The following is a 115343-nucleotide window of genomic DNA, read 5'->3' as shown; positions in this document are numbered from 1 at the left end:
ACGTGGTGTAGCTCATTAATTCTCCAATGGTCCCCGAGTTAGCAACAGCGTTATAATGGCTCCCTCTTCCTAAGTAATCTGCATCCGGAACAGGTCTTATTCCTAGCAGCAATTGTGTTCCGGCTGGCATATTCGTGAAACTTGCCTGTAGCGTTACCAGATAATTTCCTGCTTGATTAAACGTTAAAACCCCTGTTGTAGTATTATAGGTGTAATAAGGAGAAGTGGCTAACGGAGCAGAAAATAATAAAGTAACAGCAGTCGTCACCACTAAATTTTGGTTATTGGCAAGACGGGCATGGAATAATGAATATGAATTAAAATTGACCGTCTTTAAGACCCCGGTAGCATCAGCTACTACAACTCTGTCTGTACCTCCTACTCCAATATTTGAGTTAATGTTTCGGATTCTTGCATTTCCCGAAGCTACATCTAGCTTATCTGTAGGGCTTGTAGTCCCAATACCAACATTGGCAGTATTGGTTACAACAAAATCATTAGTTTGCTGTGCAGCAGAAGGTATGCCTGATACCGGATTGTCTTTTGCTGCATCAACATGAAAAGTAGCTTGCGGATTGTTCGTGTTTATACCTACTTGTGCATAGATAATGCTTGACGTTAAAAAAACGCCACAAAGCGAAATAATTTTTTTTCTCATCGATTTAATTTTTTTCCTTTTGTATGTTAAAGTTACTTAACATTTCTTTCCGATAATCAATTTTTATACCATTATAGAAAAAATGATTAACAATATGATAATTTTCGATGTTTTTTTTACGAAGATATTATAGAGTTCGTAAAAAACATCTCTTTTGCTTGATTTAATTTATATGGCGAAACCTCCTGTTATAAGAGCAAACTAGTGACTTATATATCAAAGAAAAAGGAAATGTTGAAAAAGGGAATTATTAGGTTATAGATTTAGTCAATTATTTTCACTGTCACAATAATAACTGCTAAAACAATACAAAATAAAGCGATTAAAAATAGATAATCCGCAATGGTCTCATATTGGGTTTCCAGTTTGTTCTTTTCCGTTCTGATAGCCAGAAAAGAAAAAAAACTGCTGAAGGCAAAAAGAATAGATGCAAGTCCTGCAAATTCATCCAAATGAGTATGCTCACTCATTTTAGTAATTTTCAGTGAAGTGATGATAATTAAAGAAAATCCTAAAAGATTGCTGGAGGCATTAAGGATATGAGGTGATTTTTTTTCCATCATTTACAATTTTTTACAATATAAAACACAATTTTTTTATTATCAAATGTTTAAAAAAGATTATTGAAAATTAAAATTAGTTTAAAAATTGTATATTAGCGCCATACTTGAAGAATAAAAACTTTTATATCTAGCTATGCAGACAACCTATATTGAAACACAGCAAATTTCTTTCCAGGATTTTAAAAACCAGATACTTGAAGATTACAGGTTAGGAAGGATATCGCGCGAGATGTCTTATCTTGGAAGAAGAGAAGTACTTACAGGAAAAGCTAAATTTGGAATTTTTGGGGATGGTAAGGAGCTTCCTCAGCTGGCCATGGCGAAAGTTTTCAGAAATGGAGACTTCCGTTCAGGATATTACAGGGATCAGACTTTTGCATTAGCGGTAGATGCTTTAACGGTTGAAAGCTTTTTCGCACAGCTTTATGCAGATACAAGTGTTGAAAGAGAACCGGCATCCGCAGGGAGACAAATGAACGGTCACTTTGCGACAAGAAATTTAAATGAAGACGGAAGCTGGAAAGATCTTATGGCACAGAAAAATATCTCCTCTGATATTTCTCCTACAGCAGGTCAGATGCCGAGATTGTTAGGATTGGCTCAGGCTTCTAAAATTTATAAAAGTGTAAAATTTGACGGTTCTGAAAAGTTCTCTAATGAAGGTAATGAAATTGCTTTCGGAACAATTGGTGATGCTTCTACTGCAGAAGGACATTTTTGGGAAACATTGAATGCAGCTTGTGCGCTTCAGGTTCCTATGATTGTTTCTATCTGGGATGATGGTTACGGAATTTCAGTTCCTACTAAAAACCAGAGAGCAAAGGCTGATATTGCTGAAATGTTAAGCGGTTTCCAAAGAAAAGAAGGCGAGAACCAGGGATGCGAGATCATTCAGGTAAAAGCCTGGGATTATCCTGCATTATTGGATGCTTATGCAAGAGCAGAGCAGTTTGCAAGAGTAGAGAGTGTTCCCGTAGTGGTTCACGTGATTGAAGTGACACAACCTCAGGGTCACTCAACTTCCGGATCTCATGAAAGATATAAAAATGAAGAGCGTCTTTCCTGGGAATCTCAATTTGACGGATTGGTGAAATTCAGAGAATGGATTTTAAACTATTCCATCGAAATTGAAGGACAAGAGGAAATCATTGCTTCTGTTGAAGAATTAGATGCCATAGATGACGAAGCAAAAAAAATAGTAAAGGCGGGCCAGAAAAATGCCTGGGAAAATTACCAGAAGACCATTACAGATTTAAATCAGTCTGTTCTTCCATTAGTTGAAAAGCTTAAAGGTCAGAATGCTGAAATTGAAGGGTATATTAACCAGTTCAATAAATTGGTTTCTAAGGCTAAAAAAGATATTTTCCATTTAACAAGAAAAGCTTTACTGGCAACAAGAGGAACTACTTCTACGGAAAGAACTCAATTGATGCAGAAGTACAATGAAGTTTTTGAAATAGAAAAAGATAACTATTCTTCTCACTTATATTCCCAGTCCCAGTGGAAAGCTGAAAATGTGAAAGAAATCAAACCGGTCTATTCGGATAGTTCTGAAGATGTGGACGGAAGAGTAGTGGTAAGAAATAATTTTGACAAAATTTTTGAAAAATATCCTGAAACTTTAATCTTTGGTGAAGATGCCGGAAATATCGGTGATGTTAACCAGGGATTAGAGGGAATGCAGGAGAAATACGGCGAAGTACGTGTAGCAGATACAGGAATCCGTGAAGCTACAATTCTTGGTCAGGGTATTGGTATGGCGATGAGAGGTTTGAGACCTATCGCTGAAATCCAGTACTTAGATTATATTTTATACTGTTTACAGGGGATGAGTGATGATCTGGCGACGGTTCAGTACAGAACCAAAGGCGGTCAGAAAGCTCCTGTGATCATCAGAACAAGAGGTCACAGACTGGAAGGTGTTTGGCATTCAGGTTCTCCAATGGCGGGGATTTTGAATCTTTCAAAAGGGATCCTGGTGTTGGTACCAAGAAACTTAACGAAAGCTGCCGGATTCTATAACACGATGCTTCAGAGTGACGATCCTGCTGTGATTGTTGAATGTCTGAACGGATACAGATTAAAAGAAAAACAACCTGATAACTTAGGAGAGTTCACTGTTCCTGTCGGTCAAATTGAAGTGACTAAAGAAGGTAAGGACGTTACATTGGTTACTTACGGTTCTACATGGAGAGTAGTAATGGACGCAGCAGATGAATTGGAAAAATTAGGAATTTCTGCAGAAGTGATTGATGTTCAGTCATTAATTCCTTTCGATTTAACGAATGAAATTGCTGAAAGCGTGAAGAGAACCAACAGATTGGTCGTAATCGACGAAGATGTTGAAGGTGGAACTTCAGCGTTTATTTTACAGCAGATCCTAGAGAAGCAGAAAGCATTCAGATATCTGGATTCAGATCCTTTAACGATTGCTGCCAACGACCACAGACCTGCGTATGCAAGTGACGGAGATTACTTCAGCAAGCCATCTTCAGATGATATGGTTGAAAAAATCTACGCGATGTTTAATGAAACAAATCCTCAGAAATATCCAGCGATATTTTAATTGAGATTTTTAGATAAAAATGAACCGCTTTCTTTGGGAAGCGGTTTTTTTGTTAAATTAGTTCGAAATATTCTTTATATTAAAATTTATGAGGTTAATAATCATTGTCGTTTTATTTACCTTAGTTTTTTGCAATAAGCGATCCAAAGAATCCCAGATGAGTTATACTGAAAATGTAATTTTAGAACAATTGGATTTAGCTTTTAAAGGTGAGCCTGGTAGATATTATCCCAAAGTTCAAACGCAGGATATTAAGTATAATTTTTTCCTTAATTTGGAGCATGGTTATTGTGAAACAGCAGGAAGTCGAATTCATTTGTATGCTGACGAAAACCAATGGGCAATTGTTTTTGAAAAAAGTGGATATCAAAATAGAGCTACAAGAGCTGAAATTGAACTTGATTATATTGGTAATTGTATTGATTATGTTGTTGATAAGTATCCTGAAAGAAATTATATTTCAAATTCGAGCAATATTGTTCTTATTGATAATAATGAATATGAAAAGATTGAAAATGGACAAGGTATTACTGATATGGAAAATTTTGAACTTATCGGAGAGAATACTAAAGAAATAAAAGTTCGTGATAAATTAATTCCTTTTAATAATAATTATGTTGATTATGAAAAGGTTGGAATTAAATTAAGAGATTATGATAATCCAAAGAAATTAATTGGTTTTGGTGATTTAATTAGATTTTATTACGAAATAAATCCAGGTTTAATTTCTGCTACAGAAGATGAAATAAGAAAACATATTCCTAAAAGTCTTAAAAAATTAATGACAATTGATAAGTTCCACTATAATCCAAATATTTTACCACGTAAACAGGAGATGTATCAACTCATCTCTAAAATTTTGGTAAATAAAGATGCTTCATATTGGAAACCAACTTTAGAATTTAATAACAGCTGGAAAAATTGGGAATCAGGGAATTTATAAGAAAACTAAAATATGAAAATCACCAAACTTGTCATCCTCTTCAATTATCAAAAAATACTATTGGGACTTATTGTTTCAGCTCTTCTTTTCGGATTGTCTTTTTATATCAGCTTAGATATGTTTGTTTTAGTATTGAGAATTTTAGGAGCCCTTATTATTTTAAATATTATGGCTTCACTTGTTGCTTCTTATATTCTTTATGATAATTCTGATCTATATGAACTAAAAAGCTTAAAAGCAACTGTAGATTTTGGAAAAACGAAAAGTGCAATTCTGGTTCATGCCAGTTTTGATCCTTTGTCCAAAAGATTAGAAGAAAAATATCCAAACTTAAACTTAACAGTTTGTGATATTTATGGAAACAGACACGAACATGAAAAAGGAATTGAAACTTCAAAAAAAATATTCCCACCTAATCCAAAGGAAATAAAAATTTCTCCGGAGAAATTACCTTTTGAGGATAAATCCCAGGATGTTATTCTTGCACTGACATCACTGCATGAAATTTTAGATCATGAACAAAGAGTTCTATTTTTTAAAGAAGCGAAAAGAATATTGAAAAGCAATGGATTAATAATTGTGTCGGAGCAATTTAGAGATACAACCAATTTTATTTTCTTTAATATCGGAGCATTTCATTTTCTAAGTCAAAAACAATGGAAGAAAGCTATTTCCAGTGCAGATTTGCGAATAATTTCTAATCAAAAAATTACTCCTTTTGCCAATATGTTAATTCTAAAATAACTGAAGTAAAGAATAATCAGACTTTGACCTCCTTTGTCACTTTCTTATCCAACAACTCACAGCTTTTCTCAGAACTATAATCTTCCGTAGTAAACTTCGCTTCCCATTCCTCCAGCAAATACAAAATCGGCAGCAAAGCCAATCCCTTTTCTGTCAGCGAATACTCAACTCTCGGAGGTAGTTCTTTAAACTCTTCTCTAATGATCAATCCATCAGTCTGCATTTCTCTTAACTGGTCGGTAAGTACTTTTCTCGAGATCACATTAATTCGTACGGCAAGTTCTCCGAAACGAAGTTTGCGGTCTTTAATAACCAGTACAATGATCGGTTTCCACTTGCTTCCCAGGGCAGACATTGCCTTTCCTAAGGGACAGCTGTATTTCATCAATTCATTCTTTACCATGCGTTACTTTTAAGTTACTAATGTAAGTTACTGCGAAGTTACCACTTTTTTTCTTCATAAGATACAAATATGAACTATTATTAGTTACTTTGTGTAACAATTTAAAAATGTTAAATATAAAATAATTGCAAAATGAGTATAGACGCATTATTTAGTCCATTTAGTTATAAAAATCTTCAACTTAAAAATAGAGTGGTCATGGCTCCCATGACAAGAGCTCAATCTGATAACGGAGTACCCACTCAGCAAATTGTAGATTATTACGCAAGGAGAGCGGCTTCAGAAGTAGGGTTGATTCTTTCTGAAGGAACAGTAATCAACAGACCGGGTTCAAAGAACATGCAAAATATTCCTGACTTTTATGGAACAGAAGCATTAAACGGCTGGAAAAACGTAATCGATGCCGTTCATGAAAATGGCGGGAAAATGGGACCTCAGATTTGGCATGTGGGTGATACTAGAAGTTCAGAAGATTATCCATTAGTTGAAATGGAAAAAGCCTCCACCATGACCTTGAAAGATATCCAGGATACCATTACCCAGTTTGCAGCATCTGCAAAATCAGCAAAAGATTTAGGTTTTGATGTTGTTGAAATTCATGGCGCTCACGGGTATCTTATTGACCAGTTTTTCTGGGAAGTAACCAATACCAGAACTGATGAGTATGGAGGGAAAACATTGAAAGAAAGAAGCAGATTTGCTGTTGATATCGTGAAAGCAATCAGAGCTGCTGTTGGTGAAGATTTCACTATTATTATCCGTCTTTCTCAATGGAAGCAACAGGATTATAAATCCAGATTAGCGGCTACACCTTCTGAAATGGAAGAATGGTTGTTACCGTTAAAAGAAGCAGGAGTTGATATTTTCCACTGTTCACAACGTCGCTTCTGGGAACCGGAATTTGAAGGTTCTGATTTAAATTTTGCAGGATGGGCAAAGAAAATTACAGGGCAACCAACCATTACGGTAGGTTCTGTAGGCCTTGAAGGCGACTTCATGGGGGCATTTGCCGGACAGGGAACTGAAAAAGCAGATTTATCTGAATTAATCAGAAGACTGGAAAAAGGAGATTTCGATCTTGTTGCTGTTGGAAGAGCCCTTTTACAGGATCCTGAATGGGTGAAGAAAGTAAAAGAAGGCAATACGGAAGAGCTTTTAAACTTTTCAGCTGAAAGTTTAGGAGTACTTTACTAAAAGACAATTATGAATTGTGGATGCACTTCGCTGCTGTATTGAACAGCGTTGTAAATGAATTAACAGTTCACTTATTTATATTTAATTTTCTACCTAATTATTTTTTTAAAGAACCCGCTTCCGGAATTTTCCGGAAGCGGGTTTTATTCATTTTAATCCGGGCATTCCATAGTGTTCAGAACACATCTCCAACGGGAAGGGAAGCCGTTTTTAGGTGGAATGTAGCATGGTAGTGTTCCTTCGGGACAGTCAGGCGCATTTCCACCATTAATTTTCTTTAAATCTGCTTTTAATAATTTTTTTAAATTTTTCATACGTAATAATTTGTTGATTATTAAAAGTATAATATTTTCACTAAATAGCGAAATATTCTGCGTAAAAATATCAGGAATAATAAAAATAACCGCGCTCCAAAAATTTTGGAGCGCGGTTTTAACAGATTTAAATATCTAAAATTACCGCAGTGAACGGTAACAGTGATTTTTGATTATAACCCAATGTTTTTAGTAGGTTTCAATTGCTTTAGGATGCTTTTTGGAACTGCATTTTTATGAATCAAAATAGCCGTTGATTTATACTCAACATAAGGTCTTGTTACATATAGGTATCCCTCGAAATCATTGGTTACTCCCCAAGAGTTTTTAACCATATAATATTCTTTACCCGTTTGGTCTTTCGCCAATCCTACGATATGCATCCCATGGTCATCCGTTGTAGAAAGGTTGTTAAGTGCTTTCTGACGCATGTCTTCTGTGATGGTTTTATCTTTTTTAGGCTCTGTGAACAAAGTCTGCTTATTTTCAGGTGTGATCTGGCTCAAATCCATATCCGGAACATAAGCTACACCATTTTTATAAGAGAAATAGGGCTCAGAAACATCCGTTGCCCATCCTACAGAATATCCTTTAGTTACAGCATTATCAATAATAGCTGTTAAATCCTTCATAGGAACATTCCAGTCAGAATCATGGCTCCAGTTATCAGGAATTGGAACTACGAATTTCTGGTAGTATGGATAATCTTTATACGAAGAGATCTCGATATAATCTTCAGGATTAATTCCTACGACTTCCTTAGCAAATGTTTTTGGCGTGTAATTTTTTCCTTCATAGGTAAAATTAGCAGGTACTTTTCCAAGATATTCATCCAGAATAGAATCTACTGAATCCATCCAGTTATCCGTAAGTTTTCCTTTTGAACCTGCCTGTACAAGGCTGTCCAGAACGGGTTTCAATTTCCCCTGCATTTCCTTAAAATTGTTAAGGCTCTGTCCCGATTTCAGTCCTGTATACACATCCTGAGGTACTGCTCCGTATTTTTTGTACATATTCACAACATCATGCAATTCACCTCCGTCACCCCAGCTGATCGCTCCGCTGTTCAGTACATATAACTTCGCTTTATCGTGGTAAGAATTTCTTGCTGTAAAAATTTCAGCAAGATCTACAGGTTTTTTACCCATTCTCTGCATTTCAGACTCAAGGAAAGAATTTCCCGAGTAGCTCCAGCAAGTTCCCGAAGAACCCTGGTTTTTTACTGAAGTAGCTCCTACGTCTTTTAACGCTGTGAACTGAAAATTAGCATTTTGAGATTGATTGTTTTTTAATTTGTTGATCAAGTCATCTTGGGCAAACATCATACTTCCTGCAGACAAAACAAAAAGTAATGAGGCAATTTTGGTATTTTTCATTACTATAAAAAGATTATTTATATGAATAGTCGTTCATATTAAAGATTTGTTACAAAGGGAAAAGTTAAATTTGGAAGTGAAAAAAGTTGAATAAAACGGAAAAATCTCAGAAACTAAATCGGTTTATTTGTGAATCAATTGTTTACTATTTTGCTTTTTATCAAAAAAAAAAATTAAATGTTTCCAACCCATCCCAAAGTTTATGCATCTATAACAGTATAAAGCCTGACTATGGAAAGAGAATTACTAATAGAATGCCAACGTAGCAACCGCAGTGCGCAGCGGAAGGTCTATGAGACAATGGCGGGCAAGCTGTACTCAGTCTGCAGACGCTATCTAAAAAATGATGAAGATATTGAAGAAGTATTGGCCGATACTTTCTATAAAATATTCACGAAGATCAGGCAACTCCAGAATCTGGATACTTTTGAAGGATGGGCAAAAAAAATCGCGGTCAATGAATGTCTTCAGAAACTGAGAGCTACCAAAGCACAGTTCGTTTCCATGGATGATGATTTTGTAGAAACATCCGGTTCCTTATCGGAAAGCATTTCGTTTGAAAAAGATATTCTGAGTTTGCTCAACTTCCTTCCCGAAGGTTGCAGAGCCATATTCAATCTTTTTGCGATTGAAGGTTATCCTCACAAGGAAATTGCTTCAATGCTTTCTATAAGCGAAGGAACCTCAAAATCGCAGCTCAACTTTGCGAGGAAAAAACTGCAGGAACTTTTGGTGAATCAGAACATTTAAATTTTAGAGCAATGGAAAATAATCAAGACATAGATAAAAGATTCAATGATGCTTCTAAGCTTTCAGAAGAGCCGGCTGTTTTTCCGGGTTTTGATAAAGTTTGGGCAAAGGTTGAAGAAAAATTAGATCAAAAAGAAGAGAAAAAGAGAATACTGCCGGTTTGGTTTCCCTATGGAATTGCGGCAAGTCTGATCCTTGGGCTGGGAGTGCTCTATTTTTTAGATAAAAAAGAAACAATCGCTCCAGGGAATTCTGTTATTGTGGAAAAACCAAAAGATCATCTTCAGAGAAACCAGATCCAAACCATAGACAGTACGGTAAAATCTAATATTGAAAAAGAGCTCGAACCTGTAACGCCAACAGTTCTTGCCTACGAACCACCTTCAAGAGTTGTGGGACCAACAGATGTACAAAACTCAGGAATCAATTCTTGCAACCTGCCGGTACCGCCTGAAATTTCGGAGGAGCGCAGATATTCAGGGCAAGGAAAAAGAGATACTTTAAGAGAAACGAGTATAGAAGAAGTTGTAGTGACGGGCTTAGGAATTAAGAAAATGTATGAGGCTACAACATCTGCATCAAGTGTTATCATTGCTTCCACAGATAAAGGAGCAGGAAGACCATCTGTACTGTCTTCTTTAAGTGGCAGAGTAGCTGGGTTAACGGTTTCATCAGGAAATGGGAAAGATTCAGAAATACGGATAAGAGGAGCCAGAAGTATGAGTATTGATAAACCCGTATTTGTGGTGGATGGAATTGTATTTGAATCGGAGAAATCATTGTTTAGTGTTCTCGATTCTAAAAATATCAAAGAACTGAGGGTCATAAAAGGGATAGAAGCTACGGCTTTATATGGAAGGAAAGCCAGCAATGGAGTTATTTTGGTAACCACTCAGGGATTATCCAAATCTGAGCTGGAAAAACTTAAAGAATTGGCATCTAAAAAAACGGAGGACATCATAAAAGAAGAGGAAAAAGATCTTCCAAGAGCAGGACAGTTAACAGCCGGAGAAGTCAATGATTTTTCAAAATGGGATTACTGGAAAGATATTGCCGTTCCAACTCTGGATGAATACAAAAGTATCTGGAAATTTTTTCCTGACAGAAGAGTTTCCGTACAATTGGTTAATAAAAACAGAAAACCTGTAATCGGAGAAAAAGTAAAACTACTGAACGATAAAAAAGAGATCATCTGGGAAGCAGTTTCTAATAATCTGGGAAATGCAGAGCTGTGGATAGAGCCTATGAAAGGAAGTAATCCGGTTTCTGAAAAATACTATTTAACAGACGGTTCAGGGCAGATCATCAGCAGCAATATCCGGGATTTTAAAAACGGACAGAATCTTATTATGCTGGATAAAGCCTGTATTACAAAAAGAAATCTTGATCTTGCATTTGTAGTGGATGCTACAGGTTCTATGGGAGACGAAATTTCTTATCTACAGTCTGAACTTCTCGACGTTTTAAAAAAGGTCGAAAGCAATCTGAAAAATACCACAGTGAGATATGGATCTGTTTTTTACAGAGACCAGGGTGATGAATATGTGACCAAAAAGTTTGATTTTTCTGACAAAGCAGAAGAGCTGGTCAGTTTTATTAAAAAGCAAAATGCAGGCGGCGGTGGAGATACTCCGGAAGCTGTTGTAGAGGCAATGCAGGTTTCCATAGATGAGTTGAAATGGAGCAATGAGAATTCAGCGAAAATCATGTTTTTAATTCTCGATGCACCTCCACACAGATCAGATGAGAATATCAGTAAACTGTATGAGAAAATAAAACTAGCAGCTAGGAAAGGAATTACAGTTATTCCTTTATCTGCAAGCGATACAGATAAGCAGACGGAATACCTGATGAGAACCTTTGCCTTGCTGACAAATGGGACCTACACTTTTCTTACCAATGACAGTGGAATCGGGAATGATCATATAAAACCTACCATTGATTCCTACGAAGTTGAAAAACTGAACGCTCTATTATTAAGATTGATTCTCCAGAGAGCCACGCTTCCGGAATGCAATGATGGAATTTCAAATGATCATTTAAACAAAAAGCTTGAAACAGAAGTAAATAATCAGCAGGAATCTAAAACATTGATCTATCCGAATCCAACAAAAGGAATCATCAATATCAAATCCAGAGATGACATAGACGAACTTTTTGTATATGATCTGGCCGGAAAGATTATTATGAGGAAAGAGAATCTAAGCGAAGGTAAAAACACGATTGACATTACTTCCTATCCCCAGAGTATTTATCTGCTAAGATTGAGATCTAAGGATAAATGGGAAACCTTTAAGGTGATCAAGAATTAACATTTTAAGAAAAGAAATTTCCCCGGAAATTTCTTTTTTTTCTATATTTTTAAAGATATTAATAACGATGAAGAAAATTTATCTGGTACTGTATTGGGAACATTTTGATGGAGGAGAGGCCAAAGTCATCAATCTTGATCTGAAAGTAGAATTTGCAGGAGAATACATCGGCAAGGCTAGCAATGTATATCTTTATTATATGCCGGAAGCGAAATACGGGAATGAAGGTATTAAAGTCAGCATTGCACCTTAAAAGTGTTGATTATGCCTTTGTTTTAATAAAATTTTAAAAGTATTTAACAGAATTTAAATATATTTTGATAATTTCACAACTATTAAAAAATAGGATGAAAAAAATCAGTGTTTCGATAATAGCTCTTGTAATATTAGGGAGTTGTAAGACCGGTAATCTGTCTTCAACTGATAAAGGTTCAAAACCTTTAAGTGTCAGAAAAGATAAAGATCAAGATGGTGTTCCCAATAAATTAGATCAATGTCCTGAAATTGCAGGATTTGTTGAAAATAATGGCTGTCCTTGGCCTGAGACTGATGGTGACGGAGTTTTAGACAAAGACGATGCTTGTCCTACTGTTGCAGGACCGCCGGAGAACAATGGCTGCCCGTGGCCGGATACAGATGGTGATGGTATATTAGATAAAGATGACGCCTGTCCTACAGTTCCGGGAATGCCCGAATATAATGGTTGTCCTAAACCCAAAAGCCTGGTTGCTATGGAAGTTTCATCGGGCAGTATTATTACGGAGAGTTCGTCCCGAAGAAGATCATTTGATAAGAATGAGAAAGTTTATCTGGGTAGTAAAATATCTAATTCTACCGGCAAAAAAGGGGTAAAGAAACAAATTGATTATAATGATGAAGAGTATGCTTCTTTGGTTGAAAATCCGTTTGAATTAACAAAAAATCAGCCTTTATCTACCTTCTCTATTGACGTAGACAATGCTTCATATTCCAATATCAGAAGAATGATCAATTATGGAGGGAAAGTAGATAAAAATTCGGTAAGAGTAGAGGAAATGATCAATTATTTCAGATATGATTATCCTCAACCTGAAAATAAAAGACCATTTTCCATTCATACAGAATACAATGATTCACCTTGGAATCCTGAACATAAACTTTTAAAAATAGGGCTTCAGGGTAAAAATATCCCGATGGATAATCTGCCTAATTCAAATTTGGTGTTTCTTATTGATGTTTCCGGTTCTATGGATGCAGCAAATAAACTTCCGCTGTTGAAATCTTCTTTAAAAGTACTTTTAAATCAGCTGAGGCCGCAGGATAAAGTAGGGATTGTAGTGTATGCAGGAAGTGCTGGAATGGTTTTAGCACCTACCTCAGCTAAAGAAAAAGACAAAATAATAGAAGCTTTAGATAAGCTTAGTGCAGGAGGAAGTACAGCAGGTGGAGCAGGGATAGAACTCGCCTATAAACTGGCACAGGAAAACTTTATAAAAGGGGGAAACAATAGAGTTGTTTTAGCTACCGATGGTGATTTCAATGTAGGAGCGTCTTCAAATACAGATCTGGAAACTTTAATTGAAGAAAAAAGAAAATCCGGAGTTTTTCTTACCTGTCTTGGTTACGGAATGGACAATTATAAGGATAATAAGATGGAAACCTTAGCAGATAAAGGAAACGGAAACTATGCTTACATTGATAATATACAGGAAGCCAATAAATTTCTGGGAAGAGAATTTGCAGGAAGTATGTATGCTATCGCTAAAGATGTAAAGATTCAGATAGAATTTAATCCTAAATATGTAAAATCTTACAGGCTGATTGGTTATGAAAACAGGAAATTGAGAAATGAAGATTTTAAAAATGATAAAATTGATGCTGGTGAATTAGGAAGTGGGCATACTGTAACAGCCTTGTATGAAATTATTCCTGTAAATAGTACCTCAGAATTGGCACCTAAAGAAAGTAAATTGAAATATACGACAACTTCAAATTCTCAAAACTTTGGGGATGAATTGGCAACAGTAAAATTTCGTTACAAAAAGCCGGATGAAGATAAAAGTATTGAAATCAATCAGGTTGTTAAAAATTCTGAAGAATCCATTACATCGGCAAGCCCGGACTTTAAGTTTGCATCATCTGTAGCCTGGTTTGGATTGGTATTGAGAGATTCGAAACTAATAGGTAAAAAAGATCTTTCAGATATTGAAGCGCTTGCCAGACAAAGCAAAGGAAATGATGAGGAAGGCTACAGATCCGAATTTTTAAGACTCGTTGAGAGCTATAAAACAATTTCAAAATAATATTTAAAAAAAAGGGTCTTTATACCATAATCAAATCCGTTTAAAAAAATTATACCCCATCAATTTGAAAATTGACGGGGTTTAATTGTTAATCGTGGTTCATTCAAATACACAATTTTTACTTTAATTCCAGTACAGACCTTGTATGGCTGAATGTTTCAAAACTGTATTTACCATGGTATTTCCCCATACCAGATGTTCCTACACCTCCAAATGGCAGGAAATGAGACCCAACATGAATCAGTGTGCTGTTGATTTCAGCATCACCACTGGTCGTTCTGTTCAATACATCTTCAGCAAAATCCTTGTTTTCTGAGAATATATATAAAGCCAATGGTTTGGGTCTGGAATTGATTTCATCTACAACAACATTAATATCTGTATAGGTCAAAAACGGAAGGATAGGGCCAAATATTTCCTGTTGCATCACCGCATCACTCCAGTTGACATGATCCATTATGGTAGCTTCAAAATAACGGCTTTCGACATCATATTTTCCCCCGTACACCACTTTATCTTCGGCAGCACTTAAGTAGCCTGCCAGATGTTTAACCTGTTGCTGAGAGACAATTTTTCCAATTTTACCGAATGAAGAATCCGGATACATTTGGTCCAGATAAGCCTTAAACTTTAAAATCAACTCATCTTTGATAGATTCATGGACATAAATATAGTCCGGAGCCACGCAGGTTTGCCCGCAGTTCATCCACTTTCCCCGGGTGATTCTTTCTACTGTTTTAACCAGATCGGCATCTTTATGGACGATGGTAGGCGACTTACCACCCAATTCAAGGGTGAGAGGAATAAGCTTTTCGGCAGCAGCTTTCATGACAATCTTTCCAACATTAGGACTTCCCGTGAAGAAAATATAGTCGAAGTCAAGGCTCAGCAAAAGGGTGTTTTCTTCAATCGCTCCCTGAATAACCGCTACATATTCCGGCTGAAATGCTTCCTGTACAATTTTTTCGATGACATTGGCAACGTTAGGCGTGTTTTCTGATGGCTTAATGATAGCGGTGTTTCCCGCTATAAGTGCTCCCACTAAAGGACTGAACGTCAATTGAACCGGATAATTAAAGGGACCTACAATATAATTGACACCATAAGGCTGAAAAGTAATTTTACTGATCATTTCATTGCCGGAAGAATGTTTAATGGTAGGCTGTTCAATCGGCTTTGCCCAGGTTTCAAGATTGGCCAGGCAATAGTCTAATTCATCTACGACGAGCTTTATTTCAGCATATTCCGCTTCCTGTCTGCTCTTTCCTAAATCCGTAAATAAGGCTTCACAAAGAGCATCGGTATGGTCAACAAATACCTTTTTGAAGTTTTCAAGCTGTTTGATTCTAAAACTAATTGATTTGGTTTGATGGGTGGCAAAGAATTTTTTCTGATTCTGAAACACCTGTATAATGTGTTGTTCTAATTGTGTATCCATTTTTCAATGATTGTATATCCTAAAGATCAATCATTTTTTATGCCACAGTTTGTAAGATGACAGGATTCACATAAGTGATTTTCAATGGGAATAATTTAAAAAATTAATAAATAGTAAAAGATCATATTTTTTCAACAAAGACTGGGAGAGGAGAGGAGGAAATAGCATTTAAAAAGTAGCTATCTACCAGAAAAAAAATGTAGGATGATGTGAAAAATCAGGTAGTTAAAATTAATTTTCAAAAATTATTGAAAATTCAAAAAATATAATTACATTTGTTACAGAAATAAAAAATGGAGCAACAAATGAAACTTTCAGAAGCAAAAGAAAAGTACATCCAGACGTGGGGAACATTCGCTACCAACTGGGGAATCAACCGTACGATGGCACAGGTTCATGCATTGCTTCTGGCCAGTGGAAAACCACTTTCTACTGATGAGGTGATGGAGCAGCTGGAAATTTCCAGAGGAAATGCCAATATGAATTTACGCGCTCTAATAGACTGGGGAATCGTAAAAAAAGAATTTATAAAGGGCGACCGGAAAGAATACTTCATTGCAGAAAAAGATGTGTGGTTTCTGTTTAAGCAGATCACAAAAGAACGCAGAAAAAGAGAAATAGAACCTGTAATTTCTTTTCTGGAAGAACTGAAAAATATTGAAGATAATGATTCGGAAGAAGCGAAAGAGTTCATCAAACTGATGCAGGATTTCAGCTCAGTAACCGGAAAAATCAATAATATTATGGATCTGGCCATTAAGAGCGATGATCACTGGCTGGTAGGGAAGATTACCAACCTGTTAAAATAGAAGAGGACTAAAATCCTTTTTTATTTGAATTTTGTTTTCAAAAATTACTGAAAATATAAAATTAATAATAACTATGAAAAGTGTATTTAAAAAACATCTTTACCTTTCTATTTTTGTATTTGTTACTCTTATCATTGGAATATGGTTTTTATTGGTTTTAAAGGGTGACTATGGAGTTACTATGTTTTTTACCATTCCTATTTCAATTGGTTTTATTATTGGCTATATCAAATATTTTAAAGAAATTGGAGTCAGAAAGATTCTTTTAACTATTCTAAAAATAATAATAGGGCTGGTTATATTGTCTTTGATCTTAATTGGATGTGGAATAGAAGGTGCAATTTGTATTATTATGGCGATTCCTTTTATTGCATTTGCTATGGTGATCGGCTTTATGTTAGGTGCTGTAATTGGCATTCTGGATGAACGGAGGTATACAGGAAGCGTTTTCTTATTTCTTCTCGTTATCAATCCTGCGTCTTATATTTTTGATCAGAATTCAGAACCTATTCAGGATACTGTGACTACAGAAATAATCGTTAATTCTTCCAGTGATCAAGTATGGAAATTACTCAGTACGGAGATTCTATTCAGCAAACCGGATTTTGTTTTATTCGAAAAAGGAGTCAGCTATCCGAAAAGTATACAGCTTATTGATCATGATGGAAATCTGGCGTACAAGTGTAAGACGAACAATGATGAACTCAATTTGAAAATTGATGAGTATCTGGAAAATAAGAAAGTCAGATTTTCTTTGGAAAACCAGACTGTTCCTATGAAAGAGATGAGTCTTTATGACGAAATCGATGCCAAACACCTGCATGATTATTTTATAGTTGATTATGGTGAGATTTCTTTGCAGGAGCTTTCCGGAAACCGGACAAAAATAACAGCAAAAACGCAGTATAGCTATAAAATTGCACCCAATTGGTACTGGAAAAAATGGTCTAATTATATTTTGGACAAAATGCAGGGCCATGTGTTGAACTCAATTAAAAAACAGTCTGAAAATGAATGATCTGCAACAGTATTTTGACAGAATTCAGCCAAGATATTATATCAATGAAATTGCTTCTTTAGGTTTTACCGGATTGTTCAGAAGAAAGGCGGTGAGAAAGGTTACAGATTACGGGGATAAAAGAGTGCTGGATCTGATGAGCGGACAGGGAGAAAATTTAAAGTTTCTTCAAAAGCACAATGAGAATACAAAAATTATAACGCTTGACTTTTCTTCAGCGATGAACCTAAAATTATCCTCAGCTTTTAAAAATGTATATGCTGTAAAGCAGATTCAGGAAGATTTTTTTAAGAACCGGATTCCGAACAGCTCCATGGATATTATTCTTTGTTCCTATGGCACAAAGACCATAGAGGAAGATAAGATTCAAACTTTTGCCGATGAATTATCAAGAATTATTGATGATAAAGGCGAGATTGTCATAGTGGAATTTGTAAAGCCTAAGACGCCATGGAGATTTGCTTGCGTAAAATGGTATATCGAAATTTTTGTTTCAAGGGTTTTTGGAAAAGAATTCAAAGCATTATTTTATTATATCAATAAGAATAAAAGTCTTCATAATTTAAAAAATCAGTTTATCCATAATGATCTTTCTGTGGTGTCTCACAAAAGATACATGGATTTGGTTGAAATTCTGCACGTGAAAAAGAATGGAGTACTGTAATTAATAAAAATGTAAAATAATAGTCATGAAAAACTTAATTGTTCATTTATTTTTGATCTTTTATTTCGGAAAAAAGAAATCTTCTGCTTTTTAATACAAACATTATGGAAAAATTCGCTAGATATGATTTTTATGCACAATTTGCTTTCTTTCAAATAGGAATTGCAGCGCTAATTTTTGGTCATTTTTCCCTTTTTTATCTTATTGTTGGTATTCCGCAACTTATCAGTTTTATCACCAGAATATTGCTGAAATCTAAGAAATCATTGATCTTTATTATATACGGACTGCTGATCTTACCATCTTGGATTTCTTTGCTGATGATAACGGGAGTAAAACCTCAGGATTATGAGGTCAGCGATATTTTCGGAGGTATTTTAATAATCTCTTTAGTCTACAGTCCTATCTTGGCATCATTCTATTTGTATGACACTTATATAACTGATGAATATTATAAAGATCAAAAGACTAGCGTAAAAGAAACCGTCTAAAAAGTTGAGAACTTTTTTATTTGAATTTAATTTTCAAAAATTACTGAAAATATAATATTTATAAAATGTTTAATATAGTATCATACCTCATTTTCCTTACGGTCAGCTCTTATATTACCATAGATGTGGGAAGAAGATGCTTTCAGGCCGGAAAGTCCTATCTGGAATACCTCCTTCATGATCAGGAGATGTGCCTTACTATCAACAGGATACTTCTCGGATGTTACTACCTGCTGAACCTAGGATATATTGCTGTGAACCTGGCATTTTGGGACCATGTCAGCTCTACGGAAGAAGTTATTGCAGTCACAGCCGTCCGCATCGGATATATAGCTTTGATTCTTTGCGTCTTGCATTATATGAACATTTTTACCCTTTACTTTTTAAGAAACAAATTAACTTTAAAATAATACAGCTATGATCACAACCGTTTTAACCACGACGTACAATTTCTCTGCGTACATGATCTATTTACCTATCGTAATTGCCCTTACCGTATTGGTATCTCAGTTTCTGTTCAAAAATTCAAAAACATTTATGATTGATATTTTTCACCAGAAAAAAGACATTGCAATGGCCACCAATTCTCTATTTAAGATCGGGTTTTATCTCCTGAATATCGGATTCGCTTTGTGTATCATTGAATTCTTTCAGATTGAAACAATAGAAAGACTGGTCGTGGCTTTAAGCAAAAAGATCGGTGGCTTTTCTATCTACCTCGGAATCATGATGCTTCTTAATCTTCTCCTGTTTCTGAAAGGCCGTAAACATGCTATGAACAAAGAAAAACTCATCGAAAATGAAAACACTCATCTTTAAGATCTGGATGTATATCACTTTCAGATCCTCCCATAAAAGAACCCGTGGAGATTTCCTAACCTTTTAAAATACATCATTATGAAAACCTTGAAAAACCACACCCTGATCTACGACAATGAATGTCCCATGTGTAATCTGTATTCTAAAGGTTTTACAAAATGCGGAATGCTTGATGAAAACGGAAGAGAAGCCTTTACAGAAATGTCTGCGGGCAATAAAACCCTTATAGATTTCACCCGTGCAAAAAACGAGATTGCATTAATAGATCATCATAAAAATAAAGTCGTGTACGGATTAGACAGCCTTCTTCTCATCATTGGAAATTCATTTCCTTTATTGGAGAAAATAGCCAGAGTGCAACCGCTTTACGGGTTTTTTAAGAGGCTGTATTCATTGGTTTCTTACAACAGAAAACAAATCATTCCGTCAGCTAAAGATGATCATGAAGAATCATGTGTCCCTGATTTTAATATCAAATACAGGATCACTTATATGGTAGGTGTCCTTATCTTTTCAGCTTACATTTTAAGTCTGTTTTCTGGAAAGTTGGGGTTTAATTTAAGTCATCATTTTTTGAGAGAATTTACGGTATGCATTGGACAGATCCTTTGGCAAACGATATTTCTGAGAACGTATCTAAAAGACAGGATCTGGAACTATCTTGGAAATATGATGACCGTCTCTCTGATCGGAACATTACTTCTGATTCCTGCTTTATTTACGGACTTTACACCCAATTTTTATATCGTGTATTTCGGAATTGTGGTGTTGGTGATGTTTCTGGAGCACCTGAGACGATGTAAACTCCTAAAATTGAGCTATCTTCCTACCATTTCATGGATCCTTTTCAGAATAACAGCTCTGGCATTTATTATTTGGCTTACCCTTTAAAAAGTTGAAAATATGAACCACCTTGAACTCATCAGAAAAGTAGAATGGAAAGATCTCAGAACGCTTTCCCTTAAAGAAATGCTGATCGAAAACAATATCAGTCTTCCATGGTTTTTTATTTCGATCGTACTGGCTTATTATGAATATTACTGGCTGGCGCTTCCTTTCTCAGGATTCTATTTTCTGACGGCGCTCAGGCAGGTGCATAATGGCTTTCACAATGCTTTGGGAACCGGAAAGTTTCTCACCTGGCTTTCTCTGTACCTGAACAGTATTTTAATGATGGCCTCTATTCATGCCGTAAAATTCAACCATATCAGGCATCACAAATTCTGTCTTTCAGAAGAAGATTATGAGGGGAAATCAGCCTCTATGAAATGGGATGAAGCCATTCTGTACGGTCCGAAACACATGTTTCTGATCCATTGGATTACTTTCAAAAAAGCCAATAAAAAATATAAGAGAAATATGCTTGCAGAGCTCGTTTCGATCGCGGTTTTTGCTTTCATTGTGTTCTATTTTCAGATTTATTTCCTTATCTATCATGTGCTGATCATGTCTTTGGGCGAATTTCTAATGGCATTCTTTGCAGTATGGACTGTTCATCACGATACCCATGAAAATCCCAATATCGCGAGAACACAGCGCGGCTCCTGGAAAAATAAACTTACCTTCAGCATGTTTTATCATATGGAGCATCATCTTTTCCCTGCTGTTCCCACAATCAAGCTACCGGAACTGGCTGAAAGAATAGATAAAAAACTGCCGGAACTACACAGAAAGCAAACTTTTTAGAAATAAAGAATAAAGAATAAAGAATAAAGAGATCAGGCGTCAAGGTTTTAGATTAGAACCTACCGAACAAATCTTCATGTTTTCAACAGTAACTCGAACCCCGAACCGCACATCTATTATCCCGAACCTATAAAACAAAAACAATGGCTAGAATTTATTTAGAAACCCACATCAAAGCAGATATCCACAAAGTTTTTGACCTCGCAAGAGATATTGATTTACATCAAAAATCAACAAGGAAAACCAATGAAAAAGCAGTGGCAGGAAGAACATCCGGACTTATTGAAGAAAATGAAACGGTAACTTGGAGGGCCAAACATTTAGGTGTTGATCAGACTTTAACAACAAAAATTATAAGTATGGAGAAGCCATTCCAGTTCACGGATATGATGCTCAATGGAGCTTTTAAAACGATGAAACATCAACATATTTTTAAAAAGAATAATAAGGGCACAGTCATGATCGATATCTTTGAATTCGAATCTCCGCTGGGAATGATTGGAAGGTTTTTTAATCATATTTTCCTTAAAAATTATATGAGAAACTTCCTGTTAGACCGAAACGAATTAATTAAGAAAACAGCAGAAGCATCCGATTAATATCAAATCTGTATTCAACACGTCACAACTTTCAACTCGGATCAAACTCCGAAACCCAAAAACTACAAAAATGAACTTCCTAAAAGCCGAATGGCGAAAATTAGCCATCATCAACTACGAAACAGACCCTCAGGTGTTGGAAAAATACCTCCCCGAAGGGACAGAACTCGATTTTTACCACGGAAAATGTTATGTGAGTCTTGTTGGGTTTATGTTTTTAAATACCAGATTATTAGGTGTTTCAATTCCTTTTTACCGCAATTTTGAAGAAGTTAATCTGAGATTTTACGTTAAAAAGAAGGAAAAGAATGTATGGAAAAGAGGTGTTGTTTTTATCAAAGAGATCGTTCCGAAATATGCGCTCAGCTTTGTGGCCAATTCATTTTATAAAGAAAACTATAAAACAATGCCAATGAATAATCAAATCGATGTCAATGGCGATGAGCTGACGGTAAAATACTCATGGAAAGATAAAAGCTGGCATTCCATCCAGATCACGGCTGATAACAATCCTTTGCCCATGGAAACCGATTCAGAATTTGAATTTATTACCGAGCACTATTATGGCTATACCAAAAGAGAAACCAAAACCTCAGAATATGAAGTCTGCCATCCAAAGTGGGACTATTATCCGATTAAAGACTATCAGCTTGACATAGAATTCAGTGCGCTCTACGGAAAAGAATTTGAATTTCTGAATGAAAAGAAACCCATCTCGGTCATGTTGGCTGAAGGGTCCGAAATTGAAGTGAAAACAAAGAAATATGTTCTGTAACCTTCTAAAAATAAAATAAACGCTTAAGTTTATTTGAAATTTAAATTTTTACAACTAAGAAGGTATGGAATGAAAACAATTGAACCATTAAGGATTTTTAAGTTTTTAAGAATGCTAAATCATTTTATTTTCTTAATACTTCCTATCATCTTCATTGATCTTAATGGTAAAAACAATGATAACGATCTGTGCCATCTGAAAAATCGGTGGGACATCAAAAATAAAAAGAATAGTATAACTCAAACCCCATGAAAATAATAATCGCCGGCGGAACCGGATTTCTAGGTGAAAGCCTATCAACATATTTTAAAGAGAAAGGCTCTCAGGTTTATATTTTAACCAGAAACCCCAAACGTGACCATGAAATATATTGGGATGCCCATACATTAGGGGAATGGAAGAACAGTATTGAAGGAGCCGATGTACTCATCAATCTTACAGGAAAATCCGTAGACTGCAGGTATAATGAAAACAACAAAAAAGAAATCTATTCTTCAAGAATCGATAGCACCAAAATACTTCAGCAGGCTGTAGATGAATGTTTTGTGAAACCTAAGGTTTGGTTAAATGCTGCTTCTGCAACCATTTATGTCCATTCAGAAACACAGCTGAATATGGAAGAAAACGGGATCATCGGCGACGATTTTTCAATGAATATCTGCAAAAGCTGGGAAAAAGAGTTTTTTAAGGTTAACCATGAAGAAGTAAGAAAAGTAGCCCTTAGAACATCTATTGTTTTGGGGAATAATGGGGGTGCATTTCCAAAATTGCGGATGATCACAAAATTGGGACTTGGCGGAAAACAAGGCAGAGGTCAGCAGAAAGTGAGCTGGATTCATATTAATGATTTCTGTAAAGCAGTTGACTGGATTATTGACCATGAAAATATGTCAGGACCTCTCAATATAACGGCTCCAAATCCTGTATCCAACGAAGTTCTCATGAAAAAAATGAGAGAACATCTGAAAATTCCTTTTGGATTAAATGCTCCGGTCTGGCAGCTGGAAATCGCGTCATTGTTTTTGAATACAGAAACCGAGCTCCTGCTCAAAAGCAGAAATGTTTATCCCAATAAACTCCTCAAAAATGGATTCAGGTTTTCCTATCCTGATCTGGATAATGCACTGGATGATCTGCTGAGAAATTAAGGTTTGCTGATTAAGAAAAGGATGATTAAATTAGCAAAAACTAACCTTCTATGCTCATTAAACAGAAAACGAAAACCCTTTTCCTGTCTTCCTTTTTCATTTCCTCAGCTTTTTTTTCGCAGGCGCACAACGTCTCTGCAGGCTATCAAAAACCGGATGATCCGCTTGTCGTTCAGAATCTGGAACAGTGGCAGGATCTAAAATTCGGACTGTTTATGCATTGGGGAACCTACAGTCAGTGGGGGATTGTAGAAAGCTGGAGCCTTTGTCCTGAGGATGAATCCTGGACGCAAAGAAAACCGGAACACGGACAATCATATAATGAATATGTCAGGAATTATGAAAACCTTCAGGCCAGTTTCAATCCGGTAGATTTTAATCCTCAGAAATGGGCAGATGCTACAAAAAAAGCAGGAATGAAATATGTAGTTTTCACAACAAAACATCATGACGGTTTTACGATGTTTGATACCAAAGAATCTGACTATAAAATAACTTCCGCCAAAACCCCCTTCTCAAAAAATCCAAAAGCAGATGTCACCAAAGAGATCTTCAATACTTTTAGGAAAGACGGATTCAAGATCGGGGCCTATTTTTCAAAACCCGACTGGCATTCCGAGTATTACTGGTGGCCATACTTTCCGCCAAAAGACCGGAACGTTAACTACGATCCCAAAAAATACCCGGAAAGGTGGGAAAGCTTTAAAAAATTCACCTTTAATCAGCTGAACGAGATCACCTCCAATTACGGCAAGGTCGATATTTTGTGGCTGGATGGAGGTTGGGTACGCCCTTTCAAAACCATTGATCCTTCTGTAGAATGGCAACGAACCATTAAAGTAGAACAGGATATTGATATGGATAAAATAGGAACTATGGCCAGGAAAAATCAGCCGGGAATTATTGTGGTAGACCGTACTGTGCCCGGAAAATGGGAGAATTATGTAACCCCAGAACAGGCCGTTCCCGAACATGCGCTTTCTATTCCCTGGGAAAGCTGTATCACCATGGGAGATTCCTTTTCCTATGTTCCCAACGATAACTATAAATCCTCACAAAAGATCATTGAAACCCTTATAAAAATCATCTCAAGAGGCGGAAACTATCTCATGAATATTGCTCCGGGACCTAATGGAGACTATGATCCCATTGTGTATGAAAGATTAAAAGAAATTTCCGGCTGGATGGAGAAAAATCAGTCGGCGGTCTTTGCTACAAGAGCCGCAGAACCCTATCACGATGGAAGTTTTTATTACACCCAGGCGAAAGACAGTAAAACCCTGAATGTATTCCATATTGACGATAAAATAGACTATAAAAGCCCATTGGTGCTCATTTTTACACTTCCTGAAAACTTTAAGCCAAAATCACTGAAAGTTCTCGGCTTATCCTCAAAAGTACAATGGAAACAGACTGGAAACAGGATGGAAATAAAGCTTCCCGAAGAAAGAATACAGCTGAAGTATGCCACCGTAATTCAAATGACGAAATGATGAAACTGAGTTTTGTTAAAATGACAACCATTGTATTGTCTTTCAGTTCAGCTTCCTTTCACGCCCAAAGACAGAACCCCTTATACAAAGATCCTAAGCAACCCATTGAGATCAGGGTTCAGGATCTGCTGAAAAGAATGACTCCGGAAGAAAAATTCTGGCAGTGTTTTATGATTCCGGGAGATCTGGATAACGTTCCCAAAGACCAGTATAAACACGGGATTTTCGGATTACAGGTAAGTGCCGGAAATCAGGGCGGAGGCGTTGCGGGACAAATGCTAAAATATAATGCCGATGAAGATGCCGAAAGACTGGCGAAAAAGATCAATGCTATCCAAAAATGTTTCATTGAAGAATCCAGATTGGGAATTCCTATCATCCCTTTTGATGAAGCTTTACACGGATTAATGCGCGAAGGAGCTACAGCCTTTCCACAGGCCATTGGATTAGCGGCCTCATTCAATCCGGATCTGATGAAAGAAGTATCTTCAGCCATCGCAAAAGAATCGAGGTTGAGAGGCATCCGCCAGATCCTGACCCCTGTGGTGAACATAGCCAGTGATGTCAGATGGGGGAGAACAGAAGAAACCTACGGGGAAGATCCTTTTCTGACCTCTGTGATGGGAGTACACTTTGTGAGCTCATTTGAAGACCAGGGAATCATTACCACCCCGAAACACTTTTTAGCGAATGTAGGAGAGGGCGGAAGAGATTCGTACCCGATCCACTGGAGCAGAAGATATCTGGAAGAAACCCACCTCGTTCCTTTTTATAAAGCATTTACCACAGGAAAAAGCAGATCTGTAATGACTTCTTATAACCTGCTCGACGGAAAACCTTCTACTGCAAATCATTGGCTGCTCACGGAAAAACTAAAAAAAGAATGGAACTTCAAAGGATTTGTCATCAGCGATGCCAGTGCCGTTGGAGGAGCGAATGTACTGCATTTTACGGCTAAAGATTATGACGATGCTTCTGCACAAGCTATCAATGCCGGGCTGGATGTAATATTTCAGACAGAATACAAACACTATGCATTGTTTATCCCTCCGTTTTTGGATGGAAGAATTTCAAAGGAAAGAATAGATGATGCCGTGACAAGAGTGCTCAAAGCAAAATTTGAGCTGGGATTGTTTGAAAATCCTTATGTTTCTGACCAGGATATCCGGCAATTGAAAAAGATCAATCATAAACCGTTGGCCGAAAAAGCAGCGGTTGAATCTTTTGTGCTGTTGCAGAATAATAACGAAACACTACCTGTATCTCCCCATGTAAAGAAAATAGCCCTTATTGGGACAGATGCTGCCGATGCCAGACTGGGAGGATATTCAGGGCCGGGAAATAATAAAGTGAGCATTCTGCAGGGAATGAAAAACTTCACCCGGGATAAAAATATTGAAATCCTTTATGTGAAAGGTATTACATGGGATCTCAAGGATTTTAAAACAGTACCTTCCTATCTCTTATCTTTTGAAAATAAAAAAGGATTACAAGGCCTTTATTTTTCCAACAGCAGCTTAAAAGGCAGTTCAGTTTTTGAAAGACAAGATGAACAGATTAATTTCAAGTGGACTTTGTATTCGCCAGACCCTGAAACATTGCAACCTGACCATTACAGTATTCGCTGGACAGGAAAACTGAAAGCTCCGGATCAGGGGAAATATCAGTTGGGACTGCGTGGAAATGATGGTTTCAGATTGTACTTAAATGGGAGACTCATTGTCGATCAATGGGAGAAACTGGGGTACTCCACGAAAACGGCTGCTGTAGAGTTTGTTAAAGATCAAAAATATGATATAGTCATTGAGTTCCGTGAAAACAGGGGAGAAGCCAATATCGAACTGATCTGGAATTATGGTATTGAGAACTATCAGAAAGACTTTGATGAAGCTTTGAAAATCGCACAGAATGCAGATCATATCATTATTACGGCAGGGATTCATGAAGGGGAATTTCAGGACCGTTCTTCGCTGAGTCTTCCAGGAAATCAGGAGAAATTCATTCAGGAAGTTTCAAAATTAAATAAACCTGTTACGGTAGTTCTGGTAGGCGGATCTGCTATAAAAACGACCCATTGGAAAGATAAGGTAGGCGCTATTTTAGAGGTCTGTATCCCGGTGAAGAAGGCGGAAATGCGGTAGCAAAAGTTCTGTTGGGAACAGAAAATCCATCCGGAAAACTTCCGATTACGTTTCCGGCCGAAGAAGGACAGCTGCCTCTGACCTACAATCATCATCCCACCGGAAGAGGAAATGATTATTATGATCTCAGTGGAGAGCCTCTGTATCCTTTTGGTTTTGGACTGAGCTATACCACTTTTGAGATTTCAGATCTCATATTAAATAAAACAAAGTATTCAGAAAATGAAACTATCACGGCAAAGGTTCTTGTTAAAAATACGGGATTAAAAGCCGGAAGTGAGGTGGTGCAGCTGTATGTAAAAGATGTACTGGCATCGGTATCCAGACCCGTCATTGAATTGAAAGGTTTTAAAAAGGTCTATTTAAATCCCGGAGAATCAAAACAGGTGACGCTTGAAATTCCAGTCAAAGAACTTAAATTTTTAGATGAAAAAATGGAATGGATCGTAGAAAAAGGGACCTACAGAATTATGGTAGGAAATTCTTCTAAGAACCTGTCACTGAAAAGGAACATTGAGGTAGAATAGGGTTTTGATTATACAAAATTTTAACTTAAATAATAGCTATGGTACGATATATGTAATATTTACTTAAACCAGAATGAATTTAATTGATCATAAGCATCGTTTAAAATCATTCAAAAAAAAGTAAATGTCATGAAAAAGTTTTTTATATCAACCGTATTGTTATTAGTTTTATCGATGAGTGTGAATGCCCAGAAACGACCACCGGCACCCCCACACCCATCCAAAAGTGAGCTAATCAGCAGTAAATCGCGTGAGCTGGACAAAAAATACAATACAGAAAAGAAACTGATTATGAATCATCCGCTTGCGACAAAAAAGATGAAAAGAGATCAGATGAAAGCTTTAAATGAAAGATACCGGACTGAGAAAAGATTACTTAAAAAAATGTAATCTTGGGTTATACATTAAAATAGATATAAAAAGCCGTTTCACATCTTGTGAAACGGCTTTCTTCATTTTATAATTATTCTCAATCTTTTTTCATCTTCCATCTTAGCCTCATCCTCATCCTTTATCTATCTTAATATAATTTCCTCGCCAGCAACAGATTCAGCATGAAAGTCCCCGTCCAGTTACTGTTATTGGATCCGTTGGCTCCTATAAAGTCAATACGGGAAACCGAAACGGTAAGTCTTGTTTTTTCTGAAACATTCGCAAGACTTACGAACGAAGCTGTAAACACATCAGGAAAACTGGAATTGTTTCCTGCCGTCAAAATAGGATACATATTGGTGACATTGAAAGGGGTGCCCTGATATTCATAGACGATCGTCATACGGCTTGCATTGGAATAGCCTGCGGTATGTGCATAGGTGGTAGAAGCTTTGCTGATCACCCACCATGCATCTGTACCTGTACCCGTATCATAAGATGTTACCGTATGAGTAGTCCAGTCAGTTACTCCCGGAGAGCCACCCCCGTGAGGCGGAATAGAAAGCTGTACTCCATAAATTTCAACGTTGCTCGGTTTAGGAAGAACCGTAAACGACAGATCCCATGTTCCTCCTGTCGTATTGCTGTTGTTCACCACCTCGGCATAAGCTCCGGTAGGAATCACAAAAGACGAAACCGGAGTATTGTCGATTCTTAAAGTATTGCCACTCGATGCCTGAAGCGTAATGCTGGAAGCAGAGATGTTTTTTATTTTATAAATTCTTCCCGTATAACTGGTAGAACCCGTTCCAATGACAGGAAGCGTAAAGGTAGCATTGGCAGCGCCGTCATAAGTGATATAATGATCTGTAGCGGTGATCTGTTTGTAATCGGCCCCCAGAGACCCGGCGACGGCTAAAGTACTGTTAGGTGTTGTAGTTCTAATACCAACTTGTGCGTTTGAAAAAACACTACATAGAAGAAAGATCGAAATAAAGTTCTTTATTTTCATATTGTTATATCTGGGGCGAAAATATGAAAATTATTGTAAAATATTCATTTACAATTGGTTATTTTTATTATCTGGCAATCAAATCACTTTATTGTGATTTTGAGTATTGTGTTTAAATTTTGGAGTGGTATTTAATATTTGAAAAAAAAAGATGCTCAGGGTCGTTAGGCTAAGTACTGGCTGGTAAAATGAACTTAGTGTTCAGTGAAATATGAAATGGCAGAACATAAAACATCCAATATTTTTCCTTAAATTCGCATAAAATTTTTAAAATAATGAACTACGATATCATTGTCATCGGAAGCGGTCCTGGCGGTTATGTTACTGCGATCAGAGCAGCACAATTAGGTTTCAAAACTGCAATTATCGAGAAAGAAAACTTAGGAGGTATCTGCCTGAACTGGGGATGTATTCCTACGAAAGCTTTACTGAAGTCTGCTCAGGTTTTTCATTATATCAACCATGCTGAAGACTATGGTCTGAATAAAGTGGAAGCCAGCTTTGAATTTCCAAACGTGATCCAGAGAAGCCGTGGCGTAGCCAGTAAAATGAGCAAAGGAATTGAATTCCTGATGAAGAAGAACAAGATCGACGTGATTCTTGGTACCGCTACAATTCAGAAAGGTAAAAAAGTTTCTGTTACAGATAAAGACGGTAAAGTAACTGAATATGCTGGAAGCAACATTATTATTGCAACAGGAGCACGTTCAAGAGAACTTCCTAACCTTCCTCAGGATGGTAAAAAAGTAATAGGATACAGACAGGCATTATCTCTTCCTGAACAACCAAAATCTATGATTGTTGTAGGTTCTGGTGCTATCGGAGTAGAATTTGCTGATTTCTATAATACAATGGGAACTAAAGTAACGGTTGTGGAATTTATGCCGAACATCGTCCCTGTAGAAGATGAGGAAATCTCTAAACACTTAGAGAAATCTCTTAAAAAGACAGGAATCGAGATCATGACCAATGCATCTGTAGAAAGCGTTGATACGAGCGGAGAAGGCGTGAAAGCTACTGTAAAAACAGCCAACGGAACCATTACCCTTGAAGCTGATATTTTACTTTCTGCGGTAGGTATCGCTGCCAATATCGAAAATATCGGATTGGAAGAAGTGGGAATCCAGACAGATAAAGGAAGAGTTTTAGTAAACGAATGGTACGAAACTTCGGTTCCTGGTTACTATGCAATCGGTGATATTATTCCTACTCAGGCTTTAGCACACGTTGCTTCTGCTGAAGGAATCACTTGTGTTGAGAAAATCAAAGGAATGCATGTTGAAAAAATCGACTACGGCAATATCCCTGGATGTACATACTGTCACCCCGAAGTAGCCTCTGTAGGTCTTACAGAAAAGCAGGCTAAAGAAAAAGGATACGAGATCAAAGTAGGTAAGTTCCCTCTTTCTGCAAGTGGTAAAGCTACTGCTAACGGAAATACAGACGGTTTCATCAAAGTTATTTTTGATGCTAAATATGGTGAATGGTTAGGATGTCACATGATTGGAGAAGGCGTTACAGATATGGTGGCGGAAGCAGTAGTGGCCAGAAAACTGGAAACTACAGGTCATGAGATCATTAAATCGATCCACCCGCACCCAACAGTATCTGAAGCGATCATGGAAGCAGCAGCAGCAGCTTACGGTGAAGTGATCCACATCTAAATCTAACTCATAACTATATATTCAAAGATGTTTAAAAAACTTGCTGCAGAAGCATTAGGTCTTGGTGATATCGGAAAAATTATTCCTTCTCAGGACTATGACAAAGTAGATTCAGATGACTATATTTTGTCAGAAGATAATGAGAGAATCTTCTTCCTGATTAAATCTAAAAGAGACGAATATTGCTTTACAAACAGAGCATTGATTCATATCGACGGAGCCAGTGCTCTGGATAAAAAAAGGATTTTGAGAAGATACGAATATTATCAGTTTCCGTTCTCAAATATAGCACTGCAAACGGCAGGAACTATTGACCTTGATGTGGAAATTTCATTCCATATCGGAAATGTTCCCTTGATGATCAGTGTGAGTAAAGGCCAGATTGATCAGTTAAAAGACCTTTACAAAGCTCTTTTGGCGATTCAGCAGGAAGTACACCATAATCAGTCTATTTTAGGTTTCTCAGTAGAAAGCCTTCAGAAAGCGATTACTACAGTCGCTGCCGGAAAGCAGGAGAATGTTTCCAAAAGTCAGGAATTGCAGCATGTGAATGAATATGTTTTCAACTGGTCAAAGAACAGCTACGAGAAATACAACCAGAAAGACTTTTCGGCCATCTTTGAAAAGTATATCAATAATTAAAAAGATCAGATATCTTTATATACCAACCACAGGCAATTTGTCTGTGGTTTTTTTGTAAATTCAGGCAAAAATTTAACAATGAAAAACAAATATATTGTTTTGGCTCTTTCGCTGGCCGGGCTTCTTTCTGCACAGACGAAAAATGAGTTTGTGAGTCCTAACGAGAATCTCATTGCCGAGAATATTCTGCCTATTCCCAAAACCATGAATCAGGCTATTAAGAAATATTCTGAAAGCAGGAATGCAGGGATTGCGAGCATTCATCCCAACGGGAAAGAAATCATTGCAGTGACCCGTTTTGCATCCACGAATCAGCTTCATAAAGTTTCTGTGCCGATGGGAGCGAGAAAACAACTTACATTCTTTGATGAACCGGTCAATACAGCCTCCTATGAGCCCGTAAAAGGGGAGTATCTGATCTATACCAAAGATACCGGAGGAAATGAATTCGGACAGCTTTTTAAGCTTGATCTGAAAACCATGGAATCCAAACTTCTTACCGATGGCGGAAGATCCCAGAACGGAGGAATGATCTGGAAAAAAGACGGCTCAGGATTTTATTTTTCATCGACCAAAAGAAACGGGGGCGACAGGGATATTTATTACATGAATCCTTTAAAACCGGAAGATACACAGTTGGTTCTGGAAGTAAAAGGAGGCGGCTGGGGAATCTCTGATCTGTCCGAAGACGGTAAAAAACTATTGATCACTGAATATGTGTCTGCCAACGATTCCTATCTGTATATCTATGATCTGGAATCCAAAAAGCTGGAACCAATTACCGATAGAAAAGAGAAAGGTGTGGTCCAGAGCGGTGCTTCGTTCAGTAAAAATCCGGACGAAATTTTTTATGTTACGGACCGTAACAATGAATTCAGCAGATTGGCCGTTTTAAATTTGAAAACCAAAAAGACAGAGTATCTTACCACTTCCATTCCCTGGAACGTAGAAGATTACGATCTTTCCCAAGATCAGTCTAAACTTGCTTTTATCACCAATGAAAGCGGAATCAATAAATTGTACATCCTTGATGCGGCTACCAAAAAATATGTGCCGGTAAGCCAGATTCCAACCGGATTGATTGGTGGTGTGAAATTTTCTAACGACGGAAGGTCTCTTTATTTCTCAAGATCCGCAGCAGATTCGGGGTCCGATATTTATAAAATGGATATGGCCACTCAGAATATAGAAAGATGGACAGAAAGTGAGCAGGGAGAAATGCAGCCTGCAGATATGTCCGTTCCTAAATTGATCGAATGGAAAGGTTTTGACAATATGAAGATCTCCGGGTTTTATTATCCGGCTTCATCGAAATTTACAGGAAAAAGACCGGTTATTATTAACATCCACGGAGGCCCGGAAGGGCAGTCTATGGCTTCTTCAATAGGTTCTTCCAACTACTTTACCAATGAAATGGGGGTAGCCATAATCTATCCTAACGTAAGAGGATCTTCCGGCTTCGGAAAGACATTCATCGCAGCAGATAACTGGGATCTGAGAATGAATTCCGTAAAAGATATCGGAAGTCTTCTGGATTGGATTGCCAAACAACCTGAACTGGATAAAGACAGGATTATGATCATGGGCGGAAGCTACGGTGGATTTATGACCTTAGCCACCGCTTATGAATATGCCGATAAGATCAGATGCTCTGTAGATATTGTTGGAATCTCTGATTTTAATACCTTCCTTAAAAATACGGAAGAATACAGAAGAGATTTAAGAAGGGTAGAGTACGGCGATGAAAGAATTCCTAAAATGGCCGAATTCTTCACTAAAATTGCCCCATTGAACAATATTGACAAAATTAAAAAGCCAATGTTTATCATTCAGGGGACCAATGATCCGAGAGTTCCTGTTACGGAAGCTGTTCAGATGAGAGATAAGCTGAAAGCTCAGGGAAAAACAGTATGGTATCTGGAGGCTAAAAACGAAGGCCACGGATTCAGAAAAAAAGAAAATGTAGATTTTCAGCGTCTTGCAGTGATCAGATTCATGCAGGAATATCTGCTGAAATAAGAATGGAACATAAAACGGTCTATATTCTGGATTGATCAGAAAAGTAAAACCACAAAAGTCACAAAAATTGATATACTTAAGTATTTTAAAATCTTGTAGACTTTTGTGGTTAAAAATATAGAGATTTTGCTTTGTTCAAAGGCAGACCATATTTTTCAACAGCTGCAATAAGAATAGTTTACAGCGAAGAAAATGCATCTTTATCAATTCATTTCTTCATTAAGGGCATAGCTGTCTTCTAAGAAATGATATTTGACAATTTTTCCATCGACAACTTTAAAAATAACTACAAATTCGGTACTGAATACTTTGTTATATTTCAGTATTTTGGAGGATAATTGTCCCACTACGGTTGCGTTTTCTCCTTTTACAGAAATAAAATCAATATTAAAACTTTCCGATGTCACATTATTGTGTAATTCCTGGAAAAACTGACCTATTTCCTGTTTAGTTTGTCTTTTCCCTGTCCATGGGAATTTCTCCTCATTACCAGGCAGGTCCCAATCTACATCATCAGCAAAAAGATTCATGATATTTCCTTCTTTTCTTCCGAACTGTATGTCATAGAATTCTTCAACCACGTCTTTGGTTTGAGGCACCGGATTTTCTATAACAGATTGGGATTCATTCCTGAAAATAGTAAGTCTTTCAGTATCCTCCGATGTAAAATCCGGATCTACATAAATATGCACCCTTTTGATCAGTTCACCGTCAAATTCAAAGACATTACAGAATTTACCAAAAGAGGTAGTATAGTCAGGCCATTCTTTACCGGACCTTGTGATTCCTTTTTCGTTACCTTCCACCACAATGATAGGGTCTGAAAAAATATATCTGAAATTTTGCATATCATGAGTAAGTTTCTCCAAGTGCTTTCCTATGACCTTTCCAAAATTTTTAATTCCCTGTTTTCCCTTTTCAAACCCGAATTTTGGATAATACATTTCTACATCTTCAGTATAAAGACCAAAGTATTCATCGTCAAATGTTCCCGAATCGATCTTGTTGAAATAGGTTTCAATTTTATTTTTTCTGATCTCATTTAAAGGCATTGTTTCCATTTTATTTTGCTTGTTAATTGATATTTTTTATTATTTAATTTTAAACCAATCGTTCCAATATTGGATAAAAAATTATTTCCTGATTTGCTCCATTAAAAAATCAACCATTTCCGTTACTTCTTTTTTATTTTGCGTTAAGATATAATGACTCCAAAAACTACTGAAAGAAGAAAGGATATAACGGGCAATAACAGATGAAGAACTTTCACTTTTGATATCTCCTTCCGAACGAGCCTGTGATATGGAATGTTCTAAAATAGTCTGAAGCACAGCAGCATTCTTTAAAATGAACTGTTTAACCTCGGGATCTGAAGGAGCCACTTCAAAAATAGTTTTTACAATAAGACAGGCTTTATTATCTGCCAGCGTTTGATGTACAACATCCCGGATAATATATTCTAGAGATTCAATTCCTTTATCCTTTACCAGTGACGCTTTTGAATATTGATTTTCTTTGAAGGCTGCATAATTTGACAGGCATTTTAAAAATAAATCATGCTTATTGCCATAGGTATCATAAATGCTACTCCTGTTCAGTTTCATGGAAGCAACGATATCATGTATAGAAGTTGCATGATATCCTTTTTCCCAGAAGAGGTTACGTACTACTTCCAGTTTCTCTGTATAGTCAAATTCTTTACTCCTTGGCATGAGACAAAGATACAATTTAAACTGATCGTTCCGAATTAAATTGTTTGCTTTTTTGAAAGGGGGCGAGAAAATTAGAATTATTTTTATTAAAATAATTTTAAAATCAGCATGTTTATTAAAATTAATCTGATTATCTCAAGCCGTTTTCTTACATTTATTCTATGAATTTTGAGAGAAAAGGGCTGGTTTTGTCAGGCGGCGGTACCAAAGGGATTGCCCATGCAGGAGTGTTAAAATTCTTGAACGAAAAAAACATTGATATAGATGTGCTTTCCTGCTGCAGCGCAGGATCTATTGTGGGATGTCTGTATGCGGTGGGAAAAACACCGGATGAGATCCTGGAGTTCTTCAATTCGATTTATTTCTTCAACTGGAAACATTTTGCTTTCAACCAGCCGGGACTGGTTTCTTCCATTATTTTCCGGAATTATCTTAAACCCATCTTCCATGATATGAAGTTAGGGGATCTGAATAAGGAGGTGAAAATCGTAGCGACGGAACTGGTTTCCGGAACCCAGAAGATATTTGATGAAGATTTTAAAGTGGTCGATGCCATTATTGCCTCATGTTCTATTCCGGGAGTTACAACGCCGTACATCATTGGTGAGGAAATGTACTGTGACGGTGGAGTATTGAATAATTTTCCCGCAGATATTATCAGAGAAGAATGCGATAAACTGATCGGTGTTTTTGTTTCTCCTCCCCACGATATTAATATCAAAGATTTAAAATCGATCAAAGCCATTGTTTCCCGTTCGTATGATCTGCTTTCCTATAGAATAGAAAAAGGGAAATTCGATTATTGTGACTGGTTTATTTCTTCCCAGAAACTGTCTTCATACGGAACTTTTGAACGGGGAAAAGACCGGTTGGAAGAGATTTTCAATATCGGGTATATGATGGCTGAAGAAAGCTTTCCGGGCAGCAAGTTTTCTGATCTGAAGATTGTTTGATAAGGTTTTTGACCCAATTAAGGTTGAAGAACTTTCTTTTTAATACGACAAAGGAAACTGACACTGGAAGAAAAAAAATTACCTGAATCAGAAATGACAACGAACAGTAACTTCCATCCTCCCTCTTCCAGCTTCCAATCCTTTAAATTTAAATAAATACATCCGTAAACTGAAATTCTTTTCCGTTAAATAAACCCTTATCACTGAGTTTCAGTTCGGGAATGACGAGCAATGCCATAAATGATAAACTCATATAAGGAGCTTTAAGTGTGCTTCCTAATTCTTTAGCGTATTGATCCAGTTTAATATATTGGGCAGCTACTTCCTCAGCATTAAGGTTCGTCATAATTCCGGCAATAGGCAATTCCAAAACCATTTCCTCATCCTTGGTGGCCAGTGAAATTCCACCCTGCGCTTTTATGATGGCGTTGACCGCTTTACACATATCATCATCATTGGTGCCTGCAACTACAATATTATGAGAGTCATGGGCTACACAGGATGCTATAGCACCAGATTTAAGTCCTATGTTTTTAATAAAAGCAACAGCTGGCTTTTCATCCCTGTACCGGTTGACTACCGCGATCTTTAAGATATCATTTTCAATGTCAGATTCGGCATAGCCATTGACAACTAAAGTGGGTAAATGGACTTCGTTGGTGATCAGCTGTCTGTCTAAAACCTCTATCACACGGATGTGGCTGCCTGAACTTTTTAATTGAAAATCAGCAGGCTCTTTGGGGCTGCAGTGAAAATTGTTAATCTCAGGTGCGCTAACCGATTGGATATATGACTGATTGTTTTCGGCTACCAGTTGTCCGCTGATGTATGTTTTTAAGATCTTAAAATTTTCCAAATTGTCAATCTGAATAAAATCTGCATTGTCACCCGGCTGCAATAATCCGACCGGGAGCTGATAGTGCTTGATGACATTGTATGAAGCAGCCCTCAAAACATCAAACAGATCATAGCCCAAATCAAGTGCACGTTTTACATGGTAATTAATATGGGATTCTATGAGATCATCAGGATGTTTGTCATCACAACAAAACATGATTTTTTCAGGATATTCTTTCAGGAGCGGGATAAGGGTGTCAAAATTTTTGGCAGCACTTCCTTCACGGATAAGCACGCTGACACCGAATTTCAGTTTTTCCAGGGCTTCCGGATAACTGAAACATTCATGGTCTGTCGTAATACCAGCGCTAAAATAAGCTTCCATGTTTTCACCCATAAGTCCCGGAGCATGTCCGTCTACGGGTTTTTTATATTTTTTTGCAATTTCTATTTTTTTCAGAACTTCCGGATCTTTGTAAATGACCCCCGGAAAATTCATCATTTCTGCTAAATAGATAATGTCCTCACGGGAGAGCAAATGGTCTATATCTCTGGAGTCAATAACAGCCCCGGCAGTTTCAAAGTTGGTAGCTGGAACACACGAGGGTGCCCCAAAATAAAAATGAAAGGGAACCTGTTTGGCATTGTCAATCATATATTCAACTCCGGGAACACCAAGGACATTGGCTATTTCATGCGGGTCCGAAATGGTTCCCACACTGCCATGTTTCACTGCAATCCTTGCAAATTCTGAAGGAAGGAGCATGCTGCTTTCTACATGAACATGAGCATCAATAAAGCCCGGTAAAATATAGGTTTCGGGAGTTTCGTCAATCCTCTTTATCGAAGTAATTTTGCCATGATTGATGGTGACTTCTGCCGGGTAGATTTCTCTGGCAACAAGATCTATCAGATTTGATTTTACTGAAAATAGCATTTCTGTCAATTTAGTATGATGCTTCAATATAAGGATTAATCACAAAACAATAGTCCAGCAATACAGAATTTTTTACTAAGAATAAATTTCATGACAAGAAATGGTACTGAACTCTATCTATTTAATGAAGCAGAAAAAAAATCCACTCTAAAGAATGGATTTCTGTATGTTAATTTTTTACTACTTGTGCGTCCTGGCGTACAATTTCACGATCGTTTTCATCATTTACAGTCAGGGTGTAAGGAGCTTTGGAAGCTGAGTCCGTAAGATAATTCCTCCAAACCTGATAATTGTAACCTTCATTCACAAAATTGAAATAGTAATTGCCTCCCGAACCGTCGGGGATCAATTCACCATCACTGATGATCATACTTGGTTTTGAAGTGATTTTAGCATTGGCAGCCCATGACTGGTAAAGATATTTTCCATTGGGTTGTTTGTCTATTCTGATCTTAAACTTTTTCGTTTTAATGATCACTGTTTTGGGTACCTTTTGAAAAGGCTGTACCTCATTAGATGCATGTTGAATATTGATTGTCGCAGATGGCTTTTCTGTTGCATAGGCTAAAGAAAACTGAGTCATGCAGAATGCGCCTAGTAAAATCTTTTTGATCATTATCATTGAGTTATTGGTTAGATGCAAACCCAATCAAATATGAAGCCATTTGATGCTTACCTCAAGACTGTCTCATTGATCCATGTGTTCAGTTCCATGGTATTTCTGAGCGTTTTCAGAAACCAGGTATTTGTTTTATAACCTTTAGCATATTGAGGAATATATACATTTAAGCCTTTTCTGAAATTAAAAAAGCTGAGATGAATGTTTTTTCTTAAAAATCCAAGACGCCTGTTCAGCCATTTTCTTTCATCCGAAGAACCGGATTGGTGATGCCTGATTAAAACTTCAATGATGGAGGTGTCGATTCTTTCTGAATCTCTAAGCATTTTATCCAGGGCATTCGTCAGCAATTCATCATTAAGAAAATTAATATGAGGCAGGTTATCGTCATTATTCTGAAAAAGGTGTTCAAATTCAATATCGTGAAGCAGGCTGTGCGCTCCATGCATGAGTTCTGAAGCTGAGTTGTAGCCATCATTGTCCTTCGCAATAAATACGGAAGGGATGTCCATTTCCAGACGTCTGTAAGCCTCGATTTTATGATGCCCGTCCAAAACAAAAGCACTGCTCATCAGCGGATCCTGATTATAGAGACTGTAAAAGATAACAGGCTTCGGACAGCTTCCTTTTTTAATAAGATCGGTATAATAGTCTACTCGTTTTGGATCAATGCTTTTACCCTCCAGCGTGTACAGGTAATTAAAATCTTCAAAAGGGTAGAACCAACCTGAAAATTTCTGACTGCCGTCAGGATTTTCATCAGCAGGTAAAGGTCTGCTCATATAAAAGTTGGAATGTTCAAATGGTATTTTACCAAGATTGACCTGATAGGTGCCGCTTTCAAAGAGATGAAGGAAATCCTCAATACCAGATAAGATGTCAGCTTCTGTTCCTTCGGTAAGCGCCCGGTTAAGACCATCAGACAATATGATTTTATCCTTCTCTGCAAGTTCTGATACCGCATAATATTCACCCACACTTCCCCGGGAGTCTGGCCAGTTAACGGCCACAGGACGCCTGATGATTAAGCAGCTGGCAAAACCATCGTACAGAGCTTTGATGATGGCCTGTCCGTGAGTGATGTGAATTTCCATTGAAAATAATTAAGAAACGGCGGTGTAGCTGGCAAAAGCTTCTTCCAAACTGTTAAACTTACCTTTAAATTCATCAATAGGGCAATCCTGAAGAATATGTCCTTTATGAATCAGAATAACCCGTGAGCACAAGGCTTCTACTTCCTGCATAATGTGTGTAGAAAGAAGTACCGTTTTTTGCTGTCCGATCTCTTTTACCACATTTCTGATCTCAATGATCTGGTTAGGATCCAGACCGTTCGTAGGTTCATCCAGGATCAACAGGTCCGGCTGGTGAATGATGGCCTGTGCGAGTCCCACTCTCTGTTTGTATCCTTTCGAAAGCTGTCCTATCTTTTTTGATTTTTCAGGGGTGATGCCTACCAGTTCAATCACTTCATCTACTCTTGCTGAAGAAATTTTATGGATATTGGCTACAAACTGAAGGTATTCTTTGACGTACATTTCCAGATACAGCGGATTGTTTTCAGGAAGAAAACCAATCTTTTTCTTGCTTTCAATCTCGTTTTCAGAAATATTCATTCCATTAAAGATGATTTCACCCTGATCAATTTTCAGGGCACCAACAATAGATTTCATCAGGGTAGATTTTCCGGCTCCGTTGGGACCCAGAAGGCCAATGATTTCATTTTTATCAATAGAAATATTGATGTTGTCCAGTGCAGTCTGTTCTCCAAACTTTTTCGTTAAATTGATGATCTGAAGTGGCATAATTCTTAATGTCTTTCTACAAAAGTAAAAATAAAAAACTCATTCGGATGAATGAGTTCAGTATTATTGAGAAATAATCCTGTTATTTCCTTGATTTCTTGTTTTTATTGCTGCTGTTTGAAGCGGGTAGAGCAGTAGATGCCTGAGGTGAACCGGGTTTTGTTCCATTGGTGCGATTGATGGTCGCAGACTTATCATACATCGCTGCTTTTCCGTTGGCCTTTCCAAAAACCTTTTCCACTTGTTTTTGATTTAAAAACTGTGATTTTCCAACATATTTACGGTTTTTATTGATATATTGAATAAACTGAACCGTTGGCTGGCCATAGTTTCTCTCATAGTGAAGCTCAATGATATCGTTGGGAAGTTCCAGGATAATATTTTCGTCCGGAGTGGATATAAAGCCGTCTATGATCAGTTTATACAAACCGGAAACGTCACCATCAAGGTTCTGAAATGAAAAAGATCTGATGGTATTCAGGTTACTGGTATTAAGATCCTGATAATTGATCGTAAACTTATCCGCTTTTTTATATAAACCTACAGAATTATCTTTGCCAATTTCCACCAAACTTTCATTTTTCAGCACTTTAATCTGTGAGAAAACTGAAATGCCGAACATACATGTAATGAGTAGAATTATTTTTTTCATGTAGAGGGGATTTTAATGTTTTAATTAAATTTGTGTTTTTAAAATTACTAATAATAATGCTTCAAAACAATTTTATTAGTTTAAGCAAAAGTAATACTTTTTTTTAATATCCATAATGGCTGTTCTTCTGGTATTATGGATTTCACTGGCTGTGCAGTTTTTTGTAAATCATCTGTTTGTGGACTTATGATCAAGATTGCTAGTAAAAATGTGGAATATGTTACAGTGATTTCATTAAGCTTCTCATTTATTTAATGTATTGATTTACAGGTGTTAATTTTTTTGAAGTAAAGTATCTTTTTAATTTAAATTTAATGTCCATAGCTAACGACTCTTGAAATTTTCCAGCCATCAGAGGTCTTTTTCCAGACGTGAACAAACTTAAAGCTTCCACAGTTGATCAATGAACCATTGTCAAGGCGGCAAAACTGATGGATGCCTGTCTGTACAGCGCCATAATCTTTGATGGGATAAACTTCTACAGATCCTGGAACTAGAACCCTTCGGGTATAGCTGTAGTTTTTAGCAACTCTGCTGAAATTATCAACGGTTTCCTGATAATTGGCCAAACCTCCTACATCATGGAAGAATTCAAGATCTGGAGTAAAGAAAGTTTTCAATTGATCGATATTTCCGGAGTTGGCAGCACCAAAAAGCAGACTGTCTTTTTCCATGATCGTATCATAGAGTTCTTTTGAAATAGGAGTGTAAGATTTGGACTGGGCAAAAGCTTTTGCCCCTAATGAACAGCACAACAGGATTGAAAATAAGTGAATGATAAGTTTTTTTTTCATATTTCGAGGTTTTAACCATTAAACAAATTGTAAAAGACTGTTTTTTTTGTTGTTCAATTTATTCAAAGATAATTAATTATGGTTCTGATATTATTAAAGGATGAAAGTTTTTTTACTGATCAACAGAACGTTTAAAAACTATCACTCCGAAAGGGTCTGCTTACTTTAAACAGAGGAGATGAAAATCGCTTTATTACGGTTGATGGTGGTATATAATTTGTACTTTTACTTTTCTACTATTAGACTTTTTCAATATGAATATTCTCCATCAGGATCAGAACTTTATTATCCGTCAGTTTTTAGCTCAAGAGCAAGCCTTGTTTTGTGACCTTTTTGAAGACGGAGAGGTCACAAAATATCTTCCTTACCGTTCCCGTGAGCAGTATAAGGAAATGTTCGAAGTAGCTTTGGAGGATTATGCTAAAGGTCCGTTCGGTCGTTTTGGAATATTTGATGTTGAAAACAATGATTTTATAGGCATGTGTCTTGCCAGAAACTTTGCGGATGTATCCGGCCAGATTGAAATTGGATATACTTTGAGCAAAAAATATTGGGGTAAAGGAATTGCAACAGAAGTAAGCCGTGCTTTAGTGCAGTATTGTTTGGAAAATACAGAGGAAAATGAAATTGTAGCCGTAACTAACCTAGACAACATCGGCTCACAAAAAGTTTTGGAAAAAGCAGGCTTTAGCCGCATAGATAATCTGAAAAGGTCTGATGGTGAATTGGCTTATTACCTCGTAAAACGCAGTTAGGTGAGTGTTGTTTTATGGATTAAATGGAACCCTTTGAAACCTTGGTTACAAAAGCATCAAATTCACTTTTATAGATCCTGCCCACAGGAATATGATAGGACCCCAGCAGTACTTCATGATTGTTAAAAGCAGTAACGAATTGAGAATTTATTTTTGGAGCAGTCCTGTTGGGAATTTCGTTCTGGATTTGTAATGACCAGGTTTTAAAGGGAGCATCTGTTTTTGGATTTACTTGTGTTGCGTTAAGTTATGGGATTATTTTGATGTCAGCGGTTTCAGGATCTTGCTTTCTTTTTAAATCGAAATCATATATGACGACAGAGTTGGCGGGGCTTTCCTATGCCGTTTACCTTTCGCATAAAGGGATGATCCATATGATTCAATATGGTCTTGACAAGCTTGGAATGGAAACATCGAACCATATCTGCCTTTTCATATGTCTGGCAGGATGTATCTGTGGCGGATTGCTGTATCGGTTTATCATCGAAAAACCGTCTTCAAAACTTAAATACAAGATTTTAAGGAGAAGATCAAAATATGAAACACTATAATACAAAATCCCCGGAACAAGCTGTCCGGGGATATTAGAATTCATTTTTTGTTCTAATAATGGGTGCATTTGCTCATAGAGATGCTGGGATAGTCAATATAACCTTTGTCGCCGCCGTGATAAAAAGTTTCCTCATCCCAATTTGCCAATGGAAGATTATTTTTGATCCGTTCCACCAAATCCGGATTTGAAATATACAGCTGACCGAAAGCTACCAGATTCACAAGTCCGGTCTGCAGGATCTCTTCAGCTGTTTCTACGGTAAAGCCCCCTGCAATCATTATGATGTTTTTAAAACGCTTTCGGGCGTTTTGCAGAAAACTGATAGGAATTGAAGGATGTCCATTGGTCATGGCATTAGAAAAATGAACGTACAGAATATCCAGTTTCTGTAGCTCATCAAGGATATATTCATGGGTTGCCAATTCTTCAGGATAAGATTTCAAATCATAAATTTCCCGGAAAGGCGAAAGTCTGATACCTACCTTGTTCTTTCCCACTGCAGAGACAACTTCACGCATGACTTCGAGCAAAAATCTGGTTCTGTTTTCCATGCTTCCGCCATATTCATCTGTTCGGATATTGCTTAATGGGTTAATAAACTGGTCGATCAGAAAACCGTGGGCAGCATGAATTTCAACACCATCAAATCCTACTTCTACGGCATTGAGCGCAGCCTCTTTAAAAGTATTGACCCAGAATGGAATATCTTCTGTGCGGATAGAAACGGGTAAGGTCATGGGCTGATAGCTGTTATCCGGAATACGGATGGTTTCATTCACAGCTATGGCAGATGATGATAGTAAGGGTTCGTTATTTTGGATAGCCGGATGCCCCACACGGCCTGCCTGTACCAGTTGGGCAAATATTTTCCCGCCCTTTGCGTGAACGCCTTCAACCACTTTTTTCCAGGCCTGTTTTTGTTCTTCCGTGTATATTCCCGGCGTATTCATATAAGCACCACCATTGGAGGAAACAGCAATGTTGTCTGAAATTAATAACCCGGCACCTGCTCTTTGCTGATAGTAGGTAATCATGGATGATGACGGTATTCCTTTAGTTGCTCTTCGACGGTTCATAGGAGCCATTACAATCCTGCTGGAAAGCGAAATGTTTTCACTGATGAAGGGGACCGTTAATTTTTTGTGTAACATATTTTTTTAACAAATTTAGCTTAGGCCAACAGGCAAAAACAGGGATATCGAGCGGTTTTTTTTGTACATTTCGGGTAATGAAAGCTAAACATTTACATAAACCCTTAGATATATTGGTCTCAGATATGGAGCACTGGAATGAGCGTCCGCTGATTTACCAGTTCTTCGAAATCGTACAGATCATAGAAGGTGAAGGGACCAGGATTGTTAATGAAAACAAATTTTCATACACTAAAGGGAGTATTTTTTTATTCACTCCATTAGACTGTAGAGGTTTTGAGAGTCTTACCCATACACGGTACTGTTCCATCCGGTTTTCTGAAGTTTTTCTTGAACAGTACAAAAGCCAGCATGAAAAAGAGAAAGTCATAGAATGGCTGAAGCAACTGGAAGCTATTTTTACGCATCATAACCGTTTTGAAGAGGTTCTGATCAAAGAGCAGAGAGACTGTGAGATGATCACCTCATTAATTGAAAATATGGTCGTGGAATACAACGGAAAAGCTTCCTATTTCAATGAAAACTTACAGCATCTGGTGATTCTTGTTTTAAATATTATTTCCCGCAACGTCAATCCTCAGCAGGTAATATCAAACGCAACGATGGATGAACCTCTGATCAATAAAATACTGGTTTATCTGCATCAGCATATACATTGTCCTAAAAATTTAAGGATAAAACATCTGGCGGAGCAATTTAACCTGTCTGCCAATTATATCGGTGAGTATTTTAAAAATCTGACCGGAAACAGTTTACACTGTTATCTGACTCAATATAAGATGAATATGGTAGAACAGCGGCTGATGTACAGTGAGCATTCCATAGGACAAATTGCGGATGATTTAGGTTTCTCTGATGAGAGTCATTTAAGCAGACAATTCAAGAAACACAAGGGAATGACAGCGGTGGCTTTCCGAAAGCAGTTTAAAAGCTAAGTTTTAAAATTCACCTTTAATCATTTTTTTTAGACTAATCCCGTGTGGTGTATAAGTTGTACCTTAGCCATACAAATAGATGATCGGAGCCGTATTGAAATTTAGACAGATAAGAGAATTTTTATGGAGATAAGTCAGTTCAAATCAGAAGAAGTGCATCAGAAATTTCTTGCCTTGTACCATGATGCCATGAAGAAACTGCCCATACCGCAGGATACATTCGATATAAATACTGCTTATGGGACGGTAAGAGTCTATCGGTTTGGAAATCGGGGAGGGATTCCTATTCTTCTCTTTTCTGGCAGGGCAGCCTCAACTCCTATGTGGGAACCCAATATTACCGGGCTCCTAAAGACTCATGATGTGTATTCTATGGATCTTCTGGGAGAACCGGGTTTAAGTATTCAGACAAATCCCATCAAAGATCATAAACAACAGGCCGCTTGGGTAGAAGATGTCCTGATGCAACTAAACTTAACAAAAGTACATCTGCTGGGTGTTTCTTTCGGAGGATGGACTGTTGTCAATTACGCGGTCTATTACCCAAAATACATTGCATCAATCATTGTACTGGATCCGGCACTGGTTTTTGCGCCCTTTTCTCTAAAGATCATTCTTTTTTCTTTGATTGCCACTCTTCCTTTTGTACCCGAATACTGGCGTAAAAAATCAATGAGCTGGATTTCCGGTGGAGCAGAAGTTGATTCAAAAAACTCCACTTCTCGCCTTATTTCGATTGGATTAAAAGACTTTACGATCAAAACACCGGCACCTAAACAGTTTACCGTTGAACAGTTAAATTCTATTCATGCACCCATACTGGTCATTTTTGCGGGAAAAAGCATAGTGCATGATTCTGCTAAGGCTTTGGTTCGCGCAAAGAGTCTTTCAAATCATGTTGAGGCTGAAGTTTGGCCAGCGGCTTCCCATGCAATTAACGGAGAATTCCCAAATGAAATCAATGAAAGGGTTAATAAATTCCTTTCAGGTCTGACCTTGTAAATTTTCAGAGAAATAGTTTTGGATCATGAATTTTTTATACTTTAAAATTAAAATAATGCAGTACCCACAAAAAATATCTTTAATCTTCGTTTTATTTTCTTCGATCGTCTTTTCACAGGCCTATACAACTTCTTCAACCGCTTTATCCGGAAAGGAGTTTCCGAAAATAAATTCAGAGAGAAAAACAGAATTCCATGTCTATTTTCCGGATGCAAAATCGGTCACTTTAGATGGAGGTGACGGACTGAAAAATATACAATCATCTGTTTCAAAAGATAAAAATGGCTTTTGGAGTATTTCAACTTCGCCTATGGAAATAGGGTTTCATTACTACTGGTTGAATGTGGATGGGAAACGCACCAATGATCCCAATACCCAGCTGTATTTTGGATATGGCCAGCCCACCAGCGGAATTGAAGTTCCTTCGGGGGAAGATTTCTTTTTAAAGAAAAATGTAAAGCATGGCAAAATTGTTAATGACAGTTTAAATTCAAAAATAACAGAAGGCAAGCGAAATTTTAAAGTATACCTCCCACCAAATTACGGATCGAAAAAATTACCCGTTTTATATCTTTATCATGGAACCGGAGAAGATGTTACGGGATGGGAAAAACAAGGGTATATCCTGAATATTCTGGATCATCTTTTTGCGGAGAAAAAAGCTCAGGAAATGATTGTGGTGATGGATTATGGAGTTGCACTGAATCCGGAACAGGAAAAAATGCCGGACAATTATCCCAGAACTGTCCTTTCTTCCAAAAACCTTGACAATATTGTTACTCAGGAACTGATTCCTTACATAGAAAAGAAATATAAAACTTCCGATAAGAAAGCTATTGCAGGACTCTCCCGCGGAAGTTATCAGGCGATGCTTATCGGGGTCAACCATCCGGAACTCTTTTCGGCCATCGGAGTTTTTAGCCCAGTCATTTATGAAGGGACTAAAGCTGATCCTTTTAAAGAACTTCCTATCGGAAATTTATTAAAATCAAAGAAAAAACCTTACTTTTTTATCGGAATCGGAGAGAAAGAAAGTACAATGTTTCATGAATTTAATGATGTATTAACCTCTTTTTTAAACCAAAATAAATATCCGTATTTCTTGTACAAATCTCCGGATACTTACCACGAATGGCTTACCTGGAGAAGATCTTTGTATCAGTTTACACAGCAGATTTTTAAGTAAAAAAGAGATTGATAAGCAGATGGTTTGTGATCTGATCGGGTTGTTTCAACATTGAAATTTTCTGACGTTATGCTAAATAATAGTACTTACCTCTACTTTACTTTTCCCGCTTTGCTGTTTGCTTACCTTAATCTGTACGGGTATCCTTTCTGTCATTTCCTGTACATGAGAGATAACACCGACTTTGCGTCCCTGGTTATGAAGTCTTTCCAAAGCGTCCATAGCAACATTAAGGGTGGTGGGATCTAGCGAGCCAAAACCTTCATCAATAAACAGTGATTCAACTTTCATCCTGCTGGACGACAAAGAGGCTAGTCCCAGGGCTAATGCCAGCGAAACCAAAAATGATTCTCCACCCGAAAGCGAATAGACCGTACGTACCTCATCACCCATATCCAGGTCTACTACCTGCAGCCCGAGCGTAGCCGGAATTCGTTCAATTTTATATCTGCTTGTGAGTACTTTCAGATGAATGTTGGCATAACCCAGAAGGACATCGAGGGTATACTCCTGGGCAATCTGCCGGAATTTTTTACCATCTGCAGACCCTATAATTTCATTCAGTTTGCTCCAGTTTTCGGTAATGACAGCTTGTGCATCAATACTTTTCAAGAGGTCCCCGATCTTGTTTTTATTCTCCTTGTCCTGTTGCAGCTTAAAGTTGAGTTCTCCTTTTTTATGATTCCTCTGTTCCGCCTCTGATTGGGCAGCTGTGATCAAAGTACTGAGCTCATCGGGAGTACGTTTGGATACGAACTTTTCTTTATGGATGTCCAGCAATTGTTTCCTTTCGGTAATGACAGATAGAGCCTTGGTTACTTCCTCTTCAATAATGTGTAAAGCATTACGTTCAGTTTCTATCCAATCATTGCTTAATGCAAGTAATTCATGGAGTTCTTCTATAGTTAAGGATTGATTATTTCTTTCATTATACTGAGTAAGCCAGTTCTGGATTTTTTGAACAGCGGCTGTTGTTTCAGTTTCCAGCCGGGTTAATAAGCCGATTAATTCCTCTTTTTGGGTGTCGGCTTTAGCACTATTGATGCTAAGCTGTTGCTGTGTTTCTTTAAGTTGGTCAAACTGTTTCTGCGCATCGGTTATAGACTGTTTCAGGAATTTTTCTGCTTCTTCTGCAGGTTTTCCATCAAAAATTATATTGCGCTGCTGTTGAGTGTCGAGATAATTTTTGTTGAGTGCATTAAAAGCTTCTGTCTTTTTGGTAACGTCTGCTATCAAGTTTTTGGCTTGGTTTTCCAGCTCCTTTAATGTGGCTTCGAGCGCTCCTTTTGCCCGGATGTTTTGTTCCAGTTTTTCTGTATTTTCTTTCCATTTGTGGGCGAATGTCTCAATACGTTCCACAAATATTTCCGGAGCCGTTTTCCAGTTGTCTATCCAGTCAGAAGCACTGAAATAGGGAGTAAGGGTTTTCTCCACTTCGCTGAGGTCCAATGTGGCCTTATCCAGCTCTTTTATTTTCCCGGCTTCCTGCTCGTGAAATAAAGATAGGGCGCTTTTCAGGTCTTTGATCTGCCCGGCAACTTGATCAATAATCTCTTTGAGCTGATCGATTTTATTTTTGTTAGCATCCAGCTGTTGTTTTTGAGTGGAGTAGGCTTGTATCTGTGTCAGTAGACTTGCCTGTCTGGATTTAAGTGTTTGTAATTTTTCGCTGATCCAGCTTTCTTTATTTTTATCTTCGATAGAATCACATTCCTTGAGCAGACCAAACTGTTCCCAGGCCAGTTTTTTGCTGTCCAGGGCATCCTGTTTAGCAGCAATAGTTATTGCCTGGCTTTGGATGGTTTCCTGAAGTAAGGAACACGCCTGTTCCAGTGCAGTATGCTGGCGATAGCCCCTGAGATAAATACGATCCTTTTCCTCATAAGCCTTTTCGAGCTTTGCCAACACATTTTCCAATTGTGGATGATGTTCCTGGTAGGGGTGGCTGATGCTACCGCATACGGGGCAGGGTTCGTTTTTGGTAAGACCAGCTCTCAGGGTTTCTACATTTTCTGCTGATGCCAGGCGTGCATGCTGTAAAAACTGTTCAGCTGTTTCCTTTTGTGCTTTTTCGAGACTTAGCTGTTGGGTGATATTGTGTAAGGTCTCCTGCTTTGTTTTATAATCAGATTGATCTTTTAACTGTTTGTCCTTCAAAGTCTCAAGCTCAATAAAAGAATGATAAAACAGCTGCCAGCTGGCTTGTGCTTTTAGGGTATTCTCAACATCGTTATCTGCTTCGGCTTTATCCATATTTAACTTTTCGACCGGAACTAACAGGAGTTCTTTAGACTGGAGATCGTAAGTTTTCTTTAGATTTTCCCATTCAGGCACATGTTTGCTTAAATTGGCTTCTAATTCTAGTTTCTGTGCTTCATTCGTTTTAATTGAGTTCCGTATCTGATCCAGCCCGCTTACAGAAGTCTGCTGGATTTCCAAAAGTTTCCGGGCGTCCTGAAGTTTAGAGAGAATAATATCTCTGTTTTCAGCAATGGGACTGCGCTCTGTATTTTCTGCTTTCCAGTCCTCTATTGTTTTTACCTGACTAGAAAGGTTCTTGCATTCAGCTTGCTTTTCTGCCAGTAATTTTTGATGTTTGCTATTGTTTTCAGAAGTGTTTTCTGCTTCTTCTCTGGCTTTGGTTAGCTGCTCTTTTTTCTCTGAAAGGAGCGTGTCCAACTTCCTGGCTTGCTCTAGCATGGGTAGAGCATCGGTAAGGTTTTTGTTTTTCCCGGCAAGTTCATTTCCTGAGGTCACAAGCTGATCCTCGAGTTTCTGCTTTTGTGCATGAAGTGCTGTGATGGTTTCTTTTAATGCAGCAAGGGTTTCTGTTTTCTCCTTATGCTGCTGCCGTGCATGATTGAATGCATCTGCCCAGCTTCTGGTCTGCTGTACTTGCTCTGCAACAAGTAGTTTTTGCCTGCGTGGCAAGGCTTCTGTTTTAAGGTTAGTTGCATTCTGCAATGCCGTACCTGCCAGATCGTAGTTAGTTTGTAATCCAGTCAGCTGTTTGTGCCAATCAATTTCCTTTGCCAGATCTTCTATTTCCTTCCCTAAAATCTTAATGGTGGCCTCTGAGCTACTTTGTTCTTCCTGCAGCGTTTTTAATTCTTCATCAGTTAGGGTGACAATTCCTTCCTTTCTGAAATTAAGTTCGCGGAGCTGTTGTTCCTGGGATTTATAATTTTCATAAATCTTTTTAGAAATCTCTGAGTAAATATGAGTTCCTGTGAGCTTCTCCAGTAATGAAGATTTTTCGTCCTTATTCGCTTTCATAAAGGCCGTAAAATCACCTTGCGCTAGCAATACAGATCGGGTGAACTGTTCAAAATTTAATCCGATCAGCCGTTCGATCTCTTTTAAGGTTTCGGCTTTTTTTCCTGGAACATCTGTGTTGGCTGTAATATTTTTTAAAATTATTGAATCAGACTGCATGCTGCCTTCGGCTTTGTTTCGGGCGCGCCTTACCGTCCAGGTTGCCCTGTAGTTTTGCCCGTCAGTCCCTGTAAAATCCACTTCAGCAAACCCCTCCGCTGTTCCGTCCCGTAAAATACTGCGGACATCTCCCTGGCTGAGCGTGCTTCCCTGTACATCATAGATTTCTATTCCTGTTTCCTTCGCCTGCAGGTATCTCGGTGTTTTACCATACAAGGCAAGGCAGAGCGCATCTAACAAGGTTGATTTGCCGGCTCCTGTAGCTCCCGTAATTGCGAAAATTCCTGCCGAACGCAAAGGCTCGGTGGTAAAGTCAATTTCGGTGTTTCCTTCTAAAGAGGCCAGGTTTCTTATACGTATTGCGAGTATCTTCATTTTATTCTGCAGTTTGATTTACTTCCTCTGCGGCCTGCTTAAAAAGCTTCAACATTGCCTCGGGAACTTCTGTATTGTATCTGGATTGATATACCTTTCCAAATACATCTAACGGTTGTAGTTCACTAAGTTTTTCTTGGGTAATAAATTCAGGTTCTTCTTTTGTTGATGGAGGATATTTGGAGTCAATTTTAGCAAGTCTTACATTTTTACCCGTTATTGCAGCCTCAATTTTATATCGTAAAGCAGGTTCAGGACCTTCAAGCAGGACCTTTACTTCGAGATAGGGAATGGTTTCCCGTGTACCTTCGGTATTGGGTAGTTGTTCCAATAATGTAATGACTTCATGCAGTGGTTGGTGACTAGCTGGAATTCTCTGAAGCGGTACAAACAGAGGAATCTCTACTGATTTCAGATTGCTGATATCTTCATCAAGTTCAAAAACAATCACCTGATGCTTATAGTTAAGTTCTGAAAAAGACATAGGCAACGGACTGCCAGAATAACGGATATGTTCTTTTCCTCCAACTTTTTGTGCTTTATGAATGTGTCCAAGTGCCACATATTTGAGTTCCTGAGGAAATGCTGTCGCAGGAATACATTCGACACCTCCCATAATAGGTCTTTCTGTGTCATTCATCTTGCCTGGTTCTGCATGATGCGTATGAAGGTGTCCCATAGCAATCATCGTCTGTCCTTCCTTTTTTTTCTGGCTAGCATATTCAAAGGCTTCTTTGTATAATGCAGTTACGCCTTCTGTATAAGGATTTTCACTGCCCGGTATCGATGGGTAGTCGCCCATTCGTAAAAAAGGAACAGCAAGGCACCATATTTTGGCATTTCCTGAGGCATCCTTTATCGGGATAAGCAGCTTTTCATAGTCTATATTTCCTTCTGTATCTTTTTCAACCCATCCGACAATATGCACATTGGAAGATTCCAGCAAAGGCTTAGGGGCTTCCAAACGGGAGGCTGAATCGTGATTGCCGGCAGTGATGATGATCTGTAAATCCTTATTTCCCTTAGTCGCCTTGTTCAGGAATGTATAAAACATTTTTATTGAAGCGGCAGAAGGGTTGGAAATATCAAAAACATCCCCACTGATCAGTAAAATATCAATGCTTTCATGGCCTAAGGTCTGAAGCAGCCAATCCAGGAACTGCTGATGCTCATACGTACGGTCGTATTCGTGAAATAGCTGGCCTATATGCCAGTCGGCGGTATGGAGAACTTTCATAACAGATGAAAATAATTTGGGATGCGTTAATTATAGGCTTTAATATACTAAAAAGGGTCTACATAAGTATGAACTGATGTCACATTTTCCTTTGTCAAAAATATTAATATTAAAATGAAAAAATTTATGGAAAACCATATTTATCGGTCTATTTTAATCAGGTAGCCAAAATTTTTTGTTCTCTTCCAATAAAATAGTGCTGGAAAAATGAGATCAGAGATCTGAACAGGAAAACAACAACCATTTATTGACATGAAAAAGCACTCGTGCTATAGAGTGCTTTTTGTGAACAGGATGATGTAAATACTAAACAAAGATATTCAATATCTTTGTTTGACCAGGATAACATGTTAGTATTGGGGTATATTATTTCAAATGGAGGCACTTGGAAATACTTCTTTATTCGGTGGCAATGATTGGGCATTAGGGTTTTTCCTGATGGAGTATTGGCTTAATATGCATTGGACTTATTTAGCTTTTATAAATCTTCCTTTGTTTAGCAGTGATTTTATCTTCTTATTGATTGGAATGTGCGGTTCTTTTCTGTTTCCGTCGATTGGTTTTCTGATAGGAAAATTTGTCTACAAAAGACAAACAGCGGTATGAAATAAATAAAATAGGATAACAGGTCCTTTTAAGTATCCTTACCTTAATAATATTCAAATTCTCTTTCTATTTTTTGTTGTAAAATTCCATGATCATCAAACAATTCTTCATAAACGGAATTGGCATGTGAGTCAAGTTTTACGTTCTTATAAATGATTCTGGATTTTTTCTGAGTGATTAAATCCTCAAAAAGCATTTCATTTTTTACGGCATTGATATACGTATAAATAATGACATTCTTAATGGGGGTTCCATTAAAATTTCCGGTTTCTTCTGTTTTTATAAGGCGGTTATTTTTGTCAAAATAAAATAACTTGTTGAGCAACATAGAGGGAGTGTCAGAATTTGAAACTCTCTTATACAAAGAATCGGAAATTTTTTCAAAATAGCCTTTAGCTTGTATCTTCTTACTTCCGGGATTAACGGCTTCGAAACAGCGTTTGGCTTTATTCTTTGAATCATAGGTAATAAGGTCACTTATCAATCTTTTATCAGGAAATTCGCTTTGGGTTGCATTATAGCGCTCAGTTTTTGTCAGAAAACCATCTTTGTCAAAATAATAAATACTTTTGTCTATGTTCTGGGTTGAAAAAGTGATGATCTCCGTAATTTTTTTGGGATGCCCGGAATAGTTAGAAAATTTCAGATCATTAATGATTGATTTTTCCTGACCGCTTGCAAGGGTATATAGTACAATCAATAGATAGCTAAGTATTATTTTCATATTTAATTGTTATTGTGTTCTGAAATTTCTGCTAACGTTCAGTTACTTCCATGATCATGGTGTATTTATCAATTCCTTTACTAAATCCATCCGGCACGATCTCTACTGTTCTAAAACCATTCATTTTATAAAATTCCGCGGTATGCTGCGAGGTTTCAATTTTGTAGGGCAGGGAAGGGTAGCTCTTTTTTAACAAATCAAGCCTATATTGGGTAAATGCTTTTCCTATTCCTTTTCCATGATGGTCGGCATGAACCATTCCCCAGGATAATCCTGCCACATTATTCTTGGTATCTAAAAAAAATCCACCACATCCTACTACCTGACCATCGATTTTCACCACGAAGTAGTTCTCTTCGGTATCATCATTCAGAAAGCTTTCAAAAAGTTGCAATTCTTCGATAGCAAAAAATTTAGGTAAATTACTTCTGAAGATTTGGAGGCAATCTTCTCTGAAAATTTTTGTGTAATTGATGATTTTCATAAATAGGTGTTGGGTACTACCAAGATACAGCAAATTTTAGTAATTACGATTTTGCTGTACGATTGAGAACTTAATAAACTGGTGGATAGAATTCTGCAATTCAAAGACGAAGTCTCTGAGCCATAAAAAAGACCAACTAAGTGAAAGTCTCTAATAAAGGTTTTCAAAGAAATAGTGTAGATCATTAAATACAAATCTCTTCGTTAGCAACGCAGTAATAAAGCTGACGCGGAATACAGCATTTAAATAGGGACTAAAATATTTTTTATTTTGGGAACTAAAATTTCCGTTGCACAAAGTCTCCTGACTTTGGCCAATCAATTACTGGAAAAGTTTAAAAAATTAGCGCAGAAGTGACCAGATGCCAACAGCAATTCCGGCATAAACAGTAACCGTAATAATATCAGCTATGGGTTGTGAAAAGCGTTTTTCTGCAATTTTCTCGCCATTGATCTGGTTCTTATGGAATTTCAGAATTTTTTTAGGATTACTAATCGGGTGGGCAACCAGACTGTCTCTTTCCCACTTGTCAACTATTATTTTATAGCTCTTGCCATCAACGTCAATTTTAAATTTTTTATTAGGGGCAAGTGTCTCTTGAACATTGATAGGAACAGGCGTTTGTTGTGCGTTCAGGCTTTGGGATTCAGCGGTTGTGCTTTTCATTTGCGTGGAAGTATTATTAGCAAGAGCTGTATTCTTTTTAGAGCCTTCCTTATTGTCGGTCGCCGGATCCACTTGCTTTTTTACCTGATACGTATAGCAACTGGTAAGAGAAAATAATATAATGATGAGATAAAGATTCTTTTGCATGAGCCAAATTTAAGAATTAAACGGAATATTTAGGAATTTCTTGTAAAAGATCCTGTTTTAAAAAAAATCACGTTACGTAAAGTCTTCTGACTTTGAAGAAGTAAATAAAAACAATTCCTTAAAATAGGCTCCAAAGTCAGGAGACTTCGGAGTGTGGATGGATGTTCGATAATTTTACTTCATGGCTTTCAGTAAACTGTGAGGCTATTGAGAAGAGAAAAAGTAAACCTTATTTCTTAGAGGAAAATAAAAAGTATGTACAGTAAAAATCCCCGATATTATTCGAGGATTTGTTTTATAATCATGAATTTTTATTCTTCTTCATCTTCAACGTGAACGTAGGAACCTTAAGTTTGCATTCCCAGAACCATTCCCAACAGTTGCTGTCCTGATTTCATTCATCTTATCAACTTCCGGATAAAAATCTTCATTACACGCTACAAATGTAAATAACCCAATTTGGGCAGTAATGGAATTTTTTATTTTATTATAAATTTGAGTTTTTTTCAGGATAAATAGAAAAAAAAAGAGAGTATGATCTCTTTTTCTTATTGGTAAATATATTGTGCCATGAACCCTAGGTCTATAAATGTTAGACTTTGTAAACCTGGCATTGTTATTTTCCATCCGTTAGGTGTTGGAACCTGAGTAAAATATGTACAACTTGTTCCTGCCATCCCCGCGAAATTACTTATTGTAGTATAAAATCTCATGCCTCTAAATACTACATCCGCTGTAGTACTGCATACCGGCGTTGGAGATGCACCACATACATATGCATGTGTAAGTTGGTTAGCTGGAACTACAACACCAGTATTCATATTTGTAAGAACATTTGAACTTGACAGTTTTAACGGAATCATGTCTCCATCGTAACAACCCATTCCATTAGTTGGACTTGAATAATAAACAAATAAACCTCCTACGTCGTAACTTCCAAAATTATAATAAAAGGTTGGGACTGCCATTGCAAAATTAACTGCGCCAAATATAAGCGCAACTGATAAAAAGATCTTTTTCATAATTATTTTTTTAAGTTAAATGCTGTAAGTATAATAGTTTTGTAATCAAATTTATTAATGGCATCTTCCGTATATCCATTTTCCATAAGAAGTTGTTTGCATTTTGGCAGTAATTTCATTGCCATATCTTTTTGCACTTCCTCTTTAGTTAAGCCGGAAACAGAGGAATGATAATCCTTTGTTGTGAAATGTTTGAGAAGATTATCGATTTCTTGCTGAGTTTTGCTTACAGATTTCTTCGATGTTACCACCTGATTCTGGTCTTGAACTTCCTTTTCTTGATGAGAATCGTTTGAGCAACTAGTAAAAATTAGTATAGTTGCACAAATTAATGTAAAAAGTAATTTTTTCATAAAAATATATAATTTGGTGTTAATAAAGTGAAGATAATGTATATTATCGAAATATAAACATTGTTTATTAGCTTTATTATTAATATTTTACAAAATTAGTATTTTTTCATTTAAAATGTGTGGGAAAAAGCCCCGACCATAGCCGAGGATAAAACTAATAACCATGAAACTCAAATAAACATCACTAGTCTTTTCTGCTGAATAATTAATCTTTTGTATACTCGGAAACTAAAATTATAAAACCGATAACATGAACGAAATACAGATTGAAGGACATTTTGCAATTCCTGTAGGAGAAAAATTTAAACTTCTACCATGTAAAGGGATAGAACTTAACGAGGTTAAAATATATTTAGATTCAATTTATAATTTTTCAAAGAAATGAAAATCAGACACGTTTTAGACGGGCCAGAAGATTATTTGTCGATTGACAAAGCAAAGATTTTGAATGAGAATTTTTTCTACTGGCGATCAAATATTATGAGATAATGCAGGATCTCATAATGGAAGTTTTAGGAAGTATTTAGTAGCTTTTATAATTGTTTTTATTGTTGAATTTTGTTATATATAAGGAACCACTCAAATGTGGGAATTAATATGAAAATAAAAATCCTTAACGGAACTCAAGAATTCAATCTTTATTTCAATAATAAGGAAGATCTACAAAAAGTTCACGCTCAAATCGTAGAAGCAGTAACTGACCCAAACAATACAAAAGGAGCACACTATTTACGAGATGGTGACTCAAAACTATTTCCATCCTTATTTTTGAAAAAAGGCTCAGATTATAAATCCAAGCCTAACTTTTTAACTTACACACTTCGCGGGATAGTGTCTTAAGTGGCGCTGTTTTTTTTAAAATGAATCGCTTTTTTAAGACATCAAAAAAAATAAAAACAATAACCATTTAAAATTTTAAAATCATGAAAAAAATAGGAGTCATTGGTTTCCTTCTTTTCAGCCTTTCCCTGATAAGTGCACAAACGATAGAATTGGGAAGCCGCAGCACGACAGGCTACATCAAATCGGACGGAACGATTGAAAACAGCAGCCGTTCCACCGTCGGGTACATCAAGTCGGATGGAACCATCGAGAATAAAAGCCGCTCGACCATCGGTTATATCAAAAGTGACGGGACTATAGAAAACAAAAGCCGTTCTACCGTTGGTTATGTTAAAAAAGACGGCACCGTAGAAAACAGCAGCCGTTCAACCATTGGGTATATCAAAGACGATGGAACTGTTGAAAATAGCAGTCGCAGTACTATTGGCTATGCCAGAGGCATTAAAAAGGAGTGGGCAGCCGTAGTGTATTTCTTTTTTAAGTTAGATTAGTTATAGATTAAAGCATCGCTTTAAAACCTCTATTGAGATTATAAATACTAAGGTGAAGAGTGGTGTAGAGAATATGAATACCACTCAGGGCAGAACCAATCTTAATACGAAAGATGTATAATTACGACAGTCCAGATGAAGTTTATTATTGCGCCACCTATAGATAAAAATAACCCCTGTTAACGCAGGGGTTTTATGTTGGCAGCATAATCATACGCTGAAGAAATATGTTACGATCGTCGATTGACAGATTCAGGATCCTATCAACATCATCCCGCTTATTTCCGTTATGTCCTCCGGTTCGGATGTGTTTTTCTTTTACGACGTCTAATATCTTATTTTCGGGTTCTTCTATGTCCATGAGACAATATACTACTCTTTGAAGATATCAATTAAATCAATTTCGATTTACGATTCCTCAGTTTTTGGCTTAAAGTTTCTCCCGACACCTTGTCTCAGAAAGGTAATTTTCCCCTGTGTTTGCTTGGCTTTTTCAAGAACTTCCATCGCTCTTGTTCGTTCGTTCATTCTGCCTGCATGGGTTATACTCCCTTGATTTTCAATTTTTTTCATGTTACAAGATAGTGAAAATAATTGACAAAAGCAAATAGTAGACATTCCCCCAGATTCTGGGCAGTGATTTGTTGTGGGTCGCCGTAATTAATTTTAGTCAAGGTTATTGATGATCAATTTTACATTTATCCAATGGTTTGTATGGGTGTATCGTCATCTTGTCTATTTACTGTTTCTTGGAAAATTAACCTTTGAAATATTTAATTTTATAGTATCCATAATATTTTAGGTTTTTATTTTAAATCATTTATTCGAGAATTGTTCTTATCCTTCAAATCGAATTTAAAAGAATTACTATGAAAAAATTAACGAGAGAAAATTAAAATCAACTTTTGCAGCTGGAGGTATCGACGGTAGTACTGGTGTAGGTTTAGAGCCGACAGACCCAACAGGACCCGCTTGTGGAGGATCACATGGTCCTAATAACGATTACATTTGCTGTTATCATCAGACAGGAAGCTATTGTACGAGCAGATATTGTGACGCTAAGGTCCCAGCTACCGCACGATTGTATCGTGTGGCTTTGGCTTTTAGATTATATTATTATAATGTTTAATTTATAATACTAAAAACCAAAGCCACACGATACAATCGTGCGGTAGGGGGAGCATAACCTCCTCAGGGGAGTATGACAAGGGGCTGCACTCCCTTGGATAACGGTCTGAAGGCTGTTCGGAAGTCTCTTTAGCCTCTTACATAACCGGTTCTACCCCCTTGGGTAAGGGGGGTCGGCCCGTTCCTCAAGGGGGTAGAGGCCGTTGGAAAGACCCTCCAGAGGGTTGGTGAAATGCTTGTAGACTCTTCGGAAGTGCCTATAGGCTTTGTGTTGGGGTTTTGTTGATGTTTAGATTTTTTAGAATGTTTGATTTATAATGCTAAAAACCACACGAAATGATTCGTGCGGTGGCGGGGTGAGATTATTTTGAATCTCCAGGTTTGTGCTTGTGAGGTTTTAAATCCGGATGTTTTGGCTTTACTTCCGGTGTAACTCTTCTTCTTCTGTCAGGGGTTCCGTCAGGCTTATTGGGCTTTGGACCCGGCTTAATTGCTTTAATTTTTTCCATAATAAAATTTATTTAATATACTAAATTTAAGGTAATTTAAACTTCTTACCTTACGGAAAACCGTAAGTAATATATTGTAATCTCCTTTATTTTTATATAAATAACTTAATATGATACTAACCTTAATTAACATATCATTTGGTATTGGTGAATTTTTTTCAACAACATTCTTAATCTTAATTATTTTATCATTCTGTGTTTATCTGTACAGGATTTCTAAAAAGTATCAGAAATCTAAATATGCAATTTCATGTCTTTCAATCATATTAACTTTACATTTAGTAGTCTTTCCTTTTCTATATACCTTAATGCTCAAAAGTAATCCAGCTAGTTTTGAATTTAAAACTGCTATTCGTGATAGTCGAAAACAAGTGGTGTTTAATGAGTGGCTTGATGACTCTAAGAATATTCCTTATGAGATTAAATATCTCGAAAATATTAAATCCTCAAATTATACGATTTTAAATAAGTCATTAAAAGAATTAAAACAATTAACTTTTACAGACAGTAGTATAATACATTCAGATTTTAATTTTAGTATTCCTAGTAGAAATAATGATCTTACAGCAACTATTTACATATTTGATAAAAGAGGTCTTCTAAAAAAGAAATTATACAAAGGTGGAAGTCAGACTGGATTAGATTCCATGAAGTTTGGAAGTGTAATAAACGAAGATATTAACTACCTTAAAAATGAATTACACTATTATAAAGTTAAAAAAGCTGAATTAGATAGAAATAATTTTTGGACTTATGCAACATTACTTCCTTATAGTATATCTTCAATATTTACGGGGAACATGTCTCCATTAACACCAATGGCAAATATATTCTACACTTTTCATTACATCATAATATATTGTATTGGAATAGGAGTTTTCCTTCACTTTCTAATTATAAACTTGGAATTAATCATTAGAAATCGGAAATCTTAATTTCAATTCTTTTAGTTGAAATTCTGCTATAAAAAGTATAACTTTTTGTTATGTTTTTTTATAATCTGTAGAGTATAATATTGAATTTTTCATATAGTACCTTATAGACGATTTTGTAAATTAATTCTGTACTATCTTCTAAACTAATTACTTTTTTAGGAGGTTGTTGGCTCGTTCTTCCATGTCGTGCAAAATATCCTAAAACTTCATAATTGTTTGCGGTATGTGTGAATATTTTAATATCACTTTCAAATTCTTTTAATAAATCTAATGAATCTTCTTTTTTAAGAAAATACTTAATATCATCATAAATCATATATAATAACTTATAATCAGTATTTCTGGAAAGAAGAAAAAAGAGGTTAGTCAAATACTCACTTTTAATTACTTTAGAGAAGAGGTCGTAAGCTTGATTATTAGTAATGATTTTGGGTGAATTTTTTAATTTTGATATATCAAAGTCTATAAAAAATATTTCAGGTTCATTAATTGGGGCTGCAATAAGTTTTTTAGTTTGAAAATCATATAAGGCGTCAAGTTTAAAGTATTTTTTAGATCGTTTTTCACAAAGTTTAAAAATACCTTCAAAAATTAAAAGAATTTGATATGCCCTTTTAATAATTTCATCTTCATCTTCCAACTCATTGAGAGCTAAGGATGAAAAATAGAATGATTGGTGATGATTATCATCAAATAATTCAGACCAAAACATTGCGTCTTCAGTAGAATTATTTGTAGATAAAGTTTCTTCTACACGAATACTTGATGAAGCTAAAAAAAAAATATTTGTAATCCATAATTTAATGATTGTTAACCTAAAATAGAAATGGGACTTTACTATTTATCAAATTTACAAATGATAATTTATATTATTTTACGGCTTTCCGTAAACAACAAAAATAAAAAGTATCTCAAAATTCGGTATCCGTATTTTCACGGAAATTTAAAAAGATATTCTTAGAAGTTTCAAAAATTTGGACAAAAAAAAATCCCAACTCTCGTCAGGATTTATTAATTATAGTAGTTATATCATTTATATTCCAACCATTTTGAAGAAATTAGCAAGAGTGATATTCTTACCATGACAAATTCGCATGATGGTAAGAAGAGCAATTTGATAGGTTTCATCATCTCTTATTCTTCGCACTGTTTTTTCATCGATGTTATGATCCACTGCAAATTTGCTGTTATTGTTCAGAGGAACAACCCATTCATTCCTTATAAATTCAACAATTTTTCTATTTGCTTCTGTCATAGAAACAAATAAATTACTTATTCTTATAAAAATCTCGGACTCAAATCCGAATGATAGCAAATTTTTATTATATTTATAAAAATATTCCTAGACAATAAAAAATACACACCCATGAAAAAGAACAAAACAGATTTTGACACCCGATTTTGGGCAGTTCGCAGGAAGCACTCCGGACTCCAGCTGATGGAGACCTTTTTTCAATTCAATGACCTGGTTGCATCTAAAGAGAAACTCAACAATATTATCAATTGCGCTGTAAAAAGGAATAGCTGGATCAAAGAAGATCCGTCTGTTATCTTTCACTTTCGGCAGTCGATGCAGTCGTTTGTCCGTGCAGGTTATCTCATCACGCTGAAGGAAAAGAAATGGGTCGTTAATATTCAGCTGGAAAATACCTCTCCGCTGGCTCTTGGCTTGCTTTCGGAGAAGGAATATCGAAATCCTCTGTTGGTTTTTAAAAAAGCATTCAGAGAATACAGCGTACAGGAATTTGATTATTTTATGTCCGGAATGGTTTACTTTTCACTGGGTGTCTATGATAATCTGCCGGAAAGGAATATCATCAGTCCGTACATTCATCTGACTAAAATGCTGGATGCAGCACATCTTATTCTTGAAAGGAGAGGGAAGAAGTACAACTAACGAATAGAAATTTCATTAACGCAAAGGTTTACTATAATCATGCATAGAATAGGAGGCAAAGAAAGAATCAATCCCTGATTGATTTGAAGAAGCGTGCGTTTCAGTCGGCAGCTTCATCAGCGGAGAAACCGCCATCCTTTGCTTTCCTTACAATCATCAGGATCTTAAAAAAAACTTTGCGTTAAAATCTGAATAGAAGTTTCATTAACGCAAAGGTTTATTATAATCAAGCATAGAGTAGTAGGCAAAGAAGGAATCAATCCTTGATTGATTTGAAGAAGCGCGCGTTTCAGTCGGCAGCTTCATCAGCGGAGAAACCGCCATCCTTTGCTTTCCTTACAATCATCAGGATCTTAAAAAAACTTTGCGTTAAAATCTGAATAGAAGTTTCATTAACGCAAAGGTTTATTATAATCAAGCATAGAGTAGTAGGCAAAGAAGGAATCAATCCTTGATTGATTTGAAGAAGCGCGCGTTTCAGTCGGCAGCTTCATCAGCGGAGAAACCGCCATCCTTTGCTTTCCTTACAATCATCAGGATCTTAAAAAAACTTTGCGTTAAAATCTGAATAGAAATTTCATTAACGCAAAGGTTTACTATAATCATGCATAGAGTAGGAGGCAAAGAAGGAATCAATCAAGGATTGATTCGATGAAGCGAAAGTTTTAATCCTTGATTGATTTGATGAAGGGAACGTTTTATCAGGCCGCTTCATCAGCGGTGAAGCCGCCACCCTTTGCTTTCCTTAAAATCATAAGGGACTAAAAAAAACTTTGCGTTAAAAAAAGTGTGATCTTATCTCCGATGCAATTGAATAAAGTATTAAATAAGCGTTCTATCCGACAATTTAGACTTCGGAGAGTGGCGGAAATACGGTATTAGTTCATCCACATGCGTTAATGAAATTCCCTTTTTTCTAATACACCTTCCCGATACCTTTCCGTATAGATCAATGGTCCTTTCTTCCTTGTATTGAATAGGGGTTCTCCTGTTTCTTCATTATATTTTTGCAATAATTTGTAAAATTTCCATGTTCCAACGGGTAAACCATTTTTATATTCGGCTTCCAGATAAGTATACGGATCCGTAAATTCCGGATATTTTTGTAAATCCATAGATCCATTGGATTTGGATTCTATCCATTTTCCTTCTTTATGATGATTTTTCACGATGCCCTGTTCATCATCATTTTTATAAGGACCATCTTTATCAAAGTATCTGGCAAATTTTCCGGAGGGCAGAATCTGGTATTGATGTAAGGGTTTTAAGTGAAAAGGATTTTCAGTCAACTCATAATCTTGCACAGAAATAATATAATTTTTATCGATATCAAATAGGGTATAGTTGGCAAATCCCATTTCTCCCTGATGATTCAGATAGATTCTCTTCATATCGATAAGCTTGCCGTCTTTAGTTGACATTAAATACATTTTTTCAATAAACGGTTCGGCGTAACGAACGGTATTATAGACCGCCATAAAGTACAGTGAATAGTCTCCATAACACAGAAAATGAGAAGCTATTTTAATGTGGTCATATTTTTCATTGACAGTAGTGCCGAATGGCAAAAAAACATCGTATTCTTCAGGAAGCAATACAAGATCTTTTTTGATTATTTTTTCAAATTGTAATGCATTGATTTCCTTCAATTTATTTTCATCCTGTATGGCAGACACAATAGAATCAACGGTGATTCGTTTTGAAATATCTGAATACCCAAATGGCAGACTGATACAATCTGCTTTATTGGTGTTAAAGAGAATTGATCCTTTATCTGTTGAATGTGCTTCTGTGCTTGTTGCCTTATTTTCTGTTTGAGCCTTACTGTAGCAGGAAAAAAGGAAAAACAAAAGGATAAAGCAAGCGATATTAATTTTAGGCATAGATATCTAATATTGGGGTGAAACCGTGAACATGCAAATGATTGTTATGTCTTGGTGTAGCGGTATGGGTGGTATGAGGTAACCTTGTACTGGCATTGTCTGAAGTACTGGCATTTGAAGTGTTGGAAAAATCCTCTGACCGACCTGATCCAAATCCAAAATCAAAAAGAATATTCCGGAGAATGACCTGGTTATCATAATCAAAATTCGCTGCTGTAAGGATCGTATTGACTCCATTTTGCTGAGCCGTTAATAAATTCAAATCTCCCGCTTCTCCATTCACATGTTCTGCACTGGGATAACATGACGCATCAGAATAAGAAAATCCCTGAGACACGATATAATGAGTGTGTCCTTCCTGTCTGAATTGGGCCAATGACCCTAAGAAACCGGCAAATAAATCCGGCTGAATGCTTCTTCTTCTGGTATGCTGAAACCCATACCGGATGATAACGCCATTTTGATTATAATTGAATGCTTCAAAAATCTGTGGCCCTACACCCGCATTCTCTAAAATATCCATATTGACCAGCTCTACATTTCCCGGTTGATTAGCGTACCATTTGTCGGTTGCTCCATCACCAAGAGTTCCGTTAGCATACACCAATAACTGATGTGCATCTATCTGTTCTCCGGCAGCTCTGTTCGCTGTGAAATCTATTGTTTGTGAAAGAGCTCCTCTTTGAGCCAGCGGCGGAATGGTGTTGACTCTTCTTTTTCTGGTTACACTTTCTTTAATTCTGGAACATATCCTGTGTTCATTATCGTTTTGGTCGTAATAAAAATAAATAACTTCAGTAGAATGAGCATTCAGAACTTTTTGAATCCTTCTTCTTCTTGCCGGATTGGCACCAATCTCCTGTAAAGTATTGTACGTATTACTGCCATGATGAATGGTATATATATTTTTATTGACCACTCTGAATCTCCCTCGGTCATCATTTAAGAAAATACCGGCTCCGTTTACTTCTTCCTGTCCATCTCCATAGGCACAGGGATTATTGTCTGCCCTTTCTACCGCCACTTCCAAATTAATGCTGCCATCTGCCAATCTTCTGGTCCAGTCATCAAAAGTAGCTCGTCCGTCAGGCCTTAGTTGTAGCTTAATAATGGCTTTATTGATATGGTCAGCTCGTAAATTAGTGTAATGATCATGGTTACCTTCTCTGTTGTTAAGGGCATCAAAGTTTCCTACCTGTACGGTAAACAACCTCTGTGCTTCATATCGGTCAGGAGATACAAAACGCATTAACTGTAGGGTATCTGTATTTTCCGTCATGGTATTTTCCGAAGGTCTTATCACTGCATCTATACTCAAGTCGGTCATATTGCTGGTCTCTATGATCAGATACACCGTTTTTCCTAATATGGAATCGTATGGGATATTTTGATTCTGATCATCTTGCTGTACATGAGCAGAATCAATTTTTGTAAAATTGACTCTTGTTCCATTGTCTGTTGTGGTTTTCTTGGCAAAATAAACTTCAGTAACGCGCTGTAACGAGTCATCGGGAGTATCCGGAGCCAATGGACCATTTAAGGTTTGGGTTTGCCCTGAATCTGTTATTGTAATACGTGTCGCCATGTTAAGATTTTTCTTTTTTTAATACGCGAGTTTTTGCTATTTCCTGACGGGGATTATCCGAGATTTTATTTTCATGAGGTAAGGCTCAGACATCCAACTGGTCCTGCAGTTCTTCAATCCATCCTATTTTTTTATAGTTCTTCATAGCTTATTTCTTTTATATGATAGATGATTTTCTTTTGGTAGTTTTCTCCCAGGAAAAATTCTATGGTCAGTTTATGCTCCAAAACTTCTTTGGTTTTAAAATCTAACAAAATCTGCCCTTTATATTTGTCCAGTTTTGGAAAATCTGTTTCACTGTTATAAGCTATTTCCTTTCTTTTCATTTCTCCGTAAAACATTTCCCAATTTTTATCAGAAGGGATGTTCCCGGTATATTGTAATAGCAATAATTCATCATCACCACGCATGTCCTGCGGTTGTACACGCTCTTCTATATCTATGACGGTATTGGCCATAAAATTACGGTAGCGTACGCTATACTTTGCATTATTTTCCTGCTCATACCTTCCATAAAATTGATGGAGGATCATTCCAAAATGATTATTTTTTAAAAAATCCTGACCCACTAAATGTTCCTTTTGGTAAAATTCTTTTAAAAATTGGTAAGAATCTTCTGCCTGTTTGCCCACATAGGACTGGGAGAGCTTTTCTACTGTTTTTTCCACTTTATTCTGAAGAACTGACAATCCCTGTACATTTTTTAAGTTTCCATATTCGTCCGTTATAAGCACTACATCATCATTGATCTCTGCAATTCTGGCTAAAAAACCTTTTTCGGACAGTGAGAGTTCCTTATCTCTGTGAACTCTGTCAAAAATTTCGATATGGTATTCAAACCTTTCTTTTTCTAAAAGCTTCAGCGTAACATGAAAGTTTTTGTTGAGCTCGCTTCTATGCGTTTTTCCATTGATGGTGGTATATTCATTATAGGAATAGCGATAAAATTTCTTTCCTTCCAAAAGGTTTAATTTAATATCTATAGGAAATACGGGCTCCATAATTTTTCACTCATTTTACAACTTGTTGCTGCCAATTAAACTATTGTTTTTTACTTAAAAATTACTTTCCCACCAGAGGAAACCCATTGGTTTTTCTTGTTCCATGATCCATCACAATCCTGTTGAAGCTGTTTAATTATTTTTGCTTTTTTTAGGTCAATAATGGCACACGTGTAGTTTTCATGCAGGGTACTGTCTTTAGCACTTTCATGCACATATTCTTTGATGATGCCATCCACTACTACGTATTTTGCATTAGGGGATAGTCGAGAAAAGAGCTCACTTCCGGTACCATTAAATTCACTTCCTTTACCTACTTTTATTTTCTTCTTTTTATTAATGATATGGAGATTATACCATAGTTTCATATTGCTGTTATAGGAAGCATAATACAGTGATAAAGTATCATTTAAAACAATTATAGTGTCTTTCTTTACCGTTTTATTCTGCCCATCATGATGTTTTTGCGAAACCATGTTTCCACAAGTAATAAAAATGATTAGAATTATTAGAAAGGATGTCAATTTTTTCATGATGATAAGTTTGCGTTTTTTTCCATTTTTTCATAGCGTTTATCCATATCTGTACCTCTTCTTTTATTCCCGTAGTCATCAAGAATTTCCTGTTCGTATTTACCGTGCATATCCCCCCACTCACCAGGATTTCTTGATATTTTTTCTAGTTTTTCACCTTCTTTTTTGGCTTTATTTTCTTTGGCTGTGTTAGCATCTTTTTTGGCAAAAAACCGGTCTAATGCAGAGCCGAAATCGTCTTGTACATATCCTGGTCTGTTAATATGATGATCCAATGCGGTTGCCTTACCCAATTTTGATTTTAAATAATCTGACAACTTATATGAATAGCCTGTAGGAGTTAAAGGAAGTACTACCTCTTTTAATCTTTTGATAAAATCCAGCACCTGTTTTTCCTGAAATACTTTATCAATAACGGCATTCACGATCGGTTGCAGAGGCTTACATTCTACTGTTTTTCCAAATAAAGATTCTTTACAATTTTCTCTGATTTTGTTTGATAATGTATTTCCTGTGATTTTCTCCGATTTAGGATCTGCCGGATCTTTATAATAGAGAATCCCGGAGTCCACCGTCCATCCGCATGATACAAATAACTCGTCATATTTTTCAGGATGCTGAGCTTTAAATTCTTCAACTTGTGTGGTAAATTCACCTTTTCCGGTATGATCCACTGTTTTCTGCATGGCTCCAGCCGTTACTATCATTTGTTCACCTGAAAGGTCCCAGTCATAGGATTGAACAGAATCTAATTTGCCTTCATTTTCAGACATTCCCACCAAAATAGCCTTTTCTTCATCTGTAATTTTCTTGTCTTCAATCAATGTATCCCAATCGGAATAATTTTCAAGTTTTTTTGATCCCCAATAGGCGGGTCCATATCTTTTACTATATCGGGTACAGGTAATATCATAATTGTTTCCACAATTACAGTATCTGATCTCAAACCTTTCATTGTCTTTATTTAAAAACTCATGTGTCTCATCCGGAAATTTCACTTCATCCTCTGTTCCTGTTACTTCAGCTTTGAAATATAAGAAGGCATTCTTATCATCTCTTTTATTAAATTTATCGATCAGTTTCTTTAAATCTTCATCACTTTTGGGGCGCATTGTTATTTCTTTGGCGTATACCAATGTTCCATTGATTGTGAATTCAATTTTGTTTTTCTCCTCCTCTCCATCCAAAAACTTGACAGGGTTTTCATAGATGTTTTCAGCATTTTTCAATTTATTTTCATAGATCTCAACCGAAAGTTTGCCGCTTGCTCCTTCACAATTGGCTACCACCCATACTTTCTTTTTAATGGTAGTGCTATTTATTCTCTCGAAATCAAAATCCAGACTGCCATCAGCTTTTTTCGCCTGTACTTCTTCTTCCCAGGTCATTTTTACCGATTCTTTTGCCTTTAATTTTACAGAATCTGCCTGATCTGCCTGGATGTTCCTTCTTCCTTTTTTTTCATACTTCTTTTTGACGTCAGATACCAGACCTCCACCTTTGACCGTATAAGTTTCTTCCTTCGTTTCCCATACCATTTTAGGAACCTGTTTCGCAAAATATATTTTCACCACATTCACTTCATGATCTACCTGGTGCGGTATATCAAAAGTCTTTTGATTGGGATTTACAGAATAATCATCTTTTTCTTGTTCTTCACTCATAACGTTTTATTTTGAGCTGATTATTGAAAATTATTTGAACTATTATACTTTGTTTCCAGGTCATTAATAATTTTTACTTCTTCCAGATTACCTTCTTTTTATCTTTTACAGACTTTACTGTTTTTCCATTTACACTTGTGCTATATAAGGTAGGTTCCTTCTTATTTTTCTATTTCATTTATTATTATGCTCAACAAAGTAAATTTCAAAATTTAGATGCAAAGTGAAATGATTTTATAATGACTCATAAATATTTATTCTTTATCCATTGTCCAAATAGTTTTTTTATCTTCTTCCAATTTTTTTCTATCTTCTTCATATTTTTTTAAACTATAACTATTGTCAACTGGAAAATTATTTTTTTGCATTTCTATAGATTGAAATATTTTGGTAGGATGAATTGGCTTATATTTTTTTATTTCTCTACATCCATTTTTAGGAATACAAATACCAATGCTATCAATCAGATTGTTTTTTTTATTGACAAAATAATTTAATTGGACAAAAAAATTATTTTCATTTTTAATTAAATTTTCTCCTAAAAAATATTTAGAATAATAATTACCATTACTATATCCAAAAATGACCCAGATATGATTTATGTTATTCTTAGGAATATTATCTAAAATCATTTTATGATAATTTTTCAGCTTATCTGGACCTATCTTTGTTGAATCCAGAATATTAATTTTTGATGATTTTATAAATTCATTCTTACTAAAACTTTGAATGAAATCCTTAAAAGGAGTTTTTGTATCATAATGAAAATGTCCTTCCCCTAAAATATCAACATTATAATATCTTTGAGCATTATAACACATAGAGGAAATAATCAGTCCTAAAAAAAGTAGTTTTTTCATATTTTATCTTTTATATTCCTTTTCTCATTTCATCCCACTGCCATTTGTAGTATGCTAATCTTTTATTCCTATTTTTATCTGTTGAATCTTCTACATCTATTCTTACTCTTTCTGAATAATCCATAAAATTATCAGTGTGCCCTTTATAAAATCTATATGGACTGTTATCAAATAAATGCCATAATCCTAAATTATGTCCAAATTCGTGAGCAATTGTAGGATTGTCTAAGGTCTGCTCGGTAAAAAAAACAACAATATTTCCAACCGGTTGCGCTGTTTTAAAATAGGCAAAAGCATCCACATTTATTACTTTAATAGAAAAAGATTCATTTCCTGCCGGGTCCTTTGTAATAAAAAATCTTTCTTCTTTTTTCCCCATTTGAACAAAAATATTTGTAAAAAACATAAATTTATTTTTATCATTTTTGTTTCTTACAGGGTTTTTATTTGTTCCATTTTTTTCATATAAACTCATTAAATCATCTCTGAAAATTTCCAAATTTTCTATATCATTTCCTGCAACTCTTGTAGAAGCTTTTTTAGGAGAGATTTCTAATTCTTTCATTACTGAAGCCTTCTCCAAACTATATTTTTCTACTAGTGTTTTTCCATTTTCCTTATATAATCGTAAATCAAAATCTTCAGGCGCTTTTACTTTACATTGAATCAGAGCTTGATTTAAAACTTTTGAATTTAAATATACCTCCAAATCGCTTCCTCTTTTTCTTTTTAAAACTTTTGAACTATCATCATCGATTAAACAATCTACAATTGTTATATCTATATTTTTAATTTCATTGTTAGCATAGATGAATAATTTTCCTATTTGTTCATTCGTTTTTTGTTTATCTCCATCTTTTAAAACTGCTTTTACTATAATTGCTGTTTCTTGTGATAATGCTTTCTTACATTTTATAATTATCCCTTTTTTAGCTTCTTTTATACTTTTTGCAATTTTAGGAGTGATTTCTACATCAGCATTTTCGCATTCAAAGTGAATTTCTATTTCAGAAGGCTTTTTCACTTTTTCATTTTCTTTAAAATCTTCAAATACTTCGATATCCAATTTGACACCATTTATATGAGGAGAGTTCGGATAATCTATCGGAAATATAGATAACCAGGTACAGTAGTAATCTTTTTGGAATCTAGCAAAAGGTCTATATTGAGTTTTCAGCTCTTCAAAATTTTCACAAAGAGGTGTTTTTGTAGCTTCAGCCTTTCCGTTAGGTTTAGTTCTTATAGGAGTTGGAGGATTGCTATTATTATACAAAACTTTTTCCAATGGCTCAACATATTCTTTTCGTAACCAATCAAAACCATATTCTCCTTTGTAAGAATTTCCTCTCCTGAAATTGACCAAAAACTTATAATCAATTTCAGTTTTTGGTTCTTCTGGTGTTAAAATCCTCTCCACTTTCGGAATCGGTTTCGCCACTGCAACATTAGCCACAGGATCACAAGTGATAAAAGACTCTTTTACCAAAACGGTCTGTTCCTGTACAATAGAGGTTCCCAGATTTTGCCACGGACTTAATTTTATAACGTTCATACAAGGTGGGGGAGGCATGTTTTTGGCAGGCCATTTTGGGTGTCCGCAAGTTCCTTTAAACTGAAGGTTGACCATGTTGTTTCCATCGCCCTTTGTTGCAAATAGCTTATCCTGAAGATTTATTTCGTTGGAGGTAACTTTCAGTTTTCCGGGTGCCTGAGCATAGGGACACTTCAACTTGGCTCCATGCATGACCATTTCTCTTTTTTCTGAAGGAGAATCTTCGTTGGCTTTTTTTTGTTTTTCTGCCCGTTTTTCAGAAAGCTTTTGATCATGCGCTGAAGTATTTTGATCTTCCATGTGTTTATATTTTGGATTTGAGTCAATTGCTGAGGTCGGAACTACATTCGTCGGCAACAATTGAAAATTTACTTTCGTCACCCGTCATACTTTTAGCCTTTACTTACTTTAACGTCTTTTCCTCCTTGGAATACGGCCAATGATGATCCTCTCAGTTTTAAATCACCTTTAGAGGTCTGTATATCAGCTTCTCCGGAAGTGCTTCTAAATTTATTACCGGTGCTTTCTGTTTGGTCCTGTTTAACGGTAACACTTTTATTTTCAGAGGTCTGAGTGTATCTCTTTGTAATGGATTCAGTATGGTCATTTCCAATATGCATGGTGCTGTCTTGTCCAATCTTAGTGGTCATATTCCTTCCCACTGAAATCTGCATATCTTCCCCTGCAGTAAAAGTCATGTTCTTCGGCGCAGTAACATGAATATTGCCCTGACCATCCATAAAATAAGTATTTCCGCTTGGATCTTTTATGGTTACACTTTTTTCTGCATCATTCATTAAAACCTTAATTCCGCTTCTCGTCTGTATAGATTTCAAATGATTGTTCGGGCCTCCGCCTAAGCCTACCTGCCCATGAAACATTCCACCCATGGCAAATGGAAAATCGGGATTGTGGTATTCAAATCCCACCATAACCTGATCGCCAATCTCAGGAACAGCTACAAAACCTCTGTTTTGTGTTATGGCATCTGTTCCCCCTGCGTCAGGGCTCATCATTCTGATAAAGTGGGTCGTATCATTTACCTGCCAGTCAAACCTTACCTGTACTCTGCCCTGATTCAAGGGATCTACATTGGATATAACTGTGGCTACCTGCGGTTCAGCTTTGGGCATTTCAAAATCAGGTTTTGGCATAAAACCAGTGCCTTCAGCGATGGCTTCAAAGCTTCCTGTATAATATCCTCTTGCATCCACTTCGTGATTCACCTCTGTAATCATAAGCGTTGTAAAATGTGAGGTTTCATTGCTGCCGGTCTTTCTCATGGCTAGATCTGCAACACAGCCAATATATAGGAACGGAACTGTGGTTTGTCCTGAAACGGTAAAAACCTCTACTGCTTTACTTCCCCTTGCGCTCTTTTGGGAATCATCTACATCACGGAACATATTAGCATTGATGGGAGTAGGAGTCAGTGACCGGGTTGTAAAAATAGTGTCATTCAGTTCATAAGCCTTGGAAGATAATTCTCCTAAATGTTTTATAGGATCATCAACACCAACCATTTTGGTATGGCTGCTGCTGTTATAGCCAAAGTATTCCGGTTTGGTGTGAACGGCTTTCAGCTCAACATTCACATCATTTACATTGCTTCCATACACCAATAGGATAGGTTTTTCAGAAGAGGGGAGCTTCCCGAAATGAAGGACTTCGCCGTCATAATAGAACTGTTCTCCGTAGGCTTCTGCAATCCTTGTAAGGTAATTGTAGTGGGTTTCGTTGTATTGTGCGCTGTAATTAATATAACTTTTGTTTTGGGTATCTATCCTGAAATCAAATTTGTTTGAGCCTAAGGTCTCCTTGATAATCCGGTCTGCAATAATATTGGTATTCACCCGCTGGCTTCCTCCGAAACTTTGGGTATGTGGAGCAGAATCCATGAGAATAGTGGGACTTTTTCCTTTTAAGATAATATTTCCCAGACTCATTTTTTCCTGACTGAATGCTACTTTGGTAATGAGACCCACAAATGTTCTTTCGGGGCTTTCACTTTCAGCATCTTTATATTTAAAAACAATGGTAATTCTTTTTCCTAAAAACTTTTGAGCTTGTTCAAGATTGTGATTTTGCGCTTCGCCTAAAGAATCATGAGCCAATACCAGTTCAAAGTCATGGTGCTTTCTAGCACTTTGTTGTAAACGAAAGTGCTTAAAGTGATTGACAGCTTTGCCCTCAACCACAATTTCCAGTTTTACCACACGGTTGATCCCCGAAATATGGTTTTCTGAAACTTTATCAGAATTTGAGGTGTTTTTCATAATATATTGTGCGTTTTTTTTGCTATTATGTCACCTAAGTTAGATAAAAAATATACTACTCAATATTAAATTACATTAAATTTATAAAATTGTAGTAAAACTACGATTGACTAAAAATCCTGCTCAGAGTAGCTTTAGATTGATGATCTGAAAAAGTCTTGGAAATTGGGAGAGTTCCAGTCTGGTAATTACGTTTTTTGGAAATATTGTTTTTGCTTGCTTGAAATAAAACCTCCAAAGTTGTGAGAATTTTGGAAAGTGGTATTACGGGTTTCTGTAATTAATATGTTGTAATCACCTTTATTTTTGCGGTAAAAAATTATATGGCACTAACCTTAATTACTATCTCATTTGGTATTGGTGAATTTTTTTCAACAATATTCTTAGAGCCTGTTTAAAAATTAAATTAGAAAAATTTAGCGGATTGCTGAAAAAGTTTATTTTCCGAATTAAATTTTTGTTGCTATAAATCCACATTGAACTAGATTTTAATTATTTATTTAAAACTTTTGTAAACTATTTTATCTCATGTTATTCCTGATCATTTGAGTGAAAATTTAAGTGTGGTATGTATATTGCAATTTTGTAAAGGATTTGATAAAATATGGAAAAAGATTAAACCAACATTTATAAAAAAATTACAATGAAATTTAATATAAAAATTGACAGTGCTTCGACTCTAGACGAGATTGAAAACTACTGGAAAAACGAAGATTATACTAACCTTTTAGGACTATTTGACTTTCCGGATGCTAATACTATAAATGCTGAGAATTTAAAGGAAATGCTTTTTATGGCAATCACCGATTTTGAGCCTAATGAAGCAGCGAAAATTATATTGACTTATAAATTATCAGAAAATTTAAATGCAGGTCAAATCGATCAGATTTCAAATGATATGTTACTGGATAAGATCTGCGAAGAATATCCGGAAATAGATTTGCATTTCGACTTATTTAATATCAATCAGCTCTTATTTAAAGCCTACAACGGTAAATTCCCAAATGCGAAAGCTACACGGGTAAAATTTTCAATAATATCCGTAGATCAAAATTCGGAGGAACTATCGAAGGAAATCATTTTAAAATCTTTCAGCCGTGGACTTTCTGAAAGTAATATTATCAAAAGGCTATTTTCTGAACAAATGTCTACAGATTTGCGTTTTGAAGAAGCTGAAGATATCGTGTGGAAGTTAGATAAAGAGGAAAATAATAATTTTTCCCTGATCACTTCAGAATACTGGTTGAATAAGGATGAAATAATTGCATCAGAATTCGAGGGAGAATGTTTACTAGCAGAAAGTAAGGATCAATAATTTATAAAAACTGATACAAAAAAACTCCTCAATTTCTTGAGGAGTTTGTGGGCCCTGAGGGATTCTCCATAATCTTAATTTTCTCTTTATTCATAGTGTTTTCAAAGTTTTCTTAATTTTTGGTATGCCTAAAAGGGTGCCTTTATTATAAAAACTCCTAACATAATAGAGTATTATAAAACCTGTTGATAGTTTCTCCTTTTAACAATGCATAGTTTAGGCGGCAAAGAAGGAATCAATCAAGGATTGATTCGATGAAGCGAGCGTTTCAGTAGGCTGCTTAATCAGCGGTGAAGCCGCTATCCTTTGATTTCCTTAAAATCATAAAGACCTAAAAAAACTTTGCGTTAAAAAAAAAGAGAATGTAACTGAAATTCAAGTAATTAAAAACTGGCAAATATCTGGAATACTTGCCGAATTTTGATCCCGAAAGGAGGATTTTCGACTATCTTTTTTACAAAAATGAAGTACGTTTGAGCCCAATTAAAAGTGGATAATAAAGCTCATTCTAGCCTTTCTTATGATTGAATGATCAGGTTATACAGCTTGATCAAAATAACATTATTCTATCCACAGATGTCCCATAGAATAGGTTCTGGCTTTACCTGCCATAATCACTCTTTCGTTTTTGTTTTCACAGTAGAGCTGGCCGCCTCTTTGGGAGAACTGACGGGCAAAAAGCTTATCTTTTCCCAGTCGGGAGGACCAGAACGGAATAAGCGAGCAGTGTGCAGAGCCGGTAACGGGATCTTCAAGGATGGATGACTGTGGTGTAAAATATCTTGAGACAAAATCACTGTCAGTACCCGCTGCTGTAACGATAACGCCCCCTGGATCCAGATTGATAAGGTCAAAAACAGACCTTTCAATTTTGATATTTTTTATGTCTTCTTCAGAATCATAGACCAGAATGTAATCTCTTGACTTGAAGACTTCTTTAGGTTGTATATTGAGTGATTTGGAAATAACATCCGGAAGCGTAGAGATTTCAGGCATTCTTGATGGGAAATCCATATAATAAAATCCACCTTTAACATCAACGGTTAATTCACCGCTTTTAGTTTCAAAAACAATTCTGTTGTTCTCATAATTTAAGATTGAAACTAAGCAATGAGCTGTGGCAAGGGTGGCATGTCCACATAAGTCCATCTCTATTTCAGGAGTAAACCATCTCAGATGAATCGTATGGCCATTATCAATAAAGAAAGCAGTTTCTGCTACGGCATTTTCACTGGCTATCTTCAAAAGTGTTTCGTCCGGTAACCAGTTTTTTAAAGGAACAACACATGCAGGGTTTCCATGGAAAATTTCATCTGTAAAGGCATCTATTTGATATAATTCTAACTTCATGATTAATACAATTTCGGTCTGTAACAAAGATAGTTTATTTTTCATGTTACTCTTCCGGGAGCTGTCATTTTTTCACGAGCTGTTCATGATAATCCTGACTGATTTTGGGGTGTTGGAATGAAATTAAAAAAAGCCTTTCAAGAGAATTGAAAGGCTTTTTTTAATACAGAAAAATATATTATTTAAAGATTTCCTGATCATAAAGAAGATTGTCGTCTTCATCAAAACTTATGATCAGTACTTTATATTGTTTTGCACTGTCATTATTGAAAAATTTAATTCTTGGAGGAACATAATCGCTATCGAATAAATTGGGATTCCAGTAAAGTGTTTCCCGGGTATCATTTTCAATTTTCTTTGCAGGATCATCATTATCCAGCATTTCAATAGGAAATTCCGAAGGTTGATCATATCCTTTTATGACAGATGAGTTGTTCTTCGGTGCTTCTTTTTCATTGCTTTTAGATTTCATATTACCTTTCATGGTATAGACGAGTACCGCATCACCTATTAATCCTGCTCCTTTAATAATTTTTACCATAGCAATATTGCTTACAGGAAGGTTGGCAATCATTGAAGCATCAGTAAGGGTTTCATCTAAATACAGCTTAGCTTGGTGGCCGCGAATATAGGGTACGTTGACCCCTGAATTATCTCTTTGAAATGTTAAACCGGCAGCTCTTCCCTGTAGCCAGTCTAATATATTATTTGACCCGGCAATATGCTGGTCTTCATTGACGAAGTCAAATACAGTAGAATTCATGGAACTAAACATTCCGGTGGATAGTTGTTTGTCTAACTCTTCTTTTGGATCCTGCTTTTTTCCTACTAGTTTTACTTCTTCAATCTGTACATCAATATTGTTGGTTTTTTTACTGTTTTTCTGAGTATTGATGGCTCTGGATATGTTTCGAGAAACGGTTTTATTTTCACCGGATTTTACCAATGTATATTTTGTACCCGGGAAATTGCCTTTGAATGATGTGGGAGTGACTAGTGGTTCTATGGTGACAAATAAATTATCAGTACTTGATTCTTTATTATCTTGTGAATTGACGAATAATGAAACATCCAAAGGTTCATCATAGTTAAGATTATTTAAATAAATGAATCCGTTTTGATCCGTTTTAAATTGATTAATCACAGGTTCACCGTTACCTAATTTCAATAATAAACTTACGTTGGTATTGATCAGTTGGGAACCATTTTTAATAGGTTTTACCCTGTAAGAAAGAAATTTTTGAGAATTGGTTTTAAGGGTTGGTACAGATCCGCTAAGTACGGAATTCCAGTCAAATCTTTGCCAGCTTTCAGAAATAAGAAGAGCATCCAATGCTTCGGTATTGGCATTTTTAGAAAAATATTGCGCCGGGCTGTCTATTTTTGTGGTAAAATCTCCCGTCAACCAAAGTCCGCTCAGAATATTTTCTTCTTCCGGATTCTGGGTGCCATTATCCTCACTGACCAAAACAGTATAATTTTTAAAATAGGACTCCGGAGAAAGATCAATGCTATTGAAAGATCTTGGGGTTTGTTTTATGTTCTGACCTACAATTTCCGCTTTCTCAATCTTTAATTGACCGGGTTTTATAAAGCAAAGTCTTTGGGCAACCAGATTGTCTTGTTCATCAAAAATGGCTAATTGTAAAATACCATTAGCTCCATTGCTGATTTTTGTAGGAATAAGACTGGTAGCTTCATTGGTTACATTGTTAATATTGGCTTTGTAGGCAAGGTGGTTGTTGATCGTTCCTACAATTTTATAATTTTGAAACTGCTGTTTTAAGTTGACACCTTTTAAAGTATATTTAATCCCTTCTTTAGCGCTGTAAACTGCTAAATTGAGACCACTTTCTGCGACTTGTGGAAGATCTATTGTTTGACTTTTTCCTGTATTGTCCTGAATGATAGCCTGGTATTTTTTTTCTGAAGCTGGAGTTATTTTAAAAGAGGCGACATTTTTATCAAAAGATTTAAATGTAGTAATAGGGACATTGGGGTTTTGCGTATCTATTACTTTTCCGGTCCAGTTTTCCGGCAGGGAAGTATGGGTTGATAATCTTACAGCGAATTTCGTAGGCATACCATTAATGAAAGTTCCGCCTTCCGGAAATGCTTTGGTGGACCATTCATAACTTTTAGAAATCACTAATGATTCAGTGGAATCAGGATTGTAAACCGGAATAGTTTTAACAATCTGAAAATCTTCGTTAAAATTGTTCATGTAAGGCGTATAAGCTCTTACAAAATAAATTTGTTCAGGAAGGTTTTCTTTCAGCTGAAAATCTCCGCTGCCTTCACCATTGGTGAGAAGTATCGTTTTCCAGTCGATTAATTTTTTATCAGAATTATACAATTCAACAAATAGAGTAGTAGATAATGCAGAACGGTTATATCCATCAAATACAAAACTTTTAAACCAGATTTTGTCACCAGCCGCATATTGTGATTTGTCGGTAAGTAAGTATACTTTCTCTTGCTTGTAATGATCCTCAAGATTGGTCAGTGCTTTTTCTAATTTAGTTTGTGCCAGAACAGGTTGTATAATGGAAAGAAGTAATACATAGAATATATTTTTCATAGAAATCTTAGCGCATTTTAATTCGGTACTAATTTACTCATTTAAAGACTTCGGAAATTGATATTTAACTTCTTATTTCAGAAGAAACAGATAAGATTAATAATATCTTCAGAATATTACTGGTGCTTTTCTTAATCCTATACACCGCTAACATTTTGCACTGGAATTCAGCGAGGTATTAAATTGATGAAATCTGGGTTATGTATTTAAAAATTCATTAATATTGTTTAATACATATGCGTGTTCTTATACCAAATCAAAAAAGATGAAATCCATAATAATATCTGTATTTATTACTTTTTTTTCAATAACACTTGTTTTTTCGCAGACTTCTGAAAGAAAATTTGTATCCATTAACAATAAGCAAATGGCCTATAAAACTTTTGGACTTGATGAAAGAAAAGCTAATGAACCAATAGTAGTCTTTGAAAGTGGTCTCGGTTCGGGAGGCGGAGGCTATGGAAGTTTGTTTCCTTTCATTCAAAAAAGTTTTGCAGGGATAGTTTATGATAGGAATGGGATTGGAGAGTCAGAAATCGATACTTCCATAAAAACAGATGAAGATGTTATAAAAAGGCTTCACGATTTATTGGCAGCTTTAAAAATAAGCCCGCCTTATCTATTAGTAGGACACTCTATAGGCGGACCGTTTATACGTTTTTATGCCTCAATGTATCCAAATGAAATTTGCGGCTTGTTTTTCATAGATCCGACAGATTTTATGCTTACAAAAGACGAAGACAATAAAGTGAAAATAAACACATCAAGCTCTACAGGCTATAGGGGATTATTTGTGATAAACCTTAAAAACATCATAAATGATACCTCAGCATCAGATGGTTTTCGAAATGAAGCAAAGAGAGAGCTAAATGAAAGTTCACCGGAATTCTTTAAAAAATATAAGTCCTTACAACCCCTTAAGGACATTCCTGTAACCGTAATGATTTCATACAACAAGCATATTGAACATTATGAAACAGAAATGAACGAAAATCTGAAATTAGGGATCAACTTAATCCCGTGGTGGAAAGAGTTGGATCAATTAAGAATAAACCATTATGCAGAGATGATAAAAAATAACAGCAATAGCCGGCTTATCTTGTTGCCGCGTTATAGCCACGGAATACATCAGCAAGACCCCAAAATTGTAGCAGAAGCTTTGATTGATGCATACGGAAACTGTCTGACTTCCTCAAAAAACAAGTAAAAAAAACAGCGCCTACAAGAGTTTTAAGTTAGGGTCGCTATTTACAAAGCCAACGGCTATCACAATTAACGTTAATTCTATTGAACTTTTGACTTAAGACTTGGCTAAACTTTTTCTATGTATTGGTCAACATTTACAAAAACAAATCCCAACCCCACTCGTTGGGATTTTATTCCTTCTTCTGTTTTGTACTGTATCCACCGCAAACAAAAGCCTTGTTATGCTTTAGTTTTTAGATAGAGCTGATATTAAAATCGATAGCCAATACTCAATCCATACTTTGCAACCACGCCATGATCTGTTTTGTCTGCATTGAACAAAAGTTTTCCGTAGCCTGCGTTGGCTTCAAAAACCAATCCTTTTTTTGTGACTAGTTTATAGCCAAGGCCTGCACCCAGGGCAACATCATAAACATCTTTGTTTTCAGTGAATGTCAGGTGGTCTGGTGAATATACCTTTTTTCCATCAATGGACGTAAACGCTCCAAATCCTTCGACAAAAAAACCGGAAGCGTATTTTTTGCCAAAATAATATCTGTAATAAGGGGAGATGTAATAATTCGTATCCTCATCTTTTGTGTGATCATAAACAATAAATGCAGAGATCCCCAGTGATGAATTTTTGTTGAGGTGCCGTTCAAAACCTACTTCGAAAGCGCCGGATAACGGCGAGATAAGATTCAGTTTAATTTCTTTTTTTTTCTGATTAGGATTTGAATCATTTTCATTTTGAGCCTTGACAGTATAAAAAGCAAACAAAATGATGAGTAGCAAAAAGCTCTTTTTCATAAAAAATTTAATTTGAATTATTTAAGTGCAAAACTCAAATAATAAAAATTAAGACGGGTTTCAAAAGCTTAAAAATGGATAAAATGGTACTTATTTGCTGCTATTTTTGTATTCATTGGGTGTTTGGCCGGTCACTTTTTTAAAGGCATTGTAAAAAGTCGTTTTTGAGGTAAACCCAGATTCTAATCCCATTGTCAACAAAGTATAGTTTTCATATTCCGAATTTGATATCATTTCCTTGACAGCTTCCACTCGGTATTGATTGATATAATGGGCAAAGTTGTCTCCTGTTATCGTGTTTACAATTTGTGAAAGATATCCCGCGCTTATGCCTAGTTTTTCAGCTACTTTTTCCCTGTTTAATGTATTGTCGGTATAAATGTGATGATCTTTGCAAAGTATTTCCAATTTTTGAAAATAAATATTATCAGCCGTGATAGATTCCTTATATTCTTGTGGTGTACTATTGTGTACAACTGGCAGATTGGGATACGAAATAACCGAATCATTATTTAGAAAATGGTAGATAGCCTCTTTGTTTTTGGCAAGTTTATATTTGTAAATGCCTATATAAGCTGTCCAATGAATGATGAATGTTGCACATAAAGCCAGGGCACTCATAGTAGAAGAAATGTCATAGTCAAGAAGTAAGCCGGCTAGAGCGGTAACAAGCCAAACAAGTAGCACTGAAGAAACAATGGTTAGTAAGGTAAGTATCCATTTTTTTTCCTGTGAATCCTTTAAATGTCTTATCATAAAATAAGAGTAAAGCGGAAGGAGTGGGATGAATGTAACGGCTAAAAAAAGTTGAATCAGACCCAGTATTTGGATGATAAAGATGCCTGGCTCAGGAATAGTATAAATCCCTGCAACATGATCAAGATCGTTTATAATGTTAAGGACAGCGGAATAGGCAAATGGAATAAAACACAAATAATTTTTTTGTTTATATTTTCCAGGATGATCAATCCTGTTTATAATAAACAGGAATAGGAAAGCAGGCATTAAAAATACCCACTCGATGTTGTCTATAAAACGCAGAAGAGGATAGGAGGTAAATACCTGCTGAATCTCAAAAACCTGAGTCAGTAATTTAATTGAAAGTGTAAATATTAAGTAGGCTAAATATTTATTTGATTTACTGTTGAATAGGGAAGACTTTAAAATAACCAGGCCTAAGACTATTCCCTGGAAAATAGCAATATTTAAAAGTGTTGTATAAATCAATTTTTTATAAAGGTGGTGTTAAAGATTTGTTTTGGGATATTATGGTTTAAATATACCTCTTTCGTACGAATGGATAAAACGAATTCATATTAATACTGTTGACTTTTTTAGAGGATTGAGAAATGGATTATTAATTTGTATAAAAAATAAATGTAATAACAGATCTGGTGATTTAAAAAAACGGCGCCACTTGTTTTAAAGTGGCACCGTTTGGCAAGTATGATCATAACAGGATCATCCTTGAAGACTTTTGTAGATGATCTATTACAATTATATTGTTTAAGTAGTTGATTTTCAATGTAAATTTTATGTTCAGGTTTTGTGTGATTCCAAAGAATGTAAAATTTCTTATATTTTATTTGTACCAGTCAGTCTTTTACGGTCTCTTTTTAGCGTCAAATGGTGCTGTGAATTTTATTTTCTAGTCTAAAATTTATACACTACCGCATTGATATTCATACCCGCCCCAACCGAGGCAAATAGTATGATGTCATTTTCCTTTATAGTATGTGCTGGAAGTTCATTATTTATAATCATAGAAAGTAGCGACGGTATAGTTGCCACACTGCTGTTTCCTAATTTGCCAATCACCATAGGCATTATGTCTTTAGGAGTCGGCATATTATAGAGTTTGTAAAAGCGCTTTACGATCTCTTCATCCATTTTTTCATTCGCCTGATGGATGATAATTTTGCTTAATTGATCTATTTGATATCCACTTTCATCAAAGCACTTTTTCATAGCAGGGGGGACGTTTAAAAGAGCAAATTCATATATTTTTCGGCCATCCATTTTAATAAATCTTGTTCCGGAAGAACTCTCAGGATTGTACGACTCTCCAAAATAGAGATAGTCTTTCTCTTTGTAGGTATGAGAAGCTGACAGATGAGATTGTATGCCCGTGTCATTTTTTGTTGCTTCTAGTACTACCGCGCCTGCGCCATCTCCGTAAATCATGCTGTCTCTGTCATGAATGTCAACGACCCGGGATAAAGTTTCGGCTCCTATGATCAAGCATTTCTTTGCCATGCCAGATTTAATAAATGCATTAGCATGTATTAATGCCTCAAGCCAGCCAGGACAGCCAAATAGCAGGTCATAAGCCACGCAATAATTATTCTTAATGCCTAGTTGATACTTAACATGTGATGCTAAGCTAGGGACTGCATCAGATTGAATTTTTCCATGCGGAACGTCTCCAAAGTTATGGGCAAATATGATGTAGTCTAGTGTTTCCGGGTCAATCTGTGAATTTTCTATTGCTTTTTTAGCTGCCATAAGACCAAGATCTGAGGTGGTTAATTCTTTAGACGCATAACGCCTCTGCTCAATACCTGTGAGAGCGGTAAGTTTTTGAGCAATCGTTGTATTGTCTTGGCTTAATTTTACCCCATTTTCATCAAAAAAACAATGGTTTTGAAAGTCTGAGTTGTTAATTATTTCTGAAGGGATGCAATTTCCTACGCCAATAATTTTACTAGCCATTTGATTTAGTTTTATTTTATTAAAGTTATTTATTTCAAAAAAAGCACCAAATTTATAAAATTATTGCTACTAAATTAAATAGGTTCAATGAATATTAGTGAATTTTAGTGTGAAAACCCAATTGATTGAGCATCTCATTCTATTTTTATTAGCATAATAGTATTGAATGTATAGGATTCAGCAATAGGCTGCTAATTACTTTTTTAAGAGCTCATTTTTATAGGATTTGTCGTGCTTTGGTGTCGATTCATAGTGGAAAAACTGAAAATTATATTTTTGTTTATGGGGCGTTAATTTTACGAATAACAAAATAAATTATACTTTTATTTTGTTATTTAATATTTTATAACTACATTTGTAAAATAATCAGGCTCCTGCCGATGCTTCTTCTGAAACTTTTGAGTTTACTCTTTTCTCTCAGTCTTCGCTTTTTCAGCCGCTAATTTTTGTTATCAATATAACAGGTGAAGTACCTTTTTTGAACTGGAATCTTATTCAAATTCTTAAAAATACCAACATAATTTCTTGTTTACAAATCGATTTATTATTGTGTTGATGGTATCATCAATGTGATAATGGCACAATAGCCAAAAAATAGCAATAAATACAATAATTTAATAATACAATACAATGCAACAAGGAACAGTAAAATTCTTTAACGATGCCAAAGGTTTTGGCTTTATTTCACCTTCAAATGGAGGTCAGGATATTTTCGTACATTCATCAGGTTTAAAAGATGATATTCGTGAAAACGATACGGTAACATTCGATTTAGAGAATGGTAAAAAAGGAGTTAACGCAGTTAACGTGCGTGTGGCTTAATTTAAGAAGATAGGTTAACAATCTTTCTCCATATAAAGCAAAATCAGATAAACATTAATGTTTATCTGATTTTTTTTTGAAATATTTTGAGGTTGATCACTTCTTTGTAGATAGAGTTCAGATTTTAGTTTTGATAATTTTAGATTAGCCCATTTTTTATTTATATAAAATTGATAAGATGGTTTTATTAATCTCAAATAAATTTATCATGGTAATAGAATCTACTGAATACAAGACTATAGCATACTTATGTTGTAAAATAGGCGACAACATAATGTAAAGAAGGTTTTCGATGGAATAATTGTGCCTCTAATATGTCAATGTTTTTACGCAGTCTGAAAGTTTATATCAATAAAAAGAAGCCTACTAATATAGGCTTCTCCAATCTTTGTGTGCGTGTTTTTAGAATCGAATCTTATGGAGCAGTAATCTGATCTATTTTTATAAAGACCTTCATGGTAGCCGGATTAGTGCCTGTCTGTCCGCCAACTGCCCCTGCCATCATATAAGCTGTATAGGCCACCTTTGTCGTAGTAGATGTATCTATCCAGCTGTAATATCTATATTCAGGTCCACTATTAGAACCTTGGTAAATGCCCGCGTCACCCCAATATACTCTTGTAGCCGTTGTACTTGTAGTCCAGTTATTCCCAGAATCAACATCTCCTCCAAACAAATTTGGAACCGCTGTTAAAGTATTACCTGCCTGGCCGATATAGGCTCCGTATTCAGTTGAATTATTCCACATTAAAACCTTATTAGCCGCTGAATTATTCCTTATTTGTACATCCGCAAATTGTACCTGAGTAGTACTATTAATCGCTGTTGCTGCGGCCGTCTGAAGAGAATGTCTAAGAAAAACCCTGAAAGTATACAGCCCATCAGGAGTTGTAGCCTCTACAGAAAAGCCTTTAGTTCCGTTGGTATCGGTAATAAATTTTAGATAATCCATTACTGCCAGGCTTTTAATATCAGCATTTACTTGTTTACCTACAGTTATACTGCTGCAGCCTGTAAATCCAGGGTTTAAGGTAATAAATGGAGTTAAATCAAAAGTGATCCCCGCAGGAGAAGTTTGTGATGCATTTGGCGTTCCGGAAATACTAAATGATAATGAACCGGAACCGGATTCTACTTTATTATCTGTAATAGTTGCAGTAACTGCCGGGTTACCTACAGAGCTCAGGGTGGTTCCTGTAAATTTACCGCCATTAGCTACAGTATAGGGGATTTTAAGTATTGTTCCTGTAACAAGAGGAGTGCCGCCTGTTACCGTCTGTTGAGGATCTAGTATAGCTCCACTACAATTTAATGTTGCAATCGCATTGACGGCCGAAGAGCTGTCCACAGATCTCCATTCTGTGCCATTCCAAAAATAATATCCCTTAGGTAATGCAGTACCGGTATTGTATACAAGTAATCCTGCTGCATTAGCGGCAGTACCTATCTGTACTGTTGTCGAGGTAAGATTGACCCTTGGAGGCAATAATCCTTTAGTGGTAGATACAATATCCAGTACTGAAGAGGGATCTGGTAAAGTCGTATTAATTCCTACTTGGGCATACGTCATTAAGGAAGCGAAAAATAAAACGAGGGTGTGTAATTTTTTTTTCATGGGTTTTAGTTTAGAAATTAATTAAATCATATCAATTTTAATTTTTCAATGAGAATTTAATATATATAAAAGTGTATTGATGAAATCTCTCTATTCAAAAGTAGTAAAATTAATTTACATTAAAATGAAATTTATGTTAAATATTCAATATTATTTTGCGGATAATTATATTTTTTATGTGTATTTAATAGTATGTATATTATGCTCGTTAAATTTTTTAAAATAAAAAAAACGTTTAACTCTAGGAAACAAGTTAAACGAAAATAAAATTATAGTCAGGGGTTTAAAAGTGGAGTGAGATCAATAACTGCATAGAAATCGGTAAGAAATTTAAGAATTTCATCATAAAACAGATCTACTCCAAACTATAAAGTATCTATCCATTTGTACAGATCTATATCAGCAGATATTCCGAATGATTTCCTCAGTCTGCTTTTCCTCGTCTGAACTGTCCGCACTGAAATATGATTATATTCCGCGATGTCTTTTGTGGTAAAACCAAGCTTGAGAAGGGCACATAATTTGAACTCATCAGATGTCATAGCACTGTTTATTTCCATGAGGTTATCATATAAGTTAGGAAATGAAGATTTTATTTTGGGAATGAAAGCGATATCGTCATTCATGGCCAGTTTTACCAGGTTCTCCAAATCCATATCGTCTTTACGGTTAAGCTTTTCACGCATATCGGCGATTATTTTTTCGCTACGAAGCCCCTTCTGGTATAGTTCCAAAACCGTAAAATGTTTTGACAGGATAAAATATCCAAGAACAGAAAATCCCGTAAATACGACTAAAAAGGTAACGAATCTCTGATTTTTTGAATATTCTAAATTGTACACCTCTCCAAATATCCTAAAATCATAATAATGACTTATAAGGAATAGAACAAATGCAGTAGCAAAAACAACTATGTTATACTTTGATGTTTTCCTTGTATTAAAAATAAACAGTGAAACAGTAAACAGCAAAAAATAATATAATGACACGCCATTTCCAAAACCTGTAGTGGAGGAAAAAAAGAAGACCAACAACATGGACAGTTCTATAGTGGCGAGAGATACCAGCACATTTTGGCGAGCCTTTGTAAAAAAGAAAAGAAGAAGGTAAATAACCCCCAATATAAACAAAACCCAAAAATAACTCTGGAACCCAAACAGTAAATCCCTGAAACTGCTCAAAAGCAAAATAATGCCTATAGAAAACGCGAATAAATTTAATCTTTGGGCATCAAGACGTTTAAATCTATCCTCATCGGTATCAATATGCAGATTCTCTATATAATTCCTTATTCGACGTAGCATTGTTTATAAATAATCGTAAAAAGATAGTACTTATTTACGAATTAACTTTATTTTTTTGAATTAATTTTCTATAAAGTTATTTTGAAAAATATTTAGGAAACAATTCTAGTAAATAAAATTATTCAATAAACGAACAGTTAAAAAACTTAGCTTAAAAAGCTGCATTTACTTAACTTAATACATATATCATGAAAGTGAGTTTTGACAAAAATGTCCTCCTTACTTTTTCATTCTCTGCCTAAGAATTACAAATCCAATTATAATAATAGTTATAGCGAACCCATTAATAATATAGTTTTCTGACATTTCTAAATAATTTAAAATCTAATATGTTTATAAAAATTGCGTCCCTCATCAAAATAATGGATTTTATTTTTAGTTTAAGATAAATGATTGACTCCCTACTATCAATAATATAAAGAAAAGCTAGAATTTATACACCAAAGCATTTGTATAACCGCAAAATATAATCGGGATTTTCTTGAAAAACTTCAAATCACACGCCCTGAATGCTTTACTTTAAAGAGAAAATCTGCTTGCGCTTTATATCACGAAGCTTTTTTTCCATCTGGTGACTGTGTTACGGCTTAATTTAAAATGAATGGCAAGTTGAGTATTGTTGAGTTGATTTTTTTTCTGGTAATCAAGCATTTTAAGAATATCTGTCTTTTTATATGAACGGTGCCTCTGATTGGCTGCAAAAGTACCTTTGTCTGGGATGCCGAAAATTTTTTCGTTCAGTTCTATAATATCCATAACAGATAAGCTTTCTTTCTGTAATAGTCGCATGCAACAATTTCTCTTATCCGGAAACTCTTTTACAATAATGTCGTTATAGATTCTTTTATAATCAGGGATTAATTTTTCCATAAGTAGTTTTTATTTTAATTTCACCTATCTTTTCTTCTTTGAAGTATAGCAATAATGACTTTATTCTTCCTAACCAACTCCATAAAACCAGAAATCGGCGGAATAGTAGTTAAGGTCCTGTCCAGGAAGTTCTGTTATTTCTTTCTTGGATTTTCCTGTCAGATCACTATATTTCTTTCTTTTCATCTTTATACTTGCTGATCCATTTATACAGAGTTGTTTTTGGGATTTTATACCTTTCCATTACTTCGGATTTTGACATTTCTCCTGACTCTATTTGTGCCAGAATGAAACCAATAACTTCTTTTGTATAAATGTTTTTTCGGAACTCAGGTAAGATTGTTTTTTTGTGCTTCTTTTTTTTTGTGCTTTTGTCTGTAGCCGCTGGAGCATACAAAAGCAAATGCTGTGAATACAGTCTGAAAAAATCATATTCTAATAGCTTGCTCCATTTCAACAGATTTTCTGCTTCTATACTTGTTACCTTGTACATTTCCTTTATTTCCTGTTCCGTACATTTCATAAAATTACAAATGCGGGGAAGTTCTATCCCGCGTGCTGCAACTTCTTTTTCAATCAATGGTCCTATTGGAATCTCTTTAAAATTCATTTGTTTGTGTTTTTAGAATCTCACAGATTTTTTAATCTGTGCCTATTTTATAGGTTTATATTTATACCGGCAGACGAATTCATCTGCCGGATAAAATAAATTTAAGGTGCTTTAATCTGTTCTATTTTTATGTGTATTTTCCTATCAGTAGGAATAACTAAATAGTAACAAGGGTTTTAATAAAGCTTGAAAATTATTACTAGTTAGACATTCTTTGTGCAGTCATAAAGACACGTCGGATGTTATTAGTCGCATTGGTATCATTGAGGTTATCTACAGAAACTTCAACAACTATTCTGTACCAAATTCCGTCTACAACTAAATCTACTGTTACTATCTCCTTGGAATTATCACTAGAGCTAGTAGCTGTTACAGGAGTTGAACCACTATTCATATTATCTCCCAAGGCAAGATACGTTCCTCCAGTTGTTTCTAAAAAACCTCCCGGAGCCAGTAAAACATTAGAACGCCGGTATTGGTCTTGGTTTGATAACGATGCATACCACACTTTAATGTTAGAACTAGAAGCATTCACCAAACGAGGAGTGTAGGTCTCTCCTGTAGCTGTATTTGAACTAGCGAAAAAATTAAGATCCAATCTTACCTTTTGTCCTAAAATAGCATCATAAGTACCGCCAATATAGGTACTCAATAATCCTACATACGTCGCTGGTAATGTAAAAGTAAAGAACTGATACTCTCCGGGAGCAAGTACTTTTCCAAGGCCAACTGTTGCACTACAGCTTTGTGCTGGTGTTCCGATTGAAAGGGGAAATGTTGTTGTAGTAGGGCTAGATGCTGTTGGTGTCCCAGAAATAGTATAGTATAAAGTACCCGATCCTTGTGCAAAATTACCTTGTGGAAGTGTTGCGGTAAGTCCGTTTGTACCTACTATAGTTTGTGCAGCGTATATTCCTCCATTTCCTCCGGTATAAGGAACCGACATTGTACCACTATAAGGAGTAGATGCAGTATAGGTAAGCGGAAACAGAGTAGCACTTGTACAAGCCAAACTGCTTATTGTGCCATTCTGTAATGATTTTCCGTCTACCTGTCTCCATTCGATTCCGTCCCAATAGACATATCCTATATAGGTAAGGGCAGCTGTTCCTAGGTTGTATACCAATAAGCCCGTTGCAGGACTTGGGATTGTAGCGACGTCATTATATGCTGTTAAAGCTACTTTTGGTCCTAAAAATCCTTTTTGACTTCCCGATGCAAGCTGGCTTACATTAAGTTCTAAAATTGCAGATGCGTCTGGAGATGCACCGATACCAGTAGGTCCTGATGCAGTTACAATAACGTCATCTTTTAGTTGTGCTGCAGTAGGAGTTCCTGTGGTCGCATTATTTTTGGCACCATCTATATTGAAAATCCCTTGTGGATTTTGGGTATTAATACCCACCTGCCCGAAAGCTAAAGAACCGATCGCTAATGCAAAGATTGTATAAAATTTATTTTTCATTTTTTTTTTAATTAGACATTCTTTGTGCAGTCATAAAGACACGTCGGATGTTATTAGCAACAACAGCGTCATTTAGGTTATCTACAGTAACAAAAACGGTTATTCTGTACCAAATCCCGTCTATAACTAAATCTACGGTTTCTATCTCCTGAGAATTATCAGATCCAGTTCTATCGCCAGACGTTGCAGTAATCGCTGTTGAAGTACTATTCATATTATCTCCATAGCCAAGATAAATTCCATTATCTGTTTCCAGATAACCTCCCGGAGCGAGTAAAACATTAGAACGACGTTGTTGGGTTACGCTCGATAATGCTGCATACCACACTTTAATGTTAGAACTAGAAACATTGACCAAACGAGGATTGTAACTAACTGGGCCTGCTGAATTAGAACTACTGGTAAAATCAAGGTCCAATCTTACCTTTTGTCCTAAAATAGCATCATAAGTACCACCAATATATGTACTCAATAATCCTACATACGTCGCTGGTAATGTAAAAGTAAAGAACTGATACTCTCCCGGAGCAAGTACTTTTCCAAGGCCAACTGTTGCACTACAGCTTTGGCCTCCGATTGAAAGGGGAAATGTTGTTGTATTCGGGCTGGATACCGTTGGTGTACCAGAAATAGTATAGTTTAAAGTACCGGATCCCTGTGCAAAATTACCTGCTGGAAGTGTTGCTGTAAGTCCGTTTACAGGTCCTATAGTTTGTGCAGCGTATATTCCTCCATTTCCTCCTGTATAAGGAACCGACATTGTACCCTGATAAGGAGTACCTGCGGTATAGGAGATCGGAAACAGAGAAGCACTTGTACAGTTCAAACTGCCTATCGTACCCGGCTGTAATGAACGTCCGTCCAAAGGTCTCCATTGGGTTCCGTCCCAATATACATATCCTTGAAAGGTAAGGGCAGCTGTTCCTAAGTTGTATACCAATAATCCAGTTGCAGGACTGGGGATTGTAGCCGCGTCGTTATATGCTGTTAAAGCTACTCTTGGACCTAAAAATCCTTTTTTGCTTCCTGATGCAAGCTGGCTTACATTAAGCTCCAGAATAGCAGATGCGTCGGGAGTTGCGCCGATACCTGTAGATCCTGATGCCGTTACAATAAAGTCATCTTGTAACTGTGCTGCAGTGGGAGTTCCTGTGGTCACATTATTTTTGGCACCATCTATATTGAAAATTCCTTGTGGATTTTGGGTGTTAATACCCACCTGCCCGAATGCTAACGAACCGATCGCTAATGCAAAGATTGTATAAAATTTATTTTTCATTTTGTGTAAAAATTTAATTGGTAAAAGAGAAAAGAGCTTTACCATTACTCTTTTCCCTGAGTTGTTGATATATTGAATTGTGTTTTTTTATTATATAGTGTATTTAAAAGAAGGAGGAGGACGGATCTTTATTCCCATTAGAAAAGTCCTTTCGAATAATCCGGCTTTGAGAGATTGTTTTGGAAAAACTTTATTTTCGCATACAGGAAACATCTTATATTTATTCTGTAATATTCCTTGTTTTTCCTTAAAAGTATTGGTTATGATAATACCAATATTTCCTGATTTCTCATTAAAAACTATAACAGAGTTTTCATTTTCAGATAGATAGACTTCCTGTTTGGAAACCAATTTTAAAACCTTCTTTTCTATTTTTAGGTTTTTAGGTTTTTTTATAGTTTTAGCAAAAGAGGTCTGTGATGATTTTTGTAGAATAGGAGAAGAAAGCACAACCACTTTAATATTGGAAATTTGTTCCAGATTATGTACTGTGGTGGTGTCTTTTACATATAATGGAACCGGATTATTTTTTCTCTCTGTTTGAAAAAGAATACTATCTTTTATATTTAGACTACCACCTGTTCCGATGTATAATTGTGCATTGGTGTTATAAAAAGAGCATAGCAAAAGAAGCATGCTGGATGCTTCTTTCATACCGTAACTTCTTTTCTTTAAATACATTTTCACCATCTGAGTAATTAAGATGCAAGATTAATATTATTTTAACCTGTAATAAAGAAATGAGATACGCTGCAGATGCTTTATTAGTATGCCTGAACATACTACATAGATACTCTGAAAAAGAATGTTTACATATTAAAATGCTTATTTTCAGTGTTTTAATTCGAAAAAGTGCATTTTAATTTTGACTTTATACTATTGTTTTCAAAACGCGGAGTTGAGCAAAGAACCATGTGAGTAGATTCTATTTTAAGATAACAAAGACTGAAATTTATGGTATATGGGAAAGCAAACTTTAGTAATATATGGGGTAAATGGAGTGTAAGTGAGCTGTCGTACTTTTGTACAAATAAAAAACGCATGGAATAAAGCTGATGAGCTTTTGGTTATAAATATCGGTTAACACGTTCTAACCCATGCGTTAACTCTTCTATAAATACGGTAGATCATTTCGTTTTGTGGGCGACAGGCTTTATCTACTTTGCAAGCAAGATATTTACTCCGTTGGAAGCAGGCAGCGCAAATACTGCCTGCTTTTATTTCAAAATCTACACCTGTCGATGCAGGAATGTTCTTATAGGATTTTTTCAACCCCTGTATAGAGATGGCAATTTTATTTTTTGTTTTATGGTGTTAACAATGTGATATCAGCCATATCTGCTTTCCCGTTTTTCAAAAAAGCATAGGTTATCTTATCCACTTTACAGCCAATGAATTGGATCCGTTTCAAACTATTATTTTTAAAGAAAGTGTTAATAAGAGTTGAATTCTGGAAGGTTACTCTTTTAAAGGTACAGTTTTCAAAAGAACAGTCCTCCAACGAACCTTCGAAAATGATATCCTCAAGCTGTATCCCAATAAAAGAAGTGCGGTTCCACCTTGCATCTTCAATGGTATTATCCACAAAGGATCCTGATTTAAACTTGGTTCCGGTAAACTCCGATCCGGAGAAATCACACCCTTTGATATGACTTTCCAGGAATTCAGCTTCTTCCAGGCAACAGTCATTAAATATATTGCTGGCCAGGCTTGAATTCTGAATATGTCCGCTGCTGATGTCGGAATTTGAAAATCCACTGCTTTCAACATGACTACTTTTTTGAAGCCTCACCCCTGTAAGATTAGCATCCGAGAAATCACAACCCTTTATATAGCTTTTTGAAAATTCAGCTGCTTTAAGTAAAGTGTCGTTAAATAGATTACCCACTAAATGGGAGTTCTGAAATTGACTGTTGCTGATATCAGAACTTGAAAAATCACAATTATCAACATGGTTATTTTTTAAAAGAAGACCGGATAAATTCGAACCTATAAATTTGCAGCGTTGCATATTGGAGGAACTGAATTTTTCATTCAGGTTTTTTAAGCCTGAAAAGTCAGCATCTACCCAGTTTCCGTCTGACATATCCCAGGTGAGTTTTTTCTCCTTCACTTCGGGAGACGATTGTACAATACTAGATGACTTCAATTCAGTCGGCTCTTTTTCTGAAAATTCAACGGATATTATTTCATCAGCCATAGGTTCTAAGCCTTCTGAAAAATAATTAAGATCAACGGTTAGAATTGCAGCGAGACGGTTTAAAGTAATGATGTCCGGCATTGACTCTCCGCGTTCCCACTTTCCGACCGCCTGAGGGCTAATGAACAGACGCTGAGCAAGCTGAGCTTGAGATACATTCATTTTTTTTCGTGCTAAGGTAATTTTATTACCAATTATTTTTGTATTTAACATAGATAATATATTTTTTTTGGTACTACAAAGGTATATGAGATGCCCTTACAGAATCGAAAAAAACAGAAAACTTATAGTTGTATTTACATTACTTATAGTTGTTATTGACAACTAAATGTGGTATTTGAAGATCTTTTAAGAAATGTTATCACTTTTTATTCTTGCACCGCGATGAATTATAAAATTTAGTTTGATGAATAAATAAGAAAATATTTGAGAAATGTACCAAAATATTCTTCAATATATCATACAATTTGAACTAATTAGTAAGATTATTTGAACTAAAAAGGATATTCTATTTTTTAGAGAACCCATAGATTTGTATATTCCAAATTGAACATAAGACCACTTTATATAATTCATTGTCTATGAATTAAAGCTTAATGCCTAAATTAGTATGGATCAAATTAACCAAATTGAGTGCTACAAAATGAAATTATAATGAAAAAAATGATAAAAGTTCCAACTTCGTTGATTGGTTGCGATGCTCCACAAAATGCCTTAATGTTAGATGGTTGCTCTATAATCGAGCAGTGCATACACAGTACGGAAGTTAAAGGAACAATGTACCTCGAACAGCATTTACTACTCATTGTATTGGAAGGATCTGTTGTTCTGACTTATGGTAAACAGGAATATACACTTGGCAAAAACGATATGATTTTGCTAAAAAAAGCTACCGCTGTAAAATATCATAAATTCGGCAATGCTGAAAACGACAATATCTACGACAGCTTTATGTTCAGCATCAAAGATGATCTTCTAAAGTCCTTTTTGTCCACCTCAGAAATTAAGGTGTCAAAACCTGAAGGAGAAATCAAAACAGGCGTTTACCCAATGAATGAATGTTTGGTTGCATTTGCTCATTCGATGAAGCCTTACTTTTTTGATCATTCTGTGGTTCATCCCGGACAACTTCGCCTAAAGATTATGGAATTACTATATGATGTGGCGGAATGTAACCGAAATATGTTTTTACAAATCCTCCAATTACACGAGCCTGTACGAACTGACATCCGTAATGTGGTGGAACATCATTATGCCTCACCAGTCTCTATATCCGAACTGGCTTATCTTTCCGGCAGAAGTTTGTCAAGCTTTAAGAGAGATTTCCAGAATATATATAATGTTGCACCGGCAACCTGGATAAGGGAAAAGAGATTGGAAAAAGCAAAAGATATGCTGGAAACTACAGCTTTGTCGGTTTCAGATGTCTGTTATTCCCTGGGATTTGAAAATGTCTCTCATTTTTCAAGAATATACAAAGAATTTCACGGGCAGGCACCAAGTGTGTCTCGTTAATAGGTAATTTAAATCTGACTTATGAAAGTATTAGTTATTGGAGCAAATGGTAGAGTAGGCTCCCTTTTAGTAGCTAGATTAGCTGCTCAACATCAGGTTTTAGCAGGTTCAAGAAATCCTAATTCAGAAAATAAGGTGGATAATTTCGAGCACCTCTTTATCGATTTGCTAAGTGATGTAGATGCGATTGCAGAAAGTATGAGTGGTATTGATGCTATTTACTTTGTTTCCGGATCACGTGGGAAAAATCTTCTGCAGGTAGATTTACACGGAGCGATAAAAACGATGCAAGCTGCAGAAAAAGTCGGAGTTAAGCGTTATATTATGTTGAGTTCTGTTTTCGCATTGCAACCGGAGCACTGGAAAGAATCTTTCCTAAAGGATTTAACGGATTATAATATTGCTAAGCACTATGCTGATCTGTATCTCACTACTCAAACCCAACTCGATTATACTATTTTACAACCCGGGGCGCTTAAAGAAGAACAAGGAACAGGAAGAATAGAGACTAATGTGATCAGCGCAGGATCCAATTCTATATCTAATGTTGTAGATACCCTTGTGGCGATATTAGAAAATGATTTAACAATTGGTAAGGTCATCTTAATACATGATGGCAATACTCCGATTGATGAAGCACTCAATCAACTTCGATAGATTTGGCATTCAATTATTTAAATCCCAGTCTTTAAGCATATTTCAATTTCATTAAAAAAGTTTTCATATCAAATCTGATTTAATATTGAAACTTCGACACTATATTCCCACTTTCAAAAAGGACTAATTAGTCAAAATCTTTGAGCTAATTAGAAAAGCCATCATGTCTTCGTCATTGTACCTTTGTTATAGAAAAAGAGCTTAATTATTCTGTCCGATAGAGCAGTACATTATACTCATAAAAATAACAATACTTAACTAAAATAAGACGATTTATGAAAAACATTTCCGAACAAAAAAACGCAGTTCCAAATTCTGCAGATTTTAATACTAATGGCTTGAGGCAATGTATTGGGGGAATTTCTAAGAAGATATTTTCCTCAATCCCGGCGGTAGCAATGATCTCAGCTTTTACAATTGGTGGGTTATTGATTTCCTGTCAAGATAAAAATAATCAAAGTAATCAAAACAATAAAACAGAAGTTATGAAAAACAATCAAGAACAAAAAGAAGGTATCCTGAAAGCAATAGATTTATATGTTGAATCAGGAAAAAAAGGGGATGGCAATATTGCAAAACCAGCATTCGCATCCACCGCAACAATGTCGTGGTCTGAAAACGGCGTATTGAAAAGTGTTCCAATCCAAGTATTATTCGATGGGTTTTCCGCAGCAGAGCCAATGGAAGCAAACTACAAACTGACGACATTAGATGTAGAAGGTGATGCAGCAATAGTAAGAATCGAATCTCAGTTTGGGCCGGACAAATATGCAGATATGTTCACCTTGGTAAAAGACGGCAGCGATTGGAAAATCATCAGTAAAGTTTATCAAGTTAAAAAATAAGAATAATGTCATTAAACAAAAATATCAACACTGTTCAGGATTATGAAGAGGTCTTAGCAGCAATGGAAGGCTATGTTCACGGATTAAAAACAGGAAACGTAGCAGAATTAAAAAAGACCTTTCACCAGGATGCAATCATGTACGGTCATTTAGGCAATGATCTTTCACAAGGTAGCATAGATAATCTGTATGCCTATGTTGAGAAATTTGGCGCAGCACCAAATATCAAAACCAATCTGACTGTTTTACACAAAACAACCACTACAGCAATTGTTCGTATTGAAATGGAGCATGACGCTGCAGATGAAGACTTCACAGATTACCATTCATTAATCAAAATTAATGGGGAGTGGAAAGTAGTTGCAAAGCTTTTCCATCTTTACGATAAATAATCAAAATAATCTTAACGATAAAGTTTTTACTGGGAGCATTCTATGGCTTCCAGAGGAACTTTACGTTTAAAAAAGAAAAAAATGTCAAAACTATTCAGTCCCTTGACCTTCAAATCAGTTACGGTTAGAAACAGAATCATCACTTCGCCAATGTGTATGTATATGGCTGAGGGTGAATTTGCAAGTTGTTGTAAATTATCTTGTTATGACTTATTGGCCTTTTAATATTTAATAAAAAAGTAATGAATAAATATAATAATCTATTTTCTCCTTTAACATTTAATAAAGGAATCAGTTTAAAAAACAGAATGGTGATGTCGCCAATGACTACTTGGGCATCGAATGAAGACTTCACTATATCTGACGATGAGGTCGAATATTACCATAAAAGAGTAAATGGAGTAGGATTGGTCATTACGGGATGTACTCACGTAACGGCCAATGGAATTGGTTTTACCCACGAATTTGCAGGATACGACGATACGTTTCTTCCAAGTCTGAAGAAGCTTGCGCATGCTGCAAAAAGGGGTGGAGCTCCGGCAATTTTACAGATGTTTCACGCAGGTAACAAAGCAATTCCGGGTCTTATTCCAAATGGTGAAGTAGTAAGTGCAAGCGCGGTCTCAAGTGGCCCGATACTGCTTTCTGATAAAGAAAATCTTCCGAAAGAATTGAGCGAAAATGAAATTCTGGAAATGATCAAGGCATTTGGCGATACCACCAGAAGAGCCATCGAAGCAGGTTTTGATGGTGTTGAAATTCACGGTGCACACGGATTTTTGCTTCAGAATTTTATATCACCTTTTTTCAATAAAAGAAATGATCAATGGGGAGGTTCTCTGGAAAATCGTCTACGACTTAGTATGGAAATTGTAAGAGAGGTAAAAGATGTAGTTTCAAAATATGCTGATCGTCCTTTTTTAATAGGGTATAGAATTTCACCTGAAGAAATGCCTCAACAGACCTATGGACTTCCAGACACTTTCATTTTAATGGATCAATTGATTGAAGAAAATATCGATTATTTACATTTCTCTCTGCTGAATGCTGTCAATCAAAAACCACTTGATTCAAAATATTCAGAAGAGCCAATATCAGTTGTACTAAACAATTATGTGAACAACAGAGTTCCTGTACTTGTAGCTGGAGGTATTACTACGCCTGCGATGGCTGATAAAGTTTTAGACTATGGTGTATCGATGGTAGCCATAGGCAGAACCTTGATCGTTAATCCTGATTGGGTAGAATTAGTAGAACGCGGAGAAGAAGAAAAAATAGCTTCAATTCTTAAACTTGATACAGTAGAGGATAAGAAAATACCAACAAAACTGATGACGGTTTTTGAAGCGTTAAAAGGTTGGGTTATTCTGGAGTCCTGAAAGTGAAAATTTTCTTATATCATCTCAAGTTAGAAGGAGAAGGATTATTCGTCTTTACGAATTTAAACTAGACAAGTATTTTGATTATGGAATTTTTATTTGTTTAAAATGGGGCACTTTATAAAAATAGTCATATAAAGAAATGGCGTCACCTCTATTAAAGTGATGCCATTTGTGTGTGAGCATAACAGGATTATCTTCAAACACTTTTATAGATGATTTATTGCATATTTATTATTTAATTAATTGATTTTCAGTATAAATAGGATGTCCTGATTTTATGTAATCTTCAAGGATTATAAATTGTGATGATAAGATACTTGAATGTACCAGTTCAAGTATCTTATCACCTGATTTTTTAGCTGGGATTTAGAACTCTTTAGCTTTCCAATCAATGATGCAGACTTTAGATAATTAATAAAAGTCTGCATCATTATTAAAAAATGAATAGAGAAAACCATATCTAATCTATCTTTCCTGCAAAATAGAAAATTGAGCATTGGAATTGGCTAATAGACTAATATTAGATAATACGACACCCCTCATTCCAAAAGTAATTTTATCTCCTTTATTGAGTTTTACAATGGTTTGTGTGGATCTGGTAGGTGGAGAAACCCCTATACCTAAAACGTTGATATTGGCAAAAGATTCTTCGCATAATAAGGTAATATTACCAGAAATACCAATTTTAAAAATCCCAATTCCTGTAGTTGATGCAGAAAGAAGAGATGCCATTTCTAAAAAAAAATAGACATTATAAATCCCGGTTTTTGGGGTAATAAATTCTTGTTGAGACAGGCTATAATTGTTCCCATCGTCAATTTCCAGAGTAGGAAAAGATACCTGAAGCCATCCATTCAATAAACTGATTGATAAGAGGGAGAATCCTGTACCGCCTAATCCTTTTACAATAATTTTTGGGGTTAATAAATGATCCGCATCTATTTGATTTATAGTATTATTATTGCTTAATACTAATATTCTGCTCCCATTTTCTGGAGTAGCTAAAGTATCTACTTTTCGTATCATAACATCCCCATTGACATCTAGAGTTGCTTGAGGATTTTTGGTATTGATACCTACCTGGCTCTTAAATGCAGAGGAAATTATCCCTAACATAAGAAATAAAATTTTTGCATTCATAATAAAAAATGTGTGTTTGGTGATTGTGTTGATATATTTATTCTATCATCATAAAAGTTATAATGGTTGTAAACAGAAATCAGATGATCAGTTTTATGCGACAAATATTTTTTTCCACTTACTGATGCTATTTCTGCTAAGTTTAAATTCTAGTGCTAGCTGAGTATTATTTAGCTTATTTGCTTTTTGATAATCCAAAATCTCCAATATGGCAGACTGATCATACGAGCGCAGCATTTGATTAAATATACCTGCTTCTTTGTGAGTGCTATCAAAAATAATATCGTTTAGCTTGATAACATCTAAAACAGATAGTTGCTCCTTATTCAATATAGTATGGCACTGAAGCTTTTTATGAGGATATTTTTTTTTAATAATATCTCCATAAATTAATTTGTAATTAGGCATCATTTTTTCCATAATTTTATTTTTTTAATAACAATTCCCATCCCCCCGTCCTTAACAAAAATTATCATTTGTGTAGTTAAAATCTAAATCGCCATATTAAGGGTTCAGGGGCGGAAATCGTTAAGCAAATTTGTTATATTATTGATGTTTATTTGACGTTGTATCCATAATACATAATATAAGAATAGGAGGTACTTTTACATGAGTGTTTATTTAGTTTCTTTTTTTCTGTATTTTGCGATCCATTTAAAGAGTGTGGTTTTGGGAATTCTATATTCGTCAATAACTTGTTGTTTTGTTTTTTCGCCTGAATTGATGAGTTCTAAAATAAAATCAATGACTTCTCCTGTATAAATGTTTTTTCTGAATTGTGGAAGTTCGGATATTTGTTCAGCTTTATAAGGATTGTTTCTTGCTGGAGGTGAAAAAAATATCAAATGTTGGGTATATAATCTAAAGAAATCATATTCTAATAGTTTACTCCACTTTAATAAAGAATCTGTAGAAATGTCCTTTTGCAAAAACATCTTCTCTACATCTTGCTCATTGCATTTCATGAAATTACAAATGCGATCAATTTCCATATCAAGCTCTGTTGTCTTTTGCTTAATTAGGGATCCTACATGAATATTTTTAAAGTTACGATCCATATTTGATAAATTTATTGATGTTTATAATTGACTAAAATATTTAAAACTTCAACCATAGTAATTTTTGGATCAGAACTTATGAAAAACGGATACATTAACTACCTGGTTGAAGAATAGTGTATTTAGAGTAAGACTATGGTTTCCAGAAAGACCACACCGTCCCATTGTACACGGCCAACTGACGGGCTGTCGTATCATATACCATCATTCCTGCAGCAGGATTGATAACATTCAAATGCGGACTGGCTACTTTAGGAAGAATCATCGCTTTGTTATTGTCCTCCAAAACCAAAATGCCGTCTGTTGAAGTAGGTGTTCCAATACTTACCTTAGCTCCTGTTTTCTCAGCTTTGGTAGTTTGTATGGATAGATCTGCATTTCCTGTGGTATCTACACTTAAGTCAAACCAACTTCCACCCTTAAGGTATTTTACTTTCTTATCTGCTGTGTTGTAAATAAGAGTTCCATTTTCAGAAATCCCGCTGTTACTTTCTACATAAGGAAGAACCAGCCCTCTGTTTTCGGTATTTGCAAATTCTAATGAGACCGAAGGATTAGTAACACTAGCTTTTCCTATGGCTACCTGAGCCTTTATGCCCACAATGCAGACTAATGCAAAACTTACTATTATTTTATTCATTTTATAAATTTTAAGTTAAAAAGCTTGGGCAAAAGCAATAGAAAAAATATCTATTACTTTTGCTTTTAGCTTATGTTATTATTTAATCTAAAGAATTCCTCGAGGCTCTGCCTCGGGGTGAAAAGAGGAAAAGTTTGAAAAACGGATGGTTTTTCAAAAGAATAAAAAGATGTAGCTTTGATTTATGGACGATCATATTTTGAAAAGACATAATAAAACCTTACTTCTTTACCATATTGTTTTTCCTGTGAAATACAGGAATTCGGTTATAAGTGAAGAAGTTGGAACTGGCTTGAAAGAAATATGTATTGAATTGTCTCATCGCTATGAAATTCATTTTTTAGAAATTGGTTATGAAGATAACCATGTTCATTTTTTGATACAAAGTGTTCCAAATTTGTCAATTAGTGAAATTTGTATGAAAGTAAAAAGTATCACAGCTAAAGAGATTTTCAAACGTTTTCCTGAAGTTAAAGCTAAGCTTTGGGGTGGAAATTTTTGGACAAGTGGTTATTACGCAAACACAGTAGGTCAATATGGAAACAAAGATGTCATTAAAAAATATATAGAAAATCAAGGAAAAGAAAAAGAATATCAAAAAGTGCATGAGGCTCAACTTACACTTTTTGACTTTTAATACTTCGGGGCTCTGCCCCGGGGTAGTTTATTCAGGACAGGTCTGTGTATTTAAACACTGCCAGCTGAATGTACTTCCACCATCTGTTGATGTATACGTTTTCAGACAATTGTTTGTTGTATCATACACCATCATCCCTTCTACAAAATCAACTGCAGGAATTCCTACAGGATTACCTGTTCCATTAAAAGGAAGTCTGTTCACTACAAACCCTTTGGTCTTGGATTCAAGTACCATCCATGCTCCCTTACGGATCATTGGCCAGTTATCAGGATCTGTTGACCCTGCTCTGTTCAGAGAGGTAATTCCTGCTTTACTATCCAGTGCAGTACCGCTTGTTATTCCAGGTTTGTAGCAGAATGGCGTAAGCAGACAGACAGCATCTTGTAGTAAAGAATTTTCAGAATTCCCAATTCCCTGTCCCTGACTTCCATTGACATCTGCGGCCCCACCGCTGTTTACTACTGCGGGTACGCCTTGTGCATCTACACATACGCCGGAAGCACAAAGGTTTTTATTAGAAGCTGTAGAGCCGATACCTACCGTAAGTGTTCCGCCAGCATTAACTAGCTGATTTGCGGTTACATTTTCATCTCCCTCTAAGGCATCCAGACAGCCATCATTATCAGAATCGAGATCCAGATAATCCGGTATTCCGTCTCCATCGGTATCTTTGTAGCTGTTAGCAGAATTTGTCCCTGACACCACACTTATCCCACCTATAGATAAAGGTGTTGCAGCAGTGATATTAATTCCTGTTCCGTACCAGTCGGTCATAAATGGAACATCTCCGGTAGTAGAGCTTATATTAACTAAAGAACCGGCCGTGATCCCGTTGGCATTTGTTAATGTAACATACGAATAGGTAGAATCATAGCTGAAAGGCGCCCATCCGCTGATTGGGTTGCCATTATACAGCATTTTTCCTGTACTTCCTGTTTTAACAAAGATTGTCAAGCTGTTTGATGTTGTCATTGTCGTTGGAATCGACATTATAGCGGGCCCTAAGGTAGCCTTAGTTACATCCTGTATGGTTGTTAGTGAAGGATCATAGTTATAAGGTACTATTTTAGTAAACTGCACCGGAGCACTGGTTTCAATAATTTCAGAAGTATTGATACTCTGTGTATAAGTATAAGTATCCCCTGGATTACTTAATACGGTTACAATTGCTCCGTCTACTTTTACTGCGGTCCCGCTTTTGGTTGCAGTAATTGTCATTCTGCCTGTATTTGCAGCACTTCTTGTTAAAAACTTAGTCCCCAGTAATCGGTCCGGCAATAAGTATTCTACCAGATTATCACAGGCACCTGCAGTCCCGTTTGCACATCTGTTGTATGTCATTACACCTACAGATTTAGTAGAAGTCACGGTAAAACCTGTAGAATCTGGTGTGCCGTTGTCATAAACATAATTCTGGCCATTATTCAGGGTAAAAGATGCAACAGTTGCTCCAGCTTTGTTTTTAACAACCACCATATTGTTATCGCTGGCACTGAAAATCTGTATACCATTAGTAAAAGTAGATGGGTAGGAATTAACTGTATATTTTGTACCCCATACAGAAGGAGGATATACTACTGCAGCATCATCCGCCGCCGGAGCTCCTTGTATTTCCTGTAGAATTGAAACAGGAGAAGAAGAAGATACCTGCACATATTTTCCGCTGGTTACAGTATTTAAAGGCCAGTCTGGTATTTGTGCGGGTAGTAGATTAATCACCAGAATTCCAGAGGCTGGAATCACAGCTGGTGTGGCTGCTCCGCCATAAGGGGTATAGGTTACCGTAGTACCCGCTGTTCCTGTAACATATAAATTCCATTGATAAGCCGTAGTTCCCTGAAAATTTGGGGTATTGTAAAGCTTAAATGCAGAATCATTTAGTGAAACAGGACCTTCAGTAGCGTCCAGTATCCCGTCATTATCGTCATCAAGGTCCAGGATATCACGAACACCGTCTCCATCAGAATCTAAATTAGGATCAATAATAACAGGAGCAGGTAGCGGTACAGGATAATCTTCTATTTCTCCATTGGCATATGTTGTACCGTAAACTCCTATGTTAAGCCCGTCTCCTATAGAACGTTCGTCTATAAGGTCAGTCGTTGCATTGTCCGTGAGAGTTGCAGTAGTAAAACGCAGTCTCATATAGCTTGTTGCAGCACCTGTATCAAAATAGAACGGTGCAGACCAGGTAAGTACAGCAGTTTGTGCACCAGTAGTTCCTGTTACAGCTACAGAAGTATATTCAGATGCCGAAAAACGTCCGTCTCCGTCCATATCGATCCAGCCATGCAATGTAGCAGTTCCGGCAATGGTCTTATATACATTAACATTAACGCTGTAGCTTGTGGTAGTAGAATTAAGCTGTGGCAGTGTCCCGGATATTCCGTCTTCATCTGCTCCGTCCCCATTAATCCCACTGTTATTTGCCCCTGCAGCTACCGCATTATTAGAAGATTCCGTATCATATATACTTCCCAAATACAATGTGGAAGCAGGAATATGTCTCGCTGGTACTACGTCTATAGAATTATTAATCTCAAAGCTTTCAGGTGCATCACCAAAATCAAAAACTGCATTTACGGCAAGTCTGTAATCTTCTATTTCTCCGATACCCGGAGCTGTGCCGTAAACTCCTGTAATAAGTCCATCTGCAAAAGCTCTTTCATCATAACCGGTGGTAGCACCGCTGTCTGATAACCCTGCATTTGTAAATCTTAGACGTAAATACACGTATGAACTTGCGATTTTACCTGTGACCGCTGCGGTCCAAGCTAAATTTACTGTGGTAGCGTTATTAGCCACTAAAACTGTAGCCACTTCCCCGGCTTCAAAAATTCCATTGTTATTAATGTCCAGCCATCCGTATAATGTACGTCCAACTCCAGAAGTATTGGTGACATTCACAGGCAGTGTAAATACAGAAGTAGGTGTTACAGGATACAGAGCAGGATTGATACCATCTTCATCAAGTCCATCTCCATTAGTTCCGTTATTATCTGCATCAGTGGCAACGCTTTGTACATTGTATTCTACATCAGGGGTAGTAGCTCCAATTCGTAAAGTAATACCAGGAATCTGGCGTGCCGGAATTAAGACTCCTGCAGGCTGATCATAAGATACATGCACATCTCCAAAATCATACCCTGGATTTACTGAAATCCTGTAATCTTCTATTTCTCCAATACCTGGAGCGGTACCGTAAATTCCTGTATTAAGACCATCCGCAAATGCTCTTTCATCATAAGCAGCAGTAGCTGCATTATCTGCCAAAGCTGTACCTGCAAGTCTCAGACGTAAATAGACTTCCGTACCGGAAATATTCGCAGTCTGAGCAGATGTCCAACTTAAATTAACAGCAGTACCATTAGTTCCTGTACTAACAGCAGCTGTTGCAACTTCTCCTGCTTCAAGCACTCCATTCTTATTAATATCCAGCCAGCTATATAATGTGCTTGCTGCACCGGAAATATTCGTCACATTTACCGGGAGTGTAAAGAGGGTACTGGGGGTAATCGAAACCGCAGTAGGGTCTATGCCGTCTTCATCCAATCCATCTCCGTTTGTTCCATTGTTATTGGCTCCCGGCGACACGTTTTGGGCTGCTGACTCTATATCTGTTGTAGCACCAATCTTTAAAGAAGAACTCAACAGCTGACGTGCAGGTAAGGACGTTCCTCCTGGCTGTTCATAAGATACAGGCAGGTCTCCATATTCATATGTATCTACAACGGCTATTTGGTAGTCTTCCACCTCGCCATCAGGTACTGTAGGAGCATCAGCAGCATTAACAGTACTGACTGCTCCATTTCCAACGCTCCGTTCATCAATAAGAGCTCCTCCGGAGGCTGCAGTGGTAAAGTCAGCAAGTAACTGATCTGAAATCCTTAATCTTACATACAGGTTAGATGTTCCTGTAGCAATAGTTGCTGTCTGAACTGCAGTCCAGGTGAGTGTCTGAGTACTGCTTCCAGCTGCAGAAAAAGCGACAACTGGTGCTGCCTCTCCAACCTGGAATCTTCCATCATTATTAAAATCAATCCAACCGTATAAGTATTTAGTTGATACGGCATTATTTATAACAGGTACGCTTAAACTGTAAACGATTCCCTTTCTCATCTGATTCGATGCAGTATTAACAGCATCTTCATCTGTGCCGTCTCCATTGCTCCCATTATTATCTGCACCTCCAGCTACACTCAATGGTGAAAGTTCAAGATCGGAAATTATGCTTCCTAATCCAAATCCTGTCAACAGACCGTGTCCTGCAGGAGCATAAACTCCGTCTTTTGTAAGGTCGTAGGTTGTAGGTACATCTCCATAATCATAAACAGGAGAAGCTACACTTGCCCAGGTAGTGCCTACATTAATACCATCTGCCTCCAGCGTAGGAGCTGTCACGGCTGTTCCCTGCAGAAGAGCTATGGCAGAAAAAGCCCCTGCATCTGCACCAACAGCTGCTGTATATACTGCATCTGCTATTGCTGGTTCTGAAGATAATGCTGGATTTACATATAGTTTCACGGCATCATTCGTGGCTCCTGGTACCACTTCATATTTCAAGACCACCATTACATTGGTATTAAACGGTCTTACTGTAGTTTCATAAACGGGTGTTCCTCCGGTTCCTCTCAGGACCCCAAAACTGAAGCCTGATCCATTCGATTTAACAAACAATTTAGCGCCTACCGTTGTAGCCGGAGCTCCACTTGTACCTATTGAGTAAAAGAAATCTCCTACTACATTAGCCGCTGACACATTGACAACGAGTGAGGAGTATACAGGAGCTGCAGTACTGGTAAAAGTACGGTAGACATCCTGTCCGTTATTGGCTAAAGAGACTTTATTTCCCATTTCGTTACCAATAGAACCAGCATAAGCAAGATTACCATTGGAAACCGTTATATTATTAGTCCCGGTCCCTGCTAGCGCGGTCCAGTTGCTGCTCGTCAACAAAGCTCCGGGGGAATAGTTGAAGCTCTCCGAAAGGAGGCTCTGGGCTTGTAAGACAGATAGCATACTAAAGATCGAAAACAGTAGCATGCCGCTGACCTTTAAATAAACCTTATTTGTATTGTGTTTTTGTAGTTTCATATAAAATCAGTATATTTTAAATACCATAGATTTTGTTGTGTTATAAATTGACATATTCTAAATGAAAATCATAGAATACTTATTGACAGCATTATTAAATAAAATACTGTGTAGTTTTAGTTTTTATTGTCCGGGGGGGGGGGGCGAATAAAATAAGTGAACTTTAAAGTTTTGTTAGTGTAGCTTACATCACCTATTTCTATCACTGATCTGAGGGAAACATTAAAATAAAAGAAGTAATCTACATTTAAATATTTCCCTAATACTTTTGAATGAAAATTTGATTGTGCCACAGCCACAGTACAATCAGGATTATTATTAAAAAAATACGCAGACTTGGCCGGACAGGTTTGAATTTTATATTTTACCGGAACGGTCTTATACGTATTAGCCGTCTTAATTTTACTGTTCTTTCTATTTGTTTTCTTTTTAAACTTTGAGCTCTTATTTTTTTCTTTTAGAATAAAATTTTCAGAGGGATTGTATACGATAACATCCGAAGAATGGTCTTCGTTAATATATACAGACGTCCGAGCACCTATAAACATTTTTGCATTTCCCACTATGGTAATCTGTGCAAAAATCAGATGAAAGGGACATAGAAAAATATACAAACAAGCAAAAAAAGCAATTGCCTTGTTTTTGTTTTTCTTCATTTGTGTAGTTTCTTAATAATTATATTTAATAGTTTTTTAATCTTAAGAATAGTCATGGGAACATAACATCTTGCTTGAAATAATTAAATTATTACAGGTAGAGAACTATCAAAATTTTGAAAATTTGGAACAAAATTGAAATATCCCTAAACACTGTCCTTCAATTAAATTATGGACAAATGTAAAGGGATATTAAGGGTAAATGAAAGTGAATAGATATGGAAATTCAGGAAAAACGATAATGTTTAAACATTTGATATACAGTATTTTAATCGCTTTTATTGGTGTTTTTTTTCAAATGATTATCTATTACCGACTGATGTGATTTTATGATGTTTTTTTTCTTTTTTATCATAAAAATAAGATAATAGATAGCAAGAATATGTAAGATAAATATGATGGAAATTGTATAAAAAAAGCTTTGTGAGCTGGTCTCTATTTTCTCTGTGTATCTTTTATCGGATACACGGATTATATCATTCATGAAATCTTTTTCAAATTTCAGTATTTTATTATTGGTAACCCTGCCCATTTTTAAATATTCATAGTATCTGGCCCAATCATTTTTAGCAATGCTGTTAAGGATACCCACTTGTATAAATCTCTTTCTAAAAAGGGATCACGTAATTCTTTTGAAAGTAATAGAGCACTGTTAAGATTGTATTCAGCTTCTGTAGTTTTGGCTACAAGAATATTTGCTTGTGCTAATCCCAAATATGCATATCCTAATGCGTTATTATTGCTTATTTTTTTTCCTAATGTTATTGCTTCAGAAAATATGATCTGTGCAGAGTCTATTTTATTTTGATTTAAATAACAAGATCCAATATTTTGTATTGCAATACATTGATTTGCAATCATATATGGGTTGTTGGGGTCAGTTTGATATTCAGCTACTGATTTTTTAAGAAATTTTATGGCCAGTTCATTATTAAATTGATAATTATAAATCATCCCTCGTAAAGCATAATTGTTTCCTATTAATCCTCTTATGGAATCCTTATGCGGGTAGGATCGTACCAAACCATCAGCTATATCTAAATATGAAAGAGCCTTATCGTACATTTTTAACTGATAATATTGAAGAAGAATAACGTTTAGAGCTCCTATCTGATGATTTATATAATGATTTTCTTCTGCAATTTTTTTGCTCTGCAAACCATACTGCAACGCTTTTTTAAAATTTCTTTTCGCGGTATATGCATTGGCCAGGGAAAAAAGAGCATCAATTTTAGTTTTATTATTTATATTATCTAAATCCAGAACTTTTTCTGCCACTTCAATCACCTTATCCGGATTATTTGAAAGCTTTAATCGAACTGCACTCAAAAGACTATCTGGATTTTCCTGTCCAAATAAATTAATACTGAGAATACATAGCAATACGTAATATTTTCTATAGTCTGTGAGCATTATTCTTTTTATCTTCTTTAATAAAATCTATAAAAGATATCGGGGACATCCCAATATGTTTTTTAAAAGCAAAAGTAAAACTGTTATGTGAAGCAAATCCGCATTCTTCAGCTAAATAGCTTACCTTAAAATTAAGATATTGAGGATCTGTTTTCAATTTATTAATAATATAGTTGATTCTTAATTCGTTGACGTAGAAATTAAAATTTTTCTGCTTATGATCACTTAATATTTTCGAGAGGTACTTTGTATTGGTGTTTAGTTGGGATGCCAAAAGTGGAAGAGACATATTGTCATTCAGAAATTTATTGCTTTTTTCAAATTTGTCTAATCCGGTAAGTATGTTTTTTTCGGTTTCCAAAGAAACTGAGATAGGCTTTAAGGATTTGTTTTTTTGTTCCTGATGATTAGACTGATCCATTATTTCAAAAAAATGAATGAAGTCTTTTTTATTCTTTATTTTTAAATTATAGCTCCTTTGAAATACCACCACTACCACCACTATGATCAATAAAAAAGTAAGTGATATATATATAATATTTTTTTGTTTTCTTTCTTTAAGATGGACAATGTTATTTTTTTTGTTTTCATAATGAGTCACAACCCATTCATTGGCTAAACTAAGTTGGGATTCAGTATTTACTTCTGCAATATTCAGTTTTTGATAATATTCCTGAGATTTTTCACTGTCTTTTAGAGCGATAAAGCTTTTCATTAATTTTTCATTAATCTCTTTTTCGTAAAAGGGATTACTAATTTTTTTTTGCTTTTCAGCGGCTCTATACAGGACCTCAACTGCCGTTTCATATTGTTTATTATTGAAGAAGTAATCGCTATAATTAATGAAATTTAGCATTTCCCAGTAATCCATATTACTCTTTTTTTCAAGATTTTCCATACTTTTGGAGAAATATAAAAAAGCCATATCATAATCGGATCTTTCTAAATACCTTTTTGCTATTTGTGTAAATAATGTTCCCTTGGTGATTTTTGCATATGTCAAATCCATTTCAGGAGAAAGCTTTGCGTCTTTTTTTATGATCTCAGAAATCTCTATTTCTTTAAATTCTTTGTGAAGTTTAGAATTCCGTTTTATTATTTGCTTAGCCTCATCGTTATATTTTGTAGAAAGTTCAGTTAAGTTTAAAAAATTCATAATTTCTGACAGCAACGATAATGAACTTACATGTAAGCTATCGTCATTTGATTCTGCTGCCATACGTTTTGCATTTTCAGATGCTTCTATTGCTTGATCATATTTACCCTCAATAAGATAGCTCTTTGAGATAAGCAAATAGCTTTGTATAATTTCCTTTGACGATTTAGAATTTTTTGCAATATGTTGAGCAAACTTTAAGGATTGTTCAGGATTAGAATACAAGACTTGTTGCGCATTATATAATAGAACTTGCATTTCTTTTTTTTGCTGAGAAAATAAAGTTCCTGTTGAAATAAAATACAATACAATAAATAAAGCTGCAGGCAACTTATACTGGGGAGTTAAAGTTGTTTTCAGTATCTTCATATAGTTTGTTAAAAATAAAAAACATTTTTTTATCATTCCCGTTTATTTAGGACGTCATTTGAATTAATTCTAACATGAGATGTACAGACAGACATTATAATCTTTCGATTGTCGGCAACAGCTAAAGTAAAATTTTTTATAAATAAGCCTCTTATGATAATATATAACAATTTGAAGTAGAATAATTTGCATTTTTGGCTATTTTCAAAAAAAGAGGGCCTACAGCTAATGCTAGCCTTAAAAAATTAAACTCCAGTTTATTTCCAGAACCAACCTTTCAAGTTATTTACTGATAAATTCATGACCATTGTTCATTTTAATCTGCTTCCTGTCCAAAGGTAATATTTTTTACTATTTCTGCAACATTTTCTCTTTTTATGGGAATTTTCAACTATGAAATTGTCATTTTTCATCATTAATGGCTTGATTGGTCTTATCTTATTCGTTAAGTTCGGTTTCAGGGACATCATATACTATAATGGCTTCCATAAGCAACGACGTTTGTGTGATCTATATCAATGATAAAATAGCTTTCACCAATAGAATTTATAATATTGTTAATAAAAAATGGAGTATTTTTAGTTCTTCAGAGAATTCATAATATCAATATCAAAAATCCCAATTAATGTTTATCAATAAGAAAATTAATGTAATAAGTTTTGGAGAAGTACTTTTCGATGTTTTTGGAGAAGAGAAGAAAATTGGCGGAGCGCCTCTCAATCTGGCTCTCAGAACGGCTTCGTATGGCTTTCCCGTTACAATGATCAGTGCCGTAGGCAATGATGAAGACGGAAAGGTAATCCTGGATTACACCAAAGAAAATACTCTTGAAACTGCCGGAATCATTGTTTCTCCGGAATATGACACAGGAATTGTTCAGGTTTCTTTAAATGAGCGGGGCTCCGCAACGTACGAAATCAAGTTTCCTTCTGCGTGGGATTTTATCAGTGTTGATGAAAAAATAATAGATACCGTAAAAGAAGCTGATGTTTTTTTCTATGGAAGCCTTGCCTGCAGAAATGATGTTTCTCAAAAGACGCTTTTCTCCCTATTAGATTCCAACGATACAATGTTTAAAGTTTTTGATGTGAATTTAAGAAAGCCATTTTACAATATTCAGCTTCTGGAAAAGCTTATGAATAGTGCAGATTTTATCAAATTTAATGATGAGGAAATACTGGAAATTGCTGCCGGAATGGGATTTGAATCTGATGATCTTGAGTCAAATATAAAGTTCGTATCAGAAAAAACAAATACTAGGGTAATATGTGTAACTTTAGGAAAATACGGATCTATCCTGTTATGGAATAATCAATTGTATAGACACGAAGGTTATCCTGTGAAAGTGGCAGATACGGTAGGGGCAGGAGATTCTTTTTTGGCAAGCCTGATTGCGAAATTGCTGTCAGATCAAAATCCTGTTGATGCCCTAAATTTTGCAAGCGCTGTCGGTGCTTTGGTAGCGAGTTACTCCGGTGCAAATCCTAGGATAGAAAATTCTGAAATAGAGATATTTCTTAAGCAGAATGCTTATTTGAACATTTAAAAAGTATTAATCTGATTGAGTCTGGGATCAAAAAGAATAAAAACGGCGCCGCTTATCTTAAAGCGGCGCCGTTTAGCTGTGTATCAAAAAGGAAATATAAAGAGTAAATGTGTTTTGTCAAAAAACACTATTATTAAGTAATATTAAAAATTTAATTTAATTTTTGGCGGAAAAAATTTGATTGATTTTCAAAATCATTTCCTTCGCATTATTATTGGTTGGGTCTAATTCTAATGATTTCTGATAATCGCTTTTTGATAATGCATATTCTTTTTTATTAAAATAAGCTTCGCCCCGACTGTCATAGACATTTCCTGATTTTGGAAATTCATAGACATTTAAAGCAAAAATCTTAAGCGCTGCGTCTATAGATTCCTTTTGTGGTTCGATAGAGTAGTTTTTTAATTGTATTTTTGTTCGCCGAAAATACTCGTTTTCATTACTAGCAAACGTTTATAAGCAAGAGAACTTAATATCCTATTTTTTTAAATCAATCAAAAAAAATTATGACCAGAAAATTATCCTTATTACCACTTTTTATTTTTATTTGTAGCTCTGCTTTTTCACAGGAAAAATATGAAGACAGTATTAAAAACATCATTAAAAAGGACTTTGTAAACATTAAGGCAACAGACTTTAAAAATTTAGTTCCTTATGAAACTGAAAAAGGGATGGGTTATTTAAACGCAAAAAACAATAAAATAGTTGTTTTACCTAACTATTACCAATTAGATTTTGCCCAACCAAATTTAAGAGGGAATTATAATAATATTGCCTATTTTGAAATAAGCAATACCACAAAAGAAATGGAAGTATCTTTGCAAAACTGGCAAATTTTTGACGTTTCTCCAGCAGAAGGTCCTATAAAAAAAGGATATTCAAAAGGATTTTATGTTGTCAATAATTCAATTTTTTCTTTTTCAGATACTTATACTTACTGTCCGCAATTATTCAAATATAAGAATGAGGATTTCGCTATTGCTATTAAAGAAAATAAATATGCAGTTATAAAATCAAGTGGTGAAACTGTAAAAAATCTAGATTTTGATTATTCACATTTAGACCTTGTCTATGTAGGAAATGATAACATTTGGTTTAAGTACAAAACTACAGAAGGAGAACAGGGTTTCATAAATATGAATGGAGAAAAAAAACTCATAAATGATATAATCAGCAATAGCAGAAGTCAAACAGAGGGCTATTTCGCTTTTATCGATTCAGAGCATTCTATAAAAAGGAAATATTATGGCTATTCCATCGAATCAAATAATGAATTGTATGGGGTATTAGATTTGTTAACAATGAATTGGTTAATCAGACCACAAAAAATCTTTAAAATTGATGAAATTAACTACAGTACAGATAAGAATTTGGGTGATGGGTATAATTTAGAAGATAGAAAAAATTTAAAATTTTATTTTTTGGTTCGCGAAGGGGAAACAGAAAAAGCATATTACATTGACGACAAATTAAAAAAATATAAACCTAAAAAATAAGCCATATTAACAAACCTTGAGCCTTTCCTTCATCGTATACTTTTTTTGATATAGTCCTTAACAAGAATAATCTCAAATTTATTTTTCAGCTATTTATTGTGATTATATGTTCCCGTTTTTGGGCTTAACCATAAGATCATAAAAAACCGAGCCATAAGCTCGGTTTTTTATTGTTTTGTCTCGTCCTGAAAAAGGTTGATTAAAAAAACATAAAAACAGTCAGTCTTATGGATTTAATTTAATAGCCCTTATACTGTCGAGCTTCTGTTCGATCACCATATTATTGCCACCGCCGCAAGAAGAGTGCATAACCTTTCCATTAGTACCAATAAGAACCTTTGCAGGACTACAAACTAGATTGTAATTTAATCTAAAGAATTCCTCGAGGCTCTGCCTCGGGGTGAAAAGAGGAAAAGTTTGAAAAACGGATGGTTTTTCAAAAGAATAAAAAGATGTAGCTTTGATTTATGGACGATCATATTTTGAAAAGACATAATAAAACCTTACTTCTTTACCATATTGTTTTTCCTGTGAAATACAGGAATTCGGTTATAAGTGAAGAAGTTGGAACTGGCTTGAAAGAAATATGTATTGAATTGTCTCATCGCTATGAAATTCATTTTTTAGAAATTGGTTATGAAGATAACCATGTTCATTTTTTGATACAAAGTGTTCCAAATTTGTCAATTAGTGAAATTTGTATGAAAGTAAAAAGTATCACAGCTAAAGAGATTTTCAAACGTTTTCCTGAAGTTAAAGCTAAGCTTTGGGGTGGAAATTTTTGGACAAGTGGTTATTACGCAAACACAGTAGGTCAATATGGAAACAAAGATGTCATTAAAAAATATATAGAAAATCAAGGAAAAGAAAAAGAATATCAAAAAGTGCATGAGGCTCAACTTACACTTTTTGACTTTTAATACTTCGGGGCTCTGCCCCAATGTCATTAAGTTAGTAAAATTTCATAAGCTATCTTTTTGATTTTTAGAGACTATGGGCTTGGCTCTCGCTCTGTATTTACCTATGTTTCTTTTATTTGATCTTTGAGGTCTTACAGGAATTAGATGTGCTCTAAAAAGAGTTTTTAACTCTTCCATCGGCTCATTTATATTAGTGTTTGAAAAAAGTAAAGACAGTATTCTGTCTTTCAAAAAACCATAAGACAATGAGGTGTTTACTTTATAAATATATTTTTTGTTCTCTTTTTTCTCCTGAAGTTCTTCATTAATCTCTTCAACAATAAGGCTTTGAATATTACTTACCAGCAATGCAGCATAAAAATCCTGCAGTATGCTTTGATTGGAATAACCCGAAAACTCTTCTATTTTAAGCTTGTTTTTAAGCTCGTCATAATATGTTTCTATTTTCCATCTTTCAAAGTAGAGCTCTTTAAAGATTTCATTTTTGTATTGATTTTCATCCTCAAAAGATGTTGCCAAAATCTCGGTTTCGCCTCCCTTTAAAACAATCCGAAGCAGTCTGACTATCAGAAATGTGTCTTTATCATAAGGTTTTCCTGCTAAATTGGTGTTTTTCCCGGGATACATTTTTACTATTTGCGAATGTTTACCGCCTGCCATAAAATCTTTTATAACCAGATTAAAATCCAAACGCATCCGCATGACAAAGTCTAGATCTCTTTTTTTATGTTCATACATAAAATCGAAAGACGCAAACCCTCTGTCGTAGATAATCAAATCTCCTTTT

The 115343-nt window shown here is 35.8% G+C and carries 108 protein-coding genes and 1 pseudogene (1 of these 109 running past the window's edge); 51 read left to right on the top strand and 58 right to left on the bottom strand.

Translation table 11 applies throughout. From position 1 onward, the window contains the following. Positions 1–658: the 5' portion of a hypothetical protein gene (locus HHL23_RS05415; RefSeq protein ID WP_169233796.1), read on the bottom strand. The gene continues 134 nt to the left of window position 1, outside the view; only the first 658 of its 792 coding nucleotides appear in the window; it begins with the start codon at positions 656–658; the stop codon falls past the left edge of the window. A gap of 263 nt (positions 659–921) precedes the next feature. Beyond that, complete coding sequence (locus HHL23_RS05410; protein ID WP_228464638.1) at positions 922–1221, bottom strand: hypothetical protein; 300 nt, start codon at positions 1219–1221, stop codon at positions 922–924. Positions 1222–1354: 133 nt separating this feature from the next. Between HHL23_RS05410 and HHL23_RS05405 the strand changes: the two genes are divergently transcribed. From HHL23_RS05405 to HHL23_RS05395, 3 genes are all read left to right on the top strand, one after another. Continuing rightward, entirely contained in the window at positions 1355–3787 is a 2433-nt protein-coding gene (locus HHL23_RS05405) for an alpha-ketoacid dehydrogenase subunit alpha/beta (RefSeq protein ID WP_169233795.1), read from the top strand. 157 nt (positions 3788–3944) lie between these two features. Next, a complete protein-coding gene (locus HHL23_RS05400; protein WP_169233794.1) occupies positions 3945–4730 on the top strand; it encodes a DUF7003 family protein in 786 nt (261 codons plus the stop codon). Positions 4731–4790: 60 nt separating this feature from the next. Then, a complete protein-coding gene (locus HHL23_RS05395) occupies positions 4791–5474 on the top strand; it encodes a methyltransferase domain-containing protein (RefSeq protein ID WP_169233793.1) in 684 nt (227 codons plus the stop codon). Between the two features lie 16 nt (positions 5475–5490). Here HHL23_RS05395 and HHL23_RS05390 read toward each other — a convergent pair whose 3' ends face one another. Then, a complete protein-coding gene (locus HHL23_RS05390) occupies positions 5491–5877 on the bottom strand; it encodes a winged helix-turn-helix transcriptional regulator (RefSeq protein ID WP_169233792.1) in 387 nt (128 codons plus the stop codon). Positions 5878–6009: 132 nt separating this feature from the next. On the opposite strand from HHL23_RS05390, the gene HHL23_RS05385 reads away from it, so the two are divergent. After that, a complete protein-coding gene (locus HHL23_RS05385; RefSeq protein WP_169233791.1) occupies positions 6010–7071 on the top strand; it encodes an NADH:flavin oxidoreductase in 1062 nt (353 codons plus the stop codon). Positions 7072–7223: 152 nt separating this feature from the next. Here HHL23_RS05385 and HHL23_RS05380 read toward each other — a convergent pair whose 3' ends face one another. Further along, positions 7224–7385, bottom strand: coding sequence for a bacteriocin-like protein (locus HHL23_RS05380; protein WP_169233790.1), 162 nt, complete (start codon positions 7383–7385; stop codon positions 7224–7226). 173 nt (positions 7386–7558) lie between these two features. Beyond that, entirely contained in the window at positions 7559–8761 is a 1203-nt protein-coding gene (locus tag HHL23_RS05375) for a C1 family peptidase (protein WP_169233789.1), read from the bottom strand. A gap of 231 nt (positions 8762–8992) precedes the next feature. On the opposite strand from HHL23_RS05375, the gene HHL23_RS05370 reads away from it, so the two are divergent. From HHL23_RS05370 to HHL23_RS05355, 4 genes are all read left to right on the top strand, one after another. After that, complete coding sequence (locus tag HHL23_RS05370; protein ID WP_169233788.1) at positions 8993–9511, top strand: RNA polymerase sigma factor; 519 nt, start codon at positions 8993–8995, stop codon at positions 9509–9511. Between the two features lie 11 nt (positions 9512–9522). After that, a complete protein-coding gene (locus HHL23_RS05365; RefSeq protein ID WP_169233787.1) occupies positions 9523–11823 on the top strand; it encodes a T9SS type A sorting domain-containing protein in 2301 nt (766 codons plus the stop codon). 67 nt (positions 11824–11890) lie between these two features. Next, positions 11891–12076, top strand: coding sequence for a hypothetical protein (locus HHL23_RS05360; protein WP_169233786.1), 186 nt, complete (start codon positions 11891–11893; stop codon positions 12074–12076). Positions 12077–12170: 94 nt separating this feature from the next. Beyond that, a complete protein-coding gene (locus tag HHL23_RS05355; protein ID WP_169233785.1) occupies positions 12171–14105 on the top strand; it encodes a vWA domain-containing protein in 1935 nt (644 codons plus the stop codon). Between the two features lie 118 nt (positions 14106–14223). On the opposite strand, the gene mdlD is transcribed toward HHL23_RS05355, so the two are convergent. Beyond that, positions 14224–15543, bottom strand: a complete 1320-nt coding sequence (gene mdlD / locus HHL23_RS05350) for an NAD(P)-dependent benzaldehyde dehydrogenase MdlD (protein WP_169233784.1) — start codon at positions 15541–15543, stop codon at positions 14224–14226. A gap of 305 nt (positions 15544–15848) precedes the next feature. On the opposite strand from mdlD, the gene HHL23_RS05345 reads away from it, so the two are divergent. The 15 genes and pseudogenes from HHL23_RS05345 to HHL23_RS05280 all read left to right on the top strand — a co-directional run bounded on the left by HHL23_RS05345 (position 15849) and on the right by HHL23_RS05280 (position 28103). Then, on the top strand, positions 15849–16352 hold the full coding sequence (locus HHL23_RS05345; RefSeq protein ID WP_169233783.1) for a GbsR/MarR family transcriptional regulator: 504 nt from the start codon (positions 15849–15851) through the stop codon (positions 16350–16352). Between the two features lie 73 nt (positions 16353–16425). Further along, entirely contained in the window at positions 16426–17370 is a 945-nt protein-coding gene (locus HHL23_RS05340) for a hypothetical protein (RefSeq protein ID WP_169233782.1), read from the top strand. Then, positions 17363–18034 (top strand): class I SAM-dependent methyltransferase, encoded by a 672-nt coding sequence (locus HHL23_RS05335; RefSeq protein ID WP_169233781.1) that lies wholly within the window; start codon positions 17363–17365, stop codon positions 18032–18034. The genes HHL23_RS05340 and HHL23_RS05335 overlap by 8 nt, the downstream gene beginning before the upstream one ends. Before the next feature lie 104 nt (positions 18035–18138). Continuing rightward, positions 18139–18525, top strand: coding sequence for a hypothetical protein (locus HHL23_RS05330; protein ID WP_169233780.1), 387 nt, complete (start codon positions 18139–18141; stop codon positions 18523–18525). Between the two features lie 65 nt (positions 18526–18590). Beyond that, the gene (locus HHL23_RS05325) at positions 18591–18935 is read left to right on the top strand and encodes a hypothetical protein (protein WP_169233779.1); all 345 of its coding nucleotides are present in this window, start codon (positions 18591–18593) and stop codon (positions 18933–18935) included. Positions 18936–18942: 7 nt separating this feature from the next. After that, positions 18943–19344, top strand: a complete 402-nt coding sequence (locus HHL23_RS05320; RefSeq protein ID WP_169233778.1) for a hypothetical protein — start codon at positions 18943–18945, stop codon at positions 19342–19344. Between the two features lie 78 nt (positions 19345–19422). After that, a complete protein-coding gene (locus HHL23_RS05315) occupies positions 19423–20235 on the top strand; it encodes a DCC1-like thiol-disulfide oxidoreductase family protein (RefSeq protein ID WP_169233777.1) in 813 nt (270 codons plus the stop codon). A 12-nt stretch (positions 20236–20247) separates the two neighbouring features. Next, on the top strand, positions 20248–21030 hold the full coding sequence (locus HHL23_RS05310) for a fatty acid desaturase (protein WP_169233776.1): 783 nt from the start codon (positions 20248–20250) through the stop codon (positions 21028–21030). A 143-nt stretch (positions 21031–21173) separates the two neighbouring features. After that, positions 21174–21629 carry an SRPBCC family protein gene (locus tag HHL23_RS05305; RefSeq protein ID WP_169233775.1) on the top strand — a complete coding sequence of 152 codons (456 nt, stop codon included), beginning with the start codon at positions 21174–21176 and terminating at the stop codon, positions 21627–21629. Between the two features lie 70 nt (positions 21630–21699). Then, positions 21700–22404, top strand: coding sequence for a YqjF family protein (locus tag HHL23_RS05300; RefSeq protein WP_169233774.1), 705 nt, complete (start codon positions 21700–21702; stop codon positions 22402–22404). Between the two features lie 248 nt (positions 22405–22652). Further along, positions 22653–23552: a TIGR01777 family oxidoreductase gene (locus HHL23_RS05295; RefSeq protein ID WP_169233773.1), complete on the top strand. Its 900-nt coding sequence runs from the start codon at positions 22653–22655 to the stop codon at positions 23550–23552. Positions 23553–23602: 50 nt separating this feature from the next. Further along, positions 23603–25045, top strand: coding sequence for an alpha-L-fucosidase (locus HHL23_RS05290; RefSeq protein ID WP_169233772.1), 1443 nt, complete (start codon positions 23603–23605; stop codon positions 25043–25045). Then, positions 24955–27296: pseudogene (locus HHL23_RS05285) on the top strand (glycoside hydrolase family 3 N-terminal domain-containing protein); the annotation flags it as partial. The gene HHL23_RS05290 and the pseudogene HHL23_RS05285, both read left to right, overlap by 91 nt. Before the next feature lie 171 nt (positions 27297–27467). Beyond that, the gene (locus HHL23_RS22895) at positions 27468–27713 is read left to right on the top strand and encodes a fibronectin type III-like domain-contianing protein (RefSeq protein WP_394354149.1); all 246 of its coding nucleotides are present in this window, start codon (positions 27468–27470) and stop codon (positions 27711–27713) included. A gap of 129 nt (positions 27714–27842) precedes the next feature. After that, positions 27843–28103 carry a hypothetical protein gene (locus tag HHL23_RS05280; RefSeq protein ID WP_169233771.1) on the top strand — a complete coding sequence of 87 codons (261 nt, stop codon included), beginning with the start codon at positions 27843–27845 and terminating at the stop codon, positions 28101–28103. A gap of 130 nt (positions 28104–28233) precedes the next feature. Here the strand turns inward: HHL23_RS05280 and HHL23_RS05275 are convergent, their stop codons facing one another. Beyond that, positions 28234–29097, bottom strand: a complete 864-nt coding sequence (locus HHL23_RS05275) for a hypothetical protein (protein WP_169233770.1) — start codon at positions 29095–29097, stop codon at positions 28234–28236. Positions 29098–29372: 275 nt separating this feature from the next. Here HHL23_RS05275 and lpdA point away from each other — a divergent pair, with 275 nt between their 5' ends. From lpdA to HHL23_RS05260, 3 genes are all read left to right on the top strand, one after another. Then, positions 29373–30761 (top strand): dihydrolipoyl dehydrogenase, encoded by a 1389-nt coding sequence (gene lpdA / locus HHL23_RS05270; protein WP_169233769.1) that lies wholly within the window; start codon positions 29373–29375, stop codon positions 30759–30761. A gap of 27 nt (positions 30762–30788) precedes the next feature. After that, positions 30789–31403: a PH domain-containing protein gene (locus HHL23_RS05265; RefSeq protein ID WP_169233768.1), complete on the top strand. Its 615-nt coding sequence runs from the start codon at positions 30789–30791 to the stop codon at positions 31401–31403. 78 nt (positions 31404–31481) lie between these two features. Continuing rightward, positions 31482–33422: a S9 family peptidase gene (locus HHL23_RS05260; protein WP_169233767.1), complete on the top strand. Its 1941-nt coding sequence runs from the start codon at positions 31482–31484 to the stop codon at positions 33420–33422. A 203-nt stretch (positions 33423–33625) separates the two neighbouring features. Here the strand turns inward: HHL23_RS05260 and HHL23_RS05255 are convergent, their stop codons facing one another. Both HHL23_RS05255 and HHL23_RS05250 read right to left on the bottom strand, forming a co-directional pair. Further along, positions 33626–34483, bottom strand: a complete 858-nt coding sequence (locus HHL23_RS05255; RefSeq protein WP_169233766.1) for a nuclear transport factor 2 family protein — start codon at positions 34481–34483, stop codon at positions 33626–33628. Between the two features lie 72 nt (positions 34484–34555). Beyond that, positions 34556–35134: a TetR/AcrR family transcriptional regulator gene (locus tag HHL23_RS05250; protein ID WP_169233765.1), complete on the bottom strand. Its 579-nt coding sequence runs from the start codon at positions 35132–35134 to the stop codon at positions 34556–34558. 161 nt (positions 35135–35295) lie between these two features. Between HHL23_RS05250 and HHL23_RS05245 the strand changes: the two genes are divergently transcribed. Next, positions 35296–36087 carry a patatin-like phospholipase family protein gene (locus HHL23_RS05245; RefSeq protein WP_169233764.1) on the top strand — a complete coding sequence of 264 codons (792 nt, stop codon included), beginning with the start codon at positions 35296–35298 and terminating at the stop codon, positions 36085–36087. 148 nt (positions 36088–36235) lie between these two features. Here HHL23_RS05245 and ade read toward each other — a convergent pair whose 3' ends face one another. The 6 genes from ade to HHL23_RS05215 form a co-directional block, all read right to left on the bottom strand. Continuing rightward, on the bottom strand, positions 36236–37861 hold the full coding sequence (gene ade, locus HHL23_RS05240; RefSeq protein WP_169233763.1) for an adenine deaminase: 1626 nt from the start codon (positions 37859–37861) through the stop codon (positions 36236–36238). Positions 37862–38030: 169 nt separating this feature from the next. After that, the gene (locus HHL23_RS05235; RefSeq protein ID WP_169233762.1) at positions 38031–38477 is read right to left on the bottom strand and encodes a hypothetical protein; all 447 of its coding nucleotides are present in this window, start codon (positions 38475–38477) and stop codon (positions 38031–38033) included. A gap of 56 nt (positions 38478–38533) precedes the next feature. Then, the gene (locus tag HHL23_RS05230) at positions 38534–39574 is read right to left on the bottom strand and encodes a hypothetical protein (protein WP_169233761.1); all 1041 of its coding nucleotides are present in this window, start codon (positions 39572–39574) and stop codon (positions 38534–38536) included. Positions 39575–39583: 9 nt separating this feature from the next. Next, a complete protein-coding gene (locus HHL23_RS05225; protein WP_169233760.1) occupies positions 39584–40285 on the bottom strand; it encodes an ABC transporter ATP-binding protein in 702 nt (233 codons plus the stop codon). 82 nt (positions 40286–40367) lie between these two features. Continuing rightward, on the bottom strand, positions 40368–40937 hold the full coding sequence (locus HHL23_RS05220; RefSeq protein ID WP_169233759.1) for a hypothetical protein: 570 nt from the start codon (positions 40935–40937) through the stop codon (positions 40368–40370). Positions 40938–41248: 311 nt separating this feature from the next. Then, positions 41249–41731, bottom strand: a complete 483-nt coding sequence (locus tag HHL23_RS05215; protein ID WP_169233758.1) for a nuclear transport factor 2 family protein — start codon at positions 41729–41731, stop codon at positions 41249–41251. A 254-nt stretch (positions 41732–41985) separates the two neighbouring features. On the opposite strand from HHL23_RS05215, the gene HHL23_RS05210 reads away from it, so the two are divergent. Both HHL23_RS05210 and HHL23_RS05205 read left to right on the top strand, forming a co-directional pair. Continuing rightward, positions 41986–42486 carry a GNAT family N-acetyltransferase gene (locus tag HHL23_RS05210; RefSeq protein WP_169233757.1) on the top strand — a complete coding sequence of 167 codons (501 nt, stop codon included), beginning with the start codon at positions 41986–41988 and terminating at the stop codon, positions 42484–42486. A gap of 311 nt (positions 42487–42797) precedes the next feature. Continuing rightward, on the top strand, positions 42798–43037 hold the full coding sequence (locus tag HHL23_RS05205; RefSeq protein WP_169233756.1) for an acyltransferase family protein: 240 nt from the start codon (positions 42798–42800) through the stop codon (positions 43035–43037). Positions 43038–43089: 52 nt separating this feature from the next. Here the strand turns inward: HHL23_RS05205 and HHL23_RS05200 are convergent, their stop codons facing one another. Further along, positions 43090–44190, bottom strand: coding sequence for an alkene reductase (locus HHL23_RS05200; protein ID WP_169233755.1), 1101 nt, complete (start codon positions 44188–44190; stop codon positions 43090–43092). A 77-nt stretch (positions 44191–44267) separates the two neighbouring features. Between HHL23_RS05200 and HHL23_RS05195 the strand changes: the two genes are divergently transcribed. The 3 genes from HHL23_RS05195 to HHL23_RS05185 all read left to right on the top strand — a co-directional run bounded on the left by HHL23_RS05195 (position 44268) and on the right by HHL23_RS05185 (position 47313). Continuing rightward, entirely contained in the window at positions 44268–45125 is an 858-nt protein-coding gene (locus tag HHL23_RS05195) for an AraC family transcriptional regulator (RefSeq protein WP_169233754.1), read from the top strand. A gap of 123 nt (positions 45126–45248) precedes the next feature. Continuing rightward, on the top strand, positions 45249–46127 hold the full coding sequence (locus HHL23_RS05190; protein ID WP_169233753.1) for an alpha/beta fold hydrolase: 879 nt from the start codon (positions 45249–45251) through the stop codon (positions 46125–46127). 55 nt (positions 46128–46182) lie between these two features. Next, a complete protein-coding gene (locus tag HHL23_RS05185) occupies positions 46183–47313 on the top strand; it encodes an alpha/beta hydrolase-fold protein (RefSeq protein WP_169233752.1) in 1131 nt (376 codons plus the stop codon). A 72-nt stretch (positions 47314–47385) separates the two neighbouring features. Here the strand turns inward: HHL23_RS05185 and HHL23_RS05180 are convergent, their stop codons facing one another. Together HHL23_RS05180 and HHL23_RS05175 are read right to left on the bottom strand one after the other, a co-directional pair. Next, positions 47386–51123 carry an AAA family ATPase gene (locus HHL23_RS05180; protein ID WP_169233751.1) on the bottom strand — a complete coding sequence of 1246 codons (3738 nt, stop codon included), beginning with the start codon at positions 51121–51123 and terminating at the stop codon, positions 47386–47388. 1 nt (position 51124) lies between these two features. Beyond that, the gene (locus tag HHL23_RS05175) at positions 51125–52360 is read right to left on the bottom strand and encodes an exonuclease SbcCD subunit D C-terminal domain-containing protein (protein WP_169233750.1); all 1236 of its coding nucleotides are present in this window, start codon (positions 52358–52360) and stop codon (positions 51125–51127) included. A gap of 375 nt (positions 52361–52735) precedes the next feature. Between HHL23_RS05175 and HHL23_RS05170 the strand changes: the two genes are divergently transcribed. Beyond that, positions 52736–52966 (top strand): hypothetical protein, encoded by a 231-nt coding sequence (locus tag HHL23_RS05170; RefSeq protein WP_169233749.1) that lies wholly within the window; start codon positions 52736–52738, stop codon positions 52964–52966. Between the two features lie 43 nt (positions 52967–53009). On the opposite strand, the gene HHL23_RS05165 is transcribed toward HHL23_RS05170, so the two are convergent. From HHL23_RS05165 to HHL23_RS05145, 5 genes are all read right to left on the bottom strand, one after another. Beyond that, entirely contained in the window at positions 53010–53690 is a 681-nt protein-coding gene (locus HHL23_RS05165; protein WP_169233748.1) for a hypothetical protein, read from the bottom strand. 31 nt (positions 53691–53721) lie between these two features. Then, positions 53722–54174 carry a GNAT family N-acetyltransferase gene (locus HHL23_RS05160; RefSeq protein WP_169233747.1) on the bottom strand — a complete coding sequence of 151 codons (453 nt, stop codon included), beginning with the start codon at positions 54172–54174 and terminating at the stop codon, positions 53722–53724. 342 nt (positions 54175–54516) lie between these two features. After that, entirely contained in the window at positions 54517–54987 is a 471-nt protein-coding gene (locus tag HHL23_RS05155; protein ID WP_169233746.1) for a hypothetical protein, read from the bottom strand. A gap of 548 nt (positions 54988–55535) precedes the next feature. Then, positions 55536–56009 carry a hypothetical protein gene (locus HHL23_RS05150; protein ID WP_169233745.1) on the bottom strand — a complete coding sequence of 158 codons (474 nt, stop codon included), beginning with the start codon at positions 56007–56009 and terminating at the stop codon, positions 55536–55538. A gap of 2 nt (positions 56010–56011) precedes the next feature. Further along, entirely contained in the window at positions 56012–56362 is a 351-nt protein-coding gene (locus tag HHL23_RS05145) for a hypothetical protein (protein WP_169233744.1), read from the bottom strand. A 250-nt stretch (positions 56363–56612) separates the two neighbouring features. Here HHL23_RS05145 and HHL23_RS22720 point away from each other — a divergent pair, with 250 nt between their 5' ends. The 3 genes from HHL23_RS22720 to HHL23_RS05135 all read left to right on the top strand — a co-directional run bounded on the left by HHL23_RS22720 (position 56613) and on the right by HHL23_RS05135 (position 57696). Next, entirely contained in the window at positions 56613–56747 is a 135-nt protein-coding gene (locus HHL23_RS22720; protein WP_262889212.1) for a hypothetical protein, read from the top strand. 212 nt (positions 56748–56959) lie between these two features. Next, a complete protein-coding gene (locus HHL23_RS05140) occupies positions 56960–57202 on the top strand; it encodes a hypothetical protein (RefSeq protein WP_169233743.1) in 243 nt (80 codons plus the stop codon). A gap of 83 nt (positions 57203–57285) precedes the next feature. After that, positions 57286–57696, top strand: coding sequence for a 5-fold beta-flower protein (locus tag HHL23_RS05135; protein ID WP_169233742.1), 411 nt, complete (start codon positions 57286–57288; stop codon positions 57694–57696). A gap of 193 nt (positions 57697–57889) precedes the next feature. Here the strand turns inward: HHL23_RS05135 and HHL23_RS05130 are convergent, their stop codons facing one another. Beyond that, entirely contained in the window at positions 57890–58057 is a 168-nt protein-coding gene (locus tag HHL23_RS05130; protein ID WP_169233741.1) for a hypothetical protein, read from the bottom strand. Positions 58058–59186: 1129 nt separating this feature from the next. Then, positions 59187–59333, bottom strand: coding sequence for a hypothetical protein (locus HHL23_RS05125; RefSeq protein ID WP_169233740.1), 147 nt, complete (start codon positions 59331–59333; stop codon positions 59187–59189). Positions 59334–59443: 110 nt separating this feature from the next. On the opposite strand from HHL23_RS05125, the gene HHL23_RS05120 reads away from it, so the two are divergent. Further along, positions 59444–60268, top strand: coding sequence for a hypothetical protein (locus tag HHL23_RS05120; protein ID WP_169233739.1), 825 nt, complete (start codon positions 59444–59446; stop codon positions 60266–60268). Between the two features lie 58 nt (positions 60269–60326). Here HHL23_RS05120 and HHL23_RS05115 read toward each other — a convergent pair whose 3' ends face one another. Continuing rightward, positions 60327–60980: a hypothetical protein gene (locus tag HHL23_RS05115; RefSeq protein WP_169233738.1), complete on the bottom strand. Its 654-nt coding sequence runs from the start codon at positions 60978–60980 to the stop codon at positions 60327–60329. A gap of 321 nt (positions 60981–61301) precedes the next feature. Continuing rightward, on the bottom strand, positions 61302–61523 hold the full coding sequence (locus tag HHL23_RS05110) for a hypothetical protein (RefSeq protein ID WP_169233737.1): 222 nt from the start codon (positions 61521–61523) through the stop codon (positions 61302–61304). A 111-nt stretch (positions 61524–61634) separates the two neighbouring features. Here HHL23_RS05110 and HHL23_RS05105 point away from each other — a divergent pair, with 111 nt between their 5' ends. Beyond that, positions 61635–62165, top strand: a complete 531-nt coding sequence (locus tag HHL23_RS05105) for a hypothetical protein (RefSeq protein WP_169233736.1) — start codon at positions 61635–61637, stop codon at positions 62163–62165. Between the two features lie 896 nt (positions 62166–63061). On the opposite strand, the gene HHL23_RS05100 is transcribed toward HHL23_RS05105, so the two are convergent. From HHL23_RS05100 to HHL23_RS05065, 8 genes are all read right to left on the bottom strand, one after another. Beyond that, positions 63062–64048 carry a hypothetical protein gene (locus HHL23_RS05100; protein WP_169233735.1) on the bottom strand — a complete coding sequence of 329 codons (987 nt, stop codon included), beginning with the start codon at positions 64046–64048 and terminating at the stop codon, positions 63062–63064. Further along, positions 64041–65633 (bottom strand): hypothetical protein, encoded by a 1593-nt coding sequence (locus HHL23_RS05095; protein WP_169233734.1) that lies wholly within the window; start codon positions 65631–65633, stop codon positions 64041–64043. Before HHL23_RS05095 ends, HHL23_RS05100 begins: the two co-directional genes overlap by 8 nt. Positions 65634–65764: 131 nt before the next feature. Further along, positions 65765–66634 carry a hypothetical protein gene (locus tag HHL23_RS05090; RefSeq protein ID WP_169233733.1) on the bottom strand — a complete coding sequence of 290 codons (870 nt, stop codon included), beginning with the start codon at positions 66632–66634 and terminating at the stop codon, positions 65765–65767. 50 nt (positions 66635–66684) lie between these two features. Then, on the bottom strand, positions 66685–67167 hold the full coding sequence (locus HHL23_RS05085) for a hypothetical protein (RefSeq protein ID WP_169233732.1): 483 nt from the start codon (positions 67165–67167) through the stop codon (positions 66685–66687). Further along, a complete protein-coding gene (locus HHL23_RS05080) occupies positions 67164–68831 on the bottom strand; it encodes a hypothetical protein (RefSeq protein ID WP_169233731.1) in 1668 nt (555 codons plus the stop codon). The genes HHL23_RS05085 and HHL23_RS05080 overlap by 4 nt, the downstream gene beginning before the upstream one ends. 254 nt (positions 68832–69085) lie before the next feature. Next, the gene (locus HHL23_RS05075; RefSeq protein WP_169233730.1) at positions 69086–69691 is read right to left on the bottom strand and encodes a hypothetical protein; all 606 of its coding nucleotides are present in this window, start codon (positions 69689–69691) and stop codon (positions 69086–69088) included. A 10-nt stretch (positions 69692–69701) separates the two neighbouring features. Continuing rightward, entirely contained in the window at positions 69702–71543 is a 1842-nt protein-coding gene (locus HHL23_RS05070) for a PAAR-like protein (RefSeq protein WP_169233729.1), read from the bottom strand. A 92-nt stretch (positions 71544–71635) separates the two neighbouring features. Next, entirely contained in the window at positions 71636–73519 is a 1884-nt protein-coding gene (locus tag HHL23_RS05065) for a type VI secretion system Vgr family protein (protein WP_169233728.1), read from the bottom strand. Between the two features lie 643 nt (positions 73520–74162). On the opposite strand from HHL23_RS05065, the gene HHL23_RS05060 reads away from it, so the two are divergent. Further along, positions 74163–74834, top strand: coding sequence for a hypothetical protein (locus tag HHL23_RS05060; RefSeq protein ID WP_169233727.1), 672 nt, complete (start codon positions 74163–74165; stop codon positions 74832–74834). A 561-nt stretch (positions 74835–75395) separates the two neighbouring features. On the opposite strand, the gene HHL23_RS05055 is transcribed toward HHL23_RS05060, so the two are convergent. Next, a complete protein-coding gene (locus tag HHL23_RS05055) occupies positions 75396–76184 on the bottom strand; it encodes a PhzF family phenazine biosynthesis protein (protein WP_169233726.1) in 789 nt (262 codons plus the stop codon). A gap of 178 nt (positions 76185–76362) precedes the next feature. After that, positions 76363–78765 carry a hypothetical protein gene (locus tag HHL23_RS05050; protein ID WP_169233725.1) on the bottom strand — a complete coding sequence of 801 codons (2403 nt, stop codon included), beginning with the start codon at positions 78763–78765 and terminating at the stop codon, positions 76363–76365. A gap of 265 nt (positions 78766–79030) precedes the next feature. Between HHL23_RS05050 and HHL23_RS05045 the strand changes: the two genes are divergently transcribed. Continuing rightward, a complete protein-coding gene (locus HHL23_RS05045; RefSeq protein WP_169233724.1) occupies positions 79031–79972 on the top strand; it encodes an alpha/beta fold hydrolase in 942 nt (313 codons plus the stop codon). Between the two features lie 248 nt (positions 79973–80220). Here the strand turns inward: HHL23_RS05045 and HHL23_RS05040 are convergent, their stop codons facing one another. The 3 genes from HHL23_RS05040 to HHL23_RS05030 all read right to left on the bottom strand — a co-directional run bounded on the left by HHL23_RS05040 (position 80221) and on the right by HHL23_RS05030 (position 83472). Continuing rightward, positions 80221–80760: a DUF3575 domain-containing protein gene (locus HHL23_RS05040; protein ID WP_169233723.1), complete on the bottom strand. Its 540-nt coding sequence runs from the start codon at positions 80758–80760 to the stop codon at positions 80221–80223. Positions 80761–80850: 90 nt separating this feature from the next. Beyond that, the gene (locus HHL23_RS05035; RefSeq protein WP_169233722.1) at positions 80851–81987 is read right to left on the bottom strand and encodes a helix-turn-helix domain-containing protein; all 1137 of its coding nucleotides are present in this window, start codon (positions 81985–81987) and stop codon (positions 80851–80853) included. Between the two features lie 426 nt (positions 81988–82413). Continuing rightward, entirely contained in the window at positions 82414–83472 is a 1059-nt protein-coding gene (locus HHL23_RS05030) for a 3-oxoacyl-ACP synthase III family protein (RefSeq protein ID WP_169233721.1), read from the bottom strand. Positions 83473–84102: 630 nt separating this feature from the next. On the opposite strand from HHL23_RS05030, the gene HHL23_RS05025 reads away from it, so the two are divergent. Further along, positions 84103–84294, top strand: a complete 192-nt coding sequence (locus HHL23_RS05025) for a cold-shock protein (RefSeq protein WP_169233720.1) — start codon at positions 84103–84105, stop codon at positions 84292–84294. A 415-nt stretch (positions 84295–84709) separates the two neighbouring features. Here HHL23_RS05025 and HHL23_RS05020 read toward each other — a convergent pair whose 3' ends face one another. From HHL23_RS05020 to HHL23_RS04985, 8 genes are all read right to left on the bottom strand, one after another. Beyond that, complete coding sequence (locus tag HHL23_RS05020) at positions 84710–85909, bottom strand: hypothetical protein (protein WP_169233719.1); 1200 nt, start codon at positions 85907–85909, stop codon at positions 84710–84712. Positions 85910–86274: 365 nt separating this feature from the next. Next, positions 86275–87213, bottom strand: a complete 939-nt coding sequence (locus HHL23_RS05015) for a helix-turn-helix transcriptional regulator (protein WP_228464634.1) — start codon at positions 87211–87213, stop codon at positions 86275–86277. 543 nt (positions 87214–87756) lie between these two features. Further along, complete coding sequence (locus HHL23_RS05010) at positions 87757–88083, bottom strand: helix-turn-helix domain-containing protein (RefSeq protein ID WP_169233718.1); 327 nt, start codon at positions 88081–88083, stop codon at positions 87757–87759. A gap of 166 nt (positions 88084–88249) precedes the next feature. After that, positions 88250–88693, bottom strand: a complete 444-nt coding sequence (locus tag HHL23_RS05005; RefSeq protein ID WP_169233717.1) for a transposase — start codon at positions 88691–88693, stop codon at positions 88250–88252. A 199-nt stretch (positions 88694–88892) separates the two neighbouring features. Then, positions 88893–90158 (bottom strand): hypothetical protein, encoded by a 1266-nt coding sequence (locus HHL23_RS05000; protein WP_169233716.1) that lies wholly within the window; start codon positions 90156–90158, stop codon positions 88893–88895. Positions 90159–90165: 7 nt separating this feature from the next. Further along, entirely contained in the window at positions 90166–91437 is a 1272-nt protein-coding gene (locus HHL23_RS04995) for a hypothetical protein (protein ID WP_169233715.1), read from the bottom strand. Between the two features lie 90 nt (positions 91438–91527). Next, positions 91528–92091: a hypothetical protein gene (locus HHL23_RS04990; protein ID WP_169233714.1), complete on the bottom strand. Its 564-nt coding sequence runs from the start codon at positions 92089–92091 to the stop codon at positions 91528–91530. Between the two features lie 652 nt (positions 92092–92743). Then, positions 92744–93799, bottom strand: coding sequence for a pentapeptide repeat-containing protein (locus HHL23_RS04985; protein ID WP_228464632.1), 1056 nt, complete (start codon positions 93797–93799; stop codon positions 92744–92746). A gap of 555 nt (positions 93800–94354) precedes the next feature. Between HHL23_RS04985 and HHL23_RS04980 the strand changes: the two genes are divergently transcribed. The 5 genes from HHL23_RS04980 to HHL23_RS04955 all read left to right on the top strand — a co-directional run bounded on the left by HHL23_RS04980 (position 94355) and on the right by HHL23_RS04955 (position 98425). Further along, entirely contained in the window at positions 94355–95152 is a 798-nt protein-coding gene (locus HHL23_RS04980) for an AraC family transcriptional regulator (protein WP_169233712.1), read from the top strand. A gap of 21 nt (positions 95153–95173) precedes the next feature. Next, entirely contained in the window at positions 95174–95809 is a 636-nt protein-coding gene (locus tag HHL23_RS04975) for an SDR family oxidoreductase (RefSeq protein ID WP_169233711.1), read from the top strand. Positions 95810–96084: 275 nt separating this feature from the next. Further along, positions 96085–96654, top strand: coding sequence for a nuclear transport factor 2 family protein (locus HHL23_RS04970; RefSeq protein WP_169233710.1), 570 nt, complete (start codon positions 96085–96087; stop codon positions 96652–96654). Positions 96655–96659: 5 nt separating this feature from the next. Continuing rightward, a complete protein-coding gene (locus tag HHL23_RS04965; RefSeq protein WP_169233709.1) occupies positions 96660–97046 on the top strand; it encodes a nuclear transport factor 2 family protein in 387 nt (128 codons plus the stop codon). A 242-nt stretch (positions 97047–97288) separates the two neighbouring features. After that, positions 97289–98425, top strand: a complete 1137-nt coding sequence (locus HHL23_RS04955; protein WP_169233707.1) for an NADH-dependent flavin oxidoreductase — start codon at positions 97289–97291, stop codon at positions 98423–98425. A gap of 468 nt (positions 98426–98893) precedes the next feature. On the opposite strand, the gene HHL23_RS04950 is transcribed toward HHL23_RS04955, so the two are convergent. The 4 genes from HHL23_RS04950 to HHL23_RS04935 all read right to left on the bottom strand — a co-directional run bounded on the left by HHL23_RS04950 (position 98894) and on the right by HHL23_RS04935 (position 101266). Then, on the bottom strand, positions 98894–99568 hold the full coding sequence (locus tag HHL23_RS04950; protein WP_169233706.1) for a hypothetical protein: 675 nt from the start codon (positions 99566–99568) through the stop codon (positions 98894–98896). Positions 99569–99661: 93 nt separating this feature from the next. Then, the gene (locus HHL23_RS04945; RefSeq protein ID WP_169233705.1) at positions 99662–99988 is read right to left on the bottom strand and encodes a helix-turn-helix domain-containing protein; all 327 of its coding nucleotides are present in this window, start codon (positions 99986–99988) and stop codon (positions 99662–99664) included. Between the two features lie 197 nt (positions 99989–100185). Continuing rightward, positions 100186–100626: a transposase gene (locus HHL23_RS04940; protein WP_169233704.1), complete on the bottom strand. Its 441-nt coding sequence runs from the start codon at positions 100624–100626 to the stop codon at positions 100186–100188. A gap of 133 nt (positions 100627–100759) precedes the next feature. Next, complete coding sequence (locus HHL23_RS04935; protein ID WP_169233703.1) at positions 100760–101266, bottom strand: hypothetical protein; 507 nt, start codon at positions 101264–101266, stop codon at positions 100760–100762. Between the two features lie 184 nt (positions 101267–101450). Here HHL23_RS04935 and tnpA (HHL23_RS04930) point away from each other — a divergent pair, with 184 nt between their 5' ends. Continuing rightward, entirely contained in the window at positions 101451–101903 is a 453-nt protein-coding gene (gene tnpA, locus HHL23_RS04930; protein ID WP_169233696.1) for an IS200/IS605 family transposase, read from the top strand. A 27-nt stretch (positions 101904–101930) separates the two neighbouring features. Here the strand turns inward: tnpA (HHL23_RS04930) and HHL23_RS04925 are convergent, their stop codons facing one another. The 4 genes from HHL23_RS04925 to HHL23_RS04910 form a co-directional block, all read right to left on the bottom strand. Continuing rightward, positions 101931–107000, bottom strand: coding sequence for an IgGFc-binding protein (locus HHL23_RS04925; protein WP_169233694.1), 5070 nt, complete (start codon positions 106998–107000; stop codon positions 101931–101933). Between the two features lie 116 nt (positions 107001–107116). Beyond that, on the bottom strand, positions 107117–107656 hold the full coding sequence (locus HHL23_RS04920; protein ID WP_169233702.1) for a hypothetical protein: 540 nt from the start codon (positions 107654–107656) through the stop codon (positions 107117–107119). A 534-nt stretch (positions 107657–108190) separates the two neighbouring features. Next, complete coding sequence (locus tag HHL23_RS04915) at positions 108191–109069, bottom strand: tetratricopeptide repeat protein (RefSeq protein ID WP_169233701.1); 879 nt, start codon at positions 109067–109069, stop codon at positions 108191–108193. Next, entirely contained in the window at positions 109053–110594 is a 1542-nt protein-coding gene (locus HHL23_RS04910; protein WP_169233700.1) for a helix-turn-helix domain-containing protein, read from the bottom strand. Before HHL23_RS04910 ends, HHL23_RS04915 begins: the two co-directional genes overlap by 17 nt. A 427-nt stretch (positions 110595–111021) precedes the next feature. Here HHL23_RS04910 and HHL23_RS22890 point away from each other — a divergent pair, with 427 nt between their 5' ends. Together HHL23_RS22890 and HHL23_RS04900 are read left to right on the top strand one after the other, a co-directional pair. Further along, a complete protein-coding gene (locus tag HHL23_RS22890; protein ID WP_394354148.1) occupies positions 111022–111195 on the top strand; it encodes a glycoside hydrolase domain-containing protein in 174 nt (57 codons plus the stop codon). A gap of 24 nt (positions 111196–111219) precedes the next feature. Continuing rightward, positions 111220–112140, top strand: coding sequence for a carbohydrate kinase family protein (locus HHL23_RS04900; RefSeq protein WP_169233698.1), 921 nt, complete (start codon positions 111220–111222; stop codon positions 112138–112140). 156 nt (positions 112141–112296) lie between these two features. On the opposite strand, the gene HHL23_RS22980 is transcribed toward HHL23_RS04900, so the two are convergent. Next, positions 112297–112491, bottom strand: a complete 195-nt coding sequence (locus tag HHL23_RS22980) for a tetratricopeptide repeat protein (RefSeq protein ID WP_317174669.1) — start codon at positions 112489–112491, stop codon at positions 112297–112299. 155 nt (positions 112492–112646) lie between these two features. Here HHL23_RS22980 and HHL23_RS04890 point away from each other — a divergent pair, with 155 nt between their 5' ends. Then, on the top strand, positions 112647–113636 hold the full coding sequence (locus tag HHL23_RS04890) for a hypothetical protein (protein WP_169233697.1): 990 nt from the start codon (positions 112647–112649) through the stop codon (positions 113634–113636). A 467-nt stretch (positions 113637–114103) separates the two neighbouring features. Beyond that, on the top strand, positions 114104–114556 hold the full coding sequence (tnpA, locus tag HHL23_RS04885; RefSeq protein ID WP_169233696.1) for an IS200/IS605 family transposase: 453 nt from the start codon (positions 114104–114106) through the stop codon (positions 114554–114556). 42 nt (positions 114557–114598) lie between these two features. Here tnpA (HHL23_RS04885) and HHL23_RS04880 read toward each other — a convergent pair. Beyond that, positions 114599–115343, bottom strand: a 745-nt coding sequence (locus tag HHL23_RS04880) for a transposase (protein ID WP_169233695.1), incomplete at its 5' end; no start/stop codon positions are given.

Origin of the sequence: Chryseobacterium antibioticum, from assembly GCF_012927325.1 — a bacterium.
Classification (GTDB): Bacteria; Bacteroidota; Bacteroidia; order Flavobacteriales; family Weeksellaceae; genus Chryseobacterium; species Chryseobacterium antibioticum.
Note: the sequence above shows the minus strand (reverse complement) of the source record. Positions and strands in the feature narration are given on the sequence as shown.

What these genes read in the sequence shown, in the direction of transcription:
- HHL23_RS05410 (WP_228464638.1), bottom strand. Translation starts at nt 1,221, where the DNA reads ATGATGGAAAAAAAATCACCTCATATCCTTAATGCCTCCAGCAATCTT.
- HHL23_RS05405 (WP_169233795.1), top strand. Translation starts at nt 1,355, where the DNA reads ATGCAGACAACCTATATTGAAACACAGCAAATTTCTTTCCAGGATTTT.
- HHL23_RS05400 (WP_169233794.1), top strand. Translation starts at nt 3,945, where the DNA reads ATGAGTTATACTGAAAATGTAATTTTAGAACAATTGGATTTAGCTTTT.
- HHL23_RS05390 (WP_169233792.1), bottom strand. Translation starts at nt 5,877, where the DNA reads ATGGTAAAGAATGAATTGATGAAATACAGCTGTCCCTTAGGAAAGGCA.
- HHL23_RS05385 (WP_169233791.1), top strand. Translation starts at nt 6,010, where the DNA reads ATGAGTATAGACGCATTATTTAGTCCATTTAGTTATAAAAATCTTCAA.
- HHL23_RS05380 (WP_169233790.1), bottom strand. Translation starts at nt 7,385, where the DNA reads ATGAAAAATTTAAAAAAATTATTAAAAGCAGATTTAAAGAAAATTAAT.
- HHL23_RS05375 (WP_169233789.1), bottom strand. Translation starts at nt 8,761, where the DNA reads ATGAAAAATACCAAAATTGCCTCATTACTTTTTGTTTTGTCTGCAGGA.
- HHL23_RS05370 (WP_169233788.1), top strand. Translation starts at nt 8,993, where the DNA reads ATGGAAAGAGAATTACTAATAGAATGCCAACGTAGCAACCGCAGTGCG.
- HHL23_RS05365 (WP_169233787.1), top strand. Translation starts at nt 9,523, where the DNA reads ATGGAAAATAATCAAGACATAGATAAAAGATTCAATGATGCTTCTAAG.
- HHL23_RS05360 (WP_169233786.1), top strand. Translation starts at nt 11,891, where the DNA reads ATGAAGAAAATTTATCTGGTACTGTATTGGGAACATTTTGATGGAGGA.
- HHL23_RS05355 (WP_169233785.1), top strand. Translation starts at nt 12,171, where the DNA reads ATGAAAAAAATCAGTGTTTCGATAATAGCTCTTGTAATATTAGGGAGT.
- mdlD (WP_169233784.1), bottom strand. Translation starts at nt 15,543, where the DNA reads ATGGATACACAATTAGAACAACACATTATACAGGTGTTTCAGAATCAG.
- HHL23_RS05345 (WP_169233783.1), top strand. Translation starts at nt 15,849, where the DNA reads ATGAAACTTTCAGAAGCAAAAGAAAAGTACATCCAGACGTGGGGAACA.
- HHL23_RS05340 (WP_169233782.1), top strand. Translation starts at nt 16,426, where the DNA reads ATGAAAAGTGTATTTAAAAAACATCTTTACCTTTCTATTTTTGTATTT.
- HHL23_RS05335 (WP_169233781.1), top strand. Translation starts at nt 17,363, where the DNA reads ATGAATGATCTGCAACAGTATTTTGACAGAATTCAGCCAAGATATTAT.
- HHL23_RS05330 (WP_169233780.1), top strand. Translation starts at nt 18,139, where the DNA reads ATGGAAAAATTCGCTAGATATGATTTTTATGCACAATTTGCTTTCTTT.
- HHL23_RS05325 (WP_169233779.1), top strand. Translation starts at nt 18,591, where the DNA reads ATGTTTAATATAGTATCATACCTCATTTTCCTTACGGTCAGCTCTTAT.
- HHL23_RS05320 (WP_169233778.1), top strand. Translation starts at nt 18,943, where the DNA reads ATGATCACAACCGTTTTAACCACGACGTACAATTTCTCTGCGTACATG.
- HHL23_RS05315 (WP_169233777.1), top strand. Translation starts at nt 19,423, where the DNA reads ATGAAAACCTTGAAAAACCACACCCTGATCTACGACAATGAATGTCCC.
- HHL23_RS05310 (WP_169233776.1), top strand. Translation starts at nt 20,248, where the DNA reads ATGAACCACCTTGAACTCATCAGAAAAGTAGAATGGAAAGATCTCAGA.
- HHL23_RS05305 (WP_169233775.1), top strand. Translation starts at nt 21,174, where the DNA reads ATGGCTAGAATTTATTTAGAAACCCACATCAAAGCAGATATCCACAAA.
- HHL23_RS05300 (WP_169233774.1), top strand. Translation starts at nt 21,700, where the DNA reads ATGAACTTCCTAAAAGCCGAATGGCGAAAATTAGCCATCATCAACTAC.
- HHL23_RS05295 (WP_169233773.1), top strand. Translation starts at nt 22,653, where the DNA reads ATGAAAATAATAATCGCCGGCGGAACCGGATTTCTAGGTGAAAGCCTA.
- HHL23_RS05290 (WP_169233772.1), top strand. Translation starts at nt 23,603, where the DNA reads ATGCTCATTAAACAGAAAACGAAAACCCTTTTCCTGTCTTCCTTTTTC.
- HHL23_RS05280 (WP_169233771.1), top strand. Translation starts at nt 27,843, where the DNA reads ATGAAAAAGTTTTTTATATCAACCGTATTGTTATTAGTTTTATCGATG.
- HHL23_RS05275 (WP_169233770.1), bottom strand. Translation starts at nt 29,097, where the DNA reads ATGAAAATAAAGAACTTTATTTCGATCTTTCTTCTATGTAGTGTTTTT.
- lpdA (WP_169233769.1), top strand. Translation starts at nt 29,373, where the DNA reads ATGAACTACGATATCATTGTCATCGGAAGCGGTCCTGGCGGTTATGTT.
- HHL23_RS05265 (WP_169233768.1), top strand. Translation starts at nt 30,789, where the DNA reads ATGTTTAAAAAACTTGCTGCAGAAGCATTAGGTCTTGGTGATATCGGA.
- HHL23_RS05260 (WP_169233767.1), top strand. Translation starts at nt 31,482, where the DNA reads ATGAAAAACAAATATATTGTTTTGGCTCTTTCGCTGGCCGGGCTTCTT.
- HHL23_RS05255 (WP_169233766.1), bottom strand. Translation starts at nt 34,483, where the DNA reads ATGGAAACAATGCCTTTAAATGAGATCAGAAAAAATAAAATTGAAACC.
- HHL23_RS05250 (WP_169233765.1), bottom strand. Translation starts at nt 35,134, where the DNA reads ATGCCAAGGAGTAAAGAATTTGACTATACAGAGAAACTGGAAGTAGTA.
- HHL23_RS05245 (WP_169233764.1), top strand. Translation starts at nt 35,296, where the DNA reads ATGAATTTTGAGAGAAAAGGGCTGGTTTTGTCAGGCGGCGGTACCAAA.
- ade (WP_169233763.1), bottom strand. Translation starts at nt 37,861, where the DNA reads ATGCTATTTTCAGTAAAATCAAATCTGATAGATCTTGTTGCCAGAGAA.
- HHL23_RS05235 (WP_169233762.1), bottom strand. Translation starts at nt 38,477, where the DNA reads ATGATCAAAAAGATTTTACTAGGCGCATTCTGCATGACTCAGTTTTCT.
- HHL23_RS05230 (WP_169233761.1), bottom strand. Translation starts at nt 39,574, where the DNA reads ATGGAAATTCACATCACTCACGGACAGGCCATCATCAAAGCTCTGTAC.
- HHL23_RS05225 (WP_169233760.1), bottom strand. Translation starts at nt 40,285, where the DNA reads ATGCCACTTCAGATCATCAATTTAACGAAAAAGTTTGGAGAACAGACT.
- HHL23_RS05220 (WP_169233759.1), bottom strand. Translation starts at nt 40,937, where the DNA reads ATGAAAAAAATAATTCTACTCATTACATGTATGTTCGGCATTTCAGTT.
- HHL23_RS05215 (WP_169233758.1), bottom strand. Translation starts at nt 41,731, where the DNA reads ATGAAAAAAAAACTTATCATTCACTTATTTTCAATCCTGTTGTGCTGT.
- HHL23_RS05210 (WP_169233757.1), top strand. Translation starts at nt 41,986, where the DNA reads ATGAATATTCTCCATCAGGATCAGAACTTTATTATCCGTCAGTTTTTA.
- HHL23_RS05205 (WP_169233756.1), top strand. Translation starts at nt 42,798, where the DNA reads ATGACGACAGAGTTGGCGGGGCTTTCCTATGCCGTTTACCTTTCGCAT.
- HHL23_RS05200 (WP_169233755.1), bottom strand. Translation starts at nt 44,190, where the DNA reads ATGTTACACAAAAAATTAACGGTCCCCTTCATCAGTGAAAACATTTCG.
- HHL23_RS05195 (WP_169233754.1), top strand. Translation starts at nt 44,268, where the DNA reads ATGAAAGCTAAACATTTACATAAACCCTTAGATATATTGGTCTCAGAT.
- HHL23_RS05190 (WP_169233753.1), top strand. Translation starts at nt 45,249, where the DNA reads ATGGAGATAAGTCAGTTCAAATCAGAAGAAGTGCATCAGAAATTTCTT.
- HHL23_RS05185 (WP_169233752.1), top strand. Translation starts at nt 46,183, where the DNA reads ATGCAGTACCCACAAAAAATATCTTTAATCTTCGTTTTATTTTCTTCG.
- HHL23_RS05180 (WP_169233751.1), bottom strand. Translation starts at nt 51,123, where the DNA reads ATGAAGATACTCGCAATACGTATAAGAAACCTGGCCTCTTTAGAAGGA.
- HHL23_RS05175 (WP_169233750.1), bottom strand. Translation starts at nt 52,360, where the DNA reads ATGAAAGTTCTCCATACCGCCGACTGGCATATAGGCCAGCTATTTCAC.
- HHL23_RS05170 (WP_169233749.1), top strand. Translation starts at nt 52,736, where the DNA reads ATGGAGGCACTTGGAAATACTTCTTTATTCGGTGGCAATGATTGGGCA.
- HHL23_RS05165 (WP_169233748.1), bottom strand. Translation starts at nt 53,690, where the DNA reads ATGAAAATAATACTTAGCTATCTATTGATTGTACTATATACCCTTGCA.
- HHL23_RS05160 (WP_169233747.1), bottom strand. Translation starts at nt 54,174, where the DNA reads ATGAAAATCATCAATTACACAAAAATTTTCAGAGAAGATTGCCTCCAA.
- HHL23_RS05155 (WP_169233746.1), bottom strand. Translation starts at nt 54,987, where the DNA reads ATGCAAAAGAATCTTTATCTCATCATTATATTATTTTCTCTTACCAGT.
- HHL23_RS05150 (WP_169233745.1), bottom strand. Translation starts at nt 56,009, where the DNA reads ATGAAAAAGATCTTTTTATCAGTTGCGCTTATATTTGGCGCAGTTAAT.
- HHL23_RS05145 (WP_169233744.1), bottom strand. Translation starts at nt 56,362, where the DNA reads ATGAAAAAATTACTTTTTACATTAATTTGTGCAACTATACTAATTTTT.
- HHL23_RS22720 (WP_262889212.1), top strand. Translation starts at nt 56,613, where the DNA reads ATGAACGAAATACAGATTGAAGGACATTTTGCAATTCCTGTAGGAGAA.
- HHL23_RS05140 (WP_169233743.1), top strand. Translation starts at nt 56,960, where the DNA reads ATGAAAATAAAAATCCTTAACGGAACTCAAGAATTCAATCTTTATTTC.
- HHL23_RS05135 (WP_169233742.1), top strand. Translation starts at nt 57,286, where the DNA reads ATGAAAAAAATAGGAGTCATTGGTTTCCTTCTTTTCAGCCTTTCCCTG.
- HHL23_RS05130 (WP_169233741.1), bottom strand. Translation starts at nt 58,057, where the DNA reads ATGGACATAGAAGAACCCGAAAATAAGATATTAGACGTCGTAAAAGAA.
- HHL23_RS05125 (WP_169233740.1), bottom strand. Translation starts at nt 59,333, where the DNA reads ATGGAAAAAATTAAAGCAATTAAGCCGGGTCCAAAGCCCAATAAGCCT.
- HHL23_RS05120 (WP_169233739.1), top strand. Translation starts at nt 59,444, where the DNA reads ATGATACTAACCTTAATTAACATATCATTTGGTATTGGTGAATTTTTT.
- HHL23_RS05115 (WP_169233738.1), bottom strand. Translation starts at nt 60,980, where the DNA reads ATGTTTTGGTCTGAATTATTTGATGATAATCATCACCAATCATTCTAT.
- HHL23_RS05110 (WP_169233737.1), bottom strand. Translation starts at nt 61,523, where the DNA reads ATGACAGAAGCAAATAGAAAAATTGTTGAATTTATAAGGAATGAATGG.
- HHL23_RS05105 (WP_169233736.1), top strand. Translation starts at nt 61,635, where the DNA reads ATGAAAAAGAACAAAACAGATTTTGACACCCGATTTTGGGCAGTTCGC.
- HHL23_RS05100 (WP_169233735.1), bottom strand. Translation starts at nt 64,048, where the DNA reads ATGCCTAAAATTAATATCGCTTGCTTTATCCTTTTGTTTTTCCTTTTT.
- HHL23_RS05095 (WP_169233734.1), bottom strand. Translation starts at nt 65,633, where the DNA reads ATGGCGACACGTATTACAATAACAGATTCAGGGCAAACCCAAACCTTA.
- HHL23_RS05090 (WP_169233733.1), bottom strand. Translation starts at nt 66,634, where the DNA reads ATGGAGCCCGTATTTCCTATAGATATTAAATTAAACCTTTTGGAAGGA.
- HHL23_RS05085 (WP_169233732.1), bottom strand. Translation starts at nt 67,167, where the DNA reads ATGAAAAAATTGACATCCTTTCTAATAATTCTAATCATTTTTATTACT.
- HHL23_RS05080 (WP_169233731.1), bottom strand. Translation starts at nt 68,831, where the DNA reads ATGAGTGAAGAACAAGAAAAAGATGATTATTCTGTAAATCCCAATCAA.
- HHL23_RS05075 (WP_169233730.1), bottom strand. Translation starts at nt 69,691, where the DNA reads ATGAAAAAACTACTTTTTTTAGGACTGATTATTTCCTCTATGTGTTAT.
- HHL23_RS05070 (WP_169233729.1), bottom strand. Translation starts at nt 71,543, where the DNA reads ATGGAAGATCAAAATACTTCAGCGCATGATCAAAAGCTTTCTGAAAAA.
- HHL23_RS05065 (WP_169233728.1), bottom strand. Translation starts at nt 73,519, where the DNA reads ATGAAAAACACCTCAAATTCTGATAAAGTTTCAGAAAACCATATTTCG.
- HHL23_RS05060 (WP_169233727.1), top strand. Translation starts at nt 74,163, where the DNA reads ATGAAATTTAATATAAAAATTGACAGTGCTTCGACTCTAGACGAGATT.
- HHL23_RS05055 (WP_169233726.1), bottom strand. Translation starts at nt 76,184, where the DNA reads ATGAAGTTAGAATTATATCAAATAGATGCCTTTACAGATGAAATTTTC.
- HHL23_RS05050 (WP_169233725.1), bottom strand. Translation starts at nt 78,765, where the DNA reads ATGAAAAATATATTCTATGTATTACTTCTTTCCATTATACAACCTGTT.
- HHL23_RS05045 (WP_169233724.1), top strand. Translation starts at nt 79,031, where the DNA reads ATGAAATCCATAATAATATCTGTATTTATTACTTTTTTTTCAATAACA.
- HHL23_RS05040 (WP_169233723.1), bottom strand. Translation starts at nt 80,760, where the DNA reads ATGAAAAAGAGCTTTTTGCTACTCATCATTTTGTTTGCTTTTTATACT.
- HHL23_RS05030 (WP_169233721.1), bottom strand. Translation starts at nt 83,472, where the DNA reads ATGGCTAGTAAAATTATTGGCGTAGGAAATTGCATCCCTTCAGAAATA.
- HHL23_RS05025 (WP_169233720.1), top strand. Translation starts at nt 84,103, where the DNA reads ATGCAACAAGGAACAGTAAAATTCTTTAACGATGCCAAAGGTTTTGGC.
- HHL23_RS05020 (WP_169233719.1), bottom strand. Translation starts at nt 85,909, where the DNA reads ATGAAAAAAAAATTACACACCCTCGTTTTATTTTTCGCTTCCTTAATG.
- HHL23_RS05015 (WP_228464634.1), bottom strand. Translation starts at nt 87,213, where the DNA reads ATGCTACGTCGAATAAGGAATTATATAGAGAATCTGCATATTGATACC.
- HHL23_RS05010 (WP_169233718.1), bottom strand. Translation starts at nt 88,083, where the DNA reads ATGGAAAAATTAATCCCTGATTATAAAAGAATCTATAACGACATTATT.
- HHL23_RS05005 (WP_169233717.1), bottom strand. Translation starts at nt 88,693, where the DNA reads ATGAATTTTAAAGAGATTCCAATAGGACCATTGATTGAAAAAGAAGTT.
- HHL23_RS05000 (WP_169233716.1), bottom strand. Translation starts at nt 90,158, where the DNA reads ATGAAAAATAAATTTTATACAATCTTTGCATTAGCGATCGGTTCTTTA.
- HHL23_RS04995 (WP_169233715.1), bottom strand. Translation starts at nt 91,437, where the DNA reads ATGAAAAATAAATTTTATACAATCTTTGCATTAGCGATCGGTTCGTTA.
- HHL23_RS04990 (WP_169233714.1), bottom strand. Translation starts at nt 92,091, where the DNA reads ATGAAAGAAGCATCCAGCATGCTTCTTTTGCTATGCTCTTTTTATAAC.
- HHL23_RS04985 (WP_228464632.1), bottom strand. Translation starts at nt 93,799, where the DNA reads ATGAATGTATCTCAAGCTCAGCTTGCTCAGCGTCTGTTCATTAGCCCT.
- HHL23_RS04980 (WP_169233712.1), top strand. Translation starts at nt 94,355, where the DNA reads ATGTTAGATGGTTGCTCTATAATCGAGCAGTGCATACACAGTACGGAA.
- HHL23_RS04975 (WP_169233711.1), top strand. Translation starts at nt 95,174, where the DNA reads ATGAAAGTATTAGTTATTGGAGCAAATGGTAGAGTAGGCTCCCTTTTA.
- HHL23_RS04970 (WP_169233710.1), top strand. Translation starts at nt 96,085, where the DNA reads ATGAAAAACATTTCCGAACAAAAAAACGCAGTTCCAAATTCTGCAGAT.
- HHL23_RS04965 (WP_169233709.1), top strand. Translation starts at nt 96,660, where the DNA reads ATGTCATTAAACAAAAATATCAACACTGTTCAGGATTATGAAGAGGTC.
- HHL23_RS04955 (WP_169233707.1), top strand. Translation starts at nt 97,289, where the DNA reads ATGAATAAATATAATAATCTATTTTCTCCTTTAACATTTAATAAAGGA.
- HHL23_RS04950 (WP_169233706.1), bottom strand. Translation starts at nt 99,568, where the DNA reads ATGAATGCAAAAATTTTATTTCTTATGTTAGGGATAATTTCCTCTGCA.
- HHL23_RS04945 (WP_169233705.1), bottom strand. Translation starts at nt 99,988, where the DNA reads ATGGAAAAAATGATGCCTAATTACAAATTAATTTATGGAGATATTATT.
- HHL23_RS04940 (WP_169233704.1), bottom strand. Translation starts at nt 100,626, where the DNA reads ATGGATCGTAACTTTAAAAATATTCATGTAGGATCCCTAATTAAGCAA.
- HHL23_RS04935 (WP_169233703.1), bottom strand. Translation starts at nt 101,266, where the DNA reads ATGAATAAAATAATAGTAAGTTTTGCATTAGTCTGCATTGTGGGCATA.
- tnpA (WP_169233696.1), top strand. Translation starts at nt 101,451, where the DNA reads ATGGACGATCATATTTTGAAAAGACATAATAAAACCTTACTTCTTTAC.
- HHL23_RS04925 (WP_169233694.1), bottom strand. Translation starts at nt 107,000, where the DNA reads ATGAAACTACAAAAACACAATACAAATAAGGTTTATTTAAAGGTCAGC.
- HHL23_RS04920 (WP_169233702.1), bottom strand. Translation starts at nt 107,656, where the DNA reads ATGAAGAAAAACAAAAACAAGGCAATTGCTTTTTTTGCTTGTTTGTAT.
- HHL23_RS04915 (WP_169233701.1), bottom strand. Translation starts at nt 109,069, where the DNA reads ATGCTCACAGACTATAGAAAATATTACGTATTGCTATGTATTCTCAGT.
- HHL23_RS04910 (WP_169233700.1), bottom strand. Translation starts at nt 110,594, where the DNA reads ATGAAGATACTGAAAACAACTTTAACTCCCCAGTATAAGTTGCCTGCA.
- HHL23_RS04900 (WP_169233698.1), top strand. Translation starts at nt 111,220, where the DNA reads ATGTTTATCAATAAGAAAATTAATGTAATAAGTTTTGGAGAAGTACTT.
- HHL23_RS04890 (WP_169233697.1), top strand. Translation starts at nt 112,647, where the DNA reads ATGACCAGAAAATTATCCTTATTACCACTTTTTATTTTTATTTGTAGC.
- tnpA (WP_169233696.1), top strand. Translation starts at nt 114,104, where the DNA reads ATGGACGATCATATTTTGAAAAGACATAATAAAACCTTACTTCTTTAC.